We start from the raw sequence: 115,343 nt of genomic DNA on the forward strand, positions 1-115,343 counted from the left end.
GCCTTCCTGTCCAGAAATACGGACCACATCTCACTATTCGACTTGGGCGTAACATCAATAGAGATTACAAGTCCCTGCTCTTTGGCCAAAGGCATGAGCTCACGCACGAACTGGGTTACGTTATCCCCATCCTTCGTATATACGTTCTCAAAGTCAATATTAATGCCATCGAGCTGGTACAGCTTCGCATAGTGCAGAATCTGTACGATGGAGCGCAGCCGGTTCTCAAAGGTGGAGAGGGCTTTGGTCGTCCGGTCCGGATCAAATGCATTGCTGAACAGCGCCCATACCTGCATTTTGTTATCGTGTGCCCATTTCACATACAGCTCGTCAGCTTTGCTTTGGACATTGCCGCTTTCGTCCATGATCTGGAACCAGGTAGGGCTAACAACGTTCACTCCCGGGAGATTACCAATGGTGCCCGGATCAGGCGGCTTCTGATATACAGCTTCCCAGGCAAGATTCACTTTCTTAGAGTTCCACTTTTGACGGGCTCTATTCGGAATCTCCTTAACTCTAGGAACCTTCCTTGTGTCAGTAAGCGTAAGATTCTTCTTGGGGACATACCCTGAATATCCGTTATTCATCTGGATGAATGTCCAATCTCCTACTTTCCGAATCACACGTACTACAGTCCCCGGCGTCATGTCCTGCAGTATAGGTGAATGAATGCTGTCCTCTGCTCTAAGGGAGACGGGGTCGGTGGATGATCCCCCGGTTACTTTTGCCGACTGGATCTCTTCTCCTGCCTTCAACACCAGGACCGCACCTGTAGATTTGTCCTCTGTCCATTCAATTCCGTACACCTGCTTGAGCAAAGATATGGGCAGATACTGTATTCCATCTACAGTTACCGGTGCAAACAGAAGCTTAATCGGCTTATTGTTGAGCTTGGCATCCTTATGATCTATCTTGACATGAACGAGCTCTTTGGAGGTGGTTATGATGACCGACTCGGTCTTCTTCTCATAACGGATATTGGGATCAATCTCCTGCTGGATCACCGGCAGCGGCAGCTTGAGACTGTCTCCAGCACCCGCCGCTGAATACTTCATGACTTCCCCCTGTATAAAAATCGGCTTCTTCATCGATCTCCAGTCGGGCTGGGTATGCTGCCAATTTGGAATAATGAAATACAAGACGGCCAAGGCAATCAAGGCGATGGATACGATGGAAAGAAGCTTACCGGCCCTGGACTTCCTCCTTCTCCTGCCCGGCCTGATAGATTGTGGGTTCACGCGATTCCTCAATATGCTGTACCTCCGTTAGTTATTGCTTAATTGCTTAATAAAAACAAAAAAACGTGAAGAACTCCCAAGGGAATTCCGCACGTTATATTGGTCACTGCGCTCAGTGTTCCCGGCAATCATCACATACACCATAGAACTCCATCCGGTGTCCAAACACTCGAAATCCGGTGCTTTCTTCCGCTTTGCGTTCTACTTCTGTCAAAGGTTCATACGAGAAATCCTTTATTTTGCCGCAGGTTCCGCATATCACATGATAGTGATCTGATACATCAGCATCGAACCGGCTGGAATTATCGCCATAAGTGAGTTCACGAACCATGCCAGCCTCAAGAAACATCTTAAGGTTGTTGTACACTGTCGCTACACTCATACTTGGAAAACGCGGCTCCAATGCCCGGTAAATCTCATCCGCAGTCGGATGTCCCATAGATTCCATCAAAAAAGACAAAATGGCGTGACGCTGCGGCGTAATGCGGACACCGTTGATTTTCAGTTGGTCTAGTGCATTCTGAACGCGCGTAGTCATGAAGTCCACCGCCTTTATCTACTACTTAAGTCCTGCTTAAATTATTCTAACTCTAACTTTATTGTACGTTTACACGAATTCGTTTGTCAACGGAACATGGCACCCGGCGCGGCTGCCATTCAGTTCGTATATTTGCGGACATTCAGATCACTGTTGCCTTCTACGTCAATTTTATACTTACCTTCCGCAGCCCCGCCCTTGATTGTCATGTTATCAATATCAAAAGGCAAATTCGTCTTAATCTCCCCATATCCGCTTGACCCCGTTAGAGAGTAATTGCCATGCGCGGGAATCCGCAGATCAATCTCCCCCACTGCACTATAGATTGTCCAATCTCCTCCTATAATAGGAGAGCGAATCCGGATTTGACCATTGAGAGACTCTGCCTGCAGTTTGTAATAGACTCCGTCCACAGAAATATTGCCATTTCTTGTATTGGCGCTTATGTCATCCCCCGCGTGAACGATGGAAATATCACCTATCATGGTATTAAATTTGAGGGGGCCGTAAATATCCATGCCAATCATTCTGCCTCCCAAGGTCTCGAAGTCTACCTTCCCTGTTACATTATGAAGCTCGACCCTGCCGCCTAACGTCTTACCCGTAACATCTCCTGTGACCTTATTCAAGTAGAGATTCCCCCTACCGGTCTGGAGGGAAATATCCGATACCGCTTCTATATTTACCATAGATATCCCGCCATTGGTGGTACTGATATTGAAGTCGAATTTGCGGCTCTCTGGAATGACTACCGTAAGGTTCACTCTCGGATGCCGGCTTCCCGAGGCACCATAAGTACGATCTTGCACCGCTATTCCTACCTTAGCCCCTTCAGAGGTCTGAATGATGGTATCCTTGGCGATGGTCTCAGCATCCTCATCCTGAGCTCTATCGATCCAGATTACAGGTCTCACAATAATATCATCCACCGGTGCCCGCTCAATGGCAATTCGTCCATTAATTCCATCGATTCTAACTTCTGAGGTTATGATATCAACAGGAATGAAGATCGGATCCCGGACCTCCTTATACCCTTTCTCATCGCTAAATTCAGAACCCGCTGCCGTAAGATCAAGGCTGACCCGGTTCCACAGATGCAGGTAGTGATCCTGCTGGGTAATGGCAAATACGGAGACTCCGAGAATCAAGGAGAGAAGCAGACCACCAAGATCAAATCGGAGCTTTCGATTCTGATTAGGACGCTTGAGCCTTTTCCACAAGATAAGAGCAATATACTCAATCCCGATCAGGATCAGCATGAGCGGCCACCACTTCAACAACGACAGAAGGTAATCCTGCATGAGCCATTGATCCAGTATAATTAGGATTCCCAGGGCTATAACCATTAACGAGGCTGTGAAGCGCCCTGTACGGATAAGCCTGCGCTGAAGTTCACGAACAATCATCCATACGCCTGAAATTATAAATACAGCGGCTATACAGTACCCTGCATTATACTGAAAGAACCCGTTCAGCCAGACCGGCTTGAGATGGAAGGCAAACACAAGCAGGCCTCCAGCAATGAGCAGCAATCCAAAACCCAGATGGCTCATAATTTTCTTAGGCTCAGCTGTGTCCTCACGGACATATCTGCTGTTCAATGCGTCGGTATTCTGCAATACACTGTACACACTGTAGAAGTATACAACCGGAATCAGAAGCGCCAGTAAAATAAGCAGCGGCACATTAACCCCGAAGCGTACGGAAGAAAAATACAAGATGGCGGAGACATCAATTACAACTAAATATATTAATCGTATTCCTGTACGAAACATACGCAGATACAGATGACCGAGGCCTGGGAAAAGTGCTGCCAGCAGTCCGGCAATGAACTTGCGCTTGCGCCGCCTTGGCTTAAAGCCTGGTCTGCTTTTGGCAGATTGACCCGTCACTTCTCCTTCAGACGCGCCCGGAAGGTTCAAGGACATGTTAGGTGGCTCCTTTCCCACATAATAATTCTCTCTTTGTCTCTCTCCTTATAGATAATACCCGATCCTACTCATGCAAGTAACTTGGAACTCACTGGAGAAAATAAAAATCTCCCAGAAGCGAACATAACAAGGAGCAGGTTCAGTTCCCCTTGTTACATCCCCGCCTGGGAGATTAAAGCCAGTACCTGGATGAGCAATCATCCATCCCGCTGCATCAACAAAAGTTCAACACCCAAATCAGCCATATAGGATTTGACAGGATCAAATCCGAATTTCTGGTACAGCTCCATGGCCGGATGATTCCGTATGCCCGCATTCACCATAAAGTGCCTGATGTGGGGATGATGCTCGAGCACATGCCGCAGCAGCCTGCTTCCAATGCCCTTCCGGAGATGATCCGGCTGAACCATCAGCCTGGTAATCATCAGTCTCCCGGGGGAATCTTCCGCCACCGCTATAGCACCAAGCAAGTCCCCGTCATCCGTAATTTCACCGTAGAATGTCTCTTCGGATTGTGACAGTGACTCAAAGGTCTCAGGCAAGTGGGGTATTTGCGTCAGCCCAATCGCCGAGGCCTCCAGCCGAAAAGCCAAGTGCTGAAGCAGCCATACCTGTTCTACCATGTCCAGGTCCTGCAGCGAGATGTTGGATATCATGCTATTGCTTCAAGACATCCACCAGGAGCTTGTTCACGAGCCCTGGATTGGCTTTCCCTTTGCTGCGCTTCATCACCTGTCCAACAAGGAACCCAATCGCTTTATCCTTACCGGCTTTGTAATCTTCAACAGATGCAGGATTCTCGGCAATAACCTCGTTAACGATGGCAAGTATCGCGCCTTCATCGCTAATTTGGACAAGTCCCTGCTCCTCAACGATCGTCTGCGGCAGCTTGCCGCTGCTGAGCATTTCCTTGAATACAGTCTTCGCAATCTTGCTGCTGATGGTCCCCTTCTCAATAAGCCCGATCATCTCACCCAACCCTTGACCGGTGAGCTTCACTTCAGACAGCTCCTGACCTGTACTGTTCAAATATCCAAGCAAATCTCCCATAATCCAGTTCGCTACGGACTTGGCATCTGAGGTATAGCTAAGACTCTCTTCGAATAGATCAGCCACAGGCTTGGATGAGGTTATTACACCGGCGTCATAGTCCGGAAGCCCAAGCTCATTCGTGTAACGCGCTTTTCGGGCATCCGGCAGTTCAGGAATCGTGGCTCTGATCCGGTCTTTCCAATCCTGATCGATATAGATCTTCACCAGATCCGGGTCCGGGAAATAACGATAGTCATGAGCCTGCTCCTTGCCGCGCATGGACAGGGTCTTGCCTTGGGCTTCGTCCCAGCGGCGGGTCTCCTGAACGATCTCTTCACCTTCATCCAAAGCTTCAGCTTGGCGGAATTGTTCATATTCCAGACCGCGCTGCACGCCGCGGAAGGAGTTCATGTTCTTGAGCTCCGCTTTGGTGCCAAGCTCCTTCTGCCCGTGAGGACGTAGGCTGATGTTCGCGTCACAGCGGAGCGAGCCTTCCTCCATTTTGACATCAGATACATCACAGTACTGCATAATTGCGCGCATCTTCTCCAGATAGGCACGAGCTTCTTCAGGAGAAGAAATCTCCGGCTCGGATACGATCTCAATCAGCGGAGTACCTACCCGGTTAAAGTCTACCAGGGAAGCATATCCCCCATCGACATGCGTCAGCTTACCCGCATCTTCTTCCAGGTGCAGACGGGTAATTCCAATTCGCTTTGTGGTTCCGTTCACTTCAATATCGATATAACCATTCAAGCCGATCGGCTGATCAAACTGCGAAATTTGATAGGCCTTGGGTGAATCCGGATAGAAGTAGTTCTTCCGGTCAAATTTGCTGACATCACCGATCTCGCAATTCAGCGCCATCGCCGCCTTGATTGCATAATCTACCGCCTGACGGTTCAGGACAGGCAGCACACCGGGATGTCCCAGACATACGGGACACGTATGCGTGTTGGGGGGAGCGCCAAATTCCGTAGAGCAGCCGCAGAAGATCTTGGACTTCGTATGCAGCTCCACGTGCACCTCCAGCCCGATCACCGTTTCATATTTCGATGTTGACATGGGATACCTCCTAAATACCTCTGTATTATAGAACCGGGCGCTTCTTATGGTGCTCGGTGTGAACTTCGTAAGCGTGAGCGGTTCGCAGAATTGTACTCTCATCGAACGCTTTGCCGATAATCTGCAGCCCGACAGGAAGCCCGTCTGCAAATCCGCATGGTACACTCAGCGCAGGAACCCCTGCGAGACTCACCGGTATGGTCAAAATATCATTCAGATACATCGTAAGCGGATCATCCACCTGTGACCCGAGCGGGAATGCTGTGGTAGGCGCTGTAGGTCCGATAATGACATCGTATTTCTCGAACGTCTGATCGAAATCTCTCTTGATTAGAGTACGCACCTTCTGGGCTTTCAAATAATAAGCATCATAGTAACCCGAACTGAGCGCATAAGTTCCCAGCATGATCCGGCGCTTCACCTCAGGGCCAAAGCCCTGGCTTCTGGATTCATGATACAGATCCAGCAGATTGCCGGCATGATCGGCACGAACGCCATATCTTACCCCATCGAACCTTGACAGGTTCGAAGATGCCTCGGAAGAGGCCAGCAAATAATAAGCGGCAACCGCATATTCGGTATGCGGCAGGGATACTTCCTCCCATACAGCCCCAAGGCTTTCAAGCACGCGCAGAGCCTCCAGAACCGCTTCTTTGACTTTCGGATCAACGCCTTCCAGATACTCCTTCGGAACTGCAATACGCAGCCCTTTGATATCGCCTGTTAATGCGCTGATATAATCCGCAACCTCTACGTTAGCAGAGGTAGAATCCTTGGAATCATAGCCCGCAATAGCTTGAAGCACGTAAGCCGCATCTTCCACATTCTTCGTGACTGGACCGATCTGATCCAGAGAGGACGCAAAAGCAACCAGGCCGTACCGGGACACGCGTCCATAAGTCGGCTTAAGACCGACAACACCGCAGTAGGATGCCGGCTGGCGAATAGATCCGCCTGTATCAGAACCAAGAGTGAAATAAGCTTCGCCCGCGGCAACCGCCGCAGCAGAACCACCGCTGGAGCCACCAGGCACACGGCTTAAATCCCAGGGATTGCGGGTAGTCTGGAAGCTGGAGTTCTCATTCGATCCCCCCATGGCGAATTCGTCCATGTTCAGCTTGCCAATGGTTACAGTATCGGCCTGCTTCAGCTTAAGCACCGAGGTCGCATCATAGATCGGGTTGTAATTCGACAGGAACTGGCTTGCACATGTAGTGCGCAGCCCCTCTGTCACCATGTTATCCTTGATTCCGACCGGAAGCCCGAACAGCAGACCCTTCTCTTCGCCTGACACGAGCTTGTTATCCAGACGTGCCGCCGCAGCGCGCGCTCCCGCCTCATCCAGTGTAAGATAGGCTTGAATCCGCTCATCCCTCTCTCCAATCGCAGTGAAAGCCTCACCTACCAGATCGGATACGGACAGCTCCTTGGCATGAAGCTTGTTATGTATCTCCTGCAAACGCAAATCAAATAATGACACGTTAAAATCCTCCCTTCAATCTTCCTTCTATTCGAGCACGGCCGGCACTTTGAACTGCCCGTCTTCTTCGTCAGGCGCGTTCAGGAATACCTTCTCCGCTGGCAGACTTTCCTTCACGACATCCTCGCGCATCACATTGCTGAGATGCAGGACGTGCGTAGTTGCCTCTACTCCGTCTGTATTCAGTTCCTTCAATTTGTCCGCATATTGTAAAATGGAGTTAAGCTGTTCTGTGAATGTCTCTTTCTCCTCTTGAGTCAGATTCAATCTTGCCAGCCTCGCTACATGTTCAACATCTTTTGTCTGGATACTCATTTCGGGCGTTCCCTCCTAATGATTTCTGATCGGCCGAGCCTGCTTGATCATTGTACAGCATGTCCATTCTCAAAGTCTGTAGCACAATCCATATAATCCGTATAATTATATTGTAGATAAGCCTATATTTCAATTGGAACCGGCTCCACTTCATCATACCGAACAAAAAAAGAGCCTGCATCCGCAGGCCCTTCTTAAATTAAATCCAAGCACGCAAATTTACCTGTTTGATAAATTCTGCCTGAGACATAGCTTCCTGTACCGCTTCCTCTTCTTCTTCCGACCGCTCTATCTCCCCATTCATAACCTGAAGGAAAAGCTTCTCATTATGAGTACTAAGAGCGAAGTCAATCAGCGCTTCACGTTCTACACGATCTACTTCCTGTTGAATCAGAGATTGCTCTGACTCAATATCGCTCGATGGAACGAAATAATTCCGATTGGTCTTCGGAGATCGGACGACATAATCGAATGCGTTGTCCGGATTACGATCATAAGCAATAATATAACCGTATCCTCCGACAGGAAGATTCTGCTCAAAGGCGTCAGCGACGATAATAATTTTCTCTCCTAAACGCAGCACCGTCTACCTCCCTGATATGATGTTCATGTTATTACATTATCCTACTAAAAATAGATAGGAATGTCCACGAAAAAGGGAGAACGCTGTCGGCTATTTTTTGAACATTATATTAACGTTTATAAAAAGAGGCTTTCCGGTAAAGCTCCAGCCTCTCACGCCACGGCTGTGCAATACCCATGCCTGTGTCTGAAGCCCTTCTCCAGCCGGGCATCCGCCCATCCGGGGCGGATCGTTCAAGACCCCGATTCCGGGTCCGATCCGTTGCCATCCGCCAATCAAAAGAAGATGTCCTATTAAATTCCATCATGACTCCTCCAATAAAAACACTATATTCAAGGAAAAAAAAGAACGCAAACCGGGATTGATTCCACAGCTTGCGTGCTTCGCGTAGTTAGTAACATTCAATTAACATACATTCTAGCAAAGGTGATTATGGTTGTCCAGCTTTTTCACACTATTTTGACAAAAGAAAGGCGTAATCTGACATATACCGGATATTCACTGGGACACATAAGGGTTGTTAGACTTCTCAAAGCCAATCGTGGTCTTGGGTCCATGACCCGGGTAGACCTTAACCTCATCCGGCATGCGGAACAGCTTGCCCTTAATGGAATCATATAGATCACGTTCACGGCCGCCAGGCAGATCGGTCCTGCCAATACTCATCTTGAAGAGCACATCGCCTGAGAACAGGTCATCACCTGAAAGAAAGCTCACGCTTCCGGGAGAATGTCCGGGAGTATGATATACCGTGAACTCATGTCCTATTAGAGTCAGCTTCTGCCCCTCAGCAAGATCAAACTCTGCGGGTGCCGTAGTTATTGGAGCGGTAACCTCTGTCCAGCGCATCGACCCGTTCAGCTTGGCATTAACCAGCCATTCGGCCTCGAGGGAATGAAGATATACCGGACAGTTCTTCGCCCGGCGAATCTCATCCACTCCGCCAATATGATCAAAGTGTGCATGGGTCAGCAGGATCGCTTCAATCTCCAGATTCTCAATCCGGCGAATCAGGGCAGCGGGATTCATTCCAGGGTCAATGATAATGGCTTTATTATCATCCTCTCCCCGGATTAGATAAGCATTAGTCTGCAGGGGGCCTAGGGAAAAGCTCTCGATTCTCAGCATCGCTTACAGCCCGGAAACCAGGTCGCGCAGCTCAGAAACAATGACCGCATGAACCTCGGTTCCTTCCCCGTATTTCTCCATTATCAGCTTGCGCGCCTGCTGGAGGTTCTCTTCGTAATCAGCAGCCTCGCGGTCCGGATTCTCCTGCTTGAACCGGATCATGACCTCCTGCACATGCTTGGGCCTCGGTCCCCACTGTCCAAGCACATGTCCGCCTGTATCCGCGAAGATTACAACAGGCACGGAGCGTCCGCCCATAGTCAGAAAGTTATCCATCAGATCCAGATTCTCTTCCAGGATCAGAACTTCAACCGGCCATTCCGATACTTCAAGCGCCCTAAATACAACAGGGATATTACGAACCACATCTCCGCACCAATCCGCTGCAAGAATCAGCACCCGAATATCATCCCGGTAGTTCAGACTTTCAAAAAACTCCCGATCCTCTTCGCTCGGCCATTCAAACTGGTTGTATCCAGATTCAAAGGCTTCCTTGTTCTTGGTCATTCCATCTATAAATTGCTGCGGGGTCAAGCCAGTCCGGAATTTGTAGCTTACATTATGTTTAGCGATGCTCATACAGCATCTCCTCTCTTCTTCTTGTTGGAATACCATTTATACAGAACATATACAATCAGAACAGCAAGAGCAATAAGCAGGATCGGCGTTATGTAAGGTGCCGCCTTCTCATGAATATGCTCCCATTGGTTACCCAGAGCGCTGCCGAGGTACACAAATAGGAACGACCAAGGAATTGAGGCAAGCACGGTAAGTACAGAAAAGCGCATGAATGACATCTTGGCAATTCCCGCCGGTATGGATATAACCTGCCTCATGACCGGAACAAATCTGGCGGTAAAGACAATTCCATCCCCGTATTTGTTGAACCAGTTCTCCGCGATATCCATATGGTGAGGCTTGATCTTGATGTATTTACCAAACCTGTTCAGGAAGGGACGTCCTCCAAAGCGGCCGATGAAATACAAAATCCACTGCTGGATTAAAGCTCCTATCGTACCAAAGAAGACAGCCCAGTAGAAATTAAGATCTCCCTTATATACGAGGAATCCCCCATACCCCAGGACAATTTCACTTGGGATGACTTCAATAGCCAGACCGAGCACAATACCAAAATAACCAAGTCCCCGAATTGCTTCAAACAACTGTTGAATTACACTTGATATGATATCCACTTTCGACCCACTCTCTCATTATTTTCTATTTACAGCCTATTCTATCATAGCGCGGTACATGCATTCTACTATGTGCAGCGGGCTGGGGTATCCGCCGCAAAGACGGGCGCATATGCTGTGGAGAGAGGAGTCGATCATATGCCAGCTTTTCAGGATAAGCATAAATCAGCCCTGCCATCCCCGCGCCGAATACGCCGCGGGTGCAGCAAAGAATTGTACCGAACGGTCAAACGCATGAAAATCTATATTCCTGATGCCAAACTTAAGGAAGGTGAAGACATTTATTACCGCAAAGTCATTGCAAATCTGATATGGATTCATGAGAACAGCAGCAACCGGAAGGTCCTGGCCAACTGGTGGGATGAACATGTCAGCCAGGAGCTTGCGGAGCTGTGGGAGGTGGACCGGACGAAGCTGAGCGAGTCCTTCAGAGATGCCTTTGGCGGATAGCAATTTGGCCATTCGGACGGGTTGCTGTTGAGAAGAAGTGTCTCTCAAGAATTAACGCCTGCTCTCTCGCCGCTTCCGTTATGCTGAACTGACGGTCATTCCGGAGGTTCCTTATGGCGCTGAGTGAATTAGCCAGAAGCTGATCACGGCGGAATAAGGCAAGCCCAGCCCGAGCCGCACGATCTGAATCATGGGATCGGCCAGCCCGGTCCAAGTTATGGGCCAGTGTGTGGAGCTGTCTTAAGATGGACGTGTGCAGGCTGCTGTTGTAGTGGTCGAGCAAAGCCGCTCTCTCCAATGAAGGAATGGCAGCAGGATCGCTTCGGGCCACTTGGACTCTTCCAAGTGCCAACCAAAGCTCCGATTGCAGCGGATTATGCTTAATCCCTTCCCGGAGCAGTCCTTCTGCATAGGCAGAATCTGTTATAGCCGAGAGTAAAATTCTCGGACCGAAGCGGTAAGGCCCTAGCTGGACGGCTCTGTTCAGCAGGCCTTTTGCCTCGGAAGCTCGGTTCAATGTGATGAGATGCAGGGCCTGTCCGCTTAACTGCTCACTTTTCATAAGGCATACACTAAGCACGCCCATCATAAGAAAGACAACTGCAGCAGCTGCCGGAATTAGCCGGAGTGCCCATCTGAGGAGGAGCTTCCCCCGCTTTTGAAGCCTTTGTCTCTTTGGCTGGCTAGAGTCCGTGAGTCTTCTAATATATATCCAGACTGTCCGCTGAATCCGGTGAATGTGAGTCGGGATACGCCTCATCGGCAGAAAAGTGGTCTGAAACACCATTGGTGGAGCTTTCCTCTGCTGTACGGAACCCTCGTTCGTTCCGATCACCGCGATCCAGATCAAGATCAGCCAGGTGAGCCCATAACTCATATCGAAGTCGATCCCCGCGTGCAGCACTAGCACAATAAAGGGGGCGAACCACAGACTTCTTCTCCGGAGCAGCAGCAATCCCACTCCGATAATCCAAGTCAGAATTACGGCCACGCCGATGATCCCCAAGCCTAGAAGCAGGTCGATATATCCGCTATGTACCTGGGCGCCGACATAAGGCTGACTCTGGATGCTCCGGTATACAGACCTCCAGACCTCACCTCCGCGGCCCCAGAGCGGGCTGTCCCCGATCTGATCCATGGCGTCGCGATACATAAGCAGCCGTGCCGATACCGTGCTTGTTCCGGTGCGGACAAGCACGGTTCCCCCGCCCGGCGCGGGAAAGAGCAGCGCCAGCCCAGCCCATGCACAGACTGCGGCCGCCAGCGCCCAGCGGAGCGGACGCTTGGGTGCCGAGTGCGAAGACCGGCGGGGAGCGCGCGAGGGCAGAAGCGTAAGCGGATGGCTACGGCGCGAGGACACGGGTGAGGCGCCGGGGCGCAGGGCGGGCCAGTGGGCGCGGCGGGTGCACGGGCGCGGGGACGCGGGCGGGGCGCCGAGGCGCAGCGCCGGCCAGTGGCCGCGGCGGATGCACGGGCGCGGGGACGCGGGCGGGGCGCCGGAGCGCAGCGCAGGCCAGTGGGCGCGGCGGGTGCGCGGGCGCGGGGACGCGGGTGAGGCGCCGGAGCGCAGCGCAGGCCAGTGGGCGCGGCGGGCGTGCGGGCGCGGGGACGCGGGCGGGGCGCCGGGGCGCAGCGCAGGCCAGTCGGCGCGGCGGGTGTGCGGGCGCGGGGACGCCGGCGCGGCGCCGGAGCGCGGTGCGGGCCAGTGGGCGCGGCGGGTGTGCGGGCGCGGGGACACGGGCGGGGCGCCGGGGCGCGGCGCGGGCCAGTCGGCGCGGCGGGTGTGCGGGCGCGGGGACGCGGGCAAGGCGCCGAGGCGCAGCGCGGGCCAGTCGGCGTGGCGGGTGTGCGGGCGCGGGGACGCGGGCAAGGCGCCGAGGCGCAGCGCGGGCCAGTCGGCGTGGCGGGTGTGCGGGCGCGGGGACGCAGGCAAGGCGCCGAGGCGCAGCGCGGGCCAGTCGGCGTGGCGGGTGTGCGGGCGCGGGGACGCCGGCGCGGCGCCGGGGCGCGGCGCGGGCCAGGGCGCGCGCGCCGCCCAAGACAGCGCCAGCGTGCAGGCCGCTGCGCCGGCCAGCCCCGCAAGCCCCGGCAGCTGCGCCGGGGCAAGGCCAGCTCCAGCGAGCTGGCGGTACACCCACAGACCGCCCCCGCCAAGGATGGCGGTCTGAAGCAGCAGCTGCCGCCGGGCTGCGCGGCTGGCCAAGGCTAACGCGGCGGCCCACCCGGCCGCCGTGCACAGCCACGCGCCGCGCGATTCCGTCAGCAGCAGGCTGACGCCGCAGCCAAGCGCAAGCGCGGCGCCGAGCGCCTGGCGAAGCGGCGCTGCGCGGTGACCCGCGCGCACGAGCGAGGCCAGCCGCTCGAGCAGCAGTGCCCCGAACACCGCGCCCAGCGTGTTCGGGTATTCGAGCAGTCCGCCGAGCCGGGCTCCGGCGGCGGACAGCTCTGCACTTGCGGTGCGCAGCACCGCATGCGGCAGCTGCGCCAAGCCGCACACCGCCGCGAGTCCTGCGGCGGTGAGGATGGCGGCGCAGACCGCCGGACCTGCACGCAGCACGGCGTGCGCTGCGGGCAGCTTCGCGGCCGAAGCGAGCCCGGCCGCGAAGACGCCGTAGAAGGCCCAGCGCAGGGCCTGATCCAGCGTGCCCTGCATCGATACCGGAGAGGTGAGCAGATGCGCCCCATATAACCCGGCCACAATGAACGGGGGGATCACCAACAAAAGTCCAGCTGAACGGCCCGGCCCACTAACCACACTCCAGTGTATGGCTGATCGATAACGTTCCGCCTCTCTTACCCCGCTTTCAAATGAGCCCCGCGCTTCCCTCAACCTTAGCGCCTGGTGTCCCATCACTACAGTCATAACGAGGAAGCCTGCCGCCATCCATGGATACATCCCTCTGCCCTCATAGAACCCCGTATATACACAAGAAACAACCAGCAGAAGTATATACACTGCTGCTATCCCTGCTTGCAGCTGTCTCTTTCCCATCCTACTCCCTCCACTAAAATGAACTGATGATCCTTCCCTTCAAGCTTAAATCCACAGCTTCCTTCCGAGCCTCCACCCACGTTTCTCCCAATTTCCCTCCAGCTCTCCTCAAAGCCTCCCTGCAGGCTTATTCCTTGCTATCCGCCTCTCCCTGTATACATAAGACACAAAAAAAGGCCAACCCTGTCTCCAGTGTTGACCTTAAGCCGCTATTACAAACCGTATGCTGATTAGTTGAGTATTGAGGTTCCGCGTAAGTCATACAGGCATGCGATAGACTCAGGGCAGCCGCGCTCCGGCTGCTTCACCATTTTCCCATAACTCCCCAAGATTCTTCGCCTCTACACCTTATTCCACACTCTTGTCCAGCAGCAATTGCTATGCCCATCTTATACTGGCGATTTAGATGAAAATACTACTTTTCCCTTTCCCCAATAAAAACTACTAATATGATCCCTCTCAGTCCTTGTCAACTGGCAGCAAATCCCGGCAAGCCTTCTCCAGATAAGGTGAAGCGTGAAGGAAATCGCGAAAAGCGCTGTATTCAGCCCACAGCTGTGCCGGATCTCCAGCCGAGCCCTTCACCGCCCGTATCAGAATGTTCTTGGGCGTATGCTCCATATCGATAAATTCCAGCAGCTGTGTCTTGTATCCCATAATATCCAGCAGCTTGGCCCGAATAGCGTCTGTTGCAAGCGCCGAGAAGCGTTCCTTCAATATTCCATGGGACAGCAGCGGGTCCAGCACCTGAGATTCAACTTGGGCAAATAACTCGTGCTGGCAGCACGGCACAGACAGAATGACGGAAGCATTCCAGCGGATTGCCTTCTCGAGCGCCGCATCCGTAGCCGTGTCACAGGCATGCAGCGTCACCACCATGTCCACTTGGGACAGCTCATCATACTCGGCAATATCACCGACAAGGAAGCGCAGATTGGAATAATTCAGCCGGGTAGCCAGGGCACTGCAGTGCTCAATGACATCCGCCTTCAAATCAAGCCCAACCACATTCAGTGTTCTCCGCTGCTCCACAGACAGGTAATGGTACAAAGCGAAGGTCAAATAAGACTTACCGCAGCCAAAATCAACGATCGTAAGCGGCCGGTCCTCGGGCAGATGAACAATAATATCCTGGACCATCTCCAGGAACCGGTTGATTTGCTTGAACTTATCGTATTTTCTTGCAAGCACCTTGCCTTCCTCATTCATAATGCCAAGCTCCACCAGGAACGGAACCGGGCGTCCTTCCTCAAGGATGTACTGCTTTTTCCGGTTGTGGGCGAGCGAGCCGCTTTTCTTTGAAGGTGACTTGGTCAGGATGGACACCTTGAACTTCTTGCTGATCAGCACTTGATAATCCGCTTCTTCCGTACAGATCAGACCCTGCCGGAACGTCTCTTCGAACAAGGTTATTAATCGGGGCTCCAGCTCCGGTGCTGGTATATTCTCGTGAGTAACTTTATTCTCATAATAAAAAGCGAATTGGTAATGCAGCGATTTCTTAAGCTCTACAGGCTTGATCACTACCTTTGTATAGTTGACTTCCCCAGCTTTGCGGCGCTGACTGAGCGTAGCAGAAATCAGGCTTTTATCCTCTGCTAATTGATGTACAAGTTTCCGCAACGATTCCATTATGGTTGACAGCTCACTTTCCATTTATCGTTAATTAGTATGGTAGTTCTCAACACGGCTAAGATTCGCAAGACCTTCCTCCACTTCAACCAGCGGCAGTCCACCCTTATCCAGCTGCTCCGGACTAAGCTTAAGCAGACGCTCATAGAATTCGCGAGCCTCATCCGGCTGTATTATACTCCGTTCAATCATACGGTACAATGCGTTCTCTGCAAGGTCATAGCGTCCCCGGTCCTCTTCATACCGCAGCAACAGCTTCTCTGTCTCTGAGGGAAGCCGGTATCCCTTCACCAAGGATTCCAGCTCGCTCACCTGAGTCTCCAGGCTCCACAGAGAGCGGTCAGCTCCTTCGAGCGCCGCGTAGAGGAACAAATGAAGGGATTTGATGGAGCGGATAAGGCCCTTGTCTGTCTCCTGATTATCCATATAGACCAGCGCCTCTTCCTTCATGAGCAAGGCAGCGCTCTGCAGCCGGTCCGCTTCTACGATACCCCCATAGCGGAACATCTCGATAATATCGCGGATAGACAATGAATTCAGCAGTTCACGGGTTAGCCGAAAATGCTTCTTATACTGCTCATCCAGCTCCCAGAGCATCTCTGTATGCTTCTTCTGCTGCTTCAAGCCAAGAAATGTTCCGATAACTCCAGACATCTCTTCGATCATCCGAAGGATATAATCTCTTCTAAACATAGGTCCCCTCCTCTCCACTTCGCCTAACCTGTCCAGCTATATGCTATGAACTATCTTAACCAAACCATCTATATTGTTAAAATTTTAAGTTATTTCGAGGACGATTACCAGCTTCTCCAAGGAGCTCGCCATGAAAATAAGCCGGGAAACCCCAAAGGGCCGCCCGGCTGCAGTTCAGTTCATTTTAGCTCAGTTCAGTTCAGTTCAATTCAGTTCAATTCAGTTCATTTCAGTTCATTTCAGTTCATTTCAGTTCATTTCAGTTCATTTCAGTTCAATCCTGCTCAATCCTGCTCAATCCTGCTCATCCTGCTCAATCCCGTTCAACCCACTCCATCCACCATCGTTAACCTTATTAACGGTAAATGTCGTTAGTCATTCTCCGGATTAAGCATGAACCTGCTTCAGGAATGCCGTAATGACCTCAGCAAGCTTCTCAGGCTCTTCATACATGCTCATATGACCAGCCCCCTGTATAAGTGCTTCTGTGACATTGGCTCCCTTGGCTGTGAACGTCTTCTCGGATGGAATCAGTTGATCCTTCTCTCCGGCGATCAGAAGACGGGGCAATGTTGAAGCGGATAATACATCTGTCCGATCTGGACGCTCACGCATAGCCAGAGCAGCACCGGCCGCTCCTTGCGGAGGAGTCCTGTATCCAATCTCTTTTACCCGGCTTACTTCGCTTTCCAGCTTCTCCACATTCTCAGCAGCGAATAACCCCGGCACAAGGCCCTCGATGAAGGTGGTGATCCCCTCAGTCTGAATGGTGGAGACCGCCTTCAGTCTCTTCTCCTTAGCCTCCTCGCTATCCGGATATCCTGTAGAGTGAAGCAGGCCAAATCCGTTCAGCCGGTGGGCATAACGCTGTACAAGCGAGAGTGTGACATACCCTCCGAGAGAATGTCCGATCAGCGTATACTTGCTTACCCCTAAGGCCTCAAGCAGCCCGGCGATATCATCGGCCATCTGCTCCATCGTGTAAGGACCAAGTGGGGCATCTGATGAGCCATGTCCCCGAAGATCAGGAGTTATCACGCGATACGACTTGGACAGGAGAGGGATAACCCGCTCGAAATAAGCCGAGCTTCCGCAGAATCCGTGAATCAGAACCAGTACTTCACCTTCCCCCCGGTCCTCGTAAGCGATTGCCGTTCCATTTATATTTGTTTTGTCCTTCATGTATATACCTTCTTTCGCTTATATGTAGTAGATGATGATTACTATTAATCTAATACTGCCAGCTCTGAACCATGCTTGCTTGCCGATTCCGTAATCCTGCCAAAAGCCAAAGCGACCGCACCTGCAATCTCCTCCGCCATACCCATAACCTGATACAGGGAGGCCATCTGAAGTGAAGAGTACGGCTTCGGTCCCTTCACATTTACAATCGCTGCCACACTATAGTCTCCTACCGGAGGCAGATTACCACCAACAGACTGGGCTGGCAGCAGCGGCTGACGGGCCAGAATGTAGTGACCTACCGAAGATGACGTGCCCAGACAAGCATCAATAGCAACAACCTGATGATCTGTTGGAATCGCTTTCAAACAATCATTGAAATTTGAAGAGTCACACGGCCGCTCCAGGGTTCCAATCACGTGAGTGAAGCCATATTGGATCAGCCTGCTTCCTGTCAATGGGCCAAGCGCATCCCCCGAGGAACGATCTGTGCCAATACATAAGAAGGTTATCTTCTCTTCTTGATTCTGCTCCCATACCTCCTTGAAGAATTCAGTCAGTTCGCTTCCTGCCGACCATTTCCGGCGTGCCAGAGCCTGGTCCAGGACACGATGTCTGCTTGCTCTCATCCTTATTCATTCTCCCCCCAGCTTAATTCGCTCTACTGCTATTGTACCTTATCTTCTCTCGGTGCCGCAAAAGTGATACAATACCGATAATACGCTGCTTGAGAGGATGAGAGGTTTGGATCTGACTCAGAAGACCCAGGAGAACGTTGAATATATGATTGAGGCTATCAAGAACAAGCTTAGAATGGCAACCGGAGCTGCCATGCAGGCTTCCGCATTCTCTATCGACCGTTATGATGACATACACGAGGTATATGAGATCGTGATGAGTAAGGAAAGATTAAGCATCTCAGAGGTGGAAGCCATCGCCTCAGAGCTTGGCAGTCTCAGAAGCTAAATCCTAAATACAAATAAGAGTCCTCTTCGGGTATCTTCAGATACAACCGGAGAGGACTCTTATTTTATGGATTATTTGTCGACATGACATGCTTTTACGGCATATCCACAATCAACAGCTCTGCGGGCTCGCCGCTCCCTGTGCCAGAGAAAGTAATGTCATCATTCTTCTTGATTCGGACCGCATCGCCCGGCCTAAGTGACAGCTGCTCATCACCACAGCTCAAATCTGTATTCCCCTCGATCAGAAACACATGAGTCCTGCGTTCATCCCGGCGGGGCAGAGTTACTGTCTGTCCCGGCTCGAGGCTGCCAAGATAGATGGTTACATCCTGATTTATGGCCAGTGTGCCTTCGGCTCCATTACCGGATACTACGGGAAGCAGCTTGTTGAGCCGGTCTTCCTTATTGAAGGAATGGGCTCTCCAGGTTGGAGACTCACTTCTCTGATCCGGCAAAAACCACAACTGAACGAACCGCACATCCTCGCTGCCCGAAGGATTTCTCTCCTCGTGCCGCACGCCTGTGCCCGCACTCATGACCTGGACATCGCCTGGCTTAAGCTGATGGGAGTTACCCAGATCATCACGGTGTTCCAGCGCTCCCGACACCACATAGCTGACAATCTCAAGATCGTGATGAGGGTGGTTCTTGAATCCTTGCTCCGGCTTTAGAAGATTCTCATTATGGGCAAGCAGACATCCGAAGTGAGCGTTACTTGGATCTTCATAGTCAGAGAATGAGAAGCTGAATTCACTATGAATCCATCCAAGGTCTGAAGTATGGCGTTCATCCGAAGTTATCACTTTAATCATTAATATCAACCTCCATGGTCCTGGATCGGGACCTCATATATGAGAACCTGCGTCTCTAATTGTCCTATACAGGTCATTCTTGCTATTCCTTACCCTTAAGACTAAATGGCTAATCATGGGCACTTGACAGCAAAAAACCGACCTCCAAGAGGTCGGTTCATCTTATATTAACGGGAAGCAGACAGTTCGAAATCAGCCTCGGCATATCCCACTTTCTTCCCTGCATCATTGTAGATGCCAGTGTCAAATGCCGATCTCAGCCGCTCCAATGTAACCTGATTGTTGTAATCAAGCTGCTCCAGAGTTCTCAGCACTACCAGTCCCCACTCCTCTTCGGAGCCGTCCAGAATTTTCAGGGCCACACCAAGCCGCTCCTTCTTCAGGCTGAAGCAGTATACCCCCTTGAAGCCGCCTTTCGCCACAATATTTGTATCCTGCAGCAGTATGGAATCCACCCGGCCGCTTCCGCCGACCAGTACAGGATGGGCATTCATAGCAGCCGTGATCTGAACTACCGCCTCGCGGGTAGCTGTGTCTTGAATTTGGTCCGGACAAGCCAGCTTCAGATAAGCCTTGGCTAATGAAGACAACGGAAGAGCAAATACAGGGAAGCCGCAGCCATCAGTCCCAAGACCTATGCTCTCCCTGGGCAGCTCGGCAAGCACAGCTAGTGTAGTGAGTATCTCCTGCTGAACCGGATGCTCAGGCTGATCATAACCTTGGAGCGGATAACCCGCCATTTTACAATAGGCAAGAACCCCAAAATGCTTCCCCGAGCAGTTGTGGAACAGCCTGCGCCGATACCCGTTCGCACGTAGAAGCTCCTCCCGGGCTGTCTCATCAAGCGGCAGACTTGGCGCGCACACAAGGCAGTGCTCCTCAATATCTATTTTGCCGCTTAACCGCTCAAGCGTCTGTACGTGCACCTCTTGGGAACGATGTGAAGCCGTCATGATTGCCACATCCTCTCCCTTAAGATGGTAATGATCAATCAAGCCTGCTCTTATTCCCGGAATAGCCTGAAATGGCTTTGCGGACGAACGGGTGAAGGCAACAAAATCGGGATCTCCCGCAAAGTACACCACGTCCCCTTTCTCATTAACTATGCTTATATGACCGCTATGGGCACACTCCAGGGTGCCCGCACGAAACTCATGAACCAGGACAACCTCATTCATTCCCACTCGTCTCCTTATCGTATCCGGATCTTGAATCCACCCATCTACAGTATATTATACCTGTTTGTTTCAGCTAAAGGCATGGAGTTTATATACAAAGTAAGCTGAGCGACACTCAGAGCCTTTAAGACTATAACTCTTCAAGATACAGACTGAACTAAGCAGATCTGGCTCAGATTCATTCGTTTAGCCTGTATAACATAAATCCATTAAGGAGTGATTAGAATGAATAAAGCAGAAACAGATTATCCGGTACAAAGCGGTTCGACTTTCACTAAAGGTTTGATCATTGGCGGTCTTCTTGGTGCAGCTGCAGCCCTCCTCTACGCTCCAAAAACAGGTCGTGAAATGCGCAGTGACCTGACAGACAAATGGGGTACAGTATGTGATAAATCCAAAGATGTAGCTTCTGTAGTGACAGAAAAGGCTACGGATCTGGCTAAGAATGTAACAGCTAAAACAACAGATCTCGCGAAGACAGTAGGAACGAGTGCAAGTACGCTGGTATCCAGTGTAAAAACAGCCTCTTCCCTGGTAGGCGAAGAGATGAAGCAGGCTGCTTCCACGGTATCGGAAGAAGCGAAGAACTCTGCAAGTGAGGTGGCTAGTGAAGCCAAAGATACTTCGAATGAACTTTCGAGTGATATCCGCAAGGCTTCCCAGGAAACTGCCCGTGAAGTTCATAATAAAACAAGCGCATCTTACTAATCTTGCATAGATGACCCTTGTGAAATAGCCAGCCTTCTTCAGCGCTGGCTATTTCTTATCCCTAACTTTAGAGAAAGGACGTGAATGATCCAATGGGAGAACTGAAACAATATGACACCAAGGATCATCCCTTTGAACTCAGGCATGAGGTGAAGCGCCTCAATTCACGCCTTGATGATATCGCGGATGCACTGGAAAGATCGGACTTCAAGGATATTATCGAGAATTATACAAATCCTAAGAAGCGGCTGTTCTCGAACTTCACCGCAGGTCTGGCCCGCGGCCTTGGGCTTACGATTGGTACCGCCCTGGTCCTGGCCCTGTTCGGTTGGATCACCAGCTTCTTCGTCTCTATGCCGCTGATCGGTGAATTCCTGGCCAATATTCAGCATTATATGGATGCGTATAAGAAATAACATTTCCCTCGAGAAAGGAGGCCTCAATCATGAGCTCCAACAATCCAAAAGATGAACAGGAACAGTACACCCGTCATCAAATCATAGATGCAGCTGCAGGCAATGTGCCCAAACACAAAGACATCGATGAAGCTGAGAATGGCTCGATGGTGAATGATATGGATGACCTGAAGCGTTTGGGCGAAGAGATGGATGAAATGGACTCCGTTACGGAAGACAAAGAGAAGGGTCTTGAGAATGATCCCAAGCAATGAAGAAGAGCACCGGTTCCGGTGCTCTCAAGTTGAGCCTGTGCGGCAGCCCAGGCTTAGTTTAATTTGTCCCCTGCGGTTCACAGATTGGACTCATTGTCCTGTGGATCAAGTAAGTCTCCGGTCCATCCTTTGGCTTTGAGCCAAATTCCCAAAGTTACCGTGCTCAGCAGAATTAATCCGCTTACCAGCACAAAGCCCCACACACCGTTCTTGGTCCAAGGTAAATAGTCAAAATTCATCCCCCATATCGCACCAATCACTGTAGCCGGGGTGAAGATCGACGCGATAATAGTCAGTGTCTTCGTAATCTCATTGCCCCGGAATGCGGAGATCGCATCATCGATCGAGATCAGGGTATCGATCTCCCGCTCATAATGAATGAACAGCTGTTCCACTCGCTCCAGACGGTAAAAGTATCTCTTGAAATACACACTGCTGTCGATCTCCTCCAAGTAGGCTTCGCGTGCTGCGGTAAGCAGCTCCTGAAAGGGAATGAACAGATTGTGCCAATAAAGAAGCTCGAAACGCGAATTCAATATCCGGTCCATAATATTCTTCTTGTTCCGCTTACGCATCGAATCTTCGACTTTGCGCAGATTCGCTTCAAAATTGTCCATACCGGTATGAAAGTAGTGCATCATGGTTCTGGCAAGAATGAATAATCCATCACGGGGATGAGGGCAATCTCTCAAAATTCTAATCCGTTCATCGGATGCCATGATCTTACGGCTGCTCTCATCCAAATTAATGGTTATGAAGACCTCATCACTTAGGAAAAAGTGAAACTTGTTGCATGACTCAGAAGAATCAATTTCAAGCTTGACTGAGTAAAGCAAAGATCCGAATATAGCGGGGCGGTCATCCTCAGTTAGCCGGACCGAAAGATAGCTGGTCTCGACCCTGGGGATCTCCTTCAGCCACTCGTCGGCCAGAGGATACTGATCTTCCAGATCCTTGATCACCGCTGTATGCCAGTTCTCAATATTTAAGTCAATCCACTTCCAGCCTTGGTTCATGGTCCACTCCTGCCTGACCTTTGACTCTTCCGTCATTCCGCGCTCTCCTTTGTCTGAGACATCCCCGCATCTTCAAAAAAGACACGCTTCATTCCTAAGAATGGCGTGTCTTCATGTGTAAGTACAGGGTAAAACCATATTTAGGACCCCGAGTTAGACATAATCTGCTTAAGCTTCTCGGTCGCTCTTTTTTGGATACGTGATACGCTCATCTGGGATACTCCCAGCTTCTGTGCAATTGCACGTTGTGATTGACCATCCTGGAATGCCAGAAGCAGCACACTTTGCTCCTGTTCCTTCAATTGGCTGAGGGCTTGTTGAAGGTCCATTCTTTTCTCGACCGTATCAAAGTCGTTCGCCTCAGAGCTGATTAATTCCCCAAGCGTTGCCGTACTCTCATCCTGGGATAGCGGTGAATCCAGGGATACATAATGATAGCATTCCCTTCCGGCCAGCACTTCAACCGTCTCTTCCACGGATAGATCCAGGAATGAGGCAATCTCCTTCACATCTGGCGACCGCTCAAGCTTCACGGTGAGCTCATCGATCGCTTGCTGCACCAAGGCTCCCTTTTCCTTAATTCGGCGCGGCACCTGGATATACCAGGATTTATCCCGCAGGAAGTTCTTCATATGACCAATCATACTCTTCATCGCGTAGGGCTCAAAGGGGATACCCAGATCAATGTCATACTGCTGAAGAAGGCGGATCAGAGCCATCTGCCCTACCTGATATAGATCCTCATATAAGTCAGGACGGTTGCGGGCGATCTTGCCTGCCGCCATCTTCACCATGGGCTCATATTTCTTGATGAGCACGGTGGCAATTTCATTATCTTTGGTCTGCTGGTATTCCCAGATTAGACCGATTGCTTCGTTCATCGACTCTGGGGGAGTCAGTCTATCTGTCATACCGTCTCCTCACTGCGAGCGAGATTGCGGATGAGGACCACTTTTGTTCCTTTCCCTGCCTCGCTCACAACGCTTACATCATCCATAAGCGCCTGCATCAAATAGAAGCCGAGACCTCCGATTTGGGCATCGTCCAGATTTTTATCGTGAAGCGTTACCCGCTCGTCTGTTTTGTCCCACGAATCAAAGCTCTCCCCTTCATCTTTGACCGTAATTGACAATGAATCCGGCTTGATCTCGAAAGTCACCTCAACCGTGCCGTCTTCCTGCTTGTAGGCATAGAGGACAGAGTTATTACAGGCCTCGGAGACCGCCACCTTCATATCTTCGATGTCCTCATAGGAGAAGCCCATTTTGGAAGCAATACCATACAAATTCAGCCTAACAATATCGACATAATCCGCTGTTGCCGGTAAATGTAATATAACTCTTTGAACTTCGTCTTTCATTCTAGCTTCGATCCTTTCCTATTGGGGATTCTCCTGTGAGGCGAAAAATTTAGCTATTCCGGTCATGTCAAACAACTTCTGGATTTGGGCCGGAACTTCCCGAACAAGAAACTGTGCGCTCATACCATGTCTTGCTTTCAAGATGGATAACAGGATTCCAATCCCTGTGCTGTCAATGTATTTCAAATCCTTCAGGTTAATTACCAAGTCAACTTCCCCATCCCCAACGAGAGGCTCCATTACCTGTCTAAAGTCCGGTGCCACGGATAAATCGAGTTCTCCTTTTAAATACACCGTGCATGTGCCGTCTTCTACCTGGGTAGTAGCATTGAACTTATCACTCTTATTTGTATTCATAGACACTCTCTCCTGAATTATGTTTTCTTTTTTTAATTTCGTAGCCAATTCTATATTCATTAACCCAATCCCAGACGTGTGAAACAAAAAGGAACGGCTCAAAGACTGGGTATCTTTAGCACATTCCATAGATTTATCCACTATTTAGCTGCCTTTAAGCTGTTCATATCCCTCTAATGGGACAGCCGTCTCCGTATATTTGGTCAATATCTTCTTCAGACTGCTAAGCTTAACCGGCTTGCTGACGTAATCGACCATTCCCGCATCCAGACAGCGGGTTCTCGTCCCTTCCATTACATCGGCTGTCATGGCGATAATTACCGGGGATGGGTCCGCTCCCGAATCCGCGCAGATTCTCCGGGTAGCCTCCAAACCATCCATCACAGGCATCTGCAGATCCATGAAGATATAGTCATATCCTCCCGGCACCTGTACCATCTTGATGGCCCGTTCTCCATTCTCGGCCACATCCGCCGTATAGCCAAGCTTGCGAAGCATGCTCAGCATCAGCTTCTGATTAATGGGATGATCGTCAACGACCAGGACCCGTCTCGGAGCCAGCAGTTGAACGAATTCGCTGCGGTCCTCCAGAGCCTCACTGTCATCTTCTCCGGCGTTGTCCTCATACTTCCCCACCTCCACGGTGAAAATGAAGGTTGCCCCGTTCTCCTCCATGGATTCCACACGGATCTCACCGCCCATCATCTGTACCAGCGTACGACAAATGGCAAGCCCCAGGCCAGTGCCTCCGTATTTCCGGGTCATGGAAGAATCAAGCTGTGAGAACGGCTTGAACAGCTTATCGATCTTCTCGGCTGGAATACCGATACCCGTATCTTTTACCGTGAACTCAAGCGACATACGCTCGGCTTCGACTTTCTTTGGCGTAACTACCAGATAGATCCCGCCATGATCTGTGAATTTGATGGCATTGGAGATCAGGTTGATCAGAATCTGCCGCATGCGGCCCTGGTCCCCGTAGATCACCGGAGGAATCTGCTCGTCGATGAAGTAGACCAGCTCCAGATTTTTACGGCCGGCATCTACCGAGAACAGATTGAACACCTCTTGGATGCCGCTCTGCAGCTCGAACGGATTCTCTTCAAGCTCCATCTTGCCCGACTCCATCTTGGTGAAATCAAGAATATCGTTGATTACCGTCACCAGGGCATCGGCACTCTTGCGGATAATGTCCGTGTATTCCTTCTGCTCATCCTTAAGCTCGGTCTCCATCAGGAGATCAATCATACCAATAACCCCGTTCATGGGCGTACGGATCTCGTGACTCATCATAGCGAGGAATTCTGTCTTGGCTTTGGCCGCTATTTCTGCAGCCTCCTTCGCCTTGACCAGCTCCTCATTGATCCGTTCGAGCTCCTGGGTCTTCTGGTGAAGCAGCATGGACTGGGTCTTATGCTTCTTATTCGTCAGATACATACTGACAAATCCCTCGATCTTGGATCTTAGAATCTGGGGAATGAACGGCTTCACCATATAGTCGATAGCACCCGCTGAGTACCCTGCGAACAACTGGTCCGCTTCTTTGCTGTTGGCCGATATGAAAATAATCGGGATATCCTTCGTCTTATCACGGGCTTTGATAAGTTTGGCCGTCTCGATCCCGTCCATACCCGGCATCTGAACGTCAAGCACGATTACAGCGAATTCATCCTTCAGCAAGTGTCTAAGAGCCTCTTCCCCCGAGGTTGCTTTAACCAGATTGTACTGCTCGCTATCGAGCACCGCCTCCAGAGCGAGCAAATTCTCGGGGCGGTCATCTACCAGCAAAATGTGAATTGGTTCGTGATACCCCATGGAATCCTCCTCAAAAATGGTGACAAATTTATTTGATCTTGCGATAAATTTTCTCTGTCATGTCCATTGGTTCATAGCAGTCCGCGAAATCCGTGAAATGAATGGATTCCTTAGAGCCTAATACAAGTACGCCAAAGTGATTCAAGCTTTCATGAAACAATTTATGAACATGATTCCGGAGCTTGTCGTCAAAGTAGATCATGACATTACGGCAGAAGATTACATTGAACTCATTAAATGAACCGTCCGTAGCCAGATTATGCTCCGCGAAAATCATGTTTTTCCTGAGAAACGGCTGAAAAATTACTGAGTCATACTTCGCTGTATAGTATTCCGAGAATGACCGGGTGCCCCCGGAAGCCATATAATTTTTGGTGTAGAGCTGCATCTTCTGAATATTAAATATCCCTTCCTTCGCCTGGGCCAAGGAACGATCATTCATGTCAGTGGCATAGATCCTCGCTTTGTCATACAGCCCCTCTTCATACAGCATGATGGCCATCGAGTATACTTCTTCTCCTGTCGAGCAGCCCGCATGCCAAATCCGGATGTAAGGGTAGGTTCTGAGGATTGGAATGACTTTCTTGCGGAAAGTCTTGAACAACTCCGGGTCCCTGAACATCTCCGTTACCGGAATGGACAGGTTATACACCAGTCTGTCAAAGCACGCCCGATCATGCAGCACCTTCTCCTGCAGACTTGAGACCGTGTGCAGGTTCTCGGCATGGACGGAGTGCCATATGCGCCGTCTGAGAGACGGCATGGCGTAATTCCGGAAATCATAGCCATAGAGCCGATGAATTCCTTCAAGCAGAAGCTCAATTTCAATAGTCTCCCGCTCATGGATATCTATTTCTAAAGGGGACTGAATATCACCTTCTAATGAATTGTCTGGTGTCATGAATCCCATCCCCTGCCTCTAAAATCGTCTTCTTACCCTTCCTAGGTTACATCTTATTACCCTCAAACCCGGCTTACGAATACAACCATACCCGCATTAATGATAAAAGCTGATCTGTCTGGATAGGTTTCTTCATATAGTCGGATGCTCCAGCCTCGATACACTTGAAGCGGTCATCCTTCATCGCCTTCGCGGTAAGGGCAATGATAGGAAGCTTCTCGAACTGCGGAATCTCCCGGATCCGGCGCATCGCTTCATAACCATCCATCTCCGGCATCATCATGTCCATAAGCACCAGATCAAAGTCGTTATGCTGCTGCAGAAGCTCAATCGCTTCCCTGCCATTCTCGGCGAACACCACATTCATCTGATATCCTTCAAGCACACTGGAGAGGGCGAATACGTTCCGGACATCATCATCGACCAGCAGAATTTTCTTGCCTTCGAACAGCTCCTCCTTGTTATGGAGCTTCCGCAGGATCTCCCGCTTCTCTTCGGGGAGGTTAGCCTCTACACGGTGGAGGAACAAGGTCGTCTCATCAAGAAGACGCTCAGGCGACTTCACATCTTTGATAATGATAGACTCTGCATATTTCCGCAGCTCTGTCTCTTCCTTGCTGTCAAGCTCTTTGCCTGTGTAAATGATGATCGGCAGATCATGGAGGTTCTCATCATCCCTGATCTGATCCAGCAGGGCGAAGCCGGTCATATCCGTCAGCATCAAATCAAGCACCATACAGTCGTAATGCTTGCTATGCAGCTCGCGAATCGCTTCCGCGCCTGACGATACAGCTGTAATAACGACATCATCATGGCCTACCAGTTCGATAATCGCCTGCCGCTGTACCTTATCATCTTCTACCACTAACAGATGTTTCAAACTCTTATCCATATAAGATTCTATATGCGAGAATGCTCTCTCAAGTCCTTCTCTCGAAGATGGCTTCTGAAGATAAGCGATGGCCCCCATCTTCATTCCCTGCTTCACATCATCCACGACCGAGATCACGTGAACGGGGATGTGGCGGGTATCCGGATTGCCCTTAAGCTCTCCGAGTATGGACCACCCGTCCATGACAGGCAGCTGGATATCAAGAATAATAGCATCCGGCAGATAAGTTCTAGCCAGCTTCAGTCCTTCGTCGCCTTGGGATGTAGTCAAAGTCTTGAATCCGTATGCCTTGGCCATGTCAATAAGTATCTTCGCAAAATGGATATCATCCTCGACAATGAGCATCACTTTATCCTGAGAGGTAATTGTATTCCTGTCATCAGGCAAGCTGAATGCGGACTCTTTCTCCTCGCTCTTGCTTCTGGACTCTGTCTCTTCAGAAGCTTGCTCGATCACCCGTGGAGAAGGCTCAGCCACACGAGGCTTCAGAATCGGTGTTATCCCGTCTTTCGGAAGGTACAAGGTGAACTCGCTGCCTTCTCCTTCCTTGGTCTTCAGGGAGATCCCCCCGCCTAGCAGAGAGGCCAATCCCCGGCTGATCGACAGACCCAGACCGGTTCCTCCAAATCTGCGGCTGGTGGTTCCATCTGCCTGCTGGAAGGCTTCAAAGATCAGATCTGTCTTGTCTTTCGGTATACCGATCCCCGTATCTTTGATGGTTAAGGCCAGGTAATCTTTCTCAGGATCCAGATAGTATGGAAGCTGCGAAGCCTTGGCTTTCGTCACTTTAAAGCTGACTCCGCCCTCCGATGTGAATTTGAATGCATTGGACAGCAAATTCCGAAGAATCTGCTTCACCCTGTACCCATCCGTGCTGATGTCCTCTGGCACCCCATCCTCAACTTCAGTCTGAAGGTGCAGATTCTTCTTGAGCGCCACTTCCCTGAAGTTCGTATCCACGAACCGCTCAAGCTCGGATATACTGACCGATTCTTCATTAATCTCCATCTTGCCGGCATCCACTTTGGATAGATCAAGGATCTCATCGATCATCTTGAGCAGATCCGCCCCGGACATATAGATGGTCTGAGCATACTCCTTCTGCTTGGCAGTCAAGTTCTCTTCCTTGTTCTCGGACAGCAGCTGAGAGAGAATAAGCAGGCTGTTAAGCGGTGTCCGCAGCTCATGTGACATATTCGCAAGAAATTCAGACTTATATTTGCTTGTAAGCGCAAGCTGACTGGCCTGCTGCTCAAGCTGGACCTTCGTCTTCTCGATCTCTTCGTTCTTCTCCTCAACCTCTTGAACCTGCTCCTGCAAGGCATGTGTCTTCGCAACAAGTTCCGTATTGTAGTGTTCCAGCTCTTCCTGCTGACGCTGAAGAAGTTCTTCTGAACGCTTAAGAGCATTGGTCTGCTCTTCCAGGTTCTCATTGGAACGGCGAAGCTCCTCCTGCTGGCTCTGCAGTTCTTCAGATTGACATTGAAGCTCCTCGGCCAGGGTCTGAGACTCCCGAAGCAGCTCTTCCACTCTCAGTCGGCCAATAAGATTATTAAGAATAATACCAAGGCTGGAAGCCAATTCCTTCAGAAGCTGCTTCTGCAAATCATTAAAATGAAGGAAATTAGCAACTTCTATAACGCCCATAAGCTGATTCTCAAATAGAACAGGGTATATCATAACCTCGGCAGGCTCGGATTCACCCAGTCCCGAGCGAATTGAAAGGTAATTATCCGGCAGCTTAACCAGTGTTAACGGTTCCTTGGTAAGCGCGACCTGGCCTACTAGGCCTTCACCCAGCTTGAACGACTTGTTCGGACGCCCCGCTTCATCCATAGCGTAGGCCGCAGCCAGATGAACCTCATTGGGACTGTGTTGATCACTTCGTGTGTATAAGGCGCCATATCGGCCTCCAAGTATAGGAGTGAATTCAGTAATGAACATTTGTGCCACCTGTTCAAGTGAATTAATACCCTGGAACAGCTCGGTAGTACGCGCCAGATTGGAGTTAACCCAGGCTTGGTCCTTCTGGGCCTGCATATATTTCCTCTCCAGCTCCTGCTTCTCTTCCAAATCCTCGGACAATTCCTGAAATACCCGGGCTACATCCCCAATCTCATCCTTGTTAGTCACCTTGATCCGCCTGATGGCCTTAAGCTTTCCTTTGCCGAAGCTGTTCATCATCTGCGATACCGTATTGAACCCACGCGTGATGCTCGGGATGATCCACAGCATGACTCCAAGAGCCAACAGCAGGCCTACGGCCATTATAGTTACTGTAATCTGTACAGAACGTTCATACGCTGCCCGCGCAGACTGAACCTCTTCCTCAATCTTCAAGTCTTGAAATGTGCTCAGTGAGTTAATACTGTCTACAACTCTATTCTGCACGTCAACTCCCGTAGCATTCCGGAAATTGACTGCTGCAGTTCTATCATTCTGATCAAATAAGGAGAGCTGTTTCTCCAGATATACCTTGTACTGCTCCCATGCTTTCATCAGATTGGATATAATAAGCTTCTCTTCCGCACTGGAATTCTCATTCTTCGCTAAAGCGACCAAGCTTGCATCCGCCTTCTTGGTATAGCCCATGATTTCAGGCTTGGTGCTGCTTACGGAGATAGCCGGATTCAACAGCAGGTTCGCCAGCTTCTTGGTCACTTCATTGACCTGTCCGCGCATATCACCCGAACTTCGCACATTCATGTATCTTTGCTGATAGATCTGATCAATTTGCTTCTTCATGAAGTCCATTCGGTCATAACCGATATAAGTCAAGACCAGAAGTATGGCCATAATGGATCCGAAAGCAATCATCAGCTTACTCTTGATTCTCATTCAGGCCTTCCCCTTCTTTTAGTGATATCCACACCAGACATTTATCGTCTTCACGTTCTTGAGGCACGCCATCGTCAAAAAACATCCCTTGCATTTTCGCTATGTCCAGCTTATGGCTGGCCGCAAGATTTCTGGCAAGGAAGCTGATCTGTTCATCCTGAGCGCCTTCGATGGCCTCAAGCAGCCCATCCGTATACAGTACAATATGCCCGCTGCCCTGATACGTAATAGAACGGGTCTCCGCATCAATCGTATCAAAGAGGCCCACAGGGGGACATCCCGTCTCCAGCATATTCAGCGATCCGTCCTCCATATATAAAAGTCCCGGCGGATGACCTGCATTCACGTAATCAATACGCTTGAACCGGGTGTCTACAACCAGATAGATCGCTGTAAAGTAATACTGGACCAGCTGACTGTCAATATGAAGCTGGCTGAATCGCCGATTCAGTTCCTGAATAACCTTTTCCGGCTCCACATAAGTGTTGACCGTATCTTTCAAGACAGAGGCAATGAACATGCAGAATAGCGACGAGGATATTCCATGCCCCATCATATCCAGCAGAATGATGCCATACCTTCCGTCGCCAAGTGGATACCAGGCATACAAATCTCCCGCAAGCTCAAATGACGGCTTATATAAGGCATCCACCTCGAAGAACGGGTCATTGATGGGTGCACTTAATACCGCATTCTGAACAAGACCTGCCAGCTTAAGCTCCTCCTGAAGACGCTGATCGCGCTCCTTATGCCAATCCTTCTCCTGCTTGAGCCTCAGGGCGAGCCTGATGCGGGCCATAAGCTCAACCTTGTTAATCGGCTTGGTAACGTAATCGACAGCCCCCGCATCCAGTGCCTCGGCCAGTTTCTTGGAATCTCCCACCGCAGTGACCATAATGATAGGAATATCCCTTAGTCCTTCATACTGTTGTACGATACGGCATGCCTCGATCCCGTCCATTTCCGGCATCATCATATCCAGCAGAATCAAATCTATATCAGAAGTTGCGGTTACTGCCCCTTGTCCACTATGATCAAGTCCAAGACTCTGGAACATCTCAAATGCCGAAGACACCGCCGTCGTATTCCGGTAATTTTCTTTCTTGAGTATTTCGCGAACAATGATGATATTTGTCGGATTGTCGTCCACAATTAAAATTTTCATAGCACTCTCCTTGCCTCGGTGAAGATTTGCGTAATATTGCAATATTTAGTCTATATATTAACGAACGATATGATTATCAAAATTTCAATCCATTTAACTATATCATTTTCTTCACAGGGTGCTCAAAGGTTTCCTGCTAACTACGAACACTTATCCAAAAATATAGATAAGGAATGAGGGATGATCCCCATTCCTTATCTATATTTCGACAAATTATATCTACTCTTAAGACCGGACAGCAACGACAAGCACCTTGCCCTGGTCAAGTTCTTTCTCATAAAATTCGGCTTCGGTCTCCGTGAATCCCAAGGATTCGATTTTGGAGCGCAGCTCATCACCACGGGAGCGGAACAAGTTCGCCAAGGATTGGAACACGCCCTCTTCCTTGAGGCCAACCTCGTGGGCCTCCGTAGCATCTACGATTCGGTCCGTGCGTTCCTGATCATGGGCAAGTACATAAATATTCTCAGCGAGATAACCTGCCGAACCAAGCTCTTTGACAGTCTCGACCGCCTGAACTCCGTTTTGCACTATTTTTGCATAAGATTTAGTACTTTCAATACTCATGAAAACTCCACACTCCTCTACTACTCTCTATACTCTGAATATCTACATAGCCATTAACCGCCCGGCCACCCGATGAATCAGTATTCAAGAAATTGCCAGTGATTAAAAAGCCGCTGAATCGAACAAGTCGATCCCCTGTACAGCGCCCTGAGCATCTCTGTAAATTTTGATTGCACTATATCCTCGGGTGTAGACCTCACCGTCCTGACCGATGTAATCCGCGGGACCCAGCGCCCGTTCAAGAGCGGATGGTTGAAGCGCAATCCACTGCTCGTTCACTTTCATCTCCTTAACTTTCGCACCCAGATGCACATAATATACCTGGTCATCGTACAGCCCTACAGTAACATCCTTATAGTGATACTCCGTATAACCGGTAAGCTTGTCGTGAGTAACCTTATCAGGCTTCCCTTTCTTGCCGATTACATCCTTGGTCTGATCACTTAGTGAGATGTCACTCAGCGTATCAAATTCATCCACACGTTCGGACTTTATTCCGGAATGAGAGTACGAAGCCTGCATCACTTGGGAAGAATCCGGACGCGCCGCTGAATTTATTACCTGATCCTGAGCTGTGGCCGATGGCCCGTTAAGGGGAGAAAGTAGTCCGATTAGCAGCAGAATTGCACTCAACATGATGTCCACCCTTTCTTTAAGCTGCTGGTCTATCGATTAGCGGCGAAATTTCTGCCAGGCGCCTGCAGCAAGATCAACCCATTTGACCCAATTGCCAGAGCCCTTCTTGGAGTATGTAGCCTCATAGCTTTGCACCGTCTTCTCCGCAGGTGTCTGCAGCGTAGCCCGTGCGGCTTGTTGCGTAGAGACGCCTGTCTCCCGCGGTGACTTGAATCTCTCAAGCAAAGCCGTAGATACCTGCTTGGCGCTCAGCGTCACCTCATTCAATATTTCGCCTACATTTTTCACCGTTTCAATAACCGGATCAATCTGCTTCATCTTGTGCTGTACATCCTCGGTAATCCCGTTCGCATGCCTAAGCACCGCTTTCACTTCATACGTTAACTCATCAATCGTCTTCTGGACTTCCTGAAGGGTTTGGGATGTTTTATCAAGGGAATTTTCTGCTGCCTTTAACGTTTTGATCAGGAAGATGACCAAGGCTACAAACGCTAAAGCAATAACCGCTACACTAAGCTGCCAAATAAGTGACATCGACATTACCTCTCTTTCTTTCCTCGTAAGCTGTGTTACCCATAGTTACCCCGAGCAGTTTTGGGCGAAACAAAGGAAAATGCTGCCTGGATTATTGCTAAAAGCGCATTGTTTCAATCCAAAACGGCTCGGTTAAAGAGTCAGTACGAGGCGGGGACCAACCCGCACCGGAGCGTATTTGAAATGCCGGTCGCAGAGGCTGGAATTTCAAATGCGGCTGTACTAATCTTCTATGAAAGAAGGATGATCTTCATGTTAAAATGGTCAGTTATTTTTCTGGTCGTTGCCCTTATTGCGGGAATATTGGGATTCTTCAATCTAGTGGTAGCGGCAACAGCTTCCATAGCCAAAATATTGTTCTTCATCTTCCTGGTTCTGTTCATTATCTCTCTCTTCACCGGACGTAATGGACGCCGATCGCTTTAACTGGAGCAAATCGGACATAGCAATAAATTCAACTTATACAGCATAAAATAATGCAAAAAGGCGTTAATAACCAAGTGTCTGCCGGACCTTAGTTATTAACGCCTTTTTGCTCTGTGAACATTCTTGTTCCTGAAGTTACAATAACCGCATAATCTCCAGCCAGTTCAAGGATAGTCTCGCCTCAATGGAATCCTCGTGGAAGATCATATCCTTGACCTTAATCATCTCAGGCAGCTCATTGCCCGGCGGTACACTCACCTGCTTAAGCCCAAGCTGCTCCGGGGTTAAAGTGATCCCCCTAATCTGCACATGGACCGGAGTCAGTACAATGAGCCCTCCCGAAAAGTCCATATCATAAGCCACCTTCGCCCCAAAAGGAATAATCCCCCATCTCCCGTTGATGTCCGCATCAATCCGGTTCCCATGCTGCTTGAATTCCGCACCCGTAACCTGAGCAGGAAGCTCGCCTTTGGCCAAATATTTATCCAGCTTTTGCTTAGCCATCCTGTTGAATTCCTCTGCATTAATCTGAATCACAGGCTTACGGGTATCAATCATCTGGGTAATCTTCGCCTTCCAATCGAGTTCCGTATAGATAAGATCAAGATCCTTGGTCGGACGGATGTATAGAATAATAGCTGCAACTGCCACAATAATCAGGATGAACGGGATAAGAAACCACCATTTTTTCCTCATACTCTCCACACTTTCTCTACTTAATCTTTAACATTCCGCTAACGAAAATCCTCTGACTTTAAAATATTTGTCTGAATTTTGATTCTTAGGTCGCTTGGCTGGTTATTTAAAATATACAAAGCAACACCAAACATATCCTAGGGAGGAAATACCATGAAAAAGCTCGCAGCAATCACAGCATCACTGGCTCTATCCGCCGCTTTCGCAACTGCCGCATCTGCAGACACAGCTCCAGTGACCACTACCACTTCTACCGAAACTACTACAACTACGTCCACACCTGTGGTTACTTCCAGTACTACAAGCTCTCCTATCATCGTCTCAGATCTCATTGTGGCTAACCCACCAAAGAAATGGGAGATCCTGAAAGTAACTACATTCTATAAAGACCCTAACGGCAAAGCATGGGGCAAGCTTGATCCGCAGCTGCTTGAGCCAACTGGCCAAATCATCGGAGATTGGGTAGAAATCTACACTTGGTTAGGTAAAGGCTGGGTATTCGCGCCTGGATATACTAAATAATATAGCATAAAGCCTATATTAACCAAAACCAGCCTCCCGGCGTTTACATAACTGAAACCACCGGCCGGCTCCCAATAAATAACGCCCTGCTCAGACATAAGAGATGTATCTCTTGTCCGGGCAGGGCGTTTTGTGTATTTCGATGAATAGCATTCTATCTAAGTTGTAACGCTGTAACTATTTAATGCAACTATCTATTGGAGCACACTTCCCCCATACAAAAACCGCTTCGCCCATGAACCGGTTAACGTATCTATACGTACGCCTCCCGAGCTGACCGAGTAGGTATGGATCATCTGACCGTTGCCCAGATATACCCCTACATGGTTAATCCGTTCCGTAGTCCTGTCAATCCCTTGATATGCGTCACTGGACGAGCCCTTATAACCCATAAAGAAGATCAAATCCCCCGGACGAAGCTCATTCATGTTGAATACGGCTGTACTGTTGGTCTTGATCCACTGGCCTTGGGCCCTTGAATCCGCCGGCAGTATAATGTTCAGCGCCTCACGGTAGATCTGCCGGGAGAAATCCGAGCAGTCAAAAGTGTCCACTGTAGATCGGTCCGAACCATATTCATAGGGCGTACCCAGATACTTTCTGGCCGTCTGGAACAGAGCTGACAGCTTCTTCTCAAGCTCTGGCTGAGCAGCTGCCTGATCTTGATTGCCTGTCTCCGCATCCCCTCCCGCATTCAGCTTTATGTATTTCTCCGATTTGCTGACGTACCCAGCCTGTCCGCCCGAGGTAACCACCTTGTAGAAATAGGGATGATCCTTTGCGGTAATGCTAACCGTCTCTCCTGCTTTAAGCAGCTTAACAATACGTGCAGAGGTAGATGGACTAACTCTGAGATTCACGCCATATTGAACGGTTCCCGTAAGTCCGGCCTTCTGGACAGTAACAGCAGCCTGCACATGAGATGCGGTGAGTAAGCCTGCATGACCGAGTAGAATCGTAGTGATAAGTCCAACCGCCAAGCTCTTTTTCATGTTGAATCCTCCCTGGGACTGTTCTGAGTTGTGTGTCTGAAATGGGGCTTGTCTGATTTATCGGCATTTCAGCAGGAACTCAACATATGTCTTTCTGCACATTTAGCGATTGATGCTAACTCCCTAACTTCCATTCCTGGACAGGTCTTTATGCCTACTCACAAAAAAATAAGCTATTCCCTGGTCTATTGACCCTGAAATAGCTTACGCCGCCTCGTATGCACACCCGATTCCCTCTCTAGCTAACTTCTGCCCAGGTGCTCCGCCTGCTTGGCCTCTCCCTGTCTTGGCTCCACATGAACATGAACACTCATGATATTATGACGTTCTCCCATTCGGGCTTCGATCAAGTCGCTGATCTCATGACTTTCCGTTACACTAAGTGCCGGGTCCACTTCAATAACAACATCGACCAGCACGTGATTCCCGTGTACCCGGGCCTTCACATCCTTAAGACTCTCTACGCCCGGTATCCGGGCAATCGAGCTCCGCAGATCCTGCAGCTCGTTCTCATCAAAGCCGTCGGTAAGGCGGTATGTGGCATCCTTGAAGATCTCCCAAGCGGTCTTGCAGATGAGCAGCCCTACAGCAATAGCCGCTACGCTATCAAGCCAGGGCAGCCCGAATTGAGCTCCGAATATGCCAATGGCTGCACCAATACTTACAAAGGCATCAGACAAGCTGTCTTTGGCTGTAGCCATCAGCGCCTGATTATTAATTCTTTTGGCCAATCGCCGGTTATACATATAGACACAGAACATGCCGGCCGCGCTCACAAGCGCAATGACTGCCGACAAGGGATCGGGAGCTGCTTTTCCTCCTTCAAAAAGTCCTCTGCCCGCCTCAATCAGCACCTGAATCCCTACCGTTGCCATAATGAATGAAGCCAGCAGTACGGCCACGGTCTCTGCCCTGAAATGTCCATAGGCATGATCTGAATCCGGCGGCTTTCTGGAAATGCGCAGACCGATCAGAATGGCAGTCGAAGCAATGATATCAGTCACGTTGTTGAAGCCATCCGCAAGCAGAGCGCTCGAATGAAATAAATACCCGCTTATCAGCTTCAACGCGGACAGCACCAGGTATGCGGCAATACTGATCATGGCGCCGCGTTCCCCTAGCCTGATCTCTTTATATGTGTCCACTCCTCAGACCACCTCCGCTCTTTCCTGGTTACACAGCTAATCCCCTAGAGGGCCAAAAATACAATATAACCATTATTCCCGTTGTCCGATGTTTTAAAAACGTATAGAATAAGATCAGCGCTCCCATCACACAAAGGAGATGATAACGATGACCGAAGAGACTAAAGAGCCTAAAAAAATCGACCTCGCAGAAGCCATGAGGCTGAAATTACAGCAAAAGAAGCAGAATCAGGCTTCCAATAAACAAGGCCAAAACGGCCTCCAATCCACCAAGACGCTGAAGAGTCAGAACACCAAAAAACCGAACAACCAGCGCCGCCGCACGGGCGGATCCTAGGAGCTCCTATAGAAAATGCTGTCCCTTAAACCCAAGGGACAGCATTTTTTATACTTATGAATTCAGAACTCCGGCTGGATACATCTCCTTGCGCAGCTTCTGAATCTCCTCGTTCTCCAGGTACTCATCATAGGACATTTGACGATCGATTACGCCATTCGGAGTAATCTCGATAATCCGGTTGGCAATCGTCTGAATGAACTGATGGTCATGGGAGTCGAACAGAATCGTGCCGTCGAAATCGATCAGGCCGTTATTGAGGGCCGTAATGGATTCGAGGTCCAAGTGGTTCGTAGGCTCGTCGAAGATCAGCACGTTCGCGCCGTTAAGCATCATCTTCGCCAGCATACAGCGAACCTTCTCTCCCCCGGAGAGCACACTTGCTTTCTTCAGGGCTTCCTCGCCAGCGAACAGCATACGTCCAAGGAATCCGCGAAGGAAGGTCTCATCCTGGTCATTCGAATATTGACGCAGCCACTCCACAAGATTCAGATCAACCTCGTCGAAGTAAGCCGAGTTATCCTTAGGGAAATAAGCCTGGGAAGTCGTCACACCCCAGCTGTACTCACCGGAGTCCGCCTCGGTCTCGCCCATAATGACCTGATACAATGTTGTCTTTGCAAGTCCATCCGGTCCCACAAATGCAATCTTGTCGCCTTTGTTCACGACAAAGCTGACATTGTTCAGCACCGTCTCGCCATCAATAGTCTTGGTCAGGCTGTCAACCGTCAGAAGCTGCTTACCCGCTTCACGCTCCGCCTTGAAGTGAAGGAACGGGTATTTCCGGTTGGAAGGACGAATATCATCCAGGGTGATCTTATCGAGCTGCTTCTTACGGGAAGTCGCCTGCTTCGACTTGGAGGCGTTGGCCGAGAAGCGCTGAATGAACGCCTGCAGCTCCTTGATCTTCTCTTCCTTCTTCTTGTTGGCATCCCGGGTCAGCTTAAGAGCAAGCTGGCTGGACTCATACCAGAAATCGTAGTTGCCCACATACAGCTGGATTTTGCCGAAATCGATATCCGCAATGTGTGTACATACCTTGTTCAGGAAGTGACGGTCATGGGATACCACGATAACAGTGCCTTCATAATCAAGCAGGAAGTTCTCAAGCCAGCGGATCGAGTCAATGTCCAAATGGTTGGTAGGCTCATCGAGCAGCAGGTTATTCGGAGTACCGAACAGGGCCTGAGCAAGCAGGACGCGCACTTTCTCGTTACCGCTGAGCTCGCTCATCTTCTTGTCATGCAGATCTTTCTCGATCCCGAGGCCGATCAGGAGTGAAGCCGCGTCAGACTCCGCATTCCAGCCGTCCATCTCCGCGAACTCGCCTTCCAGCTCACCTGCGCGCAGACCGTCTTCTTCGGAGAAATCCGCCTTGGTATACAGCGCATCCTTCTCCTTCATAATGCTGTATAGACGGGCATGACCCATAATCACCGTTTCGAGAACCGGATATTCATCATATTCGTAATGGTTCTGCTTCAGAACCGCCATACGCTCGCCCGGAGTCATATGAACTTCACCTGTGTTCGGCTCGATCTCTCCAGACAGAATCTTCAGGAACGTGGATTTGCCGGCACCATTCGCGCCGATCAGACCATAACAGTTCCCTGGCGTGAACTTTATATTTACATCTTCGAAAAGTGCTCGTTTTCCATAACGGAGCGTTACACCAGTTGTACTGATCATTAATCATTACCATCCTTTACATCTATTATCACGAATCTAAGATGGAATGAACTAAAGAGGCAATTCATCACTCAGTCTTTAGTTCATTCCATCTAGCTCATCATTATAGCATAGAAATCCCCCGGGGAGGGAACTAACCTTAGCGGGAAGATGTCTCGGATGGCTTAAGCTTCGGATAGCGGAGGGTCTCCCCGTAGAGCAGCACACGAATCGCTTCTTCGGGAATGCCCCGTTTCTTGCGTTCCGCCTCCATGCGGTCCAGCGCTTCGCGCGCCGTATCGTCGGCCAGCTTGAAGGTACCGTAATGCATCGGGACCATCGTCTTGGCCTTCACATCCAGGAACGCCTGAATCGCCTCTTCGGGATTGACGTGCTGTGAGGTCATGAACCACTCGGGCTCATACGCCCCGATCGGCATTAGGGCAACATCGATGTTGTACCGGTCGCCAATATCCTTGAAGCCTTTGAAGTAACCACTGTCCCCGGCAAAATAAATCACAGGATCCCCCTGCTCCTTCTGCTCGGGAGGATCAATCTCCATAACAAACCCTCCCCAATGGGAGGTGTTCGTATCAAAGGGCGTCCTGCGTGTCCAGTGCTGGGTCGGCACGAAGGAGAATTTGACATTCTTCACCGTCAGGTCCTCCCACCACTGCATCTCCTCACATCGGCTGAAGCCTTTGCGAGCCATCTTCCGCTTCAGTCCCACAGGGACCAGGATCGTTGTGTTCTCTCCGTACAGCCGGCGGATGGATGAGATATGCATGTGATCGTAGTGGGAATGGGAGATCAGAATGATATCCACCTTGGGAATGTCTTCAATCGGGATTCCCGGAGATCCGAGCCGCCGCTGAAAAGCCATTCTCGGGGCCCATACCGGGTCGGTCACGATGTTGAGTCCATGATATTGAATCAGGAAAGTCGAGTGCCCGATCCAGGTGATCGTGGTGTCCTCCCTGTTATTCTTCAAATATTCAATCTCGGGTTCCGAGTTAGGGATAACATAAGAATAATCCTTCTTCTTCCTGCGGCGCTCTTCGCGCCATTGGCTGAACTGCTTGAGTGTCTTGTCTGTGCTTACATTATCAATATTGTTAAAGCGGTGTCTGGGCATGAAGAGGGCTCCTCCCTTCCTATTGTACCTGTATAGTCTAATAAAAGGTCTCCCTGTTCCCTCGCCTTTTCTTCATCTTAACCTACTATTACCCCGATTTCCAAATTCACTCTCATCCCTATTTATTCCACAGTATTCGCGGTTTTAAGCGGTCATGACGTCCATACTTAGGAATACGTCATCAATTGTTGTAAAATAGAGGCAAGAACCAAAAAGGAGATGTCATTCATCTATGAAAATCAAATTTATCGAACCGACCCCGAGTCCCAATACGATGAAGCTTCACCTTGACGAGACTCTGGCCCCCGGCCTGCGCAAAACATATACGTCTGATAACGAACGCTCCGCTCCAGCCTGGATTCAGCAGCTGCTGCGTATCCCTGGTGTGAAGAGTATTTTTCATACCGCGGACTTCATCGCGCTCGACCGCAGAGGCAATGCCGAATGGTCCTCCATTCTGGCCAGCGTCCAGGAGCAGTTCGGCCAGGAAGGCGTGGAATCCGCCTGGAAGCCGGACGATGAGGCTCCGAACACGGGCTACGGCGAAGCCCAGGTGTTCGTGCAGTTCTTCCGCAGCATTCCGATGCAGGTCCGTGTGAAGTCCGGCTCCCGTGAGGAGCGGATCTCCCTGTCAGACCGCTTCGTGAATGCGGTGACCGAGGTCGCCAGCGCGACCCTGATCAAAGAGCGCAAGCTCGTGGATTACGGCGTCCGTTATGGCGAGCTTGAAGACATTGCGCGGGAGATCGAACAGGAGATTGAAGCGGCCTTCCCTCCCGAGCGGCTCGCGGAAGTGATCCGCCAGGCCATCGCCCATGGCCGCAGCGAGAACGAATTCGTGGAGGAGCGCCGCGAACTCAGCTTGAATGAGGTGCAGGAGCGGATGCAGAGCGAGGATTGGCGCGTGCGCTATGCCGCGCTGGATGCGCTGCAGCCAAGCGAAGAGGCGCTGCCGCTGCTGGCGGAAGCGCTGCGGGATGCGCAGATGCAGCTGCGGCGGCTCGCCGTGGTCTACCTCGGCGATATCCGGACGCCAGGCGCCATGGCGCTGCTCTACGAAGCGCTGCGCGACAGCTCTGCCGCCGTGCGCCGGACGGCAGGCGACACGCTCTCGGACATCGGCGATCCGGCAGCGACCGGGCCGATGATCCAGGCTTTGTCCGACCGCAGCAAGCTGGTGCGCTGGCGAGCTGCGCGCTTCCTGTATGAAGTCGGGACGGACGACGCCAGAGAAGCGCTTGAAGCAGCAGCGGATGACCCCGAATTCGAGGTCAGTCTGCAGGCGCGGATGGCGCTTGAGCGCATCGAATCCGGGGAGCAGGCAGCAGGAACCGTCTGGCAGCAGATGGCCCGCCGGGGTGAGAGCGGAGTGTCATAAATACGTTGATTTTTTGCATAAATTGTCTGTTGCTGTTCAGTTTTTGTTGATTTATACTGGATGAAGTTTCAGATTCAAATGGTGGTTGTTAGCTGGAAGAGACAATTAAATATTACCTCATCATTTCCTGGATATCAGATGAGGTAGAGGTCGCGGCAAGTGAAGAGTAGACCGGGGAAGGCGTATAAGGACGCTGTCGATCCCGGGATGAAAGGCACTGCCGCCGAAGCGGAACTGTTCCTTATATTACACTTCTGCTGGGGCTGTTGCCGAAAGGGACAGAACTGTCACGTTCGTCCATACCAACGGATGAATGTGTTGAGCTATCTTGTTTGAAGGTATGATGCGGGTATTAGGTACGAAGCCGCGGTAATTTCTTCCGCGGCTTCTTTGGCGCTTCCTCAAGACACATCTTTCCACTCTATATTAAGGAGAATTCATATGAGCAACCGCAAAGCTGCTACTGTATCGCTCAAGACCGGACTCAAAGCCCGCCACATGACGATGATTGCCCTCGGGGGCTCCATCGGGACAGGCCTGTTCCTTGCGAGCGGAGGGGCCATAGCTTCCGCTGGCCCGGGGGGCGCCCTTCTCGCTTATGCCGCCGTCGGCATCATGGTCTACTTTCTGATGACCAGCCTCGGAGAGCTGGCGACCTATATGCCGGATTCCGGCTCGTTCGGCACCTATGCCACCCGGTTCGTAGATCCTTCGCTCGGCTTCGCCCTAGGCTGGAACTTCTGGTATAACTGGGCAATTACCATCGCGGCCGAGCTGTCCGCAGCCACGCTGATTATCAAGTACTGGTTCCCGGACAGCAACTCGTTCTGGTGGAGCCTGCTGTTCCTGGCGGTAATATTCGCCCTGAACATCCTTTCTGTCAAAGGTTACGGCGAGTCTGAATACTGGTTCGCCATCATCAAGATTGCTGTCGTTATTATTTTCCTCGCGGTCGGTGTGCTGATGATTATTGGCATTATCGGCGGAGAGACCGTTGGGTTCAAGAACTTCACCATTGGAGATGCTCCATTCCACGGCGGCTTCTTCGCCTTCCTCGGCGTGTTCATGGCTGCGGGCTTCTCCTTCCAGGGCACGGAGCTGATCGGAGTTGCCGCCGGAGAAAGCGAGAATCCGCGGCAGAACGTACCCAAGGCCATTCGCCAGGTGTTCTGGCGTATTCTGATCTTCTACATTCTGGCGATCACGGTCATCAGCTTGATCATTCCCTATACCAACCCGGACCTGCTTAAGAGCGGTGTAGATAACATTGGTGTCAGCCCGTTCACGCTGGTGTTCGAGAAGGCCGGGCTTGCTTTTGCCGCCTCGGTCATGAACGCGGTTATTCTCTCCTCCGTGCTGTCAGCCGGCAACTCGGGAATGTATGCTTCCTCCCGGGTCTTATATGGCCTTGCCAAGGAAGGCAAGGCACCGAAGTTCCTGGCCAAGCTGAATCACCGCGGAATTCCGGTTAATGCGCTGCTGCTGACAACCTTGGTCGGCATGGCGGCTTTCCTGGCCTCGATGTTCGGAGACGGAGTTGTCTACGCCTGGCTGCTGAATGCCTCGGGGATGTGCGGCTTCATCACGTGGCTCGGCATCGCGGTCTGCCATTACCGCTTCAGACGGGCTTATGTAGCCCAGGGACTGGATCTGAACAAGCTGCCTTACAAAGCACGCTGGTTCCCGTTTGGCCCGCTGTTTGCTTTTGTACTCTGCTTCATCGTTATTCTCGGCCAGAGCTATAGCGCCATTTCGGAGAACGGGATCGACTGGTATGGCATTCTTGTCTCTTATATCAGCATACCGCTGTTCCTGGTCGTATGGCTCGGATACAAGTGGATCAAACGCACCAAAGTCATTCCACTTGAGCAATGTGACGTGACCACAGGCGCGCACCTAGACTAACGAGCTCTTCATATCCGCATACAAAAAGGGAATGTCCACAGACCGCAAGGTCAGTAGACATTCCCTTTCATTTGTTACTCTAATCCTCCCAATTCACTCTAACTTTAAGATCAGAAGTACCCTCAAGAGGTTCATTGTAATAAGTAATATGACGGATATCGAGATCGTACAGCTGGGTGAGATCCCTCGTTAGCTGCTCCTCAGTGCCTGAATAACGAAGCGTTGCCGTATTCTTGCCCTGCTTGATGGCCTCAAGTACTTTGGCTTTCAGTCCTTCAGCCGTGTTCACGGCAGCTCCGGTCTGATACAAACTGTATCCCAGATCCTCCTGAAGGGATTCATAGGCCGCTTTGCTTGCCCCGCTAGCCGACTTCCAGAGCGATTGCAGAGTATCTTTATAATCGGTTCCAGCCCCGGGGTACGAACGCGTCCAGCTGTGATCCCGCTTCATTTGCTTATCAGTTCGAAGATAGTAATTATAATGCACCTGTCCGGCCTTATCCGGTGTCGGATCATCCCAGGTCGTATCCATGTGGTACCACTGTCCCTGCAGCTTCAGTAGATTCCAGGCATGCAGCTGCCCTCCGGCTGTCCCTTCCACGATCAGATTGGGTACTTTCGCTTCAAGTAATAATTTATAAGCAAGTAGAGAGTAGCCCTGACATACCGCCTCTCCCGTCTTCAGGCCTTCATAAGCCGTATATTTACGTAAAGTTGTATCATATTTCAGATGAAGCACAATCCAGTCGTGCAGCGCTTTTACCTTTTGATGATCATTCATTCCGGGCTTGATCACACTTTTCACAATTTGCTTCACACGGCTGTCCACTTCTTTGGTCTGCGCAGCCGATTCCCTGTATACGAACCGCACGGTCACTACGGCGGAAGCCGATGTTCCCCGCCAGCTGAACGAGTAGCTGTCTGTAATATACTTGGTATATACATCCGACTCAAGAGCTCCGGTTATTGCCTTGCTTAGCAGGGAGCGAAGCTTCGAGGTCTGTCCCTTATAGGTGAACGTAGTAGTGCTGAGCCGGGCCTTCGCTGCGCTCGTCAGCTTGCTCTGAATTTGGCCGGCGGTTGTCAACGCACTTTGCTCAGATCCGGCGTATACAACGGCTCCCCAGTTGGCTGCTGAGGGGATATATCCAAAAAGCAGCGAGCCTGTCAACACGATCATTGCACCTTCCAACCAGCGTTTCCTCATTGCCGCTTCCGCCCTTCTCCAGACTGCTGTCTCCCGGAGGCTCCATGTCCTCGTCATCTATCCGGGATTGCTACCTGGCAATATTGTATCATAGCCCGGCAGGTCAAAGGCCTTCTAGTTTTGTCGACTGCTCGGGACAAGCCCCGCAGCTTTGTTCATACAATAGACGTATTTCGGCCCGATTTTCCCCTGAAAAAACAACCCAAAAAACCGGATTTTCGTTATAATAAAATTAAAAGTGTGATCATTCTCATTGCACAAGTCTGTAACTTATAGAAGCGGAGTGAAGAGAGTCATGACGATCCCGAATATTTCTGACATTTCCGTGCAGATGTTCGTTACTGTATTTTTCTTTCTGCTGATTATAGCGCCGCTCTTCAGTCTGGGCGCTCTTCGTCTGTTCCAATCCAGGAAGAAAGCCGGATTCACTCTGATTGGAGCCGGTGTAGCAGGTTATTTGGTCTTTATGCTTGTTGTTAATCTCATAACCTGAATGCGATTGCAGACGGGATGTCTGAATAACACAATACAAGCTATTATCACAGCAAAAAGGCACTTCCGGCAGACTACAGCATGGTCTGCATAGGAAGTGCCTTATTATATAATATTAGATAGCGGCTAAAGCCTTATCGAATTGCAGCTTGTTCATCCCTACAATCTTGAATTCGCCGATCAAAGTAACCGGAACTGCCCGCATACCCATATCAAATACCTGCTGTGCAAATTCTTCGTTCGTCTCCACATTGCGCTCCTCAAAGGACACGCCTTTCTCGGTCAGGAAGCTCTTCACCTGTTTGCAGTGAGGGCAGTTCGTACTTGTGTATACAATCGCTTGTTCCATGATTTATTCACTCCTGTTCAATTGTTGTTGCATAAATGCCCTAATACTTAGGAACATCTATTGCAGGATAATCATCTATTACATCCGAACGTCTATTCCATCGCGAACGTCTATCGCATGATGAGCGTCTTCTATTGCATCACGAACGTCTATTCCATGATGAGCACCTGTTACTGAACCGCAGCCTCATGCTCCAGACTTTCAATATACTTCTCCGCATCAATGGCAGCCATACATCCACTGCCCGCCGCTGTAATCGCTTGACGGTAACGAGTGTCCTGAACATCACCACAGGCAAATACACCTTTGACATTGGTCTCGGAAGTTCCCGGTTTCACCACGATATATCCGTTCTCATCCGTAGTGATCTGGCCTCCAAGGAAGCCGGTATTCGGGTGATGCCCGATGGCCACGAATACACCGCTGGCTTCAATAATCTCTTCTTCGCCGGTCACGTTGTTAAGTACCTTCAGACCCGTTACCCCGCGTTCTCCTGCGATAACTTCAACCGGAGTCCGGTTAAGTGCCCATTCTACCTTCTCATTCGCGCGAACGCGGTCCTGCATAATCTTCGAAGCGCGCAGCTCCTCGCGGCGGTGAACCAAAGTTACCTTGGATGCGAACCGGGTCAGGAAGCCCGCTTCCTCAAGCGCCGAATCCCCGCCTCCGACAACGATAATTTCTTTGCCCCGGAAGAAGAACCCGTCACAGGTCGCACATGTGCTGACACCGCGCCCCACATTGTCCTGTTCACCTGGGATTCCAAGATATTTGGCGGTAGCGCCTGTTGACAGAATCAGAGTCTCCGTCACCAGTTCCCCAAGACCCTCTACCTGAAGCTTGAATGGACGGCTGCTTGTATCCACACTGTTCACCCAGCCTGTACGGAACTCGGCGCCGAAGCGTTCAGCCTGCTTACGCATGTTGTCCATGAGCTCAGGCCCCATGATCCCTTCAGGGAATCCAGGGAAATTCTCAACTTCTGTAGTGGTCGTCAGCTGTCCACCAGGCTGAGGTCCTTCTATGATGAGCGGGCTGAGGTTGGCGCGCGCCAGATAGATCGCGGCGGTCAGACCCGCAGGTCCAGTTCCAACAATAATAGATTTATACATACCAATCGTCTCCTTCAAATGGCTTGGATCATTATATTTTTCTGAAAATTACAAGCTGTTTACTTTGTATCATCATTATCTTAAATCCCCCATGAATCGTCAATATTGCTAACGGACACGTTCAGTGAAGGTTAAATGAAGGTATGATGAAGATGCTATCTAAGCAGTCTTAATCCATTCAGAATGACAAGAATCGTACTTCCTTCATGCCCGATTACCCCAAGCGGCAGAGGAATTCCCTGTACGAAATTGCCGGCAATCAGGAGCAGGATCACACTGATCGCAAAAGCGATATTCATCTTCACAATCCGTCTTGCCCGGCGGGACAAGGTGATGGCCCCGGCAATCCGCTCCAGATCGTCATTCATCAGGACCACATCCGCGACTTCGAGCGCGGTGCCGCTTCCGCTTGCCCCCATCGCTATGCCTACCGAAGCGGTGGCCAGGGCCGGAGCGTCATTAACCCCATCGCCGACCATGACAACATGGCCATACTTCTCACGCAGCATTTTAATATGCTCCACTTTCCCGGCAGGCAGCAGATCCCCGTATACCTGATCCACTCCGGCTTCGCGTCCAATGGCAGTCGCCGTTATGTTATGATCCCCCGTAAGCATGGCAGTCTGTATGCCAAGCTTGCGCAGCCGTGCTACAGCTTCCCTTGCCTGAGGACGAATATTGTCCCTGAGCGCAAGAAGACCGACCGGACAATCCCGGTGCACAACCACAGATATCGTCTTGCCTTCCGACTCCAGCTTGAGGATCTCCTCCCTACACCATTCGGGCAGTCCGGCTCCCATAGCAGAGGGCTTGCCGATCTTCCATACTTCCCCGCCGACCCGGGCTTCAATCCCCCACCCTGCAACACTCTTCATTTCTTCTGCAGGCAGCAATTCAAGCCCTCTCTTCTCTGCTTCCTTCACGATTGCCCGCGCCAGCGGATGATCGGACAGATTCTCCGCTGAAGCGCAGTAACGCAGGACTTCATCCGGTTCATACCCGTCAGCCACGATCAGATCCGTTACTTCAGGAGCTCCCATTGTAAGCGTTCCAGTCTTGTCGAAAGCCACGACAGAGGTGTATCCCAGATTCTCAAGATGGGCGCCTCCCTTGAACAGAAGACCCTTGCGCGCTCCATTCGATATCGCGGACAGCATAGCCGGCATAATGGAAGAGACAAGCGCGCAGGGTGAAGCAACCACAAGGAAGACCATCGATTTGTAAAAGCTCATTTCCCACGTCCACCCCAGCACCAGTGGTGCCAGAACCACCAGACACAAGGTAACTCCCACGACAATTCGTGCGTATATGCCCTCGAACCGCTGAATGAACCGCTGCGTGCGGGGAACCTCGCTCTGGGCTTCCTCTACAAGTGTAATAATCTTGGAGAACAACGATCCTTCTGATGGGCAGTTGACTTTAATATATAGTGCACCCTCTCCGTTCAAAGTTCCCGCATAGACTCCCGCGCCAGCTGTCTTATCCACCGGTATCGACTCACCGGTAATGGATGCCTGGTTCACAGATGAGCTTCCACTCTCAATGACTCCATCAGCCGGGATGACTTCTCCCGGCTTAACCAGCAGCAGATCGCCGACCTCAAGCTCCGTGACGGGTACCACTTTCATTCCCCCTTTGTCAATACGGAGAGCCGTCTCCGGCTTCAGGGAGATCAGAGCGGAGATATCCTTACGGCTTCGCTCTGTGGCGAATGACTCCAGAGCACCGCTTAACGCGAAGATAAAGATCAGCATTGCTCCTTCGTTCCAATACCCAATAGCCGCAGCGCCCATAGCGGCTGCGATCATGAGCAGATTAACATCCAGATCCCGTTCCTTCACCAACGTCTCAATCCCGTCTCTGGCCTTGCCCCAGCCGCCAACCGCATAAGCGGTCACATAGACAAGGACGGACAGCAGCGGGACCCAGTCATGCATGCCCCAGGCCATCAGCATCAGCGCTCCGCTTCCAAGCGCCTGAAGCATCTCCTTATGGCGGAGCAGACTTCCCAGAGTCTGCCGCCTGTTGCGGCGGGGCCCCGGTTTATTTGCCATTTTGTTCGCGGCGGGAATGGATTTGTGAATAGCTTGCATATGAATCACGTTCCTTTCTAATTGAGAATGAGACCCGTTATTAATCCCCTTAAAACAGCACATGCTGCTTCCGGGGAACCCCGAAAGCAGCATGCTTATTGAGAATGATAATCATTGTTGTAGTGGTACAATATTGTTTCCCATTTACAACTTTGAATTTATTCTAATCCTTTCCCCTTTATTTGTAAAGGGGCCATGAACCGCGGCGCCAGGAGTCTCTGCATTCAAAAAGTAGACATAACAAAAAGAATGCTCATGCGGATAATCACGCCAGCATTCTTCTTAAGAATTTAACACTTATAATCCCAAAGCGGGTACAGCGGCCGCAAATTCAAGCCTTTCCTCAGATACAAGTGCATTCAGCCATATTAATTGTGTAAGCCCATCTTAACTACAGTCCTAATTCTGCTCGGCTGCCATCCGGTTAGTCAGTGTGCCCAATTTCTCAATCTCGATGGTTACGATATCTCCAGCCTTAAGGTATATCTGCTTCTCCGGCGGGTAGCCCAGCACGACACCCTCCGGTGTGCCGGTGAGGATAATGTCGCCTGGAACCAGCGTCATATGCTGTGAGATATAGCTGACGATTTCCTCCACTCCAAAGATCATATCCGATGTGTTCGAATGCTGCCGGATCTCTCCGTTCACGCTGCACTTGATCTCCAGCTGGTTCGGGTCCCCAACTTCATCGGCTGTAACGAGATAGGGCCCAAGCGGGGAGAACTTGTCACAGGATTTGCCCAGCAGCCACTGCGGGGTTCGCATCTGAAGATCACGGGCGGACAGATCATTAGCTGCGCAGTAACCGAACACGTAATCCAGCGCCTGTTCCTGCGGAACATATTTGGCCTCCTTGCCGATAACAATGACCAGCTCTGCCTCGTAATCCACCTTGTCCGACACTCTAGGAAGGGGGATATCCTCGCCATGAGCGGCGATGGCATTGTTGAACTTATTGAACAGGATCGGGTATTCCGGAACTTGGGCACCGGTCTCTTGGGCATGCTTGCGGTAATTCAGCCCCACACAGATGATTTTGTCCGGATTTGTCACACTGGCCGCCCATTCCAGTTCCTCCTCCTGCAGCCATAACCCAGAATGTCCATTCTCCTCGGCAGTCAACTGCTTAGCGTATCTTTCCAAAGTTCGAACCGCATCTTGGCCGCCCTCAATTACTTGATGCACCGTAACCGGAACAGGGGTCTCAGATTCCGCTGGAAAGGTATCCAGCGCTCTCGCTACATCCAGCACTCCCCGCTCGGTCACCACCCCCAGTCTTACACCGTTCTCTGTTTTGAAGTTTAACAGCTTCATTTCCACTAGCCTCCTTAAGTGTTTTGCCAATCCACATTTCTACTGCCAATGTATGGACGATCTATCATTTACGTTAGACTGTAGCCCTTTCCCGGGCAAATAACAAGCGGGCAGGCCTGTATACCTCCTTCTCTGCGGAAGTTCGTTCTCAACTTGAGGTAACCAGCCTGAACACGCAGTCTTTAGTTCAATCCATATAAAAAGTAAAAAACGCCGCATCCCCCACAGGAGCTACGGCGTTTCAAGGTATTAATTAGATCATTTACGCCTGGCTGGCCTTGATGGCCTGCTCAAGATCATACAGAATATCATCAATCGACTCGGTGCCGATCGATAAGCGAATCAAGCCTGGCGTCACGCCAGCGCTCGCCTGCTCTTCTTCCGTAAGCTGCAGGTGAGTTGTGCTTGCCGGGTGAATAATCAGGGATTTGGAATCACCGACATTGGCCAGGTGGGAGAACAGCTTCACGCTATGAATCAGCTTGCGTCCAGATTCAATGCCGCCTTTGATGCCGAAGGTAAGAATAGCACCTTGACCTTTAGGCAGATATTTCTTGGCCAGTTCATATGAAGCATGACTCGGCAGACCCGCGTAGCTGACCCATTCCACATCCTCATGGGCTTCCAGGTACTGGGCGACCTTGAGCGCATTCTGGCTGTGACGCTCTACTCTCAGGTGCAGAGTCTCAAGCCCTTGCAGCAGCAGCCAAGAGTTGAACGGAGATAATGAAGCCCCGAGATCACGCTGAAGCTGTACACGGGCCTTGATAATATAAGCGAGAGGTCCCACCGCATCGGTATAGACAACTCCATTGTAGCTTGGGTCAGGCTCAGTCAGACCCGGGAATTTGCCGCTTGCCTTCCAGTCGAACTTGCCGCTGTCCACAATGACGCCGCCGATCGTTGTTCCGTGTCCGCCAATGAACTTCGTGGCAGAGTGCACGACAACGTCAGCTCCAAATTCAATCGGACGCAGCAAATAAGGGCTTGGGAATGTATTATCCACGATCAGCGGAAGGCCATTCTCATGCGCAATGGCTGCAACCGCCTCGATATCGAGTACATCTCCCTTAGGATTACCAAGAGTCTCGGCATACAAAGCCTTGGTCTTGTCAGTAATCGCAGCCCGGAAATCCTCCGGATTGGAGGCATCCACGAAAGTCACTTTAATGCCGAGCTTCGCAAGCGTAGTTGAGAATAAGTTATAAGTTCCGCCGTAGAGTGTCGATGAAGATACAATCTCATCTCCCGCCCCGGCAATGTTTAGAATGGAGAACGTGATTGCAGCCTGTCCAGAGGAGGTTGCAAGTGCCCCAACTCCACCCTCAAGCTCGGCAATCCGTTTCTCAAATACATCATTGGTCGGGTTCATGATCCGGGAATAAATATTGCCGAATTCCTTGAGACCGAACAGATTCGCCGCATGTTCGGTATCACGGAACCCGTAAGAGGTAGTCTGATAGATTGGTACTGCACGGGATTGTGTGGTTGGATCAATTTCTTGTCCACCGTGAATGGCCAAGGTTTCAAAGGCTAGCTTGCGTTCTTCTGACATGAATAAAATCCTCCTTCTCAAGTAACAAATACTGCAGAATGAAATGCATTTTCCATATTCTCTCACACAATCTGCTATTTGAAAAGACTATTCCGACAAAAATAGTGTGTTTTATATTTATAACGGATAATGACAAGCGACAGAATGTCCGCTCCCGATCTCGGCTAACCTCGGCACTTCTTCCCGGCATCTGGCTGTAGCAGCTGGACAGCGCGTGTGGAACCGGCAGCCGGTTGGCGGGGCAGCAGGAGAGGGAATTTCACCCTGGATCGCAGAGAACTTCCTGCTCCCTGCCGAGTCAGCCCGGGGAATCGATGAGATCAGCGCGGCCGTATAGGGGTGGGCAGGATGCTGGAACAATTCCTCGGCGGGAGCCACCTCCACCAGGTGACCGAGGTACATTACGCCAATTCGTGAAGAAATGTGTCTGACAATATTCAGGCCATGTCCGATAAATACATAGGTCAGCCCAAGGCGGCTCTGCAGCTCTTGCATCAGATTCACAATTTGGGCTTGCACGGATACATCCAGCGCCGACACCGCTTCATCCGCCAGCACAAAGCTGGGCTGGAGCGCAATCGCTCTGGCAATGCCGATCCGCTGCCGCTGGCCGCCAGAGAACTCATGCGGATATCGGCTGGCCCAGGCCGGATTGAGACCGACCCAGCCAAGCAGCTCCTCCACTCTGCTCCTCCGCTCTGCGGTGCTGAGCCTCTGATGCACCTCCAGCGGTTCAGCAATCGTATCCCCGATGGTCCAGCGGGGATTAACAGACCCATAGGGATCCTGGAAGATCATCTGCATGTCCGCCCTAAGGCTCTTCCGGCGTTCTGCCTTTATAGACGTGAGCTCCTCGCCCTGAAAGATGACCTTCCCGCCCGTAGCCTTCTCGAGTTGGATCAGGACACGACCCAATGTCGATTTGCCGCTGCCGGATTCACCAACCAACCCGAAGGTCTCTCCTTTCTGTATGGAGAACGTCACGTCGTCCACCGCATGAATTACAGCTTTGGTAAGACCTAATGCACTCTTCACAGGATAATGCTTGGTGAGCCCCTCCACTTGAAACAACAACTCTTGTTCAAGAGCCGGCGCCTCCTTCTCCCCATCTCCTTGAACGGGGAGAATTCCCGTATTTCGGGCCCCCGCAAAGATCCGGTCTGACGCAGGCAGCGCCATGTCCCTATGTAATTCGTCCGTATGCCAGCATGCCGCTTCATGGCCTTCGTCGCCGACTAGAGGAGGAGTCTCCTGTCTGCATTTGACCGTAGCAAGCGGACAACGTGGATGAAAGCGGCAGCCTGACGGGAATTCCGCGACATTCGGCGGGGCCCCTTCAATCGTATACAGGGGAGCCGTGCGGTCACTGTCCATCGTGGTGATGGAACGCAGCAGCCCGGCTGCATAAGGATGCCTTGGCTCTGCGAAGAAGCGGTCGGCAGGCGCCTGTTCCACAATTCTCCCCGCGTACATCACGATCATCCGGTCTGCCAGTTCGGCAGCTACGCCAAGATCGTGCGTAATCAGCAGAATAGACATCCCCAGCTCAGCCTTAAGCTCGCTAAGCAGGTGCAGAATCTGAGCCTGAATAGTGACATCTAGTGCCGTAGTCGGCTCATCGGCAATAAGCAGTTCCGGGCCGCAGGCAAGCGCCATGGCAATCATGGCCCGCTGCAGCATACCTCCTGACAGCTCGCTTGGATATTGATCCATCCGAAGCCTCGGTTCCGGCAGTCCAACGCGCTGGAGCAGGTGCACAGCATGAGCCCGCGCCTCTCTGGTTGTCCGCCTGTCATGACGGCGGATTGTCTCCACAAGCTGGGCACCTATGGTGAAGACAGGATCAAATGCCGCCATAGGCTCCTGGAAGATCATTGATATTCTTTTGCCCCGTATGGCCCGCAGCAGACCTGACGGGAGTGTGGTCAACTCTTCACCGCCGAGCTTAACGCTGCCTGCTTTGATACGGCCCTGCTCAAAATCAATCAGCCGCATAATCGCCTTGGATGTGATCGTCTTGCCGCTGCCGGATTCCCCCACAAGGCATACCGTCTCACCACGGCCAATATGGAACGATACATTGGATACCGGTTCAAGGGTTGTACCCGACTTCTCGAATTCGACCGACAATCCTTCAATTGTTAGTAAAGGTTCCGTCATAGGCTGCCTCCTGCAATTTGTACCGAATAACTAACCGTGGCCATAGATCGTGTAGAGCTATTGAGCTTAATCAAAGTCCTGTCAAGGTTCTTTCTTTTTGAGGTTACTAGTCTTATAGTGGCCTGCAGCTGCCTTTAGCTGCCGCTCTTTCTTGGATCCAGCACATCCCGGATCCGGTCACCGATCAAATTAACCGCTAGCACGAACGAGGCGATAGCAAGACCAGGGAAAGTGCATATCCACCAGGCAACCGTCAGATAACCTCTCCCCTGTGACAGAACGGTTCCCCAGTCGGGGATCTCCTTAATCACTCCGAGACCAAGAAAGCTGAGTCCTGAACTTGTTAATATTGAGGTGCCGATGCCAACGGTCGCCATTACGAGGAATGGGGACAAGGAGTTGGGAAGAACATGCTTCACAAAAATCCTCAGCTCTGAGCTTCCAATGGAACGGGATGCCAGCACATAGGGCTTATTCTTCACCGTCAGCACCTGGCTTCTCATGACTCTTGCGTAATTCGGGATGACTCCCGCCGATACGGCCAGCACAATGTTGAACAGACTCGGCCCCACAGCTGCCGCGATCGCAAGCGCCAGCAGAATGCCCGGGATGGACATTAGAATTTCAATGATTCGCATGACTATTGTATCGACCCATCCGCCTGCATATCCGGATAAAGCGCCTATGGCCCCTCCAATCCCGCCTCCCACAAGGACAGAAGCGACGCCGATCAGCAAGGAATCCCGGGCACCATACACGACCAGGCTGAAGACATCTCTGCCAAAATAATCGGTACCGAAGAGGTGAGCCGTCCCGGGAGGCTGAAGCAGACTGGCAGGATCCATGGTCTCTGGTGAATAAGGCGCTATCCACTGGGGTACGACCGCACACACCGCCATGAAGGCAACGAGTACACCGGCCGCATACAAGAATACTTTGGATATGCTGATTTGCCGGGGGGATGCTTTCTGCTTCCGGTTTATTTTCCAGATCGGCTTAAGCGCCGTAGCCTCTTTCATCTAGACTCCTCCCTTCAGCTGCGAACGTCTGACCCTTGGATCGATAAAGGAATAGGAGATATCCACGATCAGATTAACTGCCACATAAATAATTGCGGTAAAAAAGATAACCCCCTGGACCACGGGAATATCCTTGGACATAATGGCGTCAGCCAGGATCCTTCCAATTCCCTGCCGGGCGAATACTGTCTCCGTCACCACGGTTCCACTGAGCAATTCCCCGATTGTAAGGCCCATCATTGTCAGGGCTGGAATCAGCGAGTTACGCAGGGCATGGCGGTACATAACCGCCCTCTCTGAGAGCCCCTTGGCCCGGAGCGTTATGATATACGGCTCTCCCAATACCTCCAGCATCGTATTACGCACCATCCGGACGATGAAGCCGGCACCGACCAGACCCAAGGTCAGTCCCGGCAGAACAAGGGTCTTCCATCCGTCAGATCCCATTGCCGGGAACCATCCCAGCTGAACAGAGAACAATAACAGAAGAAGAATTCCCGTCCAGAATGCCGGCATCGAAATTCCGAACAAGCCGATGAAGCGGGCGACGAAATCAATTACACCATTACGGTGGATGGCTGAGAGCACACCAAGCACAATGCCGACAATTAGCGACACTGACGCGCTGACTAGAGTAAGCGCGAGTGTCGCTGGAACATGCTCGATTATTTTGGGAAGGACCGGGTCACTATTCACTCTGGATACTCCAAAATCCCCTTGCAGCAGATGGGTGAAGTACCGGTAGAACTGGACATGGAAGGGCTGATCAAGCCCCAAATGACTCTTAATGCGGGCTATCGCCTCCGGAGAGGAGGCATTGCCGTCAAGCATGATCAGCACCGGGTCGCCGGGCAGCAGGTACATGATAATGAAGACCAGCATCGACGAACCAAGAACCACGAGTAAGGAGGATAGCAGGCGGGTTGAGATCACTCCAGTCACTTGGTTTCCTCCCCTTTGTCTATTTGTGAATACTTACGTCATAGAATTGCGGATACCCCAGAAGATCGAATTTCAGACCTTCCACCTTATTCGAGTGAGCTACGGTGTAGGGGAATAAATAGATCGGAAGCACAATCGCATTCTTGATAAGATACTGCTGAATTTGTGCGTAGATCTCTTTTCGCAGCTGCGGGTCACTCTCTTGATAGCCTTGATCCAGCAGCTTATCGATCTCAGGATCGTTCACATTGGAATAATTCGTACCGCCCTTGGCATACACACGATCTGAACGGAACAGGTTACGCAGAATATCAGGGTCCGCCTTAACCTGGGAATTGCCGAATATTTCGTATTCCCCTTTGGTTACCAGCGTCGTGGTATCCTTGGTAATCGTCAGCTTGACGTCTACGCCTGCCTGCTTAAGCTGCTGCTGAACAATTGCGGCGATATCATTGCGCTTCTCCCGGTTGGGCGAAGGCTCGACGTACCGGAGCGTCAGCTTCTTGCCCTGCTTCTCGCGAATGCCATCCGCTCCCTTGATCCAGCCAAGCTCATCTAGCAGCTGATTGGCCTTCTGGGCATCGGCCTTCACGCTATTCTCAAGAGAAGCATCATAACCGAGAATGCCGGGGGTCAGGGATGACCACGCCCGTTGATAAGTGCCCAGGTACAGGGTCTTCACAATCGAATCCACATCCACGGCATATCGGATGGCCTCGCGCACTTTCGGATCGTTGAAGGGCTCATTTTTGGTATTAAAATAAAGGCTGAAGGCTGTACCGTTGGTGACCGACTGCTCCAGCTTAATATTCGGATCGTTCTTCAAAGCGAGAATATTCTGCGGGGGCACTGTCTCTGCGGCGAGCACCTGTCCGCTCTGCACACTGCCAATCCGGGTCGCCTCTTCAGGCACAATTTTGAAGGTCAATTTGTTCAGGCGGGATGCCCCTTTGTTATCCGCGGTCGGTGGTCCCCATGCATAGTCCGCATTCTTCTCGAGTACGACTTCATCATTCTCAGACCACTTCACGAATTTGAATGGACCTGTTCCTACAGGGTGCTTGCTGTATTGTTCGCCATATTGCTGGAGCGCCTTAGGTGAGGAGATCCCCAGAAATCCCGAGCTCAGCCCGCTAAGCAATGGCTCAAATGGCTCCTTAAGGTTAAGCTTGATCGTATAATCATCAATAACTTCCGAGGACGCGTAAGGGCCTAACAGGCTGTATGCCTGCCCGCCGGGATCCGCCTGAATATGGTCAAAATTAGCCTTCACCGCAGCAGCGTTAAATGGGGTGCCATCATGAAATTTAACGTTCTGACGGAGCTTGAACGTATAACTTTGTCCACCGTCCGACTTCGTCCAGCTCTCGGCCAGCCAAGGCTTGAAAGTACCATCCGGCAGTGCAGATACCAGGCTGTCAAAAATATTGCGAAATACCCGGTGTGAGACGGCATATCCGCTGGTGCCTGGATCCAGGGAATCCGGTGAGGTTGCCAGCGCATAGGTCAGCTCGCCGCCTTCCACGGTGCTGCTCCCTTCCGCAGCTGCTTTGGCCGTTCCAGTCTCACTTGCTCCCTTGCTCGAAGTGCATCCGGTAAGCACAAGCACGAACGTGGCGGATACCAAGGCAAATTTCATCCATTTTGAAGCTCTTCTCTTGTTCAATATGATCTCTCCCTCTTGACAATTTGAATGCATATGGCTGCTTGCTCTGTCCCTGATTGGTTAGGCCTGGGGCACTCCATCCTGAGTGGATATGGCTGCAAATGCCTCTTTGATCCGGTTAATCTGACCTACATGGTGATGAACATGTCTGATGAACCCGGATACAATCGCTTCGGCGGTTACCGGCTCCCCTTTGAAATTCAATGCCGTCTTATTCCAGTCACTCTCCGTCAAGCGTCCAAACAGCAAGCTGTTATACTGAAGCAAAGCCTGATAGACCTTCAGAATCTCTTCAATGCCGCTCTCGTTCGCCTTCTGGCCGTATACCCAGGCATCCTGATTGAAGGCAGGCAGCTGAGCCGTCGTATCGGCAAGCAGATCACGAATCCGGAAAGACACAACAAAGTTATGATCAGCCAAGTGGGTCAGGACCTCCGTAATGCTCCATGATTCGGGTGATGCCTTCCATCTCAGTTCTTCAGGGCCAAGATTCTCAGTGGCTTGTTCTAACACTTGGTAAGTATCCAGATAGTCTGGGATATGAACGGTACTCATCGTAGATTCCTCCTGAAATTAATTTTATTTAACCTATTGAATTAGTCGGATTATAAATTGAAGATTGCAGTATAAATTGAACTTAGAGCTGCCCTGGACAGTGTGTGAAACGATTCTGGAGAAGAGTCATTCCTGTATAACATAAGTCTGAACCTATTTAGATCAGACTTGGCTCCAGCGCTGATGGAGTCTCCCAGACCGTGCTCGGGATCTCCCGCTTCAGGACAGGAATAACCTCAGCCGCAAAACGCTCGACCTGCTCCAGCTGCTCAGCCTCGGTTAAGCCATCTACACTGATGCTGAGCGCTTGATGCCCGTAGGCCTCATGATATTTCAGAATCTTCTCGATGACGCGATCTGCGCTTCCAACCAGAGCAGGGCCGTTCTCAATATTATCCTCAAGGTCCTTGAAAGGGGACTGGTTATGCTTGGCGGAATCCGTGGATTGGAAGGAAGCATAGTAAGGACGGTATCGCCGAATCGCCTCTTCACTTGTATTCGCAAGGTACAAGCTGCCTCCGCCCGCGCCGACCACAGCCGTGTTGGGATCGTGCCCATAGTAGGCCAGGCGCTCACGGTAATGGTCGATCAAATTTTTATATTTAGCCATAGGATGAAAGGTATTCGAAGAAAAGATGGGCTCACCGTATTTCGCTGCGAGTTCCGTAGACCTCGTGCTTGATGCGCTGCCATGCCATATCGGAATCGTATTCTGATGCGGTCTTGGCTGTGTTGTAACTCGATCAAGCGGTGTGCGATAACGCCCTTCCCAGGTGACATTCTCTTCTCGCCATAGACGTCTCAGCAGTTCATACCGCTCGGCAAGAGAGTCCCACTGCTCCTCCTCGGTAATCCCGAAGAGCGGATAATGACGCGGGTCATTACCTTTGCCAATAATCATCTCGAGTCTTCCACCGGACAGGTGATCGAGTGTAGCGTAGTCTTCGGCCACCCGGACTGGGTCCAGCACACTCAGAACAGTCACGGTGCTGAGCAGGCGGATCCGTGAGGTTCTCGCTGCTATAGCAGTCAGTACTAACGGCGGAGAAGAGGATAGAAACGGGGCACCGTGGCGCTCTCCGACTCCGTATGCATCAAAGCCAAGCTTCTCAGCCAGAACCGCCTGGTTCAGCACGTTCCGGAATTTCTGCTGGGCCGTCAATGTCTCCCCTGTTACGGAATTGGGAATGTTCATCATCAGGCTGAACAGGGCAAATTTCATTTGGTCCAATCCCCTTTAGATATTAATGTTCATTTCTTATAGGAACTCCAAATTCCGCCTTAAGCGCCAGCTTTCTAAAATAATCAAAGTTTTGGTTGGTGTCCCTCCATACCTCCGGCTGTGCACCTTTAAATCCGATCATGCCAGTCTCATCATCTAGATACGGACGTTCCGGCTTCCTTTTTCGTATGGCTGCAGCTCCCTTTCTTCACCGATTATTTTTTCAATGCTGCATGGCGGATAAGCTCCTATTTCAGTCTATTGATGCAAGCTAGAATAGGCGCTGTGTCCATCAAATGTTGACTTTTTGCTTGGCATACCGGTTCTCAGGAATAGGAACCTCCAGATTTCCTCTCAGCGTGTCGGCCTCATAATCCAGTCTGTATAATCCGCGTTCCTGAAGGATAGGAACCACCAGCTCCACAAAATCGCTCAGTCCGCTTGGCAGATCCGAATGAATAATGAATCCGTCAGCAGCGCCCTCCTCATGCCAGGTCTGAATTTTATCGGCAATCTGCTCAGGCGTTCCGATGAATCCGGTTCTCGGGGTTGCCGACTGCAGAGCAACCTGACGAAGCGTTAGATTCTGCTCCTTCGCTTTCTTCTTGATCTTGTCTGTTCCGCTGCGGAAGCTGTTGGAACCGAAATCTCCAAGCTCGGGGAACGGTTCATCCAGCGGGTATTGCGAGAAGTCATGATGCTCGAAGAACCGTCCCAGATAGTTCAGGGCATTCTCTATAGTCACAAGTCCGGCAATCTCTTGGTATTTGCGCTCCGCTTCTTCTTCCGTTCTGCCTACAATCGGCCCGATTCCCGGTAGAATCACGATATCCTCCGGCGATCTTCCGAACCGGACAGTACGTTCCTTCACATCTTTGTAGAATGCTATGGCTTCCTCCAGAGAGTCATGCCCGGTGAATACCGCGTCGGCTTCTTTGGCGGCAAGATTCTTCCCGTCCTCCGAAGATCCCGCCTGGAAGATTACCGGCTGTCCCTGCTTGGAGCGGGCAATATTCAGCGGTCCTTTCACCGAGAAGAACTCTCCTTTATGGTTCAGTGTGTGCAGCTTCTCAGGATCGAAGAAGACGCCCGACTCCTTATCCCGAACGAACGCGTCATCTTCCCAGGAATCCCATAACCCTCTCGATACCTGCAGGTATTCTTCTGCGATCTTGTAGCGCTGTGGATGGGAGGGATGCTCTGACCTGCCGAAATTCAAAGCCGAGCCCTCAAGTGGAGAGGTAACCACGTTCCAGCCTGCGCGGCCGCCGCTGATTTGATCTAATGAAGCAAACTGCCTGGATACATTGAAAGGCTCACTATAAGAGGTCGACAGGGTTCCAACCAGACCAATTCGCGAGGTAACCGCAGCTAGTGCAGACAGGATCGTAACAGGTTCAAACCGGTTCAGGAAATGAGGAATGGACTTCTCGTTAATATATAGACCATCCGCAATGAAGACCAGGTCGAACTTGCCCTCTTCCGCCTTTATGGCCTGGCGCTTATAGAATTCAAAATTCACACTGGCGTCTGTAATCGCCTCCGGATGCCGCCACGAGGATACTGAACCTCCCACCCCATGAATCAGCGCGCCGAATTTCAACTTTTTAGAACTAGCCATTAGCATCTCCTCCTTCAGCTGTATAATTTATATAATTCCGATAAGTTAAATCGTATTTATGGCGATAAATATACCACCCAATTTTCCCCTCCGTCAATCAGGCGGCTAATCGACTCTTTCTATTCATTTATAGATAACTTTGATATGCATTTATTTAATGAAGCAGCGCTTCTCGTCCAGCCGTCAGAAAAGCTTGAGCAAGCGAGGTACTCTCTCCTATACGAGAGATAATATGGGTATGCAGCACATTGCCTGAAATCTCAGGAACCGGCACGGGTACCAACCTGCCCTCCTGAACCTCCTTACTCGTGCACAGCTCTGGCAGGAAGCAGATTCCGGCGCAGTTCATCACCAGCTTCTTGGCAGTCTCCAGGTTATCAACCTGGTAATTAATCTTTGGCGGCTCCGTCAAGCTTTCGAACGAACGCTGGATTCGGATCCAGTCCAGTGAACCGCATTCAAAAAAGATGAACGGCTCATTACTAAGAAGCTCAGCGGACACACTCTCAAGCTCTGTAAAAGGATGCCCTTCATAGACAAAGAGCTTAATCGGGTCCTCTAACAGCTTCAGGGAATGGATTTGAGGATGGATCACATTTCTTACGAGCCCCAGATCACTCTCGTTGCCAAGGACACGGCGGAGAATATGGTCACTGGCTGCTGTGCTGAGCCTGATATTAACCCCCGGGAACTCTTCCTTGATCCGGGGAAGAATCTGTGGAATGACATAATTAGATACCGAAATTGTACAATCTATCCTCAGTTCACCCGTCACCTCTGCCGCCCGGTGCAGATGCTGCTTGGAGCTTTGGTAGATACGGAGAATCTGCTGCGCATCCGGCAGAAACCTCTGACCCTTGTCGGTAAGATGGATCTTCTTGCCCATCCGGTCGAACAGCTGGCAGTCCAAATCACGTTCAAGTGATTGAATCCGGGCTGTTACCGAAGGCTGTGACAAGAATAGAGCATCTGCTGCTTTATTAAAACTTCCATAATGAACGACGTACACAAATGCCTCAAGATTATCCAGATTCATACTTCAGACCCTCCCTTTTCTATAATACACATTTAACATATTAGTTAACTCGGATTTAAATGTGTAAGTTGTGGTTTAGGGACGAGTATACGGCACTCTGCTGCCAGCGTCAATTACAAATCTCCAATTTTTCCTATTCCTGTATACGAGGTTCAGCATTATGGTATTTCGCACCTATCCTATGATGTTGCGGACACTGTGACCTTACGCATATTTGTCCCTTAGTTAATTTTTGGTAGTATGGTGTTGAAGACGTAGCCATGCGAAGATGCAGGAGCGTTCTTACCCTTTGCGTTGAACTATTGGGAAGAAAGGCTTAATCCTTAATTTGATACGGAGTTTGAGAAAAACCTGCGGAGGTGGATTGTGAGATACAAACTTATATTTCTGATTGTAAGTTTCGTTTGCTTATTTTACTTATCGTCCTGTTCCAATGCTAATAATTCTATTCAATCATCCGAAATCGCCGAGAGCTTCCCAATCCCAAGTGAAGCGAAATTAATTAGTTACGACAAGACATCAGAGCAGTACACGCTTACGAATGTAACTGAAGAGGACGGCTTACCTGAAAGTTATCGAACTGAGATTGAGATACGGAATTGGAAAGAAGTAGACCGGTTGGGCGCAAAATATGTCTTCGAAAAAAATGGACATAAAATCAATTTATTTATTTTCACAGGCAAAATTGAGTTACGCAAACTTTAGTAAAGATAAGTTATCAAGAAAAAGACGCCCCCTGATTTCCACCAATCAGGAGAACGTCTTCTATATAGTTAAGCTTATAAACGTTTTATGCTGTACACGAGCTTCCCTTCCGAATCGGTCGAGGTGAATTCTTCCTCTGTAAGCTTTGTCAACTGCTCGAATACAGGAACGGCCACGAACTGCCAGTCACTGATATAAAAGCGGACATATCCGCCATCCTGGTCAAATTCAATGCGTGCCAAATCATAGGTTTTGGGCGGTGCGACCGGATCAAGTCCAAGGTGGTCGCTGATCCTCACTTCAATAGGATGACCATGCCATTCTGTCAACTTGTTAACCATACTCGGGTCCATGCTTTATGCCTCCTTCATCCGGCAGCTGCCTGCATCCTCTTGAGGAACAACCTGCAGGGAATATCCGCTGAGCCAATCCCAGCAAGGGGAATTCAAGCGGGGGTCTATGAAGCTCAGAAACTGCTCTTCGCTCTCGCAGACTGTAAGGCCCTTGCCTTCGGCGACAGCCACGAGGAGATGATCCTGTCTCTTCACTTCCACATACCAGGTGATGTGCTCATCCAGACCGGCAAGCTCAGCTTCAACGATGTCCTGCAAATCCGGATGCTCTTCCCCGGTGGTTATAAAGATCAGATCCCAGCTCAGTTGGCTGATTCTCACAGACAACCCCTCCCCTCATCATTCCTTAAGCCAGCTTCGCTCTGCTGCTTGTAATATCACTGAACATGCCGGAATAGTGAGTAACTTCACCTGATTCATTCTTCACGGCACTGATGGTTAACCATTCAAGATAGATCTCTCCGCTCTTCTTGCGGTTCCAAATCTCCCCTTGCCAATATCCATGCTCACGAATGCTCTCCCACATCTCGTTATAGAACTCGCGCGATTGCTTGCCGGATTTGAGGAGACTCGGCTGCTTGCCAATAACCTCAGCCGCCGTATATCCGGTTAATTTCGTAAATGAAGCATTCACTGATGTAATTATGCCTTTATCGTTCGTAACCATAATTCCTTCCACGGTATTCTCGATAATCGAGGCAGACAGCCCGAGCTTCTCTTGATAGAACATCCAGATTACCAGAATTAAGCTGGCAAGTGCGATCTCAGACAAAGCCATGAAACCAATGGCATAATGTCCAGTTGCCTTGAACAAGAGGGTAAGCATCAGCGGAGGGAAGAAACCTCCGAGTCCGCCCATGGCCGAGATAATACCGTTCGCGATGCCCGCCTGTTTGGTGAAATAGAGCGGTACCAGCTTGAAGACGGCTCCGTTCCCGGTTCCCGCGCAGAAGGCCACAGTCAGACAGCCGACCGTATACCAAGCTAGCGTAGGCGCGAACGAGAGCAGCACAGCTGATCCCGTCAGACCTGCGAATACCAGCATGAGCAGCTTATAAGGGTTCATGATATCACCCAGCTTGCCCCCGATCGGACGCATTACGGTAGCCAGCGCGATAAAGCCGGCTGTACGAAGACCCGCATCCACCTTGGACAGGTTGAAGTAGCTGACCAGGAAATTAGGCAGATACACAGTGAAGGCGACGAATGAACCAAAAGTGATGAAATAGAACAGACATAACAGCCACAGCTTCTGATTGCGTGACACTTCCTTCACCTGCTTAACAAGTGAAGTCCTTACCTTCGCCTGCGGCTCCTTGCGGTCGCCGAGTGTGAAGTTCAGTGCTGCCATACCGATCAGCAGAATGCCGTAAGCCAGCACGGTCTTGGACCAACCGATCTGAGTGGCGAGCAGGGGCGCGCCGAAGGTCGAGAAGGCGGTACCGATATTACCTACCCCGTAGATCCCATTTACGAAGCCGTGCTTTTCCTTGCCATAATATTTAGGCAGTGAAGTGACGCCAACCGAGAATACGGCACCTGAGGTTCCCAGGAAGAAGCCGCCAATGATCAGATCCCAGAAGGAGTCGGCCTGGCTGACCCAATATAGCGGAATGAGCAGCAGCACGAAGCTGAAAGCGAACATTTTGCGGGCACCAATCACATTGGTCCAGTAGCCGAACGGAATTCTCATAATAGAGCCCATCAGCACGGGCACTGCGGTGACCCAGGTCAGCTGGGTCGCGGTAAGGTGAATATCCTCTTTGATGAAGGGCATCAAGGAAGATATAATGACCCAAGTCATGAAGCCGGTAATCAGACTGACAGTTTGTATAGGTAGTTGGAGTTTTCTAATATTCATCTGACGTCACGCTCCCGAAAATAAATCCATAATGCAATTGGAAACAACACAATGTTACATACCGCAAAAAGCACTACACGTTCAAAGCGGTCATAGAAAAAGGAATTCACGACCTGCTGGGTGCAAATTATATTCAGCAGCAGGACAAAGCAGAGCAGAATGACACCACGGTAACTACGTTTCATACCGTTTCACTCCCGTCGCATAGATTGCCCCCTGCTCCTTGGAGAGCACTACTTCAGGAAGCGGGCGCTGCGGAGGACCCGCCGTGGGCTTCCCGGTCTTCACATCGAAGAATCCGTGATGGCAAGGACATACCAGCCTGCCTTCCTCCTTACTCCAGAACACCGGGCATTTGAGATGAGTACACGCATTCTGATAGGCTTTGAACTCATTCTCACCCAGGCGGACCAGCAGGGCGGCATCATGCTCGCCTGGGTATGCAAATTCGATCGCTTCCCCAATCTTCAGATCATTCGCGTTCGCCAGCTTCTGCTTGGGGTGAGATTTGCTCCCAAGTCCGGTTAATTCCTTCACGGCGATCGCTCCCCATGGCATGGTGGATACCGCGAAGATTCCCGCTGCGCCTACCATCGTCTTCATGAATCCGCGGCGGTCCAGTCTCCGCTCTCCGGCCTTGCGGATGTTATGGGTATAGTTATTCTCATCAAATGGAATCTTGTCGTTGTTACGCTTGATATCTTCACCCATGTGAAACCCCTCCTTCTTCAGCGGTACATTCTCGATCAGAATAACTTCTCTGTGCCTTGTAAAATGCCCGGAAGGTTGATCTTCACATGGGTCTCCCCTTCGAGCGGATTCTCCGGCAGCCGGGAGGACATCCATTTACCGAGCCGGTGCTTCTCCTGCTTGGCGGCGAACTCTTCCTCTGTAATCCATTGGAGCGTATTGGTCGGGCAGACCGAAGCACACATCGGAGGAATCCCCTCCTTGGTACGGTCATAGCACAGATCGCATTTGTACATCAGATTCTGTTCTTCATCAAATTTAGGTATTCCATAAGGACAAGCAATCGTACAGTTCTGGCATCCAATACATTTCTCAACAAGTGCGGAGAGAACCGCACCCTCCTCAGTCACCTGAATCGCCTGTGCCGGACAGCTGCGCGCACATGCCGGATTCACACAATGCAGGCACATCAACGGAATCGTCTGACGATTCACGAGCGGATTCACATCATATACGTAGTTGCGGTTGCGTTCATCGTGCCCGCCGCACTGCGTACAGGCAGCGAGACAGCTCCGGCAGCCGATACAATTGTCCATTTCAATATAGAGCAGCTGTTTCATCATTGGTGTACGGCCTCCTTCTCTGTCTTCCCGCTGCCCGCTCTTCCCGCCTGCCCGTCAGGACGCTCAGCCCCAAGCTTATCGATCTCAGCCGCACATACTTTGAACTCCGGCATCCTCGACATGGGATCAAGCGCTGGAATGGTAAGCAGGTTCACGGAACCTTCATGGCCGAAATGGTACGGTACGAACACGGTATCCTTACGGATGGCTTCGGTAATCTTTACTTTATATATACACTCCCCGCGGCGGGTTCTAAGCCGGACCTTCTCCTCATGCTCAATGTCATACTTCGCGGCAGTCTCCGGGTGAACCTCAACATAAGGCTCGGGACACATATCCATCAGGAAAGGAATTCGTCTGGTCTGGTTACCGGATAAGTAGTGATACACGACCCGGCCTGTAGTCAGGCGGAGCGGATAGGTCTCATCCGGTTCTTCCGCAGGAGGACGGTAAGGCAGTGCGCACAGCTTGGCTTTGCCATCCGGGTGGTAGAACTTCTTATCGAGGAACATATGAGGCGTCCCTGGATCCTTCTCGTTCTTGCACGGCCAGAAGACCCCATCCTGCTTCTCGATTTTGTCCCAGGTTGCCCCGTAGTAATCCGCATAACCGCCTTTGGTAGCTAGCCGGAACTCATCGGCCACGTCTCTGGCTGTCTTCAGGTGACTGAAGTATTGGCCCCGGCCCAGCCGTTCAGCCAATTCTACAGCGATCTGCCAGTCGGGCTTGCTCTCGCCCAGCGGCTCCTGAGCCTTGTTGATCTTGATGATACGGCCCTCTAGATTCGTTACGGTTCCTTCATCCTCTGACCAGGTTACGGACGGGAGAATCACATCCGCGAATTCAGCCGACTCGGACAAATACATATCCGAGCAGACCATAAAGTCAAGCTCCTTCATCACTTTCCGCACATAATTCAGATTCGGTGCTGACACAGCCGGGTTCGAGCAGAGCAGGTACAGTCCCCGGATCGTCTTCTGCTCCATGAGTTCGAACATCTCATAAGCGGATACCCCCGGCTGCGGCATCTCCTCAGGGGTAATTCCCCATACCTTGCATACCTCTTCCACATGCTTCGGATTCGTGATCTTGCGATAGCCTGGCAGCAGATCCGACTTCTGGCCGTGCTCACGTCCGCCCTGCCCGTTGCCTTGTCCCGTAAAGGTAGCAACTCCCGACTTCGGCCGTCCGATCTTGCCGGTAACAAGCGGCATGTTCGTATAAGCGGATACGTTGTCGGCTCCCTTATGCTGCTGCTCGATTCCCCGTGCGAACATCACTACCGCTTCCGGCGCTTTGCCGTAGATCTCAGCCGCCCGAATCAGCTTCTCCGGGGCAACCCCCGTAATCTCACTTGTATATTCCGGTGTGAACTCCTTCACGACTTCTGCCATTTCTTCAAAACCGCCTGTATGCTCGCGGATGAAATTCTCATCCGCATATCCGCCTTGAATGAGCAGGTTCACCATACAGTTGGCCAGCGCCAAATCCGTGCCCGGGCGCAGATCCAGGTGAACGTCAGCTCTTCTAGCAAGCGGAGTCTCCCGCGGGTCGGCCACGATAAGGTAACCGCCGCGGCTCTGAACTTCCCATACTCTGAACATGGACGTAGGGTGACATTCTGCCGTATTGCTTCCCGCGATGAAGAGGCAATCTGTCTCATGCAGATCCGTCCACGGCAGGGTAGATCCCCGGTCCACCCCGAAAGTGCGAAGGAATCCCGCCGCCGCGCTAGACATACAGAACCGGCCATTATAATCAATATATCTGGTCTGCAGGGCCACCCGGGCGAACTTCCCGGTAAGGTAGCATTTCTCATTCGTCATGGATACTCCGCTGAAGACGGACAAGCTGTCTTTGCCATACTCCGCCTGCAGCTCCTTGAACCGGCGGGCAATCAGATCATAGGCTTCATCCCAGCTGGCTTCGCGGAAGCCTTCCTTGGTTCCCTTCAGTGCCGGATTATCGCGGATAAGCGGTTTCAGTATCCGGTCCGGATGGTTGGTCTGCTGATAGGCGGTTACGCCTTTCGGACACATTTTCCCCAGAGTTACCGGCCAGTCATACCGGGGTTCAACCCCGATAATCGTGTTCGAGGAGGTATCGACGCGCAGGTTCATCCCGCATTGCATGCCGCAGTAAGAGCAGTGTGTAGGAACCAGCTTTTCACCCGGGTGAACCTTATTCTCTATAACCTTGAAGAATTTATCCTTTGGCATTCTGGTTGGCCTCCTTTACAGGGATCTTGTGCGTCTGAATGCCAGTGAACCGGGACATCCGGTATTTACGGCGGCAGGGCAGGCACAGCTCGGCAAGATGGTATCCCTCTTCGGTCTGGAATTTGATATCGTTCTGTCCTAATACGTTAATGACATCACTAGACTGCTCGGCGGACACAAATCCGGTACCGCACACCGCACATTTCTTCGTCTCCTGCTCTGCATAATGCTCACGGTAATTCCTCGCAAATACACTGAGCGGACGGAATGGAATATGTGCGAGCTTGCCGAACGGAATATAGATCATGGTCAGGATCACCGACCACTGATGAATCAGAGATATTACGGGATGTCCCTTCCCGTGAAGGAACATATTGGAGAAGGTAAGCGCAAGGCCCGTAACACATACGAACAGCAGCAGATAGAGCGGCAGGAAGTCATAGGCAAATGACTGTTCGGCTCTCGCCTGCATGTTCTTCACCCTTCGAAATAAGGCCATGCATACGCCTCCGATAACCATAAATGCCGATATATTCAGCGCATTGTAGAATAGGTAGCCAAGCAGCCCATCCGCCTTAATGTGCAGAATATCAATCCCGAAGAAAACAACCCAGTAGTATCCATTCTCCGCCATCGTGAAGTACATCCATCCGAATACCAGCGGGAAGGTGACCATGCATGCAATGATGCATCCCCATCCCAGCAGAACGTGCTGGGTCCAGCGGTACCAGCCGCGGTTCCAGATGAATTTATACGTTACCAGGTGATTGGCTGCGGTCTTGGGGGTGCTCTTCCGGAAGAGCAGCTTGATCCCCTTCTTAATGATGATCTTAGTCGGAGGTCTCTCCCCCCAGGCTATGAACCGGTAGAAGAATCCACATATAAATACCAACGTTCCTACCATATAGCCGTACAGGGCCAAGTCCACATGTGTAAAAAAACGTGAGCCGATATAAATCAGCACCAATAGACCTAACACGGTCAGAAATACCGATTTTGCAAATTTGGAAGCGAATGCCCGATCCATCTGTTCATATCCCCTTTCGCGGCTGTTCTTTCGGAACCCGCAGTTCCCCTCTCAGCCGCTTCATTCACGCACTATGCTTCTTTCTTATTCATCATAGCTGGAATGCCGGGAACACGTTATCGGGGGAATACCTGATATTTCAGGGGGAAATTCCCCTACTTGACGGGATAACCAAACTTATAGCGCGGGCATCAATTGACGTCTTGCAAGGACTAGCCTTGCATTCCTGAGAATATAGAAATCGCCCTTCAACATGCCGGGAAGGCAGCTGAAGGGCGATTACAGGTCTATTATTTAATGATTATGACTTATATAATGATGACTTATCTGTTAACTGTGTAGTTTTGTCCGTAATTGTTATCCCAGTAGGTTTGTCCATTTACAGTGTAAGAGATTGCGTACTTGATCTGGGATACATTTGATCCGATGTTGTTGAAGCTGAACTGCCAATCCTGTACAGTTTCTTCTGTGTTGGCCGGTCTGGAGTAAGTAGCATAGCCTTCTTTAGTTGTGGCCCAGTTATCAGTGGTATACACGATTTTAACCGTTTTGTTGTAAGCGATGTTCTTAACAAATACATTCCCTGTGAAGGTGTTATCGTAGATCGAACTGGAAGCCAGAAGGACATTCGGTTTGCCAAGAATGGTTGAGCTCAGGTTGAAACGGGTGATGGAATAGTTCTGTCCATTGTTGTTATCCCAGTACGTTTGGCCGCCTGCTTCATACTTGATTGCAAATTTAATCTCTTGAGCAGTTGAGATCTGCGGGTTCGTTTGGTTCAAGTCGCTGGTGTTGACTGAGAAGCCCCATTTCTCATGCGAAGCATCTGTAGGACCTACATAGGAAGCGCTAGTGTCATACCACTTGCCATCTCCAGGCGTGTAGTGAATCGTTACGTTCTTTTGGTAGTTCAGGTTGCTTACCTCGACATTCCCGCTGAAACCCACATATCCATACTTGTAAGCATAAAAATTGGACGAAATCAGTTGAACCGGCTGTTCACTTGCAAACGCAGATTGTGCAAACGTTAGCGCAAATAGCGCTAAAAAAGTCACACCCGCCAGATACTTCTTCATACTTTTCAACATTCTCTACCATCTCCTATTATTTTTATTTGTTTACGCAGTAAAAGTAACATATTTTCTTCCAATATAAAACACATATTTGTTACTTATTCTAAAAATGGTAGTTATTAGGGATAATGTGCTAATAGAAATAGTGCGTATGACTCCAATTCGTACTCTAAATTTCCTTATTTTTCAAGTCTGTTAACCCTATTATCATGCTTCCCTGTCCAAAGTTGTGCTCTATTGTATTTGCATCCAAGGAGAGATCAGTGGCGCTTCTTGAATAAATAGGGGTATTCCCTGACTTACAGACGGGTATGGAGGGAGTACAATAATAGCAGACTTAATAATAGAAGGTCGGGCAGCTTCATTACCCTAACAGGCTTTGAACCGGTTATTGAAGCGTTCTTATATATTCCCAAGGAGGCGCAAGCCGATGATCACAATACTAGATCATATCGAGCAGGAGCTGGACTCCCTGCGGGCACGAACAGGCAGCGATTTCTCGGGTCTGCTTCTCATGGATAACCCGGATACCGGGCTGCGCTGGAACTTTGTGTCCGGGAACCGGAGCAAACGCAGCAAGCAGATCATTCTGCGTCCGGGCCAGGGGCTGCCAGGACTGGTCATGAGGCTGGGGCGGCGGGTTGTACTTGACGAATCGCTCCCGGATATCCGCCAGTTACGCTTTGACAATCCCATTATGCTGGCTGAGAATCTGCATGCCGTTGCCGTTATTCCGATTGTTAAGGAACGGGAGATCCTCGGTCTGGTAATGATCGGCAACCGAAAGCCTACGCTCTACCCGCCTGAGATCATCGAGGTGGTGGAACAGGAGGCTGAGCTTCTAAGCCCCGTTATCTATGGACAGAAATCCGGTACTCTCACTTCGCGGTGAACCCTTTGCTTATTGCTGGGGTTCATTTTTTTTTATATGATACAAGGACGAGGGGGTACGATCATTAATGATTAGAATTCTGGTAGTAGACGACCATATTGTAGTCCGTTCCGGACTTATGGCACTCCTGAACGGCAAGAACGGCATGGAAGTTATCGGAGATGCGGCTGATGGCCAGGAAGCCATTGTGAAAGCACAGGAGCTGAAGCCCGATGTCGTCCTGATGGACTTCAGTATGCCGCAGGGCATGGACGGACTCACGGCAACCCAGGAGCTGAAGAAGCTTCTTCCTGATATATCAGTGCTTATTCTGACCATGCATGATGATGAAGAGTACCTGTTCCGGGCGATTCAAGCCGGGGCATCGGGCTATATTTTGAAGAGCGCACCTCACGATGAGCTCGTGACCGCGATCCTGTCTGTGGCCACCGGAAGTGCCTACCTCTATCCTACTGCAACCAAACGCCTGATGAATGAATACCTGGATGCGATGAAGAATGGGGAATCCCAGGGCGCTTTCGATATCCTGTCCGACCGGGAACGGGAGATTCTATCCTGGGTAGCCAAGGGTTATTCCAATAAAGAAATTGCCGAGCACCTGATTATTAGTGTGAAGACCGTAGAGACGCATAAAAGCAATCTGATGGAGAAGCTGGGGCTCAAGACCAGGCCCGACCTGGTGAAGTACGCCATGAAGAAGGGAATGCTTAATTTTGAATAAAGATCGTTCATATCGTGATTCGGGAGACATCTTGGGCAAAAGCGTGAATACATTGCTCGACCAGCTTGGCGATCATCTGAATGATTCAATCTTTGAGGAGAAGCTAAGGGATTCGCTTCAGATGCTGTCGGACCTTAAATTTGCACTTGATGAATCCTCCATCGTAGCCGTAACGGACAATAAGGGAATGATTATCTACGTAAATGATAAATTCTGCGACATCTCGCAGTATTCCCGCAGTGAACTGCTTGGACAAGATCACCGCATCATTAACAGCGGTTATCATGACAAGACGTTCATACGTGACCTCTGGCGGACCATCAACCAGGGGCAAGTCTGGCGCGGAGAGATTAAGAACCGGGCCAAGGACGGCTCTTACTACTGGGTGGATACCACCATTGTGCCTTTCCTTGGTGATGACGGACGCCCTTATCAATTCCTGGCCATCCGTAACGAAATCACGAAGCAGAAGGACTCCGAGGAGGCACTCCAGTTCATGGTCACTCAGGTGATGAACATTCAGGAGAATGAACGAAAGCGCTTCTCAAGAGAGCTTCATGATGGAATCGGACAGAGCCTGTTCTCTCTTGTAATTCAGCTGGATCAGCTTATTGCGGCGGGGCACTCTCCGGGCGAGCTGGAATCGCTGCGTAAATACGTGACAGGCATCATGGAGGACGTTCGCGGCATGGCCTGGGAGATGCGCCCGTCCGTTCTCGATGATCTCGGGGTTGTACCCGCGCTTCGTACTTATATCGATAATTATTCCAGGCATTACGGCATGTCCGTCACCTTCAACTGCACACTTAGAAGGCGCCTGGATGTGAACATGGAGACAACCATATACCGCGTTATTCAGGAAGCGTTGACCAACATTGCCAAATACGCCGACGTATCCGAGGCGGCCGTATCCCTGCTTGATGAGCCCCGTGAAGTGCTTGTCCTGATCCGGGATGAGGGCATGGGCTTTGCAAGCCGGCACGAAGGCGGCGGCGTGGGACTGCTCAGCATGGAGGAACGGGCGCGCAGTGTGGGCGGAACGTTGACTATCCAGTCTGAGCCAGGCAAAGGAACCACAATTGAGCTGCGTATTCCGAAGCAAACATCGGATTCAACTGATTAAGAATCTAATCTCCTATTCTTCAGGCAAATAACCGGAAGCTGCCAGCTTCCGGTTATTTGTGTTCTCTTAACTAGCCGGTAATCCAGACTCCTTCTTCCCCGTTGTCATGATCTGCAGCAAATCCGAATATGGAAGAAAGAATCTGTCTTTCAGAAAGGTTGCTGATGACATGCTCGACTGCATTATTATTGGCGGCGGACCCGCAGGACTCAGTGCGGCCCTCGTCCTGGGCAGAGCCAGAAGAAAAGTCATTCTATTCGATGATGAGCGCCCAAGAAACGCCGTTACGCGGGAGTCGCACGGCTTCATTACAAGGGATGGAACGACCCCCGCTGAATTCAGGCAGCTGGCCCATCAGGATATCCGCAAATATACTTCTGTAGAATTCCGTACCGAACGCGTCACAGATACCATTAGGCATACGGATTTCGTGGAAGTTACGACTTCGAGGGGTGCGGTCTACCATACGAGGAAGCTATTGCTCGCCACAGGACTCAAGGAGGTGCTGCCAGATATCCCCGGAATTCAGGACTATTACGGCAGGAGCCTATTCAGCTGTCCTTATTGTGATGGCTGGGAACGGCGTGATCAGCCGCTCGCCATCATCTCGGATGATGAGGTGCAAGCCCGTCATCTGGTGGTTGTCCTCTGGAATTGGAGCCGTCAGCTGCTGGTCTGCACAAATGGCAAATATGCTCTGTCTCTGGAATTCAAGGAAGCCCTGCGCAGGAAGAATATTACCTTTAACGAACACCCAATTATTAACCTGGCGGGCCATGGCGGACAGCTCGAGCGGATCCGGTTCAGCAGCCATGAAGAAGCCATTCTGTCAGGAGGCTTCATTACACCGGAATGGTTCCAGTCCTCCAAATTCGGGGAATCACTCGGCTGTGCCAAGAGTCAGTCCGGCGGCATTGTTACCGATGAATATGGCAGAACGAGTATCCCCCACGTCTATGCGGCTGGCGATACTTCGCTCATCTCCCCTTCCCAGGTTATCATTGCGGCCGGAGAAGGCAGTCGGGCGGCGATCGGAATAAATACAGATCTGGCGCATGAGGAATTCTGAATTCTGAAATTCAGCAGCAAATCAAAAAGGGGTTATCCAGAGCAGGCTTCTAACAACCTGATCTTGGATAGCCCCTAACTTCCTGGTGCTCCTATAGACGTATCATTTAATAAAGACTGGAAATCTGTACATGCTCTGGCAGCTTGAATGGATTGTCCGGGTTGATCCGGTCATAGAACATGATGCCGTCAAGATGGTCAAGCTCATGCTGCATGACTATAGCAGGGAAGCCCTTGAAGCGGAGCTTCAGTTCATTGCCTTCCTCGTCATAGGCTTTGAGCTGAATCTTCTCATAGCGGGGAACGAATCCCTGAATGCTGCGATCCACAGACAAGCAGCCTTCACTCTCAGGCAGATAGGTCATCGCCGCAGAATGACTGATCACCTTAGGATTGAACAAGGCATACTCCTGGGTCTGCCCCTTCTCATCCACCAAATAAGCCGCGAACATCCGCTTGTTGAGGCCAATCTGATTGGCTGATAAGCCGACTCCCGCGCGAAGCTTATATTTCTTCGCAATCTCCTCATCCTGGCTGTTCTTCAGGAACTGCATCATTGCCGCCATCTCAGCCCGGTCCTCTTCACTTGGAGGCAGGCTTACCGGCTCCGTCTTCACGCGAAGGATCGGATCACCCTCACGTACAATATCATCCATCATTATGAAATAATCGCGGGTAAATTTACTCATAGCAGAGACCTTCATCCACCTTTTCCTACTGTTTTTATACGGCAGCCTTATTGCAGCATCAAGCATGCCGCGACTAAATTATTTTAAACCTATCACTTCAAGCTGTTCCTGTCAAAATATGCGGATAACCAGCAGCAGAGCGAACCCTATAATATATTCATCCGGGGCATGTCCTATTTCTCCCTTGTCATGAATAAGCTGTACAAGCAGGTTCACTCAAGTTCATATACATGGCAGGAGGAATGACAACCCTATGGATATTCTCAGCTGTTTGTTATTAGGACTATCTTTATCAGCACCAATCGGGCCTATTAATGCGGCCCAGCTCGACCGCGGGATACGCGGCGGCTTCTGGCCCGCGTGGCTGCTGGGCCTCGGAGCGGTTATGGCCGATATCGTCTACATTCTTCTGGTCTATTTCGGGGTCGTGCATTTCGTGGACACTCCGTTCGTCAAATCCTTTCTCTGGCTCTTTGGATTCTTCGTCCTTGTGTATATCGGTATCGAGAGCCTGCTTACCGCACAAAAAATAACGCTTCAGGAAACCCGAAGCGCGGAGTCTTTATCTAGATCCTTTGCTGCCGGGTTCTTCATGTCCCTCTCGAATCCGATCTCAATCCTGTTCTGGCTGGGCATTTACGGCTCCATACTAGCGGACACAGCGGCTACTTACGCGCCGAAGGAGCTCATGATATTCAGTGCTGCCGTCTTGTCAGGTGTCCTTTTATGGGATATCACGATGGCTTCCCTGGCCAGCGCGTTCCGCAGATGGCTGACGGCCCGCCTGTTGAAGGCGATCTCCGTTATCTCCGGTCTATCCCTGATCGGATTTGGTCTGTACTTCGGGTTCGAAGCGGCTAAAATATTGTTCTTCAGGTAGCCCGGTGCCTTAGTGAGCACCGCCACGCTTTCTTCTCAGCATGACTCTGCGGGAGTCCCGTTTCTGCTTCTGTTTCTGCTTCTTCCACACGAGGGTCTGCATAAGCAGGGTTACACAGCCGATGACACCCACAAAGATAAGACTGCCCCAGAACCCGGGGCGGCTCGTCTCATGCAGCAGCGTTCCCCCTACCGCAAGCCCGATCAGAGCCATGCCCAGGAACCGCTTGATCTGCCCGAATACCGTCAATTTCAGCAGCTTGCCAGAAGTGATTAGAATGAATAACCAGTTGTACAGCAGCAGCAGCCCTGCCCCTGTGGTTACATATTCATAGATTTTGCCCGGCATAACCAGAGCAAGTATAATTGAAGCAACGAGGCCCGCCGCGGTAAGCGCGATGGCGTACAGCGGATGCTTCTTTTTCACCTTTTTGGCGAACAGGGGCGGTGCATCCTTATCTTCCGCAAGCGTCACCAGCATGGTTGTAACCGCGAATAGAGACGCGACCATCGTGGAGAATCCCGCAATAATCAGCACCGCATTGAACAAGTGCGGGATGAAGGGCAGCGGATAATTAGCCAGTGCGGTAATGAAGGGACTCTTCTTGGGTATGAATGCATCCCAGGAGACGATGGTGACGGCCAGCCCGAGCGATAAGATATAGAGGGTAGTGAGCAGCAGCAGCATGACTCTCCCCGCTTTGGGGGCCTCCTCCAGATTCTTCAGCCGAACAGCCATTAATCCGAGCACCTCAATTCCCCCGTAGGCATAGAACGCGAAAATAAATGCCGACCACAGCCCCCTGATGCCATGTGGAAGAAAGCTCTGCATCGTATGCGGGAAGGCGGGGGCCCGGCCCGTTCCCTTGATCCAGCCCATCAGGGCAATGACTGCAATCACGATGAACATCACGATCGCCGCAATCTTAATGATAGACAGAATGTTCTCTAGAGAGTCGAAGCCTTTGTTGCCGAGCATGATGACAACGAGCCCAAGCACCCCATAGATGGAGGCGAAGACCCACATGGGAATAGCCGGGAACCAGAACCTTGAGAAAATGGAGAGCGCGGTAAGCTGGCTGCCCATAATAAGCAGCTCAGATCCCCAGTAGACCCAGCCGCTGCTGAAGCCGGCCCATCGGCCGAAGGCCTTTTTGGCATAAGAACGAAATGAGCCCTTCTCGGGCTGCTCCGCTGTCATCTTGGCAAGCACATCATATACGGTGAATGTGCCGATTGCCGCAAGCACGAACACAATGAGAACCGAAGGCCCGCCAACATGCAGCGCAAGACTTGATCCGAGAAAGTAACCGGTTCCTATCGTACAGGCCACGCCGAGCAAAGAGAGCTGCCACCATTTTAGAGTAGCTTCTTCATTGGAGCTTTGTTTTGTCATAATAACCTCTCAGTTCGTATATTTTAACTTCATCCGTAGCCTGTAGTGTGGGGAAGGTTGCGTGTTTTTATGTACCGGAACGGGCTGAAATTCGGACAGGCCTTGATCCCGGAATGAGACGAAAGCCCCCCATTGCCTGTGTACTTTCCTCCTATTTTGACTGCTTTTTAACCGTTTTATGATAAGAAAAGAAGGAATTTACAGATTTATTGTTTAATAGCCCCTTAAAGAAGTGTAAAACATATAGAAAAGCTAAATTCAGTCTTTAACTAGATCGTACCAGGAGAGGATTAAATGAATACCGAACGGGAGAATAAAACAACCCATGTCATATCTAAGTCTGCAGAGAACCGGATCCTGGCTGAGAAGGCTTCAAAAGAACAGCTGATCATGGCCTGGATGCCAATTAAAGTGAAGATGGCCCATCATTGGATAGAGAATGAGAAGAAACAGCTTAGCCGTAAAATGGTTCGGGGAGCCATTCATTTCTGTCATTTCGGAGAAAATGTAGGATGTGAGCAGAATGAGGAACGTCCTGTAGTTATCATTTCCAACAATACTGTTAATTCGACTTCCGGCAATGTTATTGTCGTTCCGCTAACCAAGAATCTGAAAGCGAAAACAAACTTCAAAACCAAGCAGCCCGTCCTCACCCGCGACGGCAAGCCGGTGCCCAGATTTCAAAGCCATTACTTCTTATTCACCAGTAAATATGACTTTCTTGCCTTTGACTCGGCTGCCAAGACGGAAGAAACAACCTCTGTCAGCAAGGTCAGACTTAAAGAACATCTCGGGAATTTGGATGAAGAAGACATTAATCGATTAGAGACTCGTATGAAATGGACGCTCGGACTTTAAAAAAAAACGTGAAAATTGTATTGACAATAACTTACGTATTAGGTTACTATAAGTGCAGAGATTGAGTTGTGACCACAGTAAATTATGTCATCCACCTCGTCGTGGATAAATTCACACGTTTGACGTGTCTTGAGTCTGAAAGAGGAGCCTTACGCGCTCCTCTTTCCCTTTTACATGATTAAATAGACCTAGCAGTCATTACATATAATTGGCATAAATTTCGATACCCTAGATAGGATATTAATATGTCGCCCACCATGTCGTGGGCAAATTCACCCCGTCCGGGCTCCGGCCGGGGGTTATTTTTGTTCATGGAAATCTAATGGGCTGCTGCTCGTAATGCCAATAATGCTATATGCTGTTGCAATATTTTTACCCGCTGGGTGGAGAACTAATCAGTTTTTCTGGAAAGTCCTTGCAAAAAAGAGTGTACAATGAATCGCAGGCTGTCCTCCAGCGAGGTGGGCAGACCAAATCCTCCCTTCTGCTCCAGCGAGCAGAAGCCGTGAAGAATACTCCGCAGCCCTCTCACCGCATGAGTCTTCTCCTCCTCCATCAGTCCTCTTCCATCCAGCAGGCCTATAATTAATTCTACCATCTCGCGGCCGGCCTTCTGGAGCTCCGTATCCTGAAGATCAGGCGCACGCAGGGTGCTCTCATACAGACCGGGATGCGAATGGGCGAAATCCACATAGGCCCGGCTATAAGCGAACAGCGCGGCATCCCCGGTGAGGCCCTCCGCAGCAGCTTCCAGTCTGGACTGGAGAAGTCTTAGAGAATGAGCGGCGAGCCTGTTCCGCAGCCCCGGCAGGCCGTCTACATGGTTGTACAGCGAGGGCGAACGAATGCCCAGCTTCTGAGCCACAGACGCCAGCGTCACGGCCTCCAGCCCGTGACGATCGGCAATCTCTGCGGCCGCCTGCGTGACGGCCGCTGCATCCAGGCCGGCCCTAGGCATGACGGCCGCCCCCTTCCTGGCCGCCCGCAAGCTTCCGGGCGGCTTCTTGGATGGCCCGGTCCATAGCCGGGACCGGGCTCTCGATCATCCCGCCATGGCCTACGGCCAGCAGCGATGGTGCCAGGTCCCGCAGCTTCTGCGCGGACCTGAGCGAGGTGCTGCTGCTCCAGGTGGCCCAGGCGGGGAACGGGAACAGCGGGCGGACCTGCCCGCTGACTGCGATGCCTCCGCGCAACTGGAAGGCATCGCCCGCGATGAGCGCCCCTGTGCGCGAGTCCAGCAGCGCGATGGAGCCGGGCGTATGCCCCGTCGCAGCGATGACGCGAAGGGATCCCACTGTATCCCCTTCGCTTAACAGCACATCCGGACGCGTCTTCAGCTTGGACGGGACGCCGCCCCGTATCGGCTCGGTGCTTTCACCCGGATCCAGGCTGCGGTCGCCTGCGAAGAGCCTCGCATCCCGGGTAGAGATGTAGACCTTGGCCTCTGGAAGTACCTCCTTCAGCTTATCCAGCGCCCCGACGTGGTCATCATGGGCATGAGTGAGCACAATTCGGGTCACAGGCTTACCGATCCGCTGGGCAGCTCCCAGAATACCCTTAGCGCTATAGGGAAGCGCCGCATCAATTAAGGTGAGGTCCTTCTCCTCTTCAACAAGGTAGCAGTTCACCGGAAATGTACGGGGAAGGAAGGTTAGTTGATATAAATATGACTTGCGCTGAATACGCACGAAATCACTCCATTCGCTAAACTAATTGTATTAGTTTTAATTATAACTAATATCATTAGTTTTTCAATAGGCAGTGTACACATATTTAATTCAGTACATTCATTTCATCACACCTGATCCCCAGACGTCAGAAAGAAACCCGCGATCCCTCTAAGTTCTCACGAGTTTCTTTGAATTTTTGATCCGGTACATTTCCCGATCCGCCTCAAGGAACAGGTAATCCATCTTCTGAAGGGAGTGCTCACTGTAGGCATATCCCAGCGAAATGTCCATATTCAGATCCGGTCGCTCCTTCCGGAATACAATCACCCTCTGCCTCAGTCCCCTGACCAGCCTGCTGACTTCATCCAGTGTCTTGTTAGCAACCAATATGGCGAACTCGTCCCCGCCTACCCGGCAGACCATCACATCATCGGATACGATCTCACGGAGCAGGCCTGCCGCCTCCTTGATGTACAGGTCACCCATCATATGACCAAAGTTGTCGTTCACGTACTTCAAATTGTCCATGTCGCAGATAATAATCGCCGCCTGGATATCTTCCTTGACATCGTAATGGGAGACCAGAATCTCAAAATGCTCCCGATTGAAGAGCCCGGTCATGGAATCATGAGCAAGCCGATACTCCAAATACTGCTGGTAGTCCAATCTGTCCTGAACAGATCTGACGATTCCCTGAATAGCCACGAGCTTATCCTGGTCATAGACCGGGGTAGCCAGCTCCTCATACCACACATATTGTCCATGACAGTCCCGAATTCTATATAATAACGGCTGCTCAAGATCCAGCTCGCCGTTCAGCTTCTGATAGAACAGAGCCAGATCCTCAGGATGTATCCTGAGAAATACCGTCTCCGGTGCAGCTATGTACGAGCTTTGACACTCCGGCTCTATCAAGCGGTTCAGCGGAGCATATACGTATCGATATCTGCGTACAGGCTCAAGTTCCAAATAGTACACAATATCCCGGGTGCCTTCAACAAGCGCAACCGTTCTTGCATCACAAGCAGATACACCAGAGCTTCCCCCTCTCCAGATTCGCATTCCGAATCCCATCAGCAGGACACTAAGGGACATACCTGATAAAAAAGAGATCCACCACATTTTCTCACCTTCTGCAATCGATTTCATTATCACTTTCTCAAAGAACAACTTCAAGCTACTTTTCTGCTGCTTAGCTAACGAGTCCGTCTGTATTAACTCGGGGGGTTATAGTCTTCAGGTCACTCACAATCTTATTTTTATAAAACTTTTGAACTAAATTATGTATGTAGTACTATATTCGACCTATATGCATGTAAATCCTCGTCTTTTTATCGCAAATTCAGGAAAATTATTAATTTTCTTTAATTTACACAAAAGAAAGACTGCCTCCGGAGGTTTTTCTGCTTACCGGTAGACAGTCTTAGATTTATTTCCTAATTCATTTCCTATTTGTTATCTGAAATCTATAGCTCCATCTTGGCTACTTGAATTTCTTCCAATCCATACTGCTGCTGCTCAGCAAATGCTCAAAATCATTCTCCAAGCGTTTTTGCTCCGCTTTACGGGCCTCTTCGGCCTGCTGCCTGGCTTCCTCCTGACGTTTGTGTTCATCCGCTTTCATCTCGGCTGCTTGAGCCTGAAGCTTGCCCAACACCTCACTGCTAAGGAGGTCTTTCAACGTAGCCGGCTTGTCCTCCGTACGTGCGGGAACAGCTGGACGGTTTTTCTTTTTGGCCATCATATTCACCTCGTTAACCCTTGCTATATTTACCTTGCCCCTATCCAGTTAAATGAACTCTTCTTCAATCTCTGCACCTATAGAAATGTCATAGAGCAGATCACCAAGTGTCTACTTCAGATGGGGCTAAACGTTAGTTATATTATATAGCAGCCTATTAGCACAAGTAAGACTAACGGGAAATATTGCGTTCGGGAATATTGCTGCATTTGTTCTAACAATAACTTTCTCAGCTAAATGGCTATATTTACGGTATTATGATGGGTTCGGTTGTACCTGATGGTTCTGATGGTTCTGTTGTTCCCGAAGGTTCCGTTGTTGACGCTTCAGCTGCCACTGCTCCAGTTGCGTTGCTCGTTACAGCCAATCCCTTGGCTGATCCCGTACCAGCTACAGGCGTAACCTCAAAGCTTATATACTTCCCTGCGTCCTCGGAGACCAGAGTATACGTGTTGGTGTTAGCCCCGCTGATTACTGCCTTGTTCGTACCTTCTTCATCATCCGCACGGTACCACTTGAACTCAGGTGCACCTTCACTATCACCATCAACATCAGAGTATACATAACTTCCGGTTAACGTCTGACCTACCTCTGCGGTTCCACTAATCGTTACATTTGTTACAGTTGGAGCTTGGTTAGTGGCTGCAGGCACATCCGAAGGAGATACCTTGGTTATGGTAACATCGTTTTTCGTGATATAAGCTACTTTTTCGTCTCCCACCATCCCGTACTCAATCTCAATAATATCATGAAGTTCTTGATAATCAGGTTTATTAGGCACTGTTATAAAGTTATAAAATTCGTATTCATACATATTTGTACTTTTTATTTTCGCATAGGCTACAATCTCTCCGTTGTCCCTAATAACAACATCATCGTCTATAACTATACCTGGATTCACTACTACATCCCCATTAATAATACTATTTCCATAAAGGTAAAATTGATTGGCCTTAAAAGTGATAGTTAAATCCGCTGCAGGTGCAACCACTATGGTTGCAGCACTCTTAACCGGCGATCCCTTGGTTATTCCCGTACCAACCACAGGGGTAACTTCAAAAATTATATACTTTCCTGCGTCCTCAGAGACCAAAGTATAGGTTTCTGAGGTAGCTTCGCTGATTACTGTTTTACCCACACCCGATGCATCATTCGCACGGTACCACTTAAACTCAGTTGCGCCTTCATCGTCATTCTCAACATCGGAGTATACATAGCTTCCGGTTAAGGTCTGGCCTACCTTCGCTGTTCCACTAATCATAACATTTGTTGCAATAGGTGCTTGGTTAGTTTTTTTGATCATTACCTTATAATCTTTATTATGTTTTCCGTCTTCAGAGATTACAGTTACTGTATACACCTTTCCAAAGTCCAGTATTCCATCAGCATCTAATGGAATCATTAGTGATTCACCAAATACTTCATAAGTCTGCTCCGAATTGTCTTTGGATGCAATCCAATCCTTTAGAGTCCCTACCGTGACAGCTTCTTCAGCCTGCCCAACCAAGATGGTCTGATCTTCAATCGTTTGTGCTATGAAACCATCAATGGTAATACCCACTTCCGAGCTTATAGCAGGCCCTTGCAAAGTTATAACCTTGTCCTTGTAGCCTGTCGCTTTAATGGTAACTATCAAGGTATCCCCAGTGGAGATAGGCGGAAATTCCAATTTTCCTGTAGAGAAATCAAGCATCTCCAGAGGAAGCTCCCGACTCTCGCCATCTTTAAATTTAACAGAGACGCCGCTAATCTTGCTTGTCCATGCTGTATCCACTTCAAAAGAGAACGAGATTTTCTCACGGGTAACCGTGGTGTTCACCTCTGGCGGTGTCAGCAAGCTTGCTCCCGGAGATGGAGTCGGTGTTGAATCCGGTACTGGCGTTGGTGCGGGTACTGGTGCAGGTGCTGGTTTAGTTGTTTTTTCCGCCTCTTCTTTTTTCTCATTCTGCTCGGTTTTGACGGTGATAAATTTGGAAGCTACCAGAGCAACCTCTTGACGCTGAGCACTTTTACCTGGCGCAAAAGTATTGTCGCCTATGCCTTTGATCAATCCGGCTTCTACCGCGAAACCAACGGCGTCCTTCGCATAAGCAGCAATTTGATTGGCATCGCTGAACTTGATTTTCTCCCCATATCCAGCCGCATCCACGCCTAACGCTCTAACGAATAGCACAGCCATCTGTTCCCTTGATAACAGGTCCGAACCTTTAAATTCACCATTCGAATACCCTTTGATAAGGCCTGCTCGGACAGCAGCTTCGATATAAGCAAACTCTTTGTTGGTGGCTGGAACATCTTTAAATGTTGCCTTGGCAGGTGCTTCAGCTACATCAAGTTTGAGTGCTTTCGCCAGAATAATCGCGAACTCTTGTCTTGTAATCAAGCCCAAGGGGTTGAACTTCTCTCCTCCAACTCCGTTGACAATTCCTGCATTAGCAAGCTCCAAGATGGCATTCTTGGCATAAGAATTTGAGATATCCGTAAATGTGGTGGCAGCCGCAAACGCCTGATTACTGAATAACGGACCTGCCAGAAGTGCTGAACTTAGAACCAGACTGGTTAGCTTTTTCGTATTTTTCATAGATGCTTTTTTTCCACCTTTAGCAATAGTATTTATAGTCTACATATTTATCAGTGGTTTTAGATGAAATTTACAGCATTTCAGGAAAATAATGCCGAATTACGTAATTAAATGACGAATAATCAAACTAATTAAGCTAGATGTATCGCAAACACGCTAAAAATCCGAAGGGCTCTGGAGCTACCACGTGACCGTTTGTTCCTTTTCCCGCACATATTCTCAAAAAAAGGGTTCCACTTCCTCCTAAATAAAGTAAAATCATCTCTAGAGTCTATTCCAATGCGGAGGGAATGTGTAAGTTGGATACTATTTTTAGCGTAGAAGAAGCGGGTTCGTTCGAGGCATTCTCATCTTCCCACTTGATTATTCTGGGTGTATTTCTCTTCAGCCTGCTGCTTCTCTATAGCTGCCGGAGCTGGCTGCAGAAGCCTTCCAGAAGCCGGCCCGGGCGGTACATATTAGCAGGAGTTCTAATATTATGTGAGCTCTCGCTGAATATCTGGTATATCTGGGGCAACAGGTTCGATGTCAAGGATACCCTGCCGTTGGAGCTGTGCAGCATTTCGCTCTATCTGTGTGTATTTATGCTGCTGTTCAAAAGCCGGTTCATCTTCCAAATCGTATATTTCACAGGCATTGGAGGTGCCCTTCAGGCCATCCTGACCCCGGCATTGTCTTACCCTTATCCGCACTTCCGGTTCATTGAATTCTTCCTGGCTCATATTGCGATCATTCTGGCTGTGCTCTATATGGTATGGGTGGAGAGCTTCAGACCAACCTTGAAATCGGTCGGAATCACCATGGTATTCCTGAACATTCTGCTTGTGCTGATCCTGCTTATCAACCATCTGACTGGCGGGAATTATATGTTCTTGTCCCACAAGCCGGAGACTGCGTCCCTAATGGACTTCCTGGGTCCTTATCCTTGGTACATCCTCTCGCTGGAGACCGTCGCCTTCGTCCTGTTCCTCCTGCTGTATATGCCGTTCGCGTTCTCTGCTAATCGTGACAAGAGGGGCAAGCGGCAGCTGAACATTTAGGCAGTGACGTGAAAAAAGCCCGGATATCCTGTTAGGATTCCGGACCTGGCCGGGAGGGCGTCTGGATCGGCGCCCGCTCCTTCGTATGTGCTCTGAATGCGATAAAGACTAGCAGAAACAGGAGCATGACGAAAGAAGAATACCTGTACATCTGCGAATAGCTCGTTGCGGAGGCGAGAACACCCAGCAACATGGACCCGATCGCCACACCGAAGTCAATAGAATTGTAGTAAAAACTGTTCACCATGCCGTGCTGCCCAGGCGTAGTCTCGCGGAGCATCCAGGCCTGCGTGGTCGGCTGGATCGCCCCGAAGCCAAGCCCGTACAGCAGCGCGGACACAATCAGCAGCGAAAGTGAATGGGTGTATGAGAGCGTAAGCAGGCTTGCGAAGACAATTAGCGAGGCCGGAATCAGCACCGCTGCAGGGCCTTTGCTGTCAAATATACGACCGGATACAGGCCGGATCACCAGCACCGTGAATGCATTGAACAAGAAGAACAAGCCGATTTGAGCCAAATGAATCTCCGCCCCGTATAAAGCGAGAAAGCCGAGTAGTCCCCCGTATGTGATGGACATGAGCATATTCAGTCCGGCTGGCAGGAGAATTGTTCTTGGGAAAGGGAGCTTGTCCGTATGAGCGCCGCTTGACGCCGTTGTCACTAGCGGCTGAGGAGGAACACTGCCTGTGAAGAGCAGCATTGGAATAATTAACCCCACAGCTGCAGTACCCAGCAGGGTAAGCGAGGGGAACCCAAATCCCGCAAGGACAGACAAGCCGATCATAGGTCCAATGGACATGGCCAGACTCGTGGACAAGCCGAAATACCCAATGCCTTCACCAATCCGGTTCTTCGGAATGATCTGGGATACAAGCGTAGGCATTACTGTGCTTGCCATGCCGAATCCGACTCCAAAGGCTATGCGCAGCAGAAGCAGCAGAAACATCGTATCCGCGAATGAATACAGTGCGGTTGCCACTCCTGCGATAACAATTCCGGTGATGAGCACAGTATTCCGGTGAACTCTCCGCATAACCGGAATCATAATGAACCGGGTAACGATGGCCGATAAGGCGAACAAGCTCGTCACCAGACTGACGGTGAAGTCGTTAGGATGGAACCGCTCCTTGGCGTACGTAGGGAATGGAGCCAGCAGCATTTGAAGACATAAGAACAACAGTAAATAGCTTAGTGTCAGCATGATGAACGACTTTGTCCACAGCTTGTCTCTATGATAATTCTGATTCATCGCGTTCGTCACTCACTCCTTCTTCTCTCTCTCTATCATAAGGTCCGCCTTGCCGGCAATCTGCCGGAGCAGCTTCAGTAATAGCTTGGACTCCTCATCTGTCATCCCTTCGGTAACTTCCTTCAATATCTGCCGCTCTAACGGTATAGTATCTCTTATAACCGATCTGCCCTCTTCGGTAATGAAGATGAAGAACGAGCGGCGGTCATTCTCTCCGCTTACCCTGCGTATGAATCCCTTCTCTTCCAAAGCGGTGATGATCCGGGTTGTTGTAGGCTTATCCTTCCCGGAACGTTCACCAATCTCTCTCTGGATCTGACCCTCCTTCTCCGATATCCGGTACAGTACAGACCACTGCTCTGGAGTGATATGATAATCCCGCAGACGCTGCTGCAGAACTTGAGACATCTTGCGGTAGGCTATCCCCATATGAAAACCGATTGATTCATCCAGCGGGCTGTTCAAAAGACCTCTCCCCATCCATATAGTTGTCATAACAACTATATGGATGTTTTCGCTTAATGTCAATGCCGCGTCTTGCAGCAGCTGCATATATTTAGAGCCGCATTCCTAATCAGAATGCGGCTCTAAGCAACCATTACTTATTTGAGAAAGTGCTTATCAATCACCTCGGAGATGACATGGCTCTTGATCGGCTTGGTGATATAATCCTGCATGCCCGCAGCCAGGCACTGCTCCCGGTCGCCCTTAAGCACATTAGCGGTTACTGCGATAATCAGGGGAACTCTACCGGGCGGAAGGGTCTCATGCAGGATCCTGGAGGCCTCCAGCCCGTTCATTCCCGGCATGTGCATATCCATGAAGATCAGATCGAAGGTCTCATAAGCAACCGCCTGAATGACCTCAAACCCGTTGTTCACGATAACTACGCTATGGCCCATCTTCTCAAGCATTTTCCTAAGGACCAGTTGGTTAATATCATTGTCCTCAGCTACAAGAATCTTCAGTTTCATACGGGAATGCGCCTCGATCAGGTCTGTCTCCCCGAATTCGACTGCTTCCGAACCTCTGTTCACCCGCTGAAAGCTGATTGTAAATACGAATGTGGCGCCTGGCCCCTCTCTCGGCTCAACACGGATCTCCCCGCCAAGCAGCCCAACCAGCTTCTTCGTGATCGCAAGCCCAAGCCCTGTGCCTTCATATTTACGGCTCATAAAGTTATCCAGCTGGTGGAAGGGCTGGAACAAGTACTGAACCTTATCCTGCGGGATTCCGATGCCTGTATCCTGAACTCTGAATTCAAGCAGCGTGTGTTTCTCACAGCTGGAGTACAGGTTGACATCCACGGAGACTCCGCCGTTATATGTGAACTTGATTGAATTCCCCAACAGATTAATTAGAATCTGCTTCAACCTGTCCGGATCTCCTACCAGCTTGTCCGGAACATTGGCAGATATCGAGAGGTTCATTCGCAGCCCCTTCTGATCCGCTCTCGTCCGAAGCATGTCCATAGCTTCCATCATAACGTCCCTGAGTCCGAACTCGGATTGGTGCAGCACGGTCTTCCCGGACTCGATTTTGGCGAAATCCAATATATCATTAATAATGGACAGCAGAGAATCTCCACTCTTGCGGATAATTTCGACATACTCCCGCTGGGTACCATCCAGATGGGTTGTCTCCAGCAGAAGATCCGTCATCCCGATCACCCCGTTCATCGGTGTCCGTATTTCATGACTCATCATAGCCAAAAATTCGCTTTTGGCTTTATTCGTATTCTCAGCCGCTTCTTTGGCGGCGATGAGTCTTGTCTGCTCGGTCATATCCTTCGCAATAATATAGAATCCCACATTCTGGTTGTTAATAATAATAGGAGCAATGGTTGTCAGCACCTCGGTTGCATGACCGTCTCTGTGGGCGATAGTATCAATCTTTCTCTCTACCGTGTTGTCATTCAGCGCATGATGAAGGATATCCTTCAGATTCTTGAGACCGATGAAGCGGGAGAAGCTCGTACCCGATATCTCCTTGATCTTATAACCGGTTAATTGCTCCGCAACCGCATTACAGTTGATGATATTCCCTTCAAGATCAAGCGAGATTACTGCATCGTGATTATACTTCTTCAAGGAGTTATATCGCTCTACGCTCTCCTGCAACTTAAGCTGGTCCTGCTTGCGCTCGGTAATATCCTGAATTGTGCCCATTATGGTCTTGGGAAGCTTGCTATCCTCTGCATAGGTGACAATTCCCCGCAGGTCCAGATACTGGGCCTCCCGGGTTGGCCGGACCAGATTGAGCTCAAATTTGAATTCCCTGTTGCGTATCGCCTCGCCAAAAATCCCCTTAAGACGCTCTCTCTCTCCATCCGGTACCAGATCCAGGACCTCATATACCTTCAGGTGATCCTTCGTCCGTGGGATTCCGCATATCGAGTACACCTGCTCCGAGCAGATGACGGTGTTCCTGTCCACATTCCATTCCCAGCTGCCTATGGAAGCAATGCGCATCGACTGAGCGAGGAACTCTTCTCTGTCCTGCATGTTCTTGCCTACATAGTAGTCTGAGGACACATAGATAATAAAATATGACGGAAGGCCTTCTTCCTCCCTGTTGATTAAGGAGACCACCACCTGAGCCAGAATAACGCTTCCATCTTTACGGATAAGCTTATGCTCAAGGTTAAGCGTTGGCTGCTCTGCATAACACAGGTTGCTGACCTTAGTGTAGCTGCTTGCGTATTCTTCCTGGTAAGTAAGCTCGCTCATGCTTAAGCCAAGCAGCTCTTCCTCTGTATAACCGAGGAGTTGGCAGAGTGCCGGATTCACTTGAAGCCACTTTCCCTCCGCTGAGATAAAAGCAATTCCCATAGGTGACAAAGTATACACTTGTTCATAATTGGGGAATTGGGGAATCAAATCATTATGCATAACGCGCCTCCAGCCAATGAAGTATATAAAATGAGCTTGTGGGGCTCGACATGTTCACTTTGTCTAATTGATATCAGACAGCCCTCGAAATGTCAATTCACATTTTCTGTAAGTGCCGCTGACCGTCTCACTTGAATATTCCTGTAGATAGATGCTACTATAGAAAGGAAAGTAACTCATCATATAATTAGAAACTCAGAGGAGTGTGAAGAGGAATGAGTTGGACCGAAATTTCAACTATAGATGAATGGAATCAAATCCTGGAGCAATCCAGCAGCCGGGGACAATTAGTCCTGAAGCACAGCACCACTTGCCCGGTTAGTGCAAATGCACTCAAGGAATTCAACGAGTTCGTTGAAGCTAATGCCGATGCGGACGTGGATTACTACCTCGTCAAAGTGATCGAGTCACGCCCTGTATCCAATCAGATTGCTGACGACCTGGGCGTTAAGCATGAATCTCCCCAGGTTATATTCGTGAAGGATAAAGCGAAATATTGGACCGCTTCACACTGGTCTGTGACGAATGCCCATATTTCAGCAGTCCTGAATTAATTACAAGCTTGTAACCATCATTACACACTTGAAAGCCATTGACCAGGACTTTATCGTCCAGTCTTTGGCTTTTTTAGGTAACAGAATACAGATTTTCCTAGAGCCTGAATAGATCAGGATGCGGCAGATGTGAAGATCCCGGTCCATGAGCTGGATAAAATAATAAGCCCGGCATCTGAACCAAGCGAGATACCGGGCTACTATATTCTGTTCCTATGTGCTTATCGTGCTTACGCTTACCTTACCGCTTAGGAAGCAGCTTGACATACTCATCAGATAAATTCATCAGCTTTAGTATATACTCATAGTCCTCTTTGTAAGGTGCCAGGTCGCTGACCGGCTGCCTGGTCTTCAGAGACACGGCCGTCCCATCCTCGAACCCTTGCCCTGGGACAAAGACAATCTCGTTATTGAAGAAAGAGCCTGTCGGCAAGTAATACCTCATCCCGACTATATTCTTATCCACGTTCAGCAGATCGTGACCAAAGGCTGTGAAGTTCTCCTCCTTCAAGGATATCCCGAGCAAATTAGCCACCGTTGGCATAATATCGAGCTGACCGCCGACCTGGTCAATCACGATACCCTTATTCTCTCCGGGCAGATGAATGAGCAGCGGAATGTTGAACCTGTTAATTCTGGGATCATACTTAATCCCTAGCTGCTGACTTACAACAGCCGGGTCATTATCCTTAGACTGCAAGCCGAAGTGATCCCCATACAACACAAGCATGGTCTGATCCCACAGTCCCTTTGCCTTCAAGCTGTCAATCAGCGTCCCTACCGCATAGTCAGCATAGTTCACGGCTTGAATATAATCTCCAAGCTGCGTTCCTTTCATGGAGTCCGGTACAGTTATCCGAACACGGTCTTCCGGCACCTTGAAAGGGAAATGACTGGACACGGTAACAAACTGTCCATAGAACGGCCGGCCTGATTGACTAACAGCGGACAGCTTGTCAACACCCAGCCGGTACAGCTCCTCGTCCGACGCCCCGAACTCATTGAAATGGTCATTGTTGTAAGCAGGCTTATCGTAGTAACGATCAAAGCCCAGAGCCGGATACAGCTTGATCCGGTTCCAGAAGCTTGCTTCGTTCACATGAAAGGTGTTCGTCTCGTAATTATACTTGCGCAGCAGACTTGGCAGGCTGGGCAGTATTCTGTCTCCATAACCTGTTGACATCGCGACAGTTCCTGTCGGATATATCGACGTATTGGATATGAACTCGGCATCCGAGGTATTGCCCTGGCCTATTTGCTGAAATACATTCGGGAAGTACATCCCTTCCGCAGCCAGCCTATTCAGCACAGGTGTTACCTCCTGCCCCCCCACCTTCAGATGGATCGGGAAGTTCTGAAAAGCCTCCATCTGTACAATAATTACATTCTTCCCTCTGGCGGCACCGAAGTATTTCGGACTCTCCCCTGTGATCGCCCTTTCTGGGGAATGGTACGGGTAAGTCAATTGCAGCTGGTTAACCCTGGAGATCGTATCCTTGATATTCCCGTTCTGAATCGTCAGGTTCTCTTCCCTCGCCTTCAAGGCCGCCGCAACCTGGTAATCGAGGAAGCCCAGATTCTCTGCCTGCACCAGTTCATTCGTAATGGACTTGCCCAGCTGGATGAATGTTGCCGATCCGGATAGGCTTAGTACCAGAACAAGTGCGACCCCGATCTTCCAGACCGGTCTTCGGCCTGGCACCCGAACTCCTTTTGCCCGGTTCACTACCCACAACAGAGCCAATACAAGAATATCCGCGAAATAGATAAAGTCGATCCAACGGATCGTTGACTGAATACTCGACTGAATCCCGGTAACCTGATGAAGCTCATTAAGCGCGGTATAGGTTGGCACAGAATTAAAATGCGCAAAATATAACGTGGATGAGAATAAGAGCAGGGAGAAGATCAGGTTACACCCCCAGTACACCGGCCCTTTGATCCTAGCGGGTGTGACAAGCTCCAATATAGACAGCAGCACCAGCACAGCAAGCGCATCTGCTGCCAGCCGGGTTATCTCTACACCTGCAAAGAAAAAATATCGTAAAAGCACCAGCTTTAATAAAAGCAGCACAAATACGATAAAAAAAGGCGTTCTATGGTATGCGCCTCTGGATTGTTCCATACTAACTACCTTAACCTCTCTAATTTGGGATGGGATCTAGTATACCACTAAACCAATCATCAGGGCTACTTCCCAGCGCATAGACTTCACCTAATCCACCTGAATCTTATCCCCCCTCTCGGCTGCCGGGTCAATAGCCTTGAACTTAAGGGAACTGTTCAAATGCAGCAAAAAGGCCCCTCCATCCGGCGGACAAGAGAAAGTCCGCTGAGACAGGGGGCCTCAGATATAAATTAAGTTAGTTCTTGCTAAGAACGTCTGTCAGAACAGGAACGATCTGTGATTTACGGGATACTACACCTTTCAGGACAGCCTTGTTGTCATCCAGCTTCACATTGTAAGCTTGTTCAACAGCCGCAGCCTGCTTGCCAAGGGCAATACCGATCGAATCATTGTTCAGAATATCGGTTACCACGAACAGGAACAGATCAAGACCTTTCTGCTCGATCACATTGTTCAGCGCAGCTTCAACTTCAGCCTGACGGGACAGCACATCGTTAGTGTCCACAGCATTAACCTGAGCGATTTCAACCTTGGAGCTGCCCATCTGGAACTCCTTGGAGTCGATGGTGATCAGCTGTTCAATTGTTTTGTCGCTAAGGTCCGCACCTGCTTTGAGCATATCCAGACCATACTTGTCCGCATCCACACCCGCAATTTCAGCAAGTTCACGGGCAGCTGCCACGTCCTGCTCAGTGCAAGTCGGCGATTTGAACAGCAAGGAGTCAGAGATAATGGCAGACAGCATAAGACCTGCGATTTCTTTCTTAATGGTCTTGCCATTCTCCTTGTACAATTTGTTAAGAATAGTGGCCGTACAACCTACCGGCTCTGCACGATAGTACAAAGGACCGCTTGTCTCAAAATTGGCAATACGGTGGTGGTCGATAACTTCAACCACGCGCACCTGATCGATGTCGCTGGCACTTTGCTGACGCTCGTTGTGGTCAACCAGAATCACTTCTTCGGCTTCATTCGCTACTGTCTCTACTTGACGCGGCGCTTCAACCTTGAAGTAATCAAGCGCGTACTGAGTCTCCGAGCTAACAGCTCCAAGACGTACGGCTTCAACATCAAGACCCAGCTGCTTCTTTAGATCAGCGTAAGCAATTGCGGAGCAGATTGTATCTGTATCCGGATTTTTATGACCAAAAATCAAAGTTTTTCCCATTGCAGAAATTCCCCTTTGTCAGTTATTAGGCCACTATTCAGCCTATCTATATAGATTATAGCGATAAATCCGCCTTATTCCAATGCCTTTACCCATATTATCTCCCAATCTGCTTCTCCATGCATAGACTGCTCTCACAATTCGCATATTCTCCATACCTTTCAATGACCATATACTCATGCTTTGTGTAAAAGCTGACCGCCTCCACCTGCGGCTCCCCGGTCTCCAGCCTGATCGTGCGAAAGCCCCTTTTTCCTGCCTCTTCCTCCAAATGTGTGAGTAGCTGCCGGGCGATGCCCTTATTGCGGTGAGCGGGATCTACGAAAAAGCGCTTCAGTTCGGCAAATCCCTCTTCGGGATACGGCAGAAATCCACCGCAGCCCACCGGGGTCCCATCTTCGTAGGCCACGACAAAATACCCCTTCTGAATCGAAGGATCACTGAAATCCACTTTAAAAATTTCTTCTGGGGGATATTTCGTGATCAGGTACTCATCCAGCTTCAGGATTAATGCGGCAAGGTTCTCATCAGGCGGGGATACTTGTCGTACTTGAGTTCCAATTTCCATTGTAGTTGTACGCTCCTCTATGTATTTTTTCAATTGACGATGAAGAATTGCAGCCTCTGGAGCCGGAATATCCACCTGAACAGATTACCACAGTCATAAAGCGTGAGGCTCCCGGTGTGTCAATCACTCTATTTATGTTCAGTATTATACATTGCACTGCTCATTCAAACACCTACTTGACGTCTTCCAATCACCCCACTATAATAAAAAACCAAATACAGGAAGAAGCGAGTATCAAAGACATGATTCGCCTCAAGGACTGCACAGAGAGAGAAGTGATTGGTGGAAGCTTCTCCTGAGACCGGAAGCGAGTTACCCCTTTGTAGCCGTGAAATGGAACCTGCCGATGTGTATGCGGTGGTGGTATATTTCACCGATTGATCCCCGTTAACGGATTCTAATTAAGGATCTGCACATCCATGCAGCTTCGGTGATGCCGCAGCGAATGGAATGATGCAGATTGAATTAGGGTGGAACCACGAGCTGAACGCACTCGTCCCTTTGCTGGGAAGAGATGTGTTTTTTTGCGTTCAAACCTTGTTGTATCCAAAAAAAAGCTGCTGGAGGTATCCACCATGGACATGAAAGAGATTCAAGTATCCCTGCCGGACGGTTCCGTTCGGCTCTACCCGAATGGCATTACTGTGGAACAGATTGCCGCTTCAATCAGCCCGGGCCTTAGAAAGGCAGCCATTGCAGGCAAGGTGAACGGCCAGGCCGTTGATCTATCCAGGCCGATCGATGAGGATTGCGGGATTGAAATTCTAACTCTAGAGAGCCCGGGCGGGATTGAAGTATACCGTCACAGCACGGCTCATCTGATGGCACAGGCGATCCGGCGGATCTATGGTTCCCAAGCGGTGAAGCTGGGAATTGGCCCTGTAATCCAGGACGGATTCTATTACGATATCGACCTTGCGAAGCCGCTGTCTGTTCATGATCTAGAGCAGATTGAGGCCGAAATGGAGGCGATCATCCGGGAGGACCTGCCGATCAAGCGCCGGGTAGTCAGCCGGGAGGAGGCTGTTCGGCTGTTCAGCGAGCTTCAAGAGCCGCTTAAGCTGGAGCTTATTCATGAGCTGCCCGCGGAAGCCGTCATTACGCTGTATGAACAAGGTGAATTTGTGGATTTGTGCCGCGGCCCCCACCTTCCATCCACAGGCCGGATCAAGGCCTTCAAGCTGCAAAATGTAGCCGGAGCTTACTGGCGCGGAGACTCCAGCAATAAGATGCTGCAGCGGATCTACGGCACAGCCTTCCCGAAGAAAAGCCAGCTGGATGAGCATCTTCACCTGCTTGAAGAAGCGCGTAAGCGGGACCACCGCAAGCTAGGCAAGGAACTGGGGCTGTTCATGTTCTCGGAAGAGGCGCCGGGCATGCCCTTCTATCTGCCGAACGGGATGGTCATTCGGACCGAGCTTGAGAATTTCTCACGCGAAGCCCAGCATCAGTATGAATACGATGAGGTCCGCACTCCCTTCATGATGAACAAGGAGCTGTGGGAGCAATCCGGCCACTGGGACCACTACAAAGACAATATGTATTTCAGCAAGGTGGATGAGACTGAGTTCGCCCTGAAACCGATGAACTGCCCCGGCCATATGCTGATCTTCAAGAACAGCCTGCGCTCTTACCGTGAGCTTCCAATCCGGCTGGCAGAGTTCGGTCAGGTTCATCGCCACGAATTCTCCGGAGCACTGAATGGAATGATGAGGGTCCGGACGTTCTGCCAGGATGATGCGCATATCTTCATACGTCCAGACCAGATTGAAGAAGAGATCGGCCGGGTCATTGCACAGATTGGCCATGTCTATCAAGTGTTCGGATTCGAGTACAGGATTGAATTATCCACCCGCCCGGAGGATTCCATGGGATCGGAAGAGCTGTGGAATCAGGCCGAGCAATCCTTAAGGAATGTGCTTGACGGAAGAGGCGTAGACTACCGCCTTAATGAGGGCGACGGAGCTTTTTATGGACCGAAGATTGATTTCCATATCCTCGATGCCTTAGGACGCAGCTGGCAGTGTGGCACCATTCAGCTGGATTTCCAGATGCCTGAGAAATTTGATCTCACTTATATTGGGGAAGACAATCTGAAGCACCGGCCTGTCGTAATCCACCGCGCTGTGTATGGCTCCATCGACCGGTTCATGGGTATTCTGACTGAGCATTACAGCGGTGCTTTCCCGCTGTGGCTGGCACCGGTTCAAGCCCGGATTATCCCAGTCTCCGAGCCCTTTATAGATTATGCCCTTAAGGTAAAAGCTGAGCTTGCGGCAGCCGGCATACGTGCCGAAGTGGATGTACGCAATGAAAAGCTTGGCTATAAGATCCGCGAAGCGGGAGTGAAGAAGGTTCCTTATACGCTCGTTCTTGGAGAGAAGGAGCAGAGCTCCGGGACGGTATCGGTTCGCCAGAGAGCAGCGTGTGCGATTGGCGAGACTCCGCTAGAGTCTTTTGTCCAGCAGATGAGAGATGAAATTGCCTCAAGAAAATAAACATGCAGATCACAAAGAACGGTACCTTCGCCTTCAAGCGATAGTACCGTTCTTCATATATGAACCGAAGTCCCTTAGTAGTGTCAGCCTTGAGCTACCAGCTTAACTTGGATGTTGAACGGATCTCTGGCGAACCAGTCCCCCTGCTTCTGCTGAACTTCAGCCCCGGCATTCTTGAGCCGCTGAACCACGGCCTCGAGCTCGGAGCGGTCAGGAAGAACCAGCTCATAATAATCCAGACCCGCTGCATTCTCCGGAACCGGCGGAGCGCCAACTCCTGCCCATGTGTTAAGACCAATATGATGGTGATATCCCCCGGCGGAAATGAACAAGGCGGCTTGCCCATAAGTGGCAACAATATCAAAGCCTAGAACCTGAGTATAAAATTCTTCGGCCTTCTTCAGGTCAGAGACGTGGAAATGCACGTGACCGATCTGCGTACCGAGCGGCAGCCCTGCCCATTCCAGGCCTTCCGATGCGGCAAGAAGTCCTTCGATATCCACTTGGTCTGTAGACATCACATAGTGGCCTTGTTCATCCCGCTGCCACGTCTCCCGCGGACGATCCGCATAAATCTCGATCCCGTTGTTGTCGGGATCATTAATATAAAGTGCCTCGCTGACCAGGTGATCCCCCTGCCCGACAGATATTTGGTGCTCGATCAGGTTGCGTACAGCCAGCCCAAGTGAAGCCCGATCTGGAAGCAGAATGGCAAAGTGGTACAGCCCTGCCCCCGCTTTTCTCGGCAGCACATCCGCATGATCCAGCTCCCGCAGAACTACAAGAGGATGAACACCGTCCACGGTGAGCTCAGCTGTATTTCCCTTACGGTTAAGCTCTTTCAATCCTACAACTTCCTTATAGAAAGCAACCGACCGCTCAAGATTGCTTACCTTTAACTTGACGATACCAATTCTAGCAGCCGGGTGTATGTGAGTTGTCATCTCTCTCATCCTTTCAGGTCGTGTTCTGATTATTGAGTTGAATTAGTCCGTTTTCTTGCGAACAGCGAATCCAGTGACAACGGCGTTGTCTCTGTGAAGACCAAATGCAGAGCAATCAAGGCAAAGGCGATATCGAGCTCATACCCTGCCATCTGGCCATTACCCAGAAGTCCGGCAGGCAGCTTAGCTGAGAGCACAGCACCGATCATAATGACGATAACAATGGCGGATACATACCTTGTGAACAAGCCTAAAATGAGGGCAATCCCTACAACAAGCTCTGTATAAGCGATGACGTAACCCAGCACACCAGGTAATCCTAGGCTTTGGAACCAGCCCGAAATATTCGGAAGACCTGTCTGGAATTTGTTGATTGCATGAGCTACGAATAGTATGCCCAGAGCAATACGCATAAGAGTGGATACATTTTTGTTCATCATCATAAAAACTTCCCTTCTAAATTTGTTATTTGAATAATTAATTCATATTACTAATAACATAGGCCGAATTTCGTGTTGTTTATTACTAATATGAATAATTATTTTGTATTAACAATTTATCACGAGATTATATTTCATGTCAACCATTTATTTGTTATAATAAATAAAAAATTAGTATTAGTAATAAACAAGGAGGGATAACTATGGATACCATGGACATCGGCTCTAATATCCGGGCCATCCGGAAAAGCAAAAGGCTGTCCATCGGACAAATATGCGAAAAAACAGGATTATCCCAAGGCTTTATGAGCCAGGTGGAGAATAACAAAACCTCCCCTTCCATCGCCACTTTGGACAGTATTGCCGGAGCACTGGATGTTCCGCTTGCCTTCCTGCTGCTTAAGAAGGATGAGCGTATGCATATTATCCGCAAGGAGGAGCGCCGTAAAACCATTTACGGAAAGGGACAGTTCGAGGTTGAGCATCTAAGCGACCGGGGCAATGTGAAAATGATGCTCGTGGAGATGCCGCCTGGCACCTCAACCGAAGAAGCCCACGCGCATGCTGGCGAAGAGATTCATTTCGTCATCCAGGGTACGCTCTATGCCGAGCAAGGCGATGTCTCCGCCACCTTAAATGCGGGCGACGCATTCAGCTGGAAAGCCTGTTTCCCTCATTATGTGAAGAACATTGGGGATGAGCCTGCGATTGTGCTGATATCGGTACATCGGGGTGGTGGCAGTGAAGATTAGGAATTGTAACCACTGATGGCCGCTGCGCTGCCGGATCGCCTTTCGATCGCTGTTATCCCCGGATTCTCTGAATTGAACTAGATGTATGAATCCGGGGATAAGCTGATGCTTCCGAAGCAGCTTTCTTTCAGAAAGCTTTTAGGCGAACGCTATGCTTCTACAGGCGATTCCGGCCGCTCCGCTGGGTGCGTGCATGGGGGTAATCCCAAACTTCTCTGAGGTTTGAGGGTAGCAATAAGAGGGCTGACCTTTCATGGGGTCAGCCCTCTTAGGGTTAGCGCGTCTTGTAGGCCTTCGCTTCTACAGGCGGATTCCGCCTCGAATTAGTACGAGCACCTTGGCTAGTGCTTAGCTTCCGGCTTCCACCGGATTCCACTTCACGATGGGATACCATTGACTAGCTAACCGTAACGGTTGCCACTAACTTTGGCTAACAGTAGGCGATCCGTCATCACGTTCATGACTTTCCCTCAAAGATGGCGCTCATGATAGACGCACATAAATAAAGATTGTCTTACATAGAAGACTGTCTTGCCTCAATATACGAGTGAAATAATCAGGTAAATTGCATATAGAGAAAAAATAGCAGCAAATATTACTTTGTACACAGCTTGAAAAGGTTTGTTGTTTTTCTTCTTAGTTTCGTAAAGAATCAGGTAAGCGATAGATACTACTATAATGAATATCGCTAAAATCGTTGACAATGTAGGTGGCATGGCTTGTTCTCCTTTTAAATGAAGTACCAGCTATTCAATTACATCCACATGGAATAACAACTACATATTAAACCCCTTTAAGAAGTAAAAGTTTGGGGGAATTAATTTTAGTGCCTACATTTTAGTACCTACATATGTTTATGTGCCATACATGGATAAGATGATCATCTAAATCCGCCGCACTACTCTGGCTTCGTATTCAAAGGCTTCAGATTCGCCTCGATCTGTGCTCGCTGGGGTTCAAGGAACGGCGGAAGGGCAAGAGATTCGCCTAAGTGCTCCAAATCCTCATCCGTGGCGAAGCCGGGTCCGTCCGTAGCGAATTCGAACAGTATTCCGTTCGGCTCCCGGAAGTACAGCGAATGGAAATAGAAACGGTCCACATAACCGGAGTTCGGGAATCGGCCTTCGCTGATTTTGGAGATCCAGGCATGAAGCTCCTCATCGTTATCCACCCGGAAGGCCACGTGGTGGACTCCGCCCCGGCCGAGCCGTTCACGGGGAAGGTCGTTCCTCTCCTCAATATGTACCTCCGCGCCGCTTCCACCTTCGCCTGTTTCAAATATGAGAATGTCCGGCTGCCCAGCTGTGAATGCGGGATATTTGCCTTTGGCGCGGAATCCAAGCAGGTCCTGAAGTACGGCGATCGTTGGCTGCGGATCTTGCACCGTCAGCTTAACCGGGCCCAAGCCTACTATCCCGTACGCCTTCGGAACAGGACTCTTCGCCCAAGGGTTCCCCCCTGCTACCCCGCGATTGTTCTCATCGGAGACCAGAATGAAGCGCTGACCCTCCCCATCCCTGAATGCCAGTGCGGAGCGGCCCGCCACTTGAGTAATCTCATCATGCTCAACTCCGAACTGATCCAGCCGCCCTTTCCAGTACACAAGTGCTTCATCACTAGGGACGCGCAGGGACAAAGCCGAGATGCTGCTGACTCCTTCGCGGTTGCGTCCTGCCATGGGAATCTCGAAGAAGGTTAGCTCTGTACCCGGGTTCCCCTCCTCATCTCCGTAGAACAGATGGTATACACGGGTATCGTCCTGATTCACGGTCTTCTTAATCAGACGAAGTCCAAGCACTTCGGTATAAAATTTAAAATTGTCTGCTGCATGAGCTGTTATGGCGGAAACGTGATGTATGCCTTTGAGTTCCATAACTGCACCCCCGGTTGTTATAATTTATGGTGATTAAGTCTATTATACACTAAATATTAGTTATTTACAAAATGTAAGTTACTAGTCATTATACTCACAACCATCTCCATCCTAGTTATCAAGCCAATGGTAATGTAAGTAACGTTGATATGAACTCAACTGGATTACTGCCCGATTGAGCATTCACGGACAATTGCTTTAATCCGGCCTTAATCCGGCCTTGATCCAGCCTTACTCTTTCACTCCATCCAGCAATCACTATGCTTAACTCTTAACTGGACTAACTAGCGTATATGTTTTATCTGGGTAATCAGCCTGTCGACAGTCTTCCTCAGCCGGCTTCGTCTGTCAGGGATAAGCTCGATATGCAGCTTCGCGGCGATTAACTCTGCGGTCTGCGAAATAGTAAGGTGATCGGTGTACACATGCTCTGCGAAGGCATCACCCGCAAGCTCTCGAACGCACCTGTCCATCTGTTGGGCCGCCCAGGAACGAGAGCCCTCGAATCGGCTTCGCAATCTCCTCTTAAGTGTGTCCTTCGTTAAAGTTAGTGTGAAATGACGCAGGTTCAGGCCATCACCCCTTAGCCTCCCAACGATCTCATCCCAATACCCGACATCTGTGATGGTCATCGGAACAATAATCGTTCCCTCATATCTGGATGTAATGTAGGTCAGCATTTCATAGTTAAATGTCCGCCACAAGAGGTGCTCTTGAAAGTCACTCCGGGCCGCCTCCATAGGAATATTATCCCGAATATAATATCCTGTATTCTCCGGATCGAATACGAACGAATCGGGAATCCGCCGGTGCAGCTCATAAGCCGTCTGGGTCTTCCCGGCGCCAAATGCCCCGTTTAACCAAATTATCACAATGTTCACTCCTTCTGCTGCATACCCGCCTCTAAATAAAAAAACAACTCAAAAGACTGAGTTGTTGGCACGATAGTCATTTCTTTATAACCTTCTTCTTCGGCAGCACCTTGTTCTCATACCGAATCATTTTCCGGAACATTCGTTGGTCCTTAAGCGCATTGAAAATATACTTATCCGGCCGGGTATTGACCTCGATGATCCAGGGCTTCAGATCTGTATCCAGTCCTATGTCTATCCCGTAAGCCCGAAATCTTGGGAAAATTCCGCTAAGATGGCTGCTTACCCGTATGCCAAGCCGATGCAGACGATGGATATATCTGCGAATCTCCGCTTGGGACATGAGCGGGGCAAGCAGCTCTTCCACCGGTTTTGGCTGACCTCCGTTATGATAGTTTGTTACGACTTTGTTCGGCTGGGCCACCCGCCCAACGATCCCCGTAACTTCCCACTTGCTCTGTGGATTCCGCTGGACCATCACGCGCAGATCGAACGGTCTGCCATGATGGCGAAGCAGCGGGATTCCTTGCTGGACCAGGTAGAGCCTGCGCCCTCTGCTCTTCTCGAATGCCTCATAAGCATGGTCGAACGACTTGAACCTACGGCTCTGCGTCCCGTTCTGCAGCAGGTAACCGTCAAGTGTACGCGACAGCTTGTATATCCCGTACCCACCAGTCCCATGACTGGGCTTGAGGTAGACCGCCCGGTGCCGCTCCAACATTTCCCGTACACGCTTGCGGTCTGCCGGAGCCGTCTGGGGCAGATGTCTGGCCAGTTCCTTCTCCTTACTCATCGCCTGGTGCTTGCCAAGCTTATTATTAAGGTACACCCCGGATCACCTCACTATCTAACATCATTACTTTAGGATGAACTAAAGAAATGTACGTCAGGACATATACTTAGATATATGCGGGAGCTTCTGCCGGGGTTTGGATACTGCGGCTTTGTCGTGCAAAAAATTTTCCGGATAGCCTCTATAATTCAACCTTCAGAATCCCGCTCGCCTCCACGGCTTGAACCGCATGCCTGAGCATCTCCTCATCCTGGACCAGGGCCAGCCGGACATGACCTTCTCCTGATGGGCCAAATGCGCTGCCCGGGGTAACGATAACCCCTGCTTTGCTCACCATGTCCATCGCGAAATTCTCGGATGTCTCATAATGTGCAGGAATTCTTGTCCAGATGAACATAGTGGCCGCCGGTTTCTCCATATTCCAGCCGATACGTGTGAACCCCTCGCAGAGAATATCTCTTCGCCTTTCATAAGCCTTAGCCGTCTTCTCTACACTGCCCTGGTCACCCGTTATTGCAGCAATGGCCGCTTGCTGAATGGGAATGAACATCCCGTAGTCCATGTTGGACTTCAAGGTCTTGAGACGGGCTACAACCTCTGCATTCCCCAGGCAAAAGCCGATTCTTGCACCCGCCAATCCATACGTTTTGGATAACGAATTAAATTCCACGCCAACCTCCATCGCTCCCGGAAAAGCAAGAAAGCTTCCGCAAGTTCTGCCATCGAACACCAGCTCGCTGTAAGCATTGTCATGCAAGACGATTATGTCATATTTTTTGGCGAACCGGATCAGGTCTGTGTAGAAGCTGTCCGGCGCCAATGCCGCAGTAGGATTATTGGGGTAGGATACGATCATAAACTTGGCTCTGGCTGCGATATCCTCCGGTATATCCTGAAGCTGGATTAGATAATCATTCTTTTTTCTCTGCGGCATGAAATAGAGCTCTGCGCCGGCCAGCCGCGGCCCATCAGCGAATACGGGGTAGCAAGGATCGGGAACCAGCACCAGATCGCCCTCATCTATAATAGATAATGAGATATGGGCAAGCCCTTCTTGCGAACCTAACAAGGAGCAAATCTCCGTCTTCGGGTCGAGCTCTACTCCGTACCTGGTAAGGTACCAGCTGCCCGCCGCTTCTAACAGAGCGCTTTGATCATTGACTGCGTAAATATAATTGCTCTCATCGGCCGCCGCTGTGCACAGCGCATCAATAATATGGGGGGCGGGAGGAATATTGGGCGTCCCCACACTTAAGTCAATAACTGGCTGCCCCTGCTCCAGTCTCTTTCTCTTGATCTCCAGCAATTTGGTGAAGATGCCCTCCCCAAAATGGTTCATTCTTGTAGCAAACTTCATGATCGCTGCTCTCCTACTTTCTTATAAGCTTATATATAAATTATAGCTGTTCATCCATATAACCGCTCCTATTCCTGATAATCAGTCTCGGCCAGAATTGTCCTAGGTCCTCCTTTAATGAAGAAGATCTTCAATCATGGGATAGATATCCATGGGCTCTAACGTAGATTCAAATCTCCCTGCCACCTGGCCCCCGCGGCCGATCAGGAACTTGGAGAAGTTCCACTTTACCCCGTTACCGGCATGGATCTGCGGATGGTTTTCCCTAAGGAATTCGTCCATCCACTTCCCTTCCTTTGTCCGGGTATCGAAGCCTTGGAATGGGGCTCTTTGGGTTAAGAATTCAAATAAAGGATGGGCGGACGGCCCTCTAACCTCTGTCTTCTCAAATAGCGGGAAGGTTATCCCGTGGTGTGACACACAGGCTTCTGCAATCTCGGAGCTGCTCCCGGGCTCTTTCCCGTTGAACTGGTTGCATGGAAAACCGAGAATTTCAAGTCCTTGTCCCTGCCTGCGTTCGTACAGCTTCTGCAGGTCAGCGAATTGCCGGGAATAGCTGCACTGGCTGGCGGTGTTAACGATAAGAAGCACCTTTCCCCTATACTTGGACAGGGAGACCACTTCTCCCTGAATAGAGGTGGCCTGAAAATCGTAAATAGACATCTCCCCATCCCCCCTGGATATGGTAATTAATTTAGTCCATCATACCTCTCCTTCTCTTATTGTTCTAATATATAGTTCTAATAGCTTTTATAGGAATTGGATATAATCAGTAAACAAAAGGCAGTTATGAACGGATTCATAACTGCCTCTGTCTATCCTGACTATAAGGTTATAATTTGACTCTCTGCAGCCGCAGCGCGTTCAGCACGACGGAGACTGAGCTTAGCGCCATAGCGGCACCTGCGAGCCATGGGGCCAGGAAGCCTAGCGCTGCAACCGGAATTCCGATCACATTGTAAGCCAGTGCCCAGAACAGGTTCTGCTTAATGTTCAGCATGGTCTTTCTGCTCATGGAGATGGCATCCGGGATGCTGTTCAAATCCCCGCGCATCAAGGTTACATCCGCCGCCTCCATAGCCACATCGGTCCCCGTGCCCATCGCCATTCCAATATCTGCGGTGGCGAGAGCCGGCGCATCATTAATGCCATCTCCAACCATGGCCACCTTGCGTCCACCCTCTTGAAGCTTCTTCACTTCGGCAGCCTTGCCCTCAGGCAGGACTTCAGCAAGCACACGATCAATTCCCACCTGGGCGGCAATCGCCTTCGCTGTACGCTCGTTATCTCCTGTGATCATCACAACTTCGATGCCCAGTTTCTTCATTCTTGCAACAGCTTCGCCAGAAGTCTCCTTAATCGTATCCGCAACCGCCACCATGGCAGCGTACTGGCCATTCACAGCCACCAGCATCGCTGTCTTGCCTGCCTCCTCCAGCTCATTCATCTGTGCATAAGCAGCTTCAGCAGCAACCTGATGCTTGTTCATCAGCTTGCGGGTCCCGATCAGCAGCTCCTGACCTTGTACAGTGGCACGTATGCCGTATCCAGGAATCGCTTCGAATTGCTCTGTATTCGGGAGATCGATACCTTTCCGGCGGATTCCCTCCACTATCGCTTCTGCAAGAGGATGCTCTGAGTTCTTCTCGGCTGCTCCGATCCATGCGAGCAGATCAGTCTCCGAATAGCTGTGATCCGCGACAAGTACATCGGTAAGTTCAGGTGTCCCTTTGGTCACTGTACCTGTTTTGTCGAGAATGATCGCACTGATCTTGTGGGTAGCCTCAAGGTGCTCTCCGCCTTTAAATAAAATTCCCAGTTCAGCAGCCCGGCCCGATCCTGCCATGATGGAGGTCGGTGTAGCCAGACCAAGCGCACAAGGGCAGGCAATGACAAGCACGGCGATCGCCTTCTCAAGCGCACTTGAGAAATTGCCCGGCTCTACGGCGAAGTACCATACAAGAAATGTAATTACTGCAATGCCGATAACAATAGGAACGAAGATTCCCGAGATCACATCAGCCACACGCTGGATGGGAGCCTTCGAGCCCTGAGCCTCTTCAACAACACGGATAATTTGAGATAATGCGGTCTCTCTGCCGACCTTGGTTGCACGGATTCTAAGCATCCCGTTCTTATTGATCGTAGCCCCGAACACCTGACTGTCCGCGCTCTTCTCTACCGGAAGACTCTCCCCCGTGAGCATCGACTCATCCACCGAGGATATGCCCTCAGTAACTACACCATCTACAGGGATCTTCTCCCCGGGTCTTACAATAACAAGATCACCAGCCACCACCTGCTCGATTGGCACCGAGATCTCCTGATCTCCGCGAACCACCAGCGCCGTCTTGGCCTGCAGGCCCATCAATGTCTTGATGGCTTCCGAAGATCTGCCCTTCGCAAGAGCTTCGAACAGCTTGCCGAGCAGAATCAGAGTGATCAGCACACTGCTGGTCTCGTAATACAGTTCTACGCCGCCGTGTCCATGCGAATTAAGACTCTCAATCGACAGATACAGACTGTAAAAGAAAGCAGCTGAAGTTCCGAGCGCAACCAGCACATCCATATTCGCACTGCCATTCCGAAGCGCCTTATAAGCGCCCTTATAGAACTGCGCCCCTATAATGAGCTGTACGGGTGCGGCAAGGACAAGCTGAAACCAAGGATTCATGAACAACTCCGGCACCCAGATGAAGGAGGTAAAAGAAAAGTGGCCCACCATCGCCCACAGCAGCGGGAACGATAGGATCGCGGAGATGATCAGCTTTCTTCTCTGCCGCACAATCTCCTTCTTGCGGTGGTCGCCGGCCTCCTGCTTCTCAGTCTTGAGTGCCGCCGTATATCCGAGCTTCTCCACCTTCTGGATGATCTCTTCTACAGTGACCTCACCCGGAGAGAACTCCACCTGTGCAGTCTCCAGCGCCAGGTTCACCGAAGCCCGGCTTACGCCGCCAAGCTTGTTCAGTCCCTTCTCAATCCGGGTTGCACAAGCTGCGCAGGTCATTCCCCCGATCTGGAAGTCTGCCGTCTCCTTAACGGTGCCATAACCCAAGGCTTCGATCTTCTTCTCCAGGGCTTCCGGATTAACAACTGCCGGATTGTAAGTTACTGAAGCCTTCTCTAACGTAAAATTCACGTTCGCTTCAGATACTCCCTCCATCCTGCCGAGGCCCTTCTCAATCCGGCCCGCACATGCGGCACAAGTCATTCCTGTAATCTGTAATACGGCTTGTTCCTGTCCTGATTGCTTCAACTTATCCATGCCATTTCACCCCTATCCTGAACACTTATAGAACTTCATACCCCTGATCTTCAATAACCTCTTTCAAAGCCTGCAATGAAATTTGAGCTTCATCATACTGCACTTCCACCGTCTTGGAGGCCAGATCCACCTGGCCGGATGCCCCTGCACCTTTCAACGCCTTCTCAATGGAATTCACACAATGACCGCACGACATACCTTCAACCTGCAATGTTGTTGTATTCATATGATAACTCCTCCTCAATGAAATGTTTGATTTGTTTTCTTACTCATACTATACCCCCCTACCCTATATCTGTCAACTACTTATTTATATTTTTTTCCTTTCACGTGTCTTTACAATTCTTTTACACAAAAAGCCCTTTGTGTTGATGTTGGCATCATACGCTTAGGGAAGTGAGCGCCGGGACTGCCTGCCCTCACTTAGATTATCCATATATGGGAGGAAAATCATGACCAGCAAATTCTCAAAAAAAATTATACCTACCGCATTATTGGCTTCGCTAGCTGTTACTACCCTGTTCTCGGGCGGTGCTGCAAATTCAGCTGCCAAAGTGGTCAAGAAGAAGGACACGAATGAAATTCGCAATGTGATCTTCCTGATCGGGGATGGCATGGGCGTCTCCTTTACTACCGCATACCGTTATCTGAAAGACAACCCGGCAACTCCTCTAATGGAGAAAACGGAATTTGATAAATACCTCGTAGGCAGCCAAATGACTTACCCGGAAGACGAGCATGAGAATGTAACCGATTCAGCTTCAGCAGCTACGGCCATGTCAGCGGGGGTAAAGACCTATAACGCGGCTATCGCGGTAGATAACGATCATTCCGAAGTGAAGACGGTGCTTGAAGAAGCCAAGAGACAAGGCAAGTCTACAGGTCTTGTAGCTACGTCCGAGATTACGCATGCGACACCTGCCGCATTCGGGGCTCACGATATCAGCCGCAAGAACATGGATGCGATTGCGGATGACTACTACAATGAGAAGATTAACGGCAAACACAAGGTTGACGTTCTGCTTGGCGGTGGACTCAGCAACTTTGCCCGCAAGGATAAGAATCTGACAGATTTATTCAAAAAAGACGGCTACAGCTTCGTTACCACCCGTGACGAATTGTTGAAGGACAAGAACAAGCAGGTGCTTGGGTTGTTCGCCCCTGGCGGACTTGCCAAAACCATTGACCGGGCTGCGGAGACCCCTTCACTGGAAGAGATGACGACCACGGCGATCTCCCGCCTGAATACGAACAAGAACGGCTTCTTCCTCATGGTTGAGGGAAGCCAGATTGACTGGGCTGGTCACGACAACGATATCGTAGGCTCCATGAGCGAGATGCAGGATTTCGAGAAAGCCTTTAAAGCCGCGATTGATTTCGCCAAAAAAGATGGCCATACCCTCGTAATCGCTACCGCTGACCACTCCACAGGAGGCCTATCGGTGGCCGCCAATGGCAAATACAATTTCGATGCCAGCCCGATCAAGGCAGCCAAGCGCACCCCTGACTTCATCGCCGCCGAAATCTTTGCTGGTGCTGAGGTGGAAGCAACCTTGAAGAAATATATCGCCCTTGACCTGACTGCGGAAGAGATTCAAGCTGTCAAGGATGCGGCAGCCAAGAAGGATAAGGATGCTACCGGCATTGATAACGCGATTGAAGCCATCTTCAACGCAAGAACAAATACAGGCTGGACAACGGGCGGCCACACAGGTGAGGACGTGCCTGTCTATTCCTTCGGCCCTGGTAAAGAAAAATTCGCCGGCCTGATCGACAATACGGATAATGCCAAGATTATTTTCCAAATTCTCAAGAACGGCAAGAAATAACTCCGCATAACGAAAAGCAGCCCGGTGAACACACCAGGCTGCTTTTTTTGAGTTGATGAAGGACATTACTAACCTCCAGATACATACGTATAGTTGGAAGTAAGTCAAGTCTTACGGAAGTCTCCACCACTTGCGTTACTCTTGTTCCACTTATTCAGATTCAGCTCGAAAAATTGTTGAATCCAGTATCCCCATCGCTTCAGAAATCTTGGCAAGCTTCGAATCGGGGATTTGCTCGATTCTCTGCATAAAAAGCTGCCTCATATGCTCGAAAGCCGCAGCAATCCTCTCCTCACCTAATGGGGACAGCCTTATATACTGCTTTCTACGATCCCCAGTATCTTCAATACCTTCGCACAGCCCTTTTAACTTCAGCTTTCGGAGCTCCCGGCTCATATTTGGCATGGAGATGCCTTTGCATTCGCTTAGCTGGCTTGCTGTGATCGGCTGCTTCACAGATACCAATTCCAGAATTTCGTATTGCAGCGGGGTAATATCGCCCATTGGCATATCCTTCGTCATATCAAAGTGCAGCTGGTGAGCCGATGCAATCATTGATGCCAATTGCTGAAATAACGATTCTTTGTTCACCATCTCGGACTCCTCCTTTATATCAGGTTTATATCTGTAAAATAGTTATCAAAATATAATTATCATTTGACAATAAAATCATACTCGTGCTACTTTATTATCAAATGATAACAAAGTAGGTGTGATATGAAAACCCTCATTATCTTCACGCATCCGAACCATCACAGCTTAAGCTACTCTTTCCTTCAGACAACGATTCAAGGCTTGCGGGACAACCCGAACAAACAAGAAATTGAGGTATTGGATTTGTACGCCGAATCGTTCGATCCGCTGCTCGTGTTCAATGAACACAAACGGAGAAGGGATATGCACCTCGACCCCAATCTGGAGAAATACCGTAACCAGCTGCTATGGGCTGAGAGAATCGTGCTCATCTATCCGATCTGGTGGGGGCGCCCTCCCGCTATGCTGCTTGGCTATATCGACCAGATGTTTGCTTCGAATTTCGCCTATCGCGAGAACGGCGGCCTTCTCCCGGAGGGATTGCTCAAGGGGAGATCTGTTGTGTGTATTTCGGTCATGAAGGGACCCACCCTTTACCCCCTGTTCTGGCTTAATAATGCCCACAAGACGCTCATGCGTAAAGCGCTATTCCGCTATGTCGGCATCAAGGAAGTCAAATTCTTTGAATTTGGAGGCATGGAGAAGCCGGGCGGCAAGCAGGTGAAGAAGCTTGAACAGATTTATCGCTATTTCAAAGCTATCGTACAATGAATGAGAGAGGAACAGCATAGTTCTTTCTTGTCCCCATATTTGCAGGCTTCTACCCTGGTAATCATTCGCATAATGCCCTGCGCAGCCGTCAAATAAAAAAGCAGCTCTCTTCCAAGAGCTGCCTAGTCTGAAGACAAAGTTCCGAAAGGAGCAGGTCTACAGACTTTTTTTGTAGAATAAGTCAAGGAAAAGGTTGATTCGAGGTGTAAATGATGATTAGTAAAAATAATTATGAAGGTCGCTTTCAGATTTCTGTGAATGCGCTAGACGACCTTGTGCCTAAGGATCATTTGGTTCGCAAGTTAGAAAATGCGATCGATTTTAGTTTTATATACGAGCTGGTTCAAGATAAATACAGTGCGGTTACAGGGCGTCCGAGTGTCGATCCCGTAGTTCTGATTAAAATCGTGCTTATCCAGTATCTATTTGGCATTCGCTCCATGCGCCAAACCATTCGGGAAATTGAAACGAACGTAGCTTACCGCTGGTTCATCGGCTATGACTTTACCCAGCCCATTCCCCACTTCACCACTTTTGGTAAAAACTATGTTCGCAGGTTTAAGGACACGGATATTTTTGAATCCATTTTTGCACGTATTCTGGAAGAAGCTTTAGGGCATGGCTTTGTAGAGCCTGACGTGCTTTTCATGGATGCAACGCATGTGAAGGCAAACGCCAACAAAAATAAATATGAAAAAACGATGGTACAGGAGCAAAGCAAAAAGTACCAAGAGCAGCTTGATAAAGAGATTAATGAAGACCGGATCCAGCATGGGAAGAAGCCTTTCGGAAAAAAGCCTAAGTCCGCTCTGAAAGAAACAAAAACAAGCATCTCCGACCCTGAGAGCGGACTATTTGTAAAGGGCGAAAAAGAACGTGTATTTGCCTACAGTTTTCATACGGCCTGCGACCGCAACGGCTTTGTTCTGGGTGCGAAAGTAACTCCAGGAAATGTACATGACAGCCAGGTGTTTGAGGATGTGCTTGAGCTCGTAAAGAAGTCTCTGGGCAAGCCCACAGCTGTAGCAGTTGACGCTGGATACAAGACTCCCTACATTAGTAAATTGCTGATCGATGACGGGATACGGCCTGTTATGCCATACACAAGACCTCGTACGAAGGATGGCTTTTTCAAGAAGTATGATTACGTATACGATGAGCACTACGATGCCTATATCTGTCCGAACCATGAGTTTCTAACCTATGAATTGACGAACCGGGAAGGGTACAAGATGTATCGTTCCGATCCCACAATATGCAAAGACTGCCCCTTCTTGAGTCAGTGTACCGAAAGCAAGGACTTCACTAAGCGAATTAGCCGCCATATTTGGGCTGACTATCTGGAAGAAGCAGACCACCTTCGGCATACCGATGAAAACAAACAAATTTACTCACAGCGCAAGGAAACGATTGAGCGCGTATTTGCAGATCTAAAGGAAAAGCATGGCATGCGATGGACGACTTTACGAGGACTTCGTAAAGTTTCCATGCAGGCGATGCTCGTTTTTGCTTGCATGAACCTCAAAAAGTTAGCCACCTGGCTCTGGAAGTCCGGTGGCTCAAAGCGATATTTCGCTTTATTTATGATCTCTTACAGAAAAAAAACAAAGACAAACTCCTGTGTTCCTAACGGGAACAAGGAGTTTGTCTGCAATCTGAGCAGCTCTCTTCCAAGAGCTGCCGAGATATCATTCCGCCGGATCATCCTGAGTAACTAATTCATAAATTTGTTCGATCTCTTGATTCAAATTCTCAAAACGGACAAATCGATCCGAACGTATATATTCTTTCTTATCTATTACCAAGAGCATTGCTGGAACTGTGAAAATCAGATATTTTGCGGCTATCTCTTCAACCTGACTAGCATCGATATGACCCAGGTGTATCTTCGGATAATGTTCAAGCAGTTCCCTTAGCTTAGGCAGAATGGAATGACAGACATTACATTCAGGTCTTGATACGTAAAGGAAGCTAAGCTTGTGCTGCTCCAAAAACGCCCCCACGCTGTCCAATGAAGTTAATGGATGAATCTCTTTCATGCTGCCTCCTCTAGATAAGCGTAGTCTAATCTTCAAAAGAGATTTATGATTTCTTCTGACTCCGTGACCAGATAACGACCGGAATCAGCAGCAGGGATAAAATCCCGCCGGTCAAAGAGAGGGCCGAGAAGCTGGATTCCGCCACAATGATACCGGACATCGAGCCTCCAGACGCGCCAGCCAAAGCGATCAGTACATCTATCGTGCCCTGTATCTTCGCTCTGATCTGCGGCGGCGCTGCATCAATGATGGCTGCTGTCCCGCTGATTAAGCCGAAGTTCCAGCCCAGACCGAGCAGGGCCAGCGCTAATATGAGCCACCCCATGGAATCACCCGGCGCAAATGCGGCCACCAACCCTGCGAGCAGCAGGGTAACACCCGAGACATAAGACATGGTCATACGCCCGAATCTGTCAACAAGCATGCCCGTAATGAGGGAAGGCAGGAACATTGCAGCCACATGGATGCCGATGACAACACCCACCTCGCCAAGCCCATGACCGTGATGCTTCATATGAATCGGCGTCATAGTCATAATGGCGATCATGACAATCTGGGTGACTACCATCACCGATGCGCCCATGATGATGCCTGGCTTATGCATGCGCAGCGGCGCTTCCTGCGTTCCCGCTCCGCTGTGCTCCTCCTTCCGGTTCCGCTCTATCTCTGCAACAGCCTTGGCGACCATAAGGGGATCAGGACGGAGGAACACGAGAAATACGAGCCCGGCCATGAAATAAGCTGCCGCAGCAAGCATGAATGGACCCGACAGCGCAGGAGCGCCTATGGAACCCGCTGCCTCGCCTGTGAGATTGACCAAATTCGGTCCAGCCACCGCTCCGAATGTCGTGAAGACCATAGCGGCACTAATCGCCCGTGCCCGCCTATTCGGCGGCGCAAGATCCGTACCGGCATAACGCGCCTGCAGGTTGGTCGCCGTTCCGGCACCGTATATGAACAAAGATATAAAGAGCAGCGGAACATGATGGAGTATGGCTGCCAGAACGACACCTGCAGCGCCAATCCCCCCAGCCATAAAGCCGGCAGCAAGGCCGGTACGGCGGCCAAAGCGCTGGGAGAGACGACCGACCGCCAGGGCTGCGACTGCAGAACCCAATGTGAACAAAGCCGTTGGAACTCCAGCATAGCTATCTCTGCCGAGCATGTCTTGAGCAAGCAGTCCGCCCACCGTAATTCCTGCAGCCAACCCCGCTCCGCTAAACATTTGAGAAGCCATCACGATCTTCATCGTTCTCTTGTACAGCTTCATCTGCTTCTCTGGAGATGTCACGTATTCCTTCAATGGCTCAGGGAGCCGCTCCACTGCTAATTCTGTTGATGATGTAGCTTCTGGCATGTGCATTCTCCTTTTATTCATTAGACTATTAGGCCTCTAGTGGTTATATCTGGGTTGCTGGTAACGCTAAGATGGAGATGCTCATGGTGCACTCATCTATCCATTGTACACGAATCTGAAATAAAACTATTCCTCCGTATAAAAAAACACGGGAAGAGACTGGAATACTCCAGCCCCGTCCCGTGTTCCATTGCCTAAATGAGGCTCCACCGTTAACTACTGCTTGAATCAAAGCTCGCTAACAGGCTTATCTCTGGATCCCCAGGCTACAGAAATCGGATATACTGCAGCAATCTTCGGATTAAAGTAACCGACTCCACTCTGGAAGCGTGCGCCTTTGGACGGAATTCATGATTCGGATAACCCTCCATCAGCCGGGCATTGACCAATTTCGCAGCGTCATCATGGAACGAAGTGCTAATTTGACCGGCATCCTTGAACTGGTTCAGGCTGGATTCGTCTGAATTCAGGACGCTCTCCGGGAACTGTCCTTGGATTACCCTCGATATCATAGCCGCCATTTCTTCCCGGCTTATACGCTGGTCAGGACCGAACTTTCCGTTCCCGTAACCCTTTATAATACCCGACAGGGCTGCGGATTGAACTTCAGCATAATACCAAGCGCCAGAGGACGTATCCATGAACTGCTGCTTGGTGGAAGCCTCTCCCTCCAACCCAAAGATACGTACCAGCAGAGCCGCAAATTCCGCTCTTGTTACAGGCTTGTCCGGATTGAACACTTTCTCGTTCTCTCCCATCACGACTAGCTTTGAAGCCATCATCTCAATATCGTTTTTGCCCCAGTTGGTACTAATATCGTCAAAAGATTTGGTGTATTGAATGACGCCCGAGAGACTATTGTTGCGCAGTATGAACAACTGGTACGAGTCGGAACCCGGCGTTACCCTGCGCCACGGCGCATAACTCAAGCGGCCTTTTGAAGTTAATACAGCCCCGGTCGTTTGGATAAATTGATCTTTTACTGTAGGTGAAGCTATTCTCAGTACTCTCTTTCCATCTTCAAAACGGTACAGGATCCGGCGCTGTTCTCTGTCCGTGTAGATAGAAAAGTGTGTTAACGGCTGTACCACGGTGAACTTTCTCACCTCTTGTTCCGACGAGATCGCCAGGTTCTCCTGCTCATTCGTTGTCCGAATATGATAAGTCAGATTCTGTTGTGCGGAATCTGTCCCCAGCTTTTGACCGATTTGGGCATCGGAGATCATTCCCCATGGGATTTGATAGCGCTGATCTGCCATCTTAACCTCAAAGTTAACTTTTGAATTACTGCTATAGTGCTGTACCAAAGACCACGGAATAGAGATCTTGTATTCATCCGCTTTCTGCAAAATATCGAATATGATCTGATCATATCCTTCGTTCACGAGAACCTGATCGAGCTGCCCGTTCAGCACGCTCGTTCCCAAAGTCACCTCAATCGCACGGCCGGATTCGTTCAGACATCCGTCAATAATAATGCGATTGGCCTCCCGGTATACTTTACAGTTCACATTAGCCGGTTTCTGCGGACTCTCCGCAGGCGTGGCGGGGACAGAAGGGGCTGGAAGGTCAGCCGGTGGAGTCGGATTGTTAACATCACTAGCTGGAGGGTCAGCCGGTGGAGACGGATTATTATCAACACTTGCCGGATCCAGGGTCCTTACCTGGTAAACGGGACTAGGGATTGACCAATTGTCTGCGGCATCGCCAGCGCTTACTGTCATGCTGTAACTGGTTGATGGGCTCAGACCCGTAACGCGCATGCTTGTTCCCGTAACAGTATCAATTAGTGATCCGTCCTGGTATACCTTATACTGTGTCACCCCGACATTATCT

The 115,343-nt window shown here is 50.2% G+C and carries 108 protein-coding genes and 1 riboswitch (2 of these 109 cut by a window edge); of the genes, 24 read left to right on the top strand and 84 right to left on the bottom strand.

The genetic code is table 11. The annotated features are described in order from the left end of the window. The 12 genes from LDO05_RS15110 to uptA all read right to left on the bottom strand — a co-directional run. Positions 1 to 1,250: the 5' portion of a glycosyl hydrolase family 18 protein gene (locus LDO05_RS15110; RefSeq protein ID WP_346657586.1), read on the bottom strand. The gene continues 481 nt to the left of window position 1, outside the view; 1,250 of the gene's 1,731 nt are visible here — the first part of the coding sequence; it begins with the start codon at positions 1,248 to 1,250; its stop codon lies beyond the left edge, outside the window. Positions 1,251 to 1,350: 100 nt separating this feature from the next. After that, on the bottom strand, positions 1,351 to 1,776 hold the full coding sequence (locus LDO05_RS15115) for a Fur family transcriptional regulator (RefSeq protein ID WP_251376168.1): 426 nt from the start codon (positions 1,774 to 1,776) through the stop codon (positions 1,351 to 1,353). Positions 1,777 to 1,895: 119 nt separating this feature from the next. After that, positions 1,896 to 3,704, bottom strand: a complete 1,809-nt coding sequence (locus LDO05_RS15120) for a DUF4097 family beta strand repeat-containing protein (RefSeq protein ID WP_251376169.1) — start codon at positions 3,702 to 3,704, stop codon at positions 1,896 to 1,898. A gap of 200 nt (positions 3,705 to 3,904) precedes the next feature. Continuing rightward, positions 3,905 to 4,363 carry a GNAT family N-acetyltransferase gene (locus tag LDO05_RS15125; protein ID WP_251376170.1) on the bottom strand — a complete coding sequence of 153 codons (459 nt, stop codon included), beginning with the start codon at positions 4,361 to 4,363 and terminating at the stop codon, positions 3,905 to 3,907. Between the two features lies 1 nt (position 4,364). After that, a complete protein-coding gene (gatB, locus tag LDO05_RS15130) occupies positions 4,365 to 5,804 on the bottom strand; it encodes an Asp-tRNA(Asn)/Glu-tRNA(Gln) amidotransferase subunit GatB (protein ID WP_251376171.1) in 1,440 nt (479 codons plus the stop codon). A gap of 25 nt (positions 5,805 to 5,829) precedes the next feature. Beyond that, positions 5,830 to 7,284, bottom strand: coding sequence for an Asp-tRNA(Asn)/Glu-tRNA(Gln) amidotransferase subunit GatA (gene gatA, locus LDO05_RS15135; RefSeq protein WP_251376172.1), 1,455 nt, complete (start codon positions 7,282 to 7,284; stop codon positions 5,830 to 5,832). A gap of 27 nt (positions 7,285 to 7,311) precedes the next feature. After that, the gene (gatC, locus tag LDO05_RS15140) at positions 7,312 to 7,599 is read right to left on the bottom strand and encodes an Asp-tRNA(Asn)/Glu-tRNA(Gln) amidotransferase subunit GatC (RefSeq protein ID WP_251376173.1); all 288 of its coding nucleotides are present in this window, start codon (positions 7,597 to 7,599) and stop codon (positions 7,312 to 7,314) included. Between the two features lie 199 nt (positions 7,600 to 7,798). Then, on the bottom strand, positions 7,799 to 8,182 hold the full coding sequence (locus LDO05_RS15145; RefSeq protein ID WP_251376174.1) for an ATPase: 384 nt from the start codon (positions 8,180 to 8,182) through the stop codon (positions 7,799 to 7,801). A 109-nt stretch (positions 8,183 to 8,291) separates the two neighbouring features. Continuing rightward, entirely contained in the window at positions 8,292 to 8,489 is a 198-nt protein-coding gene (locus LDO05_RS15150; protein ID WP_251376175.1) for a hypothetical protein, read from the bottom strand. Positions 8,490 to 8,680: 191 nt separating this feature from the next. Then, complete coding sequence (locus LDO05_RS15155) at positions 8,681 to 9,310, bottom strand: MBL fold metallo-hydrolase (protein ID WP_251376176.1); 630 nt, start codon at positions 9,308 to 9,310, stop codon at positions 8,681 to 8,683. Between the two features lie 3 nt (positions 9,311 to 9,313). Beyond that, the gene (locus LDO05_RS15160) at positions 9,314 to 9,883 is read right to left on the bottom strand and encodes a thioredoxin family protein (RefSeq protein WP_251378751.1); all 570 of its coding nucleotides are present in this window, start codon (positions 9,881 to 9,883) and stop codon (positions 9,314 to 9,316) included. 2 nt (positions 9,884 to 9,885) lie between these two features. Continuing rightward, positions 9,886 to 10,503, bottom strand: coding sequence for an undecaprenyl phosphate transporter UptA (gene uptA / locus LDO05_RS15165; protein ID WP_251376177.1), 618 nt, complete (start codon positions 10,501 to 10,503; stop codon positions 9,886 to 9,888). A gap of 138 nt (positions 10,504 to 10,641) precedes the next feature. Here uptA and LDO05_RS15170 point away from each other — a divergent pair, with 138 nt between their 5' ends. After that, on the top strand, positions 10,642 to 10,953 hold the full coding sequence (locus LDO05_RS15170) for a dehydrogenase (RefSeq protein WP_251376178.1): 312 nt from the start codon (positions 10,642 to 10,644) through the stop codon (positions 10,951 to 10,953). On the opposite strand, the gene LDO05_RS15175 is transcribed toward LDO05_RS15170, so the two are convergent. The 5 genes from LDO05_RS15175 to yyaC all read right to left on the bottom strand — a co-directional run bounded on the left by LDO05_RS15175 (position 10,931) and on the right by yyaC (position 18,081). Continuing rightward, positions 10,931 to 12,691, bottom strand: a complete 1,761-nt coding sequence (locus LDO05_RS15175; RefSeq protein ID WP_251376179.1) for an O-antigen ligase family protein — start codon at positions 12,689 to 12,691, stop codon at positions 10,931 to 10,933. The genes LDO05_RS15170 and LDO05_RS15175 overlap by 23 nt on opposite strands. Positions 12,692 to 14,404: 1,713 nt before the next feature. Beyond that, positions 14,405 to 15,577 (bottom strand): class I SAM-dependent methyltransferase, encoded by a 1,173-nt coding sequence (locus LDO05_RS15180; RefSeq protein WP_251376180.1) that lies wholly within the window; start codon positions 15,575 to 15,577, stop codon positions 14,405 to 14,407. Positions 15,578 to 15,607: 30 nt separating this feature from the next. Beyond that, positions 15,608 to 16,270 carry a DUF6483 family protein gene (locus LDO05_RS15185; RefSeq protein ID WP_251376181.1) on the bottom strand — a complete coding sequence of 221 codons (663 nt, stop codon included), beginning with the start codon at positions 16,268 to 16,270 and terminating at the stop codon, positions 15,608 to 15,610. Between the two features lie 387 nt (positions 16,271 to 16,657). Beyond that, positions 16,658 to 17,452 carry an alpha/beta fold hydrolase gene (locus LDO05_RS15190; protein ID WP_251376182.1) on the bottom strand — a complete coding sequence of 265 codons (795 nt, stop codon included), beginning with the start codon at positions 17,450 to 17,452 and terminating at the stop codon, positions 16,658 to 16,660. 44 nt (positions 17,453 to 17,496) lie between these two features. Then, complete coding sequence (gene yyaC, locus LDO05_RS15195) at positions 17,497 to 18,081, bottom strand: spore protease YyaC (protein ID WP_251376183.1); 585 nt, start codon at positions 18,079 to 18,081, stop codon at positions 17,497 to 17,499. A gap of 115 nt (positions 18,082 to 18,196) precedes the next feature. Between yyaC and LDO05_RS15200 the strand changes: the two genes are divergently transcribed. Beyond that, the gene (locus LDO05_RS15200; RefSeq protein WP_251376184.1) at positions 18,197 to 18,418 is read left to right on the top strand and encodes a DUF1128 domain-containing protein; all 222 of its coding nucleotides are present in this window, start codon (positions 18,197 to 18,199) and stop codon (positions 18,416 to 18,418) included. A 94-nt stretch (positions 18,419 to 18,512) separates the two neighbouring features. On the opposite strand, the gene LDO05_RS15205 is transcribed toward LDO05_RS15200, so the two are convergent. Further along, a complete protein-coding gene (locus tag LDO05_RS15205; RefSeq protein ID WP_251376185.1) occupies positions 18,513 to 19,232 on the bottom strand; it encodes a pirin family protein in 720 nt (239 codons plus the stop codon). Positions 19,233 to 19,399: 167 nt separating this feature from the next. After that, positions 19,400 to 20,410, bottom strand: coding sequence for an asparaginase (locus LDO05_RS15210; RefSeq protein ID WP_251376186.1), 1,011 nt, complete (start codon positions 20,408 to 20,410; stop codon positions 19,400 to 19,402). Between the two features lie 225 nt (positions 20,411 to 20,635). On the opposite strand from LDO05_RS15210, the gene LDO05_RS15215 reads away from it, so the two are divergent. The 3 genes from LDO05_RS15215 to LDO05_RS15225 all read left to right on the top strand — a co-directional run bounded on the left by LDO05_RS15215 (position 20,636) and on the right by LDO05_RS15225 (position 21,788). After that, entirely contained in the window at positions 20,636 to 21,118 is a 483-nt protein-coding gene (locus LDO05_RS15215) for a YtxH domain-containing protein (protein WP_251376187.1), read from the top strand. Between the two features lie 92 nt (positions 21,119 to 21,210). Then, a complete protein-coding gene (locus tag LDO05_RS15220) occupies positions 21,211 to 21,534 on the top strand; it encodes a DUF5665 domain-containing protein (RefSeq protein ID WP_127200280.1) in 324 nt (107 codons plus the stop codon). A 29-nt stretch (positions 21,535 to 21,563) separates the two neighbouring features. Next, the gene (locus LDO05_RS15225; RefSeq protein WP_251376188.1) at positions 21,564 to 21,788 is read left to right on the top strand and encodes a hypothetical protein; all 225 of its coding nucleotides are present in this window, start codon (positions 21,564 to 21,566) and stop codon (positions 21,786 to 21,788) included. Positions 21,789 to 21,865: 77 nt separating this feature from the next. Here the strand turns inward: LDO05_RS15225 and LDO05_RS15230 are convergent, their stop codons facing one another. From LDO05_RS15230 to LDO05_RS15280, 11 genes are all read right to left on the bottom strand, one after another. Next, entirely contained in the window at positions 21,866 to 22,840 is a 975-nt protein-coding gene (locus tag LDO05_RS15230) for a magnesium transporter CorA family protein (RefSeq protein WP_251376189.1), read from the bottom strand. A 104-nt stretch (positions 22,841 to 22,944) separates the two neighbouring features. Next, a complete protein-coding gene (locus LDO05_RS15235) occupies positions 22,945 to 23,715 on the bottom strand; it encodes a sigma-70 family RNA polymerase sigma factor (protein ID WP_251376190.1) in 771 nt (256 codons plus the stop codon). Beyond that, positions 23,712 to 24,164, bottom strand: a complete 453-nt coding sequence (gene rsbW / locus LDO05_RS15240) for an anti-sigma B factor RsbW (RefSeq protein WP_251376191.1) — start codon at positions 24,162 to 24,164, stop codon at positions 23,712 to 23,714. The genes LDO05_RS15235 and rsbW overlap by 4 nt, the downstream gene beginning before the upstream one ends. Before the next feature lie 18 nt (positions 24,165 to 24,182). Next, positions 24,183 to 24,521 carry an STAS domain-containing protein gene (locus LDO05_RS15245; RefSeq protein ID WP_251378752.1) on the bottom strand — a complete coding sequence of 113 codons (339 nt, stop codon included), beginning with the start codon at positions 24,519 to 24,521 and terminating at the stop codon, positions 24,183 to 24,185. Between the two features lie 144 nt (positions 24,522 to 24,665). Next, the gene (locus tag LDO05_RS15250; protein WP_251376193.1) at positions 24,666 to 26,336 is read right to left on the bottom strand and encodes a response regulator; all 1,671 of its coding nucleotides are present in this window, start codon (positions 26,334 to 26,336) and stop codon (positions 24,666 to 24,668) included. Between the two features lie 28 nt (positions 26,337 to 26,364). Continuing rightward, the gene (locus LDO05_RS15255; protein ID WP_251376195.1) at positions 26,365 to 27,237 is read right to left on the bottom strand and encodes a CheR family methyltransferase; all 873 of its coding nucleotides are present in this window, start codon (positions 27,235 to 27,237) and stop codon (positions 26,365 to 26,367) included. Positions 27,238 to 27,310: 73 nt separating this feature from the next. Then, positions 27,311 to 30,967 (bottom strand): response regulator, encoded by a 3,657-nt coding sequence (locus tag LDO05_RS15260; RefSeq protein ID WP_251376196.1) that lies wholly within the window; start codon positions 30,965 to 30,967, stop codon positions 27,311 to 27,313. Beyond that, positions 30,951 to 32,132 (bottom strand): PP2C family protein-serine/threonine phosphatase, encoded by a 1,182-nt coding sequence (locus tag LDO05_RS15265; RefSeq protein WP_251376197.1) that lies wholly within the window; start codon positions 32,130 to 32,132, stop codon positions 30,951 to 30,953. Before LDO05_RS15265 ends, LDO05_RS15260 begins: the two co-directional genes overlap by 17 nt. 225 nt (positions 32,133 to 32,357) lie before the next feature. After that, a complete protein-coding gene (locus LDO05_RS15270) occupies positions 32,358 to 32,699 on the bottom strand; it encodes a YflT domain-containing protein (RefSeq protein ID WP_251376199.1) in 342 nt (113 codons plus the stop codon). A 102-nt stretch (positions 32,700 to 32,801) separates the two neighbouring features. Further along, positions 32,802 to 33,335 carry a hypothetical protein gene (locus LDO05_RS15275; protein ID WP_251376200.1) on the bottom strand — a complete coding sequence of 178 codons (534 nt, stop codon included), beginning with the start codon at positions 33,333 to 33,335 and terminating at the stop codon, positions 32,802 to 32,804. Between the two features lie 36 nt (positions 33,336 to 33,371). Continuing rightward, positions 33,372 to 33,869 (bottom strand): DUF948 domain-containing protein, encoded by a 498-nt coding sequence (locus tag LDO05_RS15280; protein WP_251376201.1) that lies wholly within the window; start codon positions 33,867 to 33,869, stop codon positions 33,372 to 33,374. 252 nt (positions 33,870 to 34,121) lie between these two features. On the opposite strand from LDO05_RS15280, the gene LDO05_RS15285 reads away from it, so the two are divergent. Next, entirely contained in the window at positions 34,122 to 34,295 is a 174-nt protein-coding gene (locus LDO05_RS15285) for a DUF1328 domain-containing protein (RefSeq protein ID WP_251376203.1), read from the top strand. A gap of 135 nt (positions 34,296 to 34,430) precedes the next feature. Here LDO05_RS15285 and LDO05_RS15290 read toward each other — a convergent pair whose 3' ends face one another. Continuing rightward, the gene (locus LDO05_RS15290) at positions 34,431 to 34,991 is read right to left on the bottom strand and encodes a hypothetical protein (protein ID WP_251376205.1); all 561 of its coding nucleotides are present in this window, start codon (positions 34,989 to 34,991) and stop codon (positions 34,431 to 34,433) included. A gap of 153 nt (positions 34,992 to 35,144) precedes the next feature. Between LDO05_RS15290 and LDO05_RS15295 the strand changes: the two genes are divergently transcribed. After that, the gene (locus LDO05_RS15295; protein ID WP_251376206.1) at positions 35,145 to 35,513 is read left to right on the top strand and encodes a hypothetical protein; all 369 of its coding nucleotides are present in this window, start codon (positions 35,145 to 35,147) and stop codon (positions 35,511 to 35,513) included. Positions 35,514 to 35,707: 194 nt separating this feature from the next. Here LDO05_RS15295 and LDO05_RS15300 read toward each other — a convergent pair whose 3' ends face one another. Together LDO05_RS15300 and LDO05_RS15305 are read right to left on the bottom strand one after the other, a co-directional pair. Next, positions 35,708 to 36,505: a C40 family peptidase gene (locus tag LDO05_RS15300; protein WP_251376207.1), complete on the bottom strand. Its 798-nt coding sequence runs from the start codon at positions 36,503 to 36,505 to the stop codon at positions 35,708 to 35,710. 242 nt (positions 36,506 to 36,747) lie between these two features. Continuing rightward, entirely contained in the window at positions 36,748 to 37,608 is an 861-nt protein-coding gene (locus LDO05_RS15305; RefSeq protein WP_276575595.1) for a cation diffusion facilitator family transporter, read from the bottom strand. A 190-nt stretch (positions 37,609 to 37,798) separates the two neighbouring features. Between LDO05_RS15305 and LDO05_RS15310 the strand changes: the two genes are divergently transcribed. Next, the gene (locus LDO05_RS15310) at positions 37,799 to 37,987 is read left to right on the top strand and encodes a hypothetical protein (protein WP_251376209.1); all 189 of its coding nucleotides are present in this window, start codon (positions 37,799 to 37,801) and stop codon (positions 37,985 to 37,987) included. A 54-nt stretch (positions 37,988 to 38,041) separates the two neighbouring features. Here the strand turns inward: LDO05_RS15310 and LDO05_RS15315 are convergent, their stop codons facing one another. Both LDO05_RS15315 and LDO05_RS15320 read right to left on the bottom strand, forming a co-directional pair. Continuing rightward, positions 38,042 to 39,676 (bottom strand): ABC-F family ATP-binding cassette domain-containing protein, encoded by a 1,635-nt coding sequence (locus LDO05_RS15315; RefSeq protein ID WP_251376210.1) that lies wholly within the window; start codon positions 39,674 to 39,676, stop codon positions 38,042 to 38,044. Between the two features lie 139 nt (positions 39,677 to 39,815). Beyond that, positions 39,816 to 40,790: an MBL fold metallo-hydrolase gene (locus LDO05_RS15320; RefSeq protein ID WP_251376212.1), complete on the bottom strand. Its 975-nt coding sequence runs from the start codon at positions 40,788 to 40,790 to the stop codon at positions 39,816 to 39,818. Between the two features lie 232 nt (positions 40,791 to 41,022). Between LDO05_RS15320 and LDO05_RS15325 the strand changes: the two genes are divergently transcribed. Both LDO05_RS15325 and LDO05_RS15330 read left to right on the top strand, forming a co-directional pair. Next, positions 41,023 to 42,168, top strand: a complete 1,146-nt coding sequence (locus tag LDO05_RS15325; RefSeq protein WP_251376214.1) for a virulence factor — start codon at positions 41,023 to 41,025, stop codon at positions 42,166 to 42,168. 136 nt (positions 42,169 to 42,304) lie between these two features. Next, positions 42,305 to 42,502, top strand: a riboswitch (Lysine riboswitch). Positions 42,503 to 42,609: 107 nt separating this feature from the next. After that, entirely contained in the window at positions 42,610 to 44,073 is a 1,464-nt protein-coding gene (locus tag LDO05_RS15330) for an amino acid permease (protein WP_251376216.1), read from the top strand. Positions 44,074 to 44,152: 79 nt separating this feature from the next. On the opposite strand, the gene LDO05_RS15335 is transcribed toward LDO05_RS15330, so the two are convergent. Next, positions 44,153 to 45,337 carry a transglutaminase domain-containing protein gene (locus LDO05_RS15335; protein ID WP_251376217.1) on the bottom strand — a complete coding sequence of 395 codons (1,185 nt, stop codon included), beginning with the start codon at positions 45,335 to 45,337 and terminating at the stop codon, positions 44,153 to 44,155. Positions 45,338 to 45,575: 238 nt separating this feature from the next. On the opposite strand from LDO05_RS15335, the gene LDO05_RS15340 reads away from it, so the two are divergent. Further along, positions 45,576 to 45,773, top strand: a complete 198-nt coding sequence (locus tag LDO05_RS15340; protein WP_251376219.1) for a hypothetical protein — start codon at positions 45,576 to 45,578, stop codon at positions 45,771 to 45,773. 114 nt (positions 45,774 to 45,887) lie between these two features. On the opposite strand, the gene LDO05_RS15345 is transcribed toward LDO05_RS15340, so the two are convergent. The 22 genes from LDO05_RS15345 to LDO05_RS15455 form a co-directional block, all read right to left on the bottom strand. Further along, positions 45,888 to 46,121, bottom strand: coding sequence for a glutaredoxin family protein (locus LDO05_RS15345; protein ID WP_251376220.1), 234 nt, complete (start codon positions 46,119 to 46,121; stop codon positions 45,888 to 45,890). Between the two features lie 170 nt (positions 46,122 to 46,291). Then, positions 46,292 to 47,233: a thioredoxin-disulfide reductase gene (gene trxB, locus LDO05_RS15350; protein WP_251376221.1), complete on the bottom strand. Its 942-nt coding sequence runs from the start codon at positions 47,231 to 47,233 to the stop codon at positions 46,292 to 46,294. 155 nt (positions 47,234 to 47,388) lie between these two features. Beyond that, positions 47,389 to 49,326, bottom strand: a complete 1,938-nt coding sequence (locus LDO05_RS15355; protein WP_251376222.1) for a heavy metal translocating P-type ATPase — start codon at positions 49,324 to 49,326, stop codon at positions 47,389 to 47,391. 399 nt (positions 49,327 to 49,725) lie between these two features. Then, positions 49,726 to 50,640 carry a fumarylacetoacetate hydrolase family protein gene (locus LDO05_RS15360; RefSeq protein WP_251376223.1) on the bottom strand — a complete coding sequence of 305 codons (915 nt, stop codon included), beginning with the start codon at positions 50,638 to 50,640 and terminating at the stop codon, positions 49,726 to 49,728. Between the two features lie 262 nt (positions 50,641 to 50,902). Then, positions 50,903 to 52,195, bottom strand: a complete 1,293-nt coding sequence (locus LDO05_RS15365; RefSeq protein ID WP_251376225.1) for a homocysteine synthase — start codon at positions 52,193 to 52,195, stop codon at positions 50,903 to 50,905. A 117-nt stretch (positions 52,196 to 52,312) separates the two neighbouring features. After that, positions 52,313 to 54,355 (bottom strand): ABC transporter ATP-binding protein, encoded by a 2,043-nt coding sequence (locus LDO05_RS18860; RefSeq protein ID WP_276575517.1) that lies wholly within the window; start codon positions 54,353 to 54,355, stop codon positions 52,313 to 52,315. A gap of 134 nt (positions 54,356 to 54,489) precedes the next feature. Further along, positions 54,490 to 55,374: an ABC transporter permease gene (locus LDO05_RS15380; RefSeq protein ID WP_251376226.1), complete on the bottom strand. Its 885-nt coding sequence runs from the start codon at positions 55,372 to 55,374 to the stop codon at positions 54,490 to 54,492. Further along, positions 55,375 to 56,316, bottom strand: coding sequence for an ABC transporter permease (locus tag LDO05_RS15385; RefSeq protein ID WP_251376227.1), 942 nt, complete (start codon positions 56,314 to 56,316; stop codon positions 55,375 to 55,377). It lies immediately after the preceding gene. Between the two features lie 19 nt (positions 56,317 to 56,335). Continuing rightward, entirely contained in the window at positions 56,336 to 57,982 is a 1,647-nt protein-coding gene (locus LDO05_RS15390; RefSeq protein WP_251376228.1) for an ABC transporter substrate-binding protein, read from the bottom strand. A 60-nt stretch (positions 57,983 to 58,042) separates the two neighbouring features. Next, complete coding sequence (locus LDO05_RS15395) at positions 58,043 to 58,537, bottom strand: DinB family protein (protein ID WP_251376229.1); 495 nt, start codon at positions 58,535 to 58,537, stop codon at positions 58,043 to 58,045. Between the two features lie 157 nt (positions 58,538 to 58,694). Next, a complete protein-coding gene (locus LDO05_RS15400; RefSeq protein ID WP_251376230.1) occupies positions 58,695 to 59,759 on the bottom strand; it encodes an LLM class flavin-dependent oxidoreductase in 1,065 nt (354 codons plus the stop codon). Positions 59,760 to 60,051: 292 nt separating this feature from the next. Then, positions 60,052 to 61,380 (bottom strand): LLM class flavin-dependent oxidoreductase, encoded by a 1,329-nt coding sequence (locus LDO05_RS15405; RefSeq protein ID WP_251376231.1) that lies wholly within the window; start codon positions 61,378 to 61,380, stop codon positions 60,052 to 60,054. 154 nt (positions 61,381 to 61,534) lie between these two features. Next, positions 61,535 to 62,416 carry a LysR family transcriptional regulator gene (locus LDO05_RS15410; RefSeq protein ID WP_251376232.1) on the bottom strand — a complete coding sequence of 294 codons (882 nt, stop codon included), beginning with the start codon at positions 62,414 to 62,416 and terminating at the stop codon, positions 61,535 to 61,537. A 779-nt stretch (positions 62,417 to 63,195) separates the two neighbouring features. Next, positions 63,196 to 63,474, bottom strand: a complete 279-nt coding sequence (locus LDO05_RS15415; RefSeq protein ID WP_251376233.1) for a hypothetical protein — start codon at positions 63,472 to 63,474, stop codon at positions 63,196 to 63,198. A 3-nt stretch (positions 63,475 to 63,477) separates the two neighbouring features. After that, positions 63,478 to 63,795 carry a hypothetical protein gene (locus tag LDO05_RS15420; RefSeq protein ID WP_251376234.1) on the bottom strand — a complete coding sequence of 106 codons (318 nt, stop codon included), beginning with the start codon at positions 63,793 to 63,795 and terminating at the stop codon, positions 63,478 to 63,480. 25 nt (positions 63,796 to 63,820) lie between these two features. After that, the gene (locus tag LDO05_RS15425) at positions 63,821 to 65,335 is read right to left on the bottom strand and encodes a nitrate/nitrite transporter (protein WP_251376235.1); all 1,515 of its coding nucleotides are present in this window, start codon (positions 65,333 to 65,335) and stop codon (positions 63,821 to 63,823) included. After that, on the bottom strand, positions 65,332 to 65,520 hold the full coding sequence (locus LDO05_RS15430; protein ID WP_251376236.1) for a hypothetical protein: 189 nt from the start codon (positions 65,518 to 65,520) through the stop codon (positions 65,332 to 65,334). The genes LDO05_RS15425 and LDO05_RS15430 overlap by 4 nt, the downstream gene beginning before the upstream one ends. Continuing rightward, complete coding sequence (locus LDO05_RS15435) at positions 65,510 to 66,046, bottom strand: Rieske 2Fe-2S domain-containing protein (RefSeq protein ID WP_251376237.1); 537 nt, start codon at positions 66,044 to 66,046, stop codon at positions 65,510 to 65,512. Before LDO05_RS15435 ends, LDO05_RS15430 begins: the two co-directional genes overlap by 11 nt. A 35-nt stretch (positions 66,047 to 66,081) precedes the next feature. Then, positions 66,082 to 66,645, bottom strand: coding sequence for a 4Fe-4S dicluster domain-containing protein (locus tag LDO05_RS15440; protein WP_251378754.1), 564 nt, complete (start codon positions 66,643 to 66,645; stop codon positions 66,082 to 66,084). Next, positions 66,645 to 68,867, bottom strand: a complete 2,223-nt coding sequence (locus tag LDO05_RS15445) for a molybdopterin oxidoreductase family protein (RefSeq protein WP_251376238.1) — start codon at positions 68,865 to 68,867, stop codon at positions 66,645 to 66,647. Before LDO05_RS15445 ends, LDO05_RS15440 begins: the two co-directional genes overlap by 1 nt. Continuing rightward, the gene (locus LDO05_RS15450) at positions 68,854 to 69,894 is read right to left on the bottom strand and encodes a hypothetical protein (protein ID WP_251376239.1); all 1,041 of its coding nucleotides are present in this window, start codon (positions 69,892 to 69,894) and stop codon (positions 68,854 to 68,856) included. The genes LDO05_RS15445 and LDO05_RS15450 overlap by 14 nt, the downstream gene beginning before the upstream one ends. Positions 69,895 to 70,217: 323 nt before the next feature. Beyond that, positions 70,218 to 70,982: a carbohydrate-binding protein gene (locus LDO05_RS15455; RefSeq protein ID WP_251376240.1), complete on the bottom strand. Its 765-nt coding sequence runs from the start codon at positions 70,980 to 70,982 to the stop codon at positions 70,218 to 70,220. A gap of 415 nt (positions 70,983 to 71,397) precedes the next feature. On the opposite strand from LDO05_RS15455, the gene LDO05_RS15460 reads away from it, so the two are divergent. The 4 genes from LDO05_RS15460 (at position 71,398) to LDO05_RS15475 (ending at position 74,772) form a co-directional block, all read left to right on the top strand. Then, the gene (locus tag LDO05_RS15460; RefSeq protein WP_251376241.1) at positions 71,398 to 71,859 is read left to right on the top strand and encodes a GAF domain-containing protein; all 462 of its coding nucleotides are present in this window, start codon (positions 71,398 to 71,400) and stop codon (positions 71,857 to 71,859) included. Positions 71,860 to 71,926: 67 nt separating this feature from the next. Beyond that, positions 71,927 to 72,580, top strand: a complete 654-nt coding sequence (locus LDO05_RS15465) for a response regulator transcription factor (RefSeq protein WP_251376242.1) — start codon at positions 71,927 to 71,929, stop codon at positions 72,578 to 72,580. Further along, entirely contained in the window at positions 72,573 to 73,703 is a 1,131-nt protein-coding gene (locus tag LDO05_RS15470) for a PAS domain-containing sensor histidine kinase (protein ID WP_251376244.1), read from the top strand. Before LDO05_RS15465 ends, LDO05_RS15470 begins: the two co-directional genes overlap by 8 nt. Positions 73,704 to 73,809: 106 nt before the next feature. Then, positions 73,810 to 74,772, top strand: a complete 963-nt coding sequence (locus tag LDO05_RS15475; protein WP_346657588.1) for an NAD(P)/FAD-dependent oxidoreductase — start codon at positions 73,810 to 73,812, stop codon at positions 74,770 to 74,772. A 106-nt stretch (positions 74,773 to 74,878) separates the two neighbouring features. Here the strand turns inward: LDO05_RS15475 and def are convergent, their stop codons facing one another. Beyond that, positions 74,879 to 75,460 (bottom strand): peptide deformylase, encoded by a 582-nt coding sequence (gene def / locus LDO05_RS15480; protein WP_251376246.1) that lies wholly within the window; start codon positions 75,458 to 75,460, stop codon positions 74,879 to 74,881. Between the two features lie 253 nt (positions 75,461 to 75,713). Between def and LDO05_RS15485 the strand changes: the two genes are divergently transcribed. Further along, positions 75,714 to 76,340 carry a LysE family transporter gene (locus tag LDO05_RS15485; RefSeq protein WP_251376247.1) on the top strand — a complete coding sequence of 209 codons (627 nt, stop codon included), beginning with the start codon at positions 75,714 to 75,716 and terminating at the stop codon, positions 76,338 to 76,340. Between the two features lie 9 nt (positions 76,341 to 76,349). On the opposite strand, the gene LDO05_RS15490 is transcribed toward LDO05_RS15485, so the two are convergent. After that, a complete protein-coding gene (locus tag LDO05_RS15490) occupies positions 76,350 to 77,735 on the bottom strand; it encodes an amino acid permease (protein WP_251376248.1) in 1,386 nt (461 codons plus the stop codon). 294 nt (positions 77,736 to 78,029) lie between these two features. On the opposite strand from LDO05_RS15490, the gene LDO05_RS15495 reads away from it, so the two are divergent. Continuing rightward, positions 78,030 to 78,593, top strand: coding sequence for a type II toxin-antitoxin system PemK/MazF family toxin (locus tag LDO05_RS15495; protein ID WP_251376249.1), 564 nt, complete (start codon positions 78,030 to 78,032; stop codon positions 78,591 to 78,593). 391 nt (positions 78,594 to 78,984) lie between these two features. Here LDO05_RS15495 and LDO05_RS15500 read toward each other — a convergent pair whose 3' ends face one another. The 5 genes from LDO05_RS15500 to LDO05_RS15520 all read right to left on the bottom strand — a co-directional run bounded on the left by LDO05_RS15500 (position 78,985) and on the right by LDO05_RS15520 (position 84,585). Then, positions 78,985 to 79,551 carry a TetR-like C-terminal domain-containing protein gene (locus LDO05_RS15500; protein WP_251376250.1) on the bottom strand — a complete coding sequence of 189 codons (567 nt, stop codon included), beginning with the start codon at positions 79,549 to 79,551 and terminating at the stop codon, positions 78,985 to 78,987. After that, positions 79,544 to 80,281 carry an MBL fold metallo-hydrolase gene (locus LDO05_RS15505; RefSeq protein WP_251376251.1) on the bottom strand — a complete coding sequence of 246 codons (738 nt, stop codon included), beginning with the start codon at positions 80,279 to 80,281 and terminating at the stop codon, positions 79,544 to 79,546. Before LDO05_RS15505 ends, LDO05_RS15500 begins: the two co-directional genes overlap by 8 nt. A gap of 150 nt (positions 80,282 to 80,431) precedes the next feature. Then, on the bottom strand, positions 80,432 to 81,412 hold the full coding sequence (locus LDO05_RS15510; protein ID WP_251376252.1) for a GGDEF domain-containing protein: 981 nt from the start codon (positions 81,410 to 81,412) through the stop codon (positions 80,432 to 80,434). Positions 81,413 to 81,746: 334 nt separating this feature from the next. Then, positions 81,747 to 82,004, bottom strand: a complete 258-nt coding sequence (locus LDO05_RS15515) for a YqkE family protein (RefSeq protein ID WP_251378756.1) — start codon at positions 82,002 to 82,004, stop codon at positions 81,747 to 81,749. Positions 82,005 to 82,251: 247 nt separating this feature from the next. Continuing rightward, on the bottom strand, positions 82,252 to 84,585 hold the full coding sequence (locus LDO05_RS15520; RefSeq protein WP_251376253.1) for an S-layer homology domain-containing protein: 2,334 nt from the start codon (positions 84,583 to 84,585) through the stop codon (positions 82,252 to 82,254). Between the two features lie 299 nt (positions 84,586 to 84,884). Between LDO05_RS15520 and LDO05_RS15525 the strand changes: the two genes are divergently transcribed. Beyond that, positions 84,885 to 85,625: a YwaF family protein gene (locus tag LDO05_RS15525; RefSeq protein ID WP_251376254.1), complete on the top strand. Its 741-nt coding sequence runs from the start codon at positions 84,885 to 84,887 to the stop codon at positions 85,623 to 85,625. A 31-nt stretch (positions 85,626 to 85,656) separates the two neighbouring features. Here LDO05_RS15525 and LDO05_RS15530 read toward each other — a convergent pair whose 3' ends face one another. The 3 genes from LDO05_RS15530 to LDO05_RS15540 form a co-directional block, all read right to left on the bottom strand. Continuing rightward, positions 85,657 to 86,874 (bottom strand): MFS transporter, encoded by a 1,218-nt coding sequence (locus LDO05_RS15530; protein ID WP_251376255.1) that lies wholly within the window; start codon positions 86,872 to 86,874, stop codon positions 85,657 to 85,659. 12 nt (positions 86,875 to 86,886) lie between these two features. After that, positions 86,887 to 87,369: a MarR family winged helix-turn-helix transcriptional regulator gene (locus LDO05_RS15535; RefSeq protein WP_251376256.1), complete on the bottom strand. Its 483-nt coding sequence runs from the start codon at positions 87,367 to 87,369 to the stop codon at positions 86,887 to 86,889. Between the two features lie 107 nt (positions 87,370 to 87,476). After that, complete coding sequence (locus LDO05_RS15540; protein ID WP_251376257.1) at positions 87,477 to 89,765, bottom strand: PAS domain S-box protein; 2,289 nt, start codon at positions 89,763 to 89,765, stop codon at positions 87,477 to 87,479. A gap of 215 nt (positions 89,766 to 89,980) precedes the next feature. Between LDO05_RS15540 and ytxJ the strand changes: the two genes are divergently transcribed. Then, positions 89,981 to 90,319, top strand: coding sequence for a bacillithiol system redox-active protein YtxJ (gene ytxJ / locus LDO05_RS15545; RefSeq protein ID WP_251376258.1), 339 nt, complete (start codon positions 89,981 to 89,983; stop codon positions 90,317 to 90,319). A gap of 241 nt (positions 90,320 to 90,560) precedes the next feature. Here the strand turns inward: ytxJ and LDO05_RS15550 are convergent, their stop codons facing one another. The 3 genes from LDO05_RS15550 to LDO05_RS15560 form a co-directional block, all read right to left on the bottom strand. After that, positions 90,561 to 92,444 (bottom strand): LTA synthase family protein, encoded by a 1,884-nt coding sequence (locus tag LDO05_RS15550; RefSeq protein WP_251376259.1) that lies wholly within the window; start codon positions 92,442 to 92,444, stop codon positions 90,561 to 90,563. A 238-nt stretch (positions 92,445 to 92,682) separates the two neighbouring features. Further along, positions 92,683 to 93,615, bottom strand: a complete 933-nt coding sequence (locus LDO05_RS15555) for a manganese-dependent inorganic pyrophosphatase (protein ID WP_251376260.1) — start codon at positions 93,613 to 93,615, stop codon at positions 92,683 to 92,685. A 97-nt stretch (positions 93,616 to 93,712) separates the two neighbouring features. Then, a complete protein-coding gene (locus tag LDO05_RS15560; protein ID WP_251376261.1) occupies positions 93,713 to 94,183 on the bottom strand; it encodes a GNAT family N-acetyltransferase in 471 nt (156 codons plus the stop codon). 575 nt (positions 94,184 to 94,758) lie between these two features. Between LDO05_RS15560 and thrS the strand changes: the two genes are divergently transcribed. Beyond that, on the top strand, positions 94,759 to 96,681 hold the full coding sequence (gene thrS, locus LDO05_RS15565; RefSeq protein ID WP_251376262.1) for a threonine--tRNA ligase: 1,923 nt from the start codon (positions 94,759 to 94,761) through the stop codon (positions 96,679 to 96,681). 83 nt (positions 96,682 to 96,764) lie between these two features. Here thrS and LDO05_RS15570 read toward each other — a convergent pair whose 3' ends face one another. Next, entirely contained in the window at positions 96,765 to 97,625 is an 861-nt protein-coding gene (locus tag LDO05_RS15570; protein WP_251376263.1) for a VOC family protein, read from the bottom strand. Between the two features lie 29 nt (positions 97,626 to 97,654). Further along, positions 97,655 to 98,062 carry a DoxX family protein gene (locus tag LDO05_RS15575; protein WP_251378757.1) on the bottom strand — a complete coding sequence of 136 codons (408 nt, stop codon included), beginning with the start codon at positions 98,060 to 98,062 and terminating at the stop codon, positions 97,655 to 97,657. A 215-nt stretch (positions 98,063 to 98,277) separates the two neighbouring features. Here LDO05_RS15575 and LDO05_RS15580 point away from each other — a divergent pair, with 215 nt between their 5' ends. Beyond that, positions 98,278 to 98,817: a helix-turn-helix domain-containing protein gene (locus tag LDO05_RS15580; protein WP_251378758.1), complete on the top strand. Its 540-nt coding sequence runs from the start codon at positions 98,278 to 98,280 to the stop codon at positions 98,815 to 98,817. Between the two features lie 898 nt (positions 98,818 to 99,715). Here LDO05_RS15580 and LDO05_RS15585 read toward each other — a convergent pair. From LDO05_RS15585 to LDO05_RS15615, 7 genes are all read right to left on the bottom strand, one after another. Then, a complete protein-coding gene (locus LDO05_RS15585) occupies positions 99,716 to 100,690 on the bottom strand; it encodes a ring-cleaving dioxygenase (RefSeq protein WP_251376264.1) in 975 nt (324 codons plus the stop codon). Between the two features lie 284 nt (positions 100,691 to 100,974). Further along, positions 100,975 to 101,562, bottom strand: a complete 588-nt coding sequence (locus LDO05_RS15590; protein ID WP_251376265.1) for an AAA family ATPase — start codon at positions 101,560 to 101,562, stop codon at positions 100,975 to 100,977. 76 nt (positions 101,563 to 101,638) lie between these two features. After that, positions 101,639 to 102,391, bottom strand: coding sequence for a YheC/YheD family protein (locus tag LDO05_RS15595; RefSeq protein ID WP_251376266.1), 753 nt, complete (start codon positions 102,389 to 102,391; stop codon positions 101,639 to 101,641). Between the two features lie 145 nt (positions 102,392 to 102,536). After that, positions 102,537 to 103,712 carry an aminotransferase class I/II-fold pyridoxal phosphate-dependent enzyme gene (locus tag LDO05_RS15600; protein ID WP_251376267.1) on the bottom strand — a complete coding sequence of 392 codons (1,176 nt, stop codon included), beginning with the start codon at positions 103,710 to 103,712 and terminating at the stop codon, positions 102,537 to 102,539. Between the two features lie 114 nt (positions 103,713 to 103,826). Further along, on the bottom strand, positions 103,827 to 104,375 hold the full coding sequence (locus LDO05_RS15605) for a glutathione peroxidase (RefSeq protein WP_251376268.1): 549 nt from the start codon (positions 104,373 to 104,375) through the stop codon (positions 103,827 to 103,829). Positions 104,376 to 104,544: 169 nt separating this feature from the next. Then, the gene (locus tag LDO05_RS15610; RefSeq protein WP_251376269.1) at positions 104,545 to 106,977 is read right to left on the bottom strand and encodes a heavy metal translocating P-type ATPase; all 2,433 of its coding nucleotides are present in this window, start codon (positions 106,975 to 106,977) and stop codon (positions 104,545 to 104,547) included. 25 nt (positions 106,978 to 107,002) lie between these two features. Then, a complete protein-coding gene (locus LDO05_RS15615) occupies positions 107,003 to 107,203 on the bottom strand; it encodes a cation transporter (protein WP_251376270.1) in 201 nt (66 codons plus the stop codon). A 226-nt stretch (positions 107,204 to 107,429) separates the two neighbouring features. Here LDO05_RS15615 and LDO05_RS15620 point away from each other — a divergent pair, with 226 nt between their 5' ends. After that, complete coding sequence (locus LDO05_RS15620) at positions 107,430 to 108,806, top strand: alkaline phosphatase (RefSeq protein ID WP_251376271.1); 1,377 nt, start codon at positions 107,430 to 107,432, stop codon at positions 108,804 to 108,806. Between the two features lie 150 nt (positions 108,807 to 108,956). On the opposite strand, the gene LDO05_RS15625 is transcribed toward LDO05_RS15620, so the two are convergent. Further along, positions 108,957 to 109,400 (bottom strand): MarR family winged helix-turn-helix transcriptional regulator, encoded by a 444-nt coding sequence (locus LDO05_RS15625; protein WP_251376272.1) that lies wholly within the window; start codon positions 109,398 to 109,400, stop codon positions 108,957 to 108,959. Positions 109,401 to 109,523: 123 nt separating this feature from the next. On the opposite strand from LDO05_RS15625, the gene LDO05_RS15630 reads away from it, so the two are divergent. Next, positions 109,524 to 110,111 carry an NAD(P)H-dependent oxidoreductase gene (locus LDO05_RS15630; protein WP_251376273.1) on the top strand — a complete coding sequence of 196 codons (588 nt, stop codon included), beginning with the start codon at positions 109,524 to 109,526 and terminating at the stop codon, positions 110,109 to 110,111. Between the two features lie 212 nt (positions 110,112 to 110,323). Then, positions 110,324 to 111,829, top strand: coding sequence for an IS1182 family transposase (locus tag LDO05_RS15635; RefSeq protein WP_251378759.1), 1,506 nt, complete (start codon positions 110,324 to 110,326; stop codon positions 111,827 to 111,829). On the opposite strand, the gene LDO05_RS15640 is transcribed toward LDO05_RS15635, so the two are convergent. The 3 genes from LDO05_RS15640 to LDO05_RS15650 all read right to left on the bottom strand — a co-directional run. After that, positions 111,800 to 112,150: a thioredoxin family protein gene (locus LDO05_RS15640; protein ID WP_251376274.1), complete on the bottom strand. Its 351-nt coding sequence runs from the start codon at positions 112,148 to 112,150 to the stop codon at positions 111,800 to 111,802. The two genes, LDO05_RS15635 and LDO05_RS15640, sit on opposite strands and share 30 nt — an antisense overlap. A gap of 43 nt (positions 112,151 to 112,193) precedes the next feature. Further along, a complete protein-coding gene (locus LDO05_RS15645; protein WP_251376275.1) occupies positions 112,194 to 113,507 on the bottom strand; it encodes an MFS transporter in 1,314 nt (437 codons plus the stop codon). A 266-nt stretch (positions 113,508 to 113,773) separates the two neighbouring features. After that, positions 113,774 to 115,343 carry the final stretch of a fibronectin type III domain-containing protein gene (locus LDO05_RS15650; RefSeq protein WP_251376276.1) on the bottom strand. Its footprint extends 3,299 nt past the window's final position, so 1,570 of the gene's 4,869 nt are visible here — the last part of the coding sequence; its start codon lies beyond the right edge, outside the window — the gene reads right to left on this strand; the stop codon is at positions 113,774 to 113,776.

Source organism: Paenibacillus sp. YPG26 (assembly GCF_023704175.1).
GTDB lineage: Bacteria > Bacillota > Bacilli > Paenibacillales > Paenibacillaceae > Fontibacillus.

What these genes read in the sequence shown, in the direction of transcription:
- LDO05_RS15490 (WP_251376248.1), bottom strand. Translation starts at nt 77,735, where the DNA reads ATGACAAAACAAAGCTCCAATGAAGAAGCTACTCTAAAATGGTGGCAG.
- thrS (WP_251376262.1), top strand. Translation starts at nt 94,759, where the DNA reads ATGGACATGAAAGAGATTCAAGTATCCCTGCCGGACGGTTCCGTTCGG.
- LDO05_RS15275 (WP_251376200.1), bottom strand. Translation starts at nt 33,335, where the DNA reads ATGTTGAGTGCAATTCTGCTGCTAATCGGACTACTTTCTCCCCTTAAC.
- LDO05_RS15325 (WP_251376214.1), top strand. Translation starts at nt 41,023, where the DNA reads ATGAAAATCAAATTTATCGAACCGACCCCGAGTCCCAATACGATGAAG.
- LDO05_RS15450 (WP_251376239.1), bottom strand. Translation starts at nt 69,894, where the DNA reads ATGGATCGGGCATTCGCTTCCAAATTTGCAAAATCGGTATTTCTGACC.
- LDO05_RS15295 (WP_251376206.1), top strand. Translation starts at nt 35,145, where the DNA reads ATGAAAAAGCTCGCAGCAATCACAGCATCACTGGCTCTATCCGCCGCT.
- LDO05_RS15185 (WP_251376181.1), bottom strand. Translation starts at nt 16,270, where the DNA reads ATGTTTAGAAGAGATTATATCCTTCGGATGATCGAAGAGATGTCTGGA.
- LDO05_RS15120 (WP_251376169.1), bottom strand. Translation starts at nt 3,704, where the DNA reads ATGTCCTTGAACCTTCCGGGCGCGTCTGAAGGAGAAGTGACGGGTCAA.
- LDO05_RS15340 (WP_251376219.1), top strand. Translation starts at nt 45,576, where the DNA reads ATGACGATCCCGAATATTTCTGACATTTCCGTGCAGATGTTCGTTACT.
- LDO05_RS15425 (WP_251376235.1), bottom strand. Translation starts at nt 65,335, where the DNA reads ATGAATATTAGAAAACTCCAACTACCTATACAAACTGTCAGTCTGATT.
- def (WP_251376246.1), bottom strand. Translation starts at nt 75,460, where the DNA reads ATGAGTAAATTTACCCGCGATTATTTCATAATGATGGATGATATTGTA.
- LDO05_RS15620 (WP_251376271.1), top strand. Translation starts at nt 107,430, where the DNA reads ATGACCAGCAAATTCTCAAAAAAAATTATACCTACCGCATTATTGGCT.
- LDO05_RS15215 (WP_251376187.1), top strand. Translation starts at nt 20,636, where the DNA reads ATGAATAAAGCAGAAACAGATTATCCGGTACAAAGCGGTTCGACTTTC.
- ytxJ (WP_251376258.1), top strand. Translation starts at nt 89,981, where the DNA reads ATGAGTTGGACCGAAATTTCAACTATAGATGAATGGAATCAAATCCTG.
- LDO05_RS15555 (WP_251376260.1), bottom strand. Translation starts at nt 93,615, where the DNA reads ATGGGAAAAACTTTGATTTTTGGTCATAAAAATCCGGATACAGATACA.
- LDO05_RS15640 (WP_251376274.1), bottom strand. Translation starts at nt 112,150, where the DNA reads ATGAAAGAGATTCATCCATTAACTTCATTGGACAGCGTGGGGGCGTTT.
- LDO05_RS15530 (WP_251376255.1), bottom strand. Translation starts at nt 86,874, where the DNA reads ATGAATCAGAATTATCATAGAGACAAGCTGTGGACAAAGTCGTTCATC.
- LDO05_RS15570 (WP_251376263.1), bottom strand. Translation starts at nt 97,625, where the DNA reads ATGACAACTCACATACACCCGGCTGCTAGAATTGGTATCGTCAAGTTA.
- LDO05_RS15335 (WP_251376217.1), bottom strand. Translation starts at nt 45,337, where the DNA reads ATGACGAGGACATGGAGCCTCCGGGAGACAGCAGTCTGGAGAAGGGCG.
- LDO05_RS15180 (WP_251376180.1), bottom strand. Translation starts at nt 15,577, where the DNA reads ATGGAATCGTTGCGGAAACTTGTACATCAATTAGCAGAGGATAAAAGC.
- LDO05_RS15560 (WP_251376261.1), bottom strand. Translation starts at nt 94,183, where the DNA reads ATGGAAATTGGAACTCAAGTACGACAAGTATCCCCGCCTGATGAGAAC.
- LDO05_RS15250 (WP_251376193.1), bottom strand. Translation starts at nt 26,336, where the DNA reads ATGGGGTATCACGAACCAATTCACATTTTGCTGGTAGATGACCGCCCC.
- LDO05_RS15155 (WP_251376176.1), bottom strand. Translation starts at nt 9,310, where the DNA reads ATGCTGAGAATCGAGAGCTTTTCCCTAGGCCCCCTGCAGACTAATGCT.
- LDO05_RS15225 (WP_251376188.1), top strand. Translation starts at nt 21,564, where the DNA reads ATGAGCTCCAACAATCCAAAAGATGAACAGGAACAGTACACCCGTCAT.
- LDO05_RS15630 (WP_251376273.1), top strand. Translation starts at nt 109,524, where the DNA reads ATGAAAACCCTCATTATCTTCACGCATCCGAACCATCACAGCTTAAGC.
- LDO05_RS15305 (WP_276575595.1), bottom strand. Translation starts at nt 37,608, where the DNA reads ATGATCAGTATTGCCGCATACCTGGTGCTGTCCGCGTTGAAGCTGATA.
- LDO05_RS15600 (WP_251376267.1), bottom strand. Translation starts at nt 103,712, where the DNA reads ATGAAGTTTGCTACAAGAATGAACCATTTTGGGGAGGGCATCTTCACC.
- LDO05_RS15580 (WP_251378758.1), top strand. Translation starts at nt 98,278, where the DNA reads ATGGACATCGGCTCTAATATCCGGGCCATCCGGAAAAGCAAAAGGCTG.
- LDO05_RS15345 (WP_251376220.1), bottom strand. Translation starts at nt 46,121, where the DNA reads ATGGAACAAGCGATTGTATACACAAGTACGAACTGCCCTCACTGCAAA.
- LDO05_RS15485 (WP_251376247.1), top strand. Translation starts at nt 75,714, where the DNA reads ATGGATATTCTCAGCTGTTTGTTATTAGGACTATCTTTATCAGCACCA.
- LDO05_RS15150 (WP_251376175.1), bottom strand. Translation starts at nt 8,489, where the DNA reads ATGATGGAATTTAATAGGACATCTTCTTTTGATTGGCGGATGGCAACG.
- LDO05_RS15320 (WP_251376212.1), bottom strand. Translation starts at nt 40,790, where the DNA reads ATGCCCAGACACCGCTTTAACAATATTGATAATGTAAGCACAGACAAG.
- LDO05_RS15255 (WP_251376195.1), bottom strand. Translation starts at nt 27,237, where the DNA reads ATGACACCAGACAATTCATTAGAAGGTGATATTCAGTCCCCTTTAGAA.
- yyaC (WP_251376183.1), bottom strand. Translation starts at nt 18,081, where the DNA reads ATGAGAGCAAGCAGACATCGTGTCCTGGACCAGGCTCTGGCACGCCGG.
- LDO05_RS15435 (WP_251376237.1), bottom strand. Translation starts at nt 66,046, where the DNA reads ATGGGTGAAGATATCAAGCGTAACAACGACAAGATTCCATTTGATGAG.
- LDO05_RS15405 (WP_251376231.1), bottom strand. Translation starts at nt 61,380, where the DNA reads ATGGCTAGTTCTAAAAAGTTGAAATTCGGCGCGCTGATTCATGGGGTG.
- LDO05_RS18860 (WP_276575517.1), bottom strand. Translation starts at nt 54,355, where the DNA reads ATGACGGAACCTTTACTAACAATTGAAGGATTGTCGGTCGAATTCGAG.
- LDO05_RS15460 (WP_251376241.1), top strand. Translation starts at nt 71,398, where the DNA reads ATGATCACAATACTAGATCATATCGAGCAGGAGCTGGACTCCCTGCGG.
- gatB (WP_251376171.1), bottom strand. Translation starts at nt 5,804, where the DNA reads ATGTCAACATCGAAATATGAAACGGTGATCGGGCTGGAGGTGCACGTG.
- LDO05_RS15170 (WP_251376178.1), top strand. Translation starts at nt 10,642, where the DNA reads ATGCCAGCTTTTCAGGATAAGCATAAATCAGCCCTGCCATCCCCGCGC.
- rsbW (WP_251376191.1), bottom strand. Translation starts at nt 24,164, where the DNA reads ATGAAAGACGAAGTTCAAAGAGTTATATTACATTTACCGGCAACAGCG.
- LDO05_RS15365 (WP_251376225.1), bottom strand. Translation starts at nt 52,195, where the DNA reads ATGTCAGAAGAACGCAAGCTAGCCTTTGAAACCTTGGCCATTCACGGT.
- LDO05_RS15500 (WP_251376250.1), bottom strand. Translation starts at nt 79,551, where the DNA reads ATGCCTAGGGCCGGCCTGGATGCAGCGGCCGTCACGCAGGCGGCCGCA.
- LDO05_RS15270 (WP_251376199.1), bottom strand. Translation starts at nt 32,699, where the DNA reads ATGAGTATTGAAAGTACTAAATCTTATGCAAAAATAGTGCAAAACGGA.
- LDO05_RS15290 (WP_251376205.1), bottom strand. Translation starts at nt 34,991, where the DNA reads ATGAGGAAAAAATGGTGGTTTCTTATCCCGTTCATCCTGATTATTGTG.
- LDO05_RS15445 (WP_251376238.1), bottom strand. Translation starts at nt 68,867, where the DNA reads ATGCCAAAGGATAAATTCTTCAAGGTTATAGAGAATAAGGTTCACCCG.
- LDO05_RS15330 (WP_251376216.1), top strand. Translation starts at nt 42,610, where the DNA reads ATGAGCAACCGCAAAGCTGCTACTGTATCGCTCAAGACCGGACTCAAA.
- LDO05_RS15515 (WP_251378756.1), bottom strand. Translation starts at nt 82,004, where the DNA reads ATGGCCAAAAAGAAAAACCGTCCAGCTGTTCCCGCACGTACGGAGGAC.
- LDO05_RS15410 (WP_251376232.1), bottom strand. Translation starts at nt 62,416, where the DNA reads ATGAATCTGGATAATCTTGAGGCATTTGTGTACGTCGTTCATTATGGA.
- LDO05_RS15220 (WP_127200280.1), top strand. Translation starts at nt 21,211, where the DNA reads ATGGGAGAACTGAAACAATATGACACCAAGGATCATCCCTTTGAACTC.
- LDO05_RS15235 (WP_251376190.1), bottom strand. Translation starts at nt 23,715, where the DNA reads ATGACAGATAGACTGACTCCCCCAGAGTCGATGAACGAAGCAATCGGT.
- LDO05_RS15265 (WP_251376197.1), bottom strand. Translation starts at nt 32,132, where the DNA reads ATGAAAATTTTAATTGTGGACGACAATCCGACAAATATCATCATTGTT.
- LDO05_RS15355 (WP_251376222.1), bottom strand. Translation starts at nt 49,326, where the DNA reads ATGCAAGCTATTCACAAATCCATTCCCGCCGCGAACAAAATGGCAAAT.
- LDO05_RS15190 (WP_251376182.1), bottom strand. Translation starts at nt 17,452, where the DNA reads ATGAAGGACAAAACAAATATAAATGGAACGGCAATCGCTTACGAGGAC.
- LDO05_RS15605 (WP_251376268.1), bottom strand. Translation starts at nt 104,375, where the DNA reads ATGTCTATTTACGATTTTCAGGCCACCTCTATTCAGGGAGAAGTGGTC.
- LDO05_RS15380 (WP_251376226.1), bottom strand. Translation starts at nt 55,374, where the DNA reads ATGAAAGAGGCTACGGCGCTTAAGCCGATCTGGAAAATAAACCGGAAG.
- LDO05_RS15300 (WP_251376207.1), bottom strand. Translation starts at nt 36,505, where the DNA reads ATGAAAAAGAGCTTGGCGGTTGGACTTATCACTACGATTCTACTCGGT.
- LDO05_RS15610 (WP_251376269.1), bottom strand. Translation starts at nt 106,977, where the DNA reads ATGGATAAGTTGAAGCAATCAGGACAGGAACAAGCCGTATTACAGATT.
- LDO05_RS15245 (WP_251378752.1), bottom strand. Translation starts at nt 24,521, where the DNA reads ATGAATACAAATAAGAGTGATAAGTTCAATGCTACTACCCAGGTAGAA.
- LDO05_RS15540 (WP_251376257.1), bottom strand. Translation starts at nt 89,765, where the DNA reads ATGCATAATGATTTGATTCCCCAATTCCCCAATTATGAACAAGTGTAT.
- LDO05_RS15315 (WP_251376210.1), bottom strand. Translation starts at nt 39,676, where the DNA reads ATGATCAGTACAACTGGTGTAACGCTCCGTTATGGAAAACGAGCACTT.
- LDO05_RS15645 (WP_251376275.1), bottom strand. Translation starts at nt 113,507, where the DNA reads ATGCCAGAAGCTACATCATCAACAGAATTAGCAGTGGAGCGGCTCCCT.
- LDO05_RS15125 (WP_251376170.1), bottom strand. Translation starts at nt 4,363, where the DNA reads ATGATATCCAACATCTCGCTGCAGGACCTGGACATGGTAGAACAGGTA.
- LDO05_RS15440 (WP_251378754.1), bottom strand. Translation starts at nt 66,645, where the DNA reads ATGAAACAGCTGCTCTATATTGAAATGGACAATTGTATCGGCTGCCGG.
- LDO05_RS15455 (WP_251376240.1), bottom strand. Translation starts at nt 70,982, where the DNA reads ATGTTGAAAAGTATGAAGAAGTATCTGGCGGGTGTGACTTTTTTAGCG.
- LDO05_RS15430 (WP_251376236.1), bottom strand. Translation starts at nt 65,520, where the DNA reads ATGAAACGTAGTTACCGTGGTGTCATTCTGCTCTGCTTTGTCCTGCTG.
- gatC (WP_251376173.1), bottom strand. Translation starts at nt 7,599, where the DNA reads ATGAGTATCCAGACAAAAGATGTTGAACATGTAGCGAGGCTGGCAAGA.
- LDO05_RS15285 (WP_251376203.1), top strand. Translation starts at nt 34,122, where the DNA reads ATGTTAAAATGGTCAGTTATTTTTCTGGTCGTTGCCCTTATTGCGGGA.
- LDO05_RS15205 (WP_251376185.1), bottom strand. Translation starts at nt 19,232, where the DNA reads ATGATTAAAGTGATAACTTCGGATGAACGCCATACTTCAGACCTTGGA.
- LDO05_RS15415 (WP_251376233.1), bottom strand. Translation starts at nt 63,474, where the DNA reads ATGGACCCGAGTATGGTTAACAAGTTGACAGAATGGCATGGTCATCCT.
- LDO05_RS15625 (WP_251376272.1), bottom strand. Translation starts at nt 109,400, where the DNA reads ATGGTGAACAAAGAATCGTTATTTCAGCAATTGGCATCAATGATTGCA.
- LDO05_RS15210 (WP_251376186.1), bottom strand. Translation starts at nt 20,410, where the DNA reads ATGAATGAGGTTGTCCTGGTTCATGAGTTTCGTGCGGGCACCCTGGAG.
- LDO05_RS15635 (WP_251378759.1), top strand. Translation starts at nt 110,324, where the DNA reads ATGATTAGTAAAAATAATTATGAAGGTCGCTTTCAGATTTCTGTGAAT.
- LDO05_RS15465 (WP_251376242.1), top strand. Translation starts at nt 71,927, where the DNA reads ATGATTAGAATTCTGGTAGTAGACGACCATATTGTAGTCCGTTCCGGA.
- LDO05_RS15615 (WP_251376270.1), bottom strand. Translation starts at nt 107,203, where the DNA reads ATGAATACAACAACATTGCAGGTTGAAGGTATGTCGTGCGGTCATTGT.
- LDO05_RS15395 (WP_251376229.1), bottom strand. Translation starts at nt 58,537, where the DNA reads ATGAGTACCGTTCATATCCCAGACTATCTGGATACTTACCAAGTGTTA.
- LDO05_RS15260 (WP_251376196.1), bottom strand. Translation starts at nt 30,967, where the DNA reads ATGAGAATCAAGAGTAAGCTGATGATTGCTTTCGGATCCATTATGGCC.
- LDO05_RS15550 (WP_251376259.1), bottom strand. Translation starts at nt 92,444, where the DNA reads ATGGAACAATCCAGAGGCGCATACCATAGAACGCCTTTTTTTATCGTA.
- LDO05_RS15575 (WP_251378757.1), bottom strand. Translation starts at nt 98,062, where the DNA reads ATGAACAAAAATGTATCCACTCTTATGCGTATTGCTCTGGGCATACTA.
- LDO05_RS15585 (WP_251376264.1), bottom strand. Translation starts at nt 100,690, where the DNA reads ATGGAACTCAAAGGCATACATCACGTTTCCGCCATAACAGCTCATGCA.
- LDO05_RS15360 (WP_251376223.1), bottom strand. Translation starts at nt 50,640, where the DNA reads ATGAAGCTGTTAAACTTCAAAACAGAGAACGGTGTAAGACTGGGGGTG.
- LDO05_RS15520 (WP_251376253.1), bottom strand. Translation starts at nt 84,585, where the DNA reads ATGAAAAATACGAAAAAGCTAACCAGTCTGGTTCTAAGTTCAGCACTT.
- LDO05_RS15495 (WP_251376249.1), top strand. Translation starts at nt 78,030, where the DNA reads ATGAATACCGAACGGGAGAATAAAACAACCCATGTCATATCTAAGTCT.
- LDO05_RS15535 (WP_251376256.1), bottom strand. Translation starts at nt 87,369, where the DNA reads ATGACAACTATATGGATGGGGAGAGGTCTTTTGAACAGCCCGCTGGAT.
- LDO05_RS15400 (WP_251376230.1), bottom strand. Translation starts at nt 59,759, where the DNA reads ATGAAATTTGCCCTGTTCAGCCTGATGATGAACATTCCCAATTCCGTA.
- LDO05_RS15475 (WP_346657588.1), top strand. Translation starts at nt 73,810, where the DNA reads ATGATCTGCAGCAAATCCGAATATGGAAGAAAGAATCTGTCTTTCAGA.
- LDO05_RS15230 (WP_251376189.1), bottom strand. Translation starts at nt 22,840, where the DNA reads ATGACGGAAGAGTCAAAGGTCAGGCAGGAGTGGACCATGAACCAAGGC.
- LDO05_RS15510 (WP_251376252.1), bottom strand. Translation starts at nt 81,412, where the DNA reads ATGAAATCGATTGCAGAAGGTGAGAAAATGTGGTGGATCTCTTTTTTA.
- LDO05_RS15280 (WP_251376201.1), bottom strand. Translation starts at nt 33,869, where the DNA reads ATGTCACTTATTTGGCAGCTTAGTGTAGCGGTTATTGCTTTAGCGTTT.
- LDO05_RS15115 (WP_251376168.1), bottom strand. Translation starts at nt 1,776, where the DNA reads ATGACTACGCGCGTTCAGAATGCACTAGACCAACTGAAAATCAACGGT.
- trxB (WP_251376221.1), bottom strand. Translation starts at nt 47,233, where the DNA reads ATGTATAAATCTATTATTGTTGGAACTGGACCTGCGGGTCTGACCGCC.
- LDO05_RS15310 (WP_251376209.1), top strand. Translation starts at nt 37,799, where the DNA reads ATGACCGAAGAGACTAAAGAGCCTAAAAAAATCGACCTCGCAGAAGCC.